The sequence below is a fragment of the Halobacteroides halobius DSM 5150 genome, from assembly GCF_000328625.1.
In the GTDB taxonomy this organism is placed as follows: domain Bacteria; phylum Bacillota; class Halanaerobiia; order Halobacteroidales; family Halobacteroidaceae; genus Halobacteroides; species Halobacteroides halobius.
Genome location: NC_019978.1, coordinates 1,556,316 through 1,671,658, shown reverse-complemented (window position 1 = coordinate 1,671,658; position 115,343 = coordinate 1,556,316). Strand labels below are relative to the sequence as shown.

102 protein-coding genes and 1 pseudogene (2 of these 103 cut by a window edge) are annotated in these 115,343 nt (G+C 32.3%); 94 read left to right on the top strand and 9 right to left on the bottom strand.

Translation table 11 applies throughout. The features are described from left to right. On the bottom strand, positions 1 to 740 hold the beginning of the coding sequence (locus tag HALHA_RS08105) for a glutamate synthase-related protein (RefSeq protein ID WP_015327308.1). Its footprint begins 898 nt before the window's first position; only the first 740 of its 1,638 coding nucleotides appear in the window; it begins with the start codon at positions 738 to 740; its stop codon lies beyond the left edge, outside the window. A gap of 186 nt (positions 741 to 926) precedes the next feature. Between HALHA_RS08105 and HALHA_RS08100 the strand changes: the two genes are divergently transcribed. The 10 genes from HALHA_RS08100 to pfkB all read left to right on the top strand — a co-directional run bounded on the left by HALHA_RS08100 (position 927) and on the right by pfkB (position 14,552). Continuing rightward, positions 927 to 2,657, top strand: a complete 1,731-nt coding sequence (locus tag HALHA_RS08100; protein WP_015327307.1) for an ABC transporter ATP-binding protein — start codon at positions 927 to 929, stop codon at positions 2,655 to 2,657. A gap of 363 nt (positions 2,658 to 3,020) precedes the next feature. Next, positions 3,021 to 3,440 (top strand): methylaspartate mutase subunit S, encoded by a 420-nt coding sequence (gene glmS, locus HALHA_RS08095; protein WP_015327306.1) that lies wholly within the window; start codon positions 3,021 to 3,023, stop codon positions 3,438 to 3,440. Between the two features lie 15 nt (positions 3,441 to 3,455). Next, positions 3,456 to 4,859 (top strand): methylaspartate mutase accessory protein GlmL, encoded by a 1,404-nt coding sequence (gene glmL, locus HALHA_RS08090; RefSeq protein ID WP_015327305.1) that lies wholly within the window; start codon positions 3,456 to 3,458, stop codon positions 4,857 to 4,859. Then, positions 4,859 to 6,307: a methylaspartate mutase subunit E gene (locus HALHA_RS08085; RefSeq protein WP_015327304.1), complete on the top strand. Its 1,449-nt coding sequence runs from the start codon at positions 4,859 to 4,861 to the stop codon at positions 6,305 to 6,307. The genes glmL and HALHA_RS08085 overlap by 1 nt, the downstream gene beginning before the upstream one ends. A 24-nt stretch (positions 6,308 to 6,331) precedes the next feature. Beyond that, complete coding sequence (locus tag HALHA_RS08080; RefSeq protein WP_015327303.1) at positions 6,332 to 7,576, top strand: methylaspartate ammonia-lyase; 1,245 nt, start codon at positions 6,332 to 6,334, stop codon at positions 7,574 to 7,576. Positions 7,577 to 7,594: 18 nt separating this feature from the next. After that, complete coding sequence (locus tag HALHA_RS08075) at positions 7,595 to 8,953, top strand: acyclic terpene utilization AtuA family protein (protein ID WP_015327302.1); 1,359 nt, start codon at positions 7,595 to 7,597, stop codon at positions 8,951 to 8,953. Positions 8,954 to 9,154: 201 nt separating this feature from the next. Continuing rightward, positions 9,155 to 9,478, top strand: coding sequence for a DUF4387 domain-containing protein (locus tag HALHA_RS08070; protein ID WP_015327301.1), 324 nt, complete (start codon positions 9,155 to 9,157; stop codon positions 9,476 to 9,478). A gap of 123 nt (positions 9,479 to 9,601) precedes the next feature. After that, the gene (locus tag HALHA_RS08065; protein ID WP_015327300.1) at positions 9,602 to 11,665 is read left to right on the top strand and encodes a sigma-54 interaction domain-containing protein; all 2,064 of its coding nucleotides are present in this window, start codon (positions 9,602 to 9,604) and stop codon (positions 11,663 to 11,665) included. 359 nt (positions 11,666 to 12,024) lie between these two features. Next, positions 12,025 to 13,524 carry a Na+/H+ antiporter NhaC family protein gene (locus HALHA_RS08060; protein WP_015327299.1) on the top strand — a complete coding sequence of 500 codons (1,500 nt, stop codon included), beginning with the start codon at positions 12,025 to 12,027 and terminating at the stop codon, positions 13,522 to 13,524. Between the two features lie 104 nt (positions 13,525 to 13,628). Continuing rightward, positions 13,629 to 14,552, top strand: coding sequence for a 1-phosphofructokinase (gene pfkB / locus HALHA_RS08055; protein WP_015327298.1), 924 nt, complete (start codon positions 13,629 to 13,631; stop codon positions 14,550 to 14,552). Positions 14,553 to 14,597: 45 nt separating this feature from the next. Here pfkB and pdxT read toward each other — a convergent pair whose 3' ends face one another. Next, positions 14,598 to 15,179 carry a pyridoxal 5'-phosphate synthase glutaminase subunit PdxT gene (gene pdxT / locus HALHA_RS08050; RefSeq protein WP_015327297.1) on the bottom strand — a complete coding sequence of 194 codons (582 nt, stop codon included), beginning with the start codon at positions 15,177 to 15,179 and terminating at the stop codon, positions 14,598 to 14,600. A gap of 6 nt (positions 15,180 to 15,185) precedes the next feature. After that, positions 15,186 to 16,064: a pyridoxal 5'-phosphate synthase lyase subunit PdxS gene (gene pdxS / locus HALHA_RS08045; protein ID WP_015327296.1), complete on the bottom strand. Its 879-nt coding sequence runs from the start codon at positions 16,062 to 16,064 to the stop codon at positions 15,186 to 15,188. Positions 16,065 to 16,274: 210 nt separating this feature from the next. Here pdxS and pdxR point away from each other — a divergent pair, with 210 nt between their 5' ends. Continuing rightward, positions 16,275 to 17,744, top strand: coding sequence for a MocR-like pyridoxine biosynthesis transcription factor PdxR (gene pdxR / locus HALHA_RS08040; protein WP_015327295.1), 1,470 nt, complete (start codon positions 16,275 to 16,277; stop codon positions 17,742 to 17,744). Between the two features lie 2 nt (positions 17,745 to 17,746). Here pdxR and HALHA_RS08035 read toward each other — a convergent pair whose 3' ends face one another. Next, positions 17,747 to 18,268 carry a D-glycero-alpha-D-manno-heptose-1,7-bisphosphate 7-phosphatase gene (locus tag HALHA_RS08035; RefSeq protein ID WP_015327294.1) on the bottom strand — a complete coding sequence of 174 codons (522 nt, stop codon included), beginning with the start codon at positions 18,266 to 18,268 and terminating at the stop codon, positions 17,747 to 17,749. A gap of 154 nt (positions 18,269 to 18,422) precedes the next feature. Between HALHA_RS08035 and HALHA_RS08030 the strand changes: the two genes are divergently transcribed. The 18 genes from HALHA_RS08030 to HALHA_RS07945 all read left to right on the top strand — a co-directional run bounded on the left by HALHA_RS08030 (position 18,423) and on the right by HALHA_RS07945 (position 37,691). Next, complete coding sequence (locus HALHA_RS08030) at positions 18,423 to 19,118, top strand: response regulator transcription factor (RefSeq protein ID WP_015327293.1); 696 nt, start codon at positions 18,423 to 18,425, stop codon at positions 19,116 to 19,118. Then, positions 19,108 to 20,946 carry a HAMP domain-containing sensor histidine kinase gene (locus HALHA_RS08025; protein WP_041607749.1) on the top strand — a complete coding sequence of 613 codons (1,839 nt, stop codon included), beginning with the start codon at positions 19,108 to 19,110 and terminating at the stop codon, positions 20,944 to 20,946. Before HALHA_RS08030 ends, HALHA_RS08025 begins: the two co-directional genes overlap by 11 nt. An 86-nt stretch (positions 20,947 to 21,032) precedes the next feature. Beyond that, on the top strand, positions 21,033 to 21,671 hold the full coding sequence (locus HALHA_RS08020; RefSeq protein WP_015327291.1) for a flagellar brake protein: 639 nt from the start codon (positions 21,033 to 21,035) through the stop codon (positions 21,669 to 21,671). 160 nt (positions 21,672 to 21,831) lie between these two features. Continuing rightward, complete coding sequence (locus HALHA_RS08015) at positions 21,832 to 22,317, top strand: hypothetical protein (protein ID WP_015327290.1); 486 nt, start codon at positions 21,832 to 21,834, stop codon at positions 22,315 to 22,317. A 95-nt stretch (positions 22,318 to 22,412) separates the two neighbouring features. After that, entirely contained in the window at positions 22,413 to 23,453 is a 1,041-nt protein-coding gene (locus HALHA_RS08010) for a peptidoglycan DD-metalloendopeptidase family protein (protein WP_015327289.1), read from the top strand. 246 nt (positions 23,454 to 23,699) lie between these two features. Next, on the top strand, positions 23,700 to 24,686 hold the full coding sequence (locus tag HALHA_RS08005; protein ID WP_041607745.1) for a metal ABC transporter solute-binding protein, Zn/Mn family: 987 nt from the start codon (positions 23,700 to 23,702) through the stop codon (positions 24,684 to 24,686). Further along, entirely contained in the window at positions 24,661 to 25,368 is a 708-nt protein-coding gene (locus tag HALHA_RS08000) for a metal ABC transporter ATP-binding protein (protein ID WP_015327287.1), read from the top strand. The genes HALHA_RS08005 and HALHA_RS08000 overlap by 26 nt, the downstream gene beginning before the upstream one ends. A gap of 10 nt (positions 25,369 to 25,378) precedes the next feature. Then, the gene (locus HALHA_RS07995; RefSeq protein ID WP_041608177.1) at positions 25,379 to 26,188 is read left to right on the top strand and encodes a metal ABC transporter permease; all 810 of its coding nucleotides are present in this window, start codon (positions 25,379 to 25,381) and stop codon (positions 26,186 to 26,188) included. Between the two features lie 80 nt (positions 26,189 to 26,268). After that, entirely contained in the window at positions 26,269 to 26,697 is a 429-nt protein-coding gene (locus tag HALHA_RS07990; RefSeq protein WP_015327285.1) for a Fur family transcriptional regulator, read from the top strand. Between the two features lie 10 nt (positions 26,698 to 26,707). Continuing rightward, positions 26,708 to 28,339, top strand: a complete 1,632-nt coding sequence (locus tag HALHA_RS07985) for a SulP family inorganic anion transporter (RefSeq protein ID WP_015327284.1) — start codon at positions 26,708 to 26,710, stop codon at positions 28,337 to 28,339. A 156-nt stretch (positions 28,340 to 28,495) separates the two neighbouring features. After that, a complete protein-coding gene (gene kamA, locus HALHA_RS07980) occupies positions 28,496 to 29,779 on the top strand; it encodes a lysine 2,3-aminomutase (RefSeq protein WP_015327283.1) in 1,284 nt (427 codons plus the stop codon). Further along, a complete protein-coding gene (ablB, locus tag HALHA_RS07975; RefSeq protein ID WP_015327282.1) occupies positions 29,769 to 30,611 on the top strand; it encodes a putative beta-lysine N-acetyltransferase in 843 nt (280 codons plus the stop codon). The genes kamA and ablB overlap by 11 nt, the downstream gene beginning before the upstream one ends. A 169-nt stretch (positions 30,612 to 30,780) precedes the next feature. Beyond that, positions 30,781 to 31,986, top strand: a complete 1,206-nt coding sequence (locus HALHA_RS07970) for an argininosuccinate synthase (protein ID WP_015327281.1) — start codon at positions 30,781 to 30,783, stop codon at positions 31,984 to 31,986. 37 nt (positions 31,987 to 32,023) lie between these two features. Next, complete coding sequence (locus HALHA_RS07965) at positions 32,024 to 32,521, top strand: GNAT family N-acetyltransferase (RefSeq protein WP_015327280.1); 498 nt, start codon at positions 32,024 to 32,026, stop codon at positions 32,519 to 32,521. Continuing rightward, complete coding sequence (argH, locus tag HALHA_RS07960) at positions 32,518 to 33,891, top strand: argininosuccinate lyase (protein WP_015327279.1); 1,374 nt, start codon at positions 32,518 to 32,520, stop codon at positions 33,889 to 33,891. The genes HALHA_RS07965 and argH overlap by 4 nt, the downstream gene beginning before the upstream one ends. 844 nt (positions 33,892 to 34,735) lie before the next feature. Then, positions 34,736 to 35,887 (top strand): group II intron reverse transcriptase/maturase, encoded by a 1,152-nt coding sequence (ltrA, locus tag HALHA_RS07955; protein ID WP_015325832.1) that lies wholly within the window; start codon positions 34,736 to 34,738, stop codon positions 35,885 to 35,887. A gap of 222 nt (positions 35,888 to 36,109) precedes the next feature. Beyond that, a complete protein-coding gene (locus tag HALHA_RS07950; RefSeq protein ID WP_015327278.1) occupies positions 36,110 to 36,409 on the top strand; it encodes a DUF2103 domain-containing protein in 300 nt (99 codons plus the stop codon). Between the two features lie 115 nt (positions 36,410 to 36,524). Further along, positions 36,525 to 37,691 carry a LysM peptidoglycan-binding domain-containing protein gene (locus HALHA_RS07945; RefSeq protein ID WP_015327277.1) on the top strand — a complete coding sequence of 389 codons (1,167 nt, stop codon included), beginning with the start codon at positions 36,525 to 36,527 and terminating at the stop codon, positions 37,689 to 37,691. Here HALHA_RS07945 and HALHA_RS07940 read toward each other — a convergent pair. After that, a complete protein-coding gene (locus HALHA_RS07940) occupies positions 37,682 to 37,897 on the bottom strand; it encodes a hypothetical protein (protein WP_015327276.1) in 216 nt (71 codons plus the stop codon). The genes HALHA_RS07945 and HALHA_RS07940 overlap by 10 nt on opposite strands. A 136-nt stretch (positions 37,898 to 38,033) precedes the next feature. Here HALHA_RS07940 and HALHA_RS07935 point away from each other — a divergent pair, with 136 nt between their 5' ends. Then, positions 38,034 to 38,483, top strand: coding sequence for a hypothetical protein (locus tag HALHA_RS07935; protein WP_015327275.1), 450 nt, complete (start codon positions 38,034 to 38,036; stop codon positions 38,481 to 38,483). 29 nt (positions 38,484 to 38,512) lie between these two features. On the opposite strand, the gene HALHA_RS13560 is transcribed toward HALHA_RS07935, so the two are convergent. Then, positions 38,513 to 38,689: a hypothetical protein gene (locus HALHA_RS13560; RefSeq protein WP_015327274.1), complete on the bottom strand. Its 177-nt coding sequence runs from the start codon at positions 38,687 to 38,689 to the stop codon at positions 38,513 to 38,515. A 228-nt stretch (positions 38,690 to 38,917) separates the two neighbouring features. Between HALHA_RS13560 and rimO the strand changes: the two genes are divergently transcribed. The 51 genes from rimO (at position 38,918) to HALHA_RS07680 (ending at position 93,862) form a co-directional block, all read left to right on the top strand. Beyond that, positions 38,918 to 40,246 carry a 30S ribosomal protein S12 methylthiotransferase RimO gene (gene rimO / locus HALHA_RS07930; protein ID WP_015327273.1) on the top strand — a complete coding sequence of 443 codons (1,329 nt, stop codon included), beginning with the start codon at positions 38,918 to 38,920 and terminating at the stop codon, positions 40,244 to 40,246. Then, complete coding sequence (pgsA, locus tag HALHA_RS07925) at positions 40,243 to 40,779, top strand: CDP-diacylglycerol--glycerol-3-phosphate 3-phosphatidyltransferase (protein ID WP_015327272.1); 537 nt, start codon at positions 40,243 to 40,245, stop codon at positions 40,777 to 40,779. The genes rimO and pgsA overlap by 4 nt, the downstream gene beginning before the upstream one ends. Beyond that, positions 40,772 to 41,221 (top strand): phosphatidylglycerophosphatase A family protein, encoded by a 450-nt coding sequence (locus tag HALHA_RS07920; RefSeq protein ID WP_015327271.1) that lies wholly within the window; start codon positions 40,772 to 40,774, stop codon positions 41,219 to 41,221. Before pgsA ends, HALHA_RS07920 begins: the two co-directional genes overlap by 8 nt. A 238-nt stretch (positions 41,222 to 41,459) precedes the next feature. Beyond that, positions 41,460 to 42,362 (top strand): Gfo/Idh/MocA family protein, encoded by a 903-nt coding sequence (locus HALHA_RS07915; RefSeq protein WP_015327270.1) that lies wholly within the window; start codon positions 41,460 to 41,462, stop codon positions 42,360 to 42,362. A 183-nt stretch (positions 42,363 to 42,545) separates the two neighbouring features. Beyond that, entirely contained in the window at positions 42,546 to 43,073 is a 528-nt protein-coding gene (locus HALHA_RS07910) for a hypothetical protein (protein ID WP_015327269.1), read from the top strand. After that, positions 43,066 to 44,559, top strand: a complete 1,494-nt coding sequence (locus tag HALHA_RS07905; protein WP_015327268.1) for an AAA family ATPase — start codon at positions 43,066 to 43,068, stop codon at positions 44,557 to 44,559. Before HALHA_RS07910 ends, HALHA_RS07905 begins: the two co-directional genes overlap by 8 nt. 131 nt (positions 44,560 to 44,690) lie before the next feature. After that, positions 44,691 to 46,148 carry a hypothetical protein gene (locus HALHA_RS07900; protein ID WP_015327267.1) on the top strand — a complete coding sequence of 486 codons (1,458 nt, stop codon included), beginning with the start codon at positions 44,691 to 44,693 and terminating at the stop codon, positions 46,146 to 46,148. Positions 46,149 to 46,204: 56 nt separating this feature from the next. Next, the gene (locus HALHA_RS07895) at positions 46,205 to 46,861 is read left to right on the top strand and encodes a hypothetical protein (protein WP_015327266.1); all 657 of its coding nucleotides are present in this window, start codon (positions 46,205 to 46,207) and stop codon (positions 46,859 to 46,861) included. A 111-nt stretch (positions 46,862 to 46,972) separates the two neighbouring features. After that, positions 46,973 to 47,884 (top strand): DUF4912 domain-containing protein, encoded by a 912-nt coding sequence (locus tag HALHA_RS07890; protein WP_015327265.1) that lies wholly within the window; start codon positions 46,973 to 46,975, stop codon positions 47,882 to 47,884. Between the two features lie 134 nt (positions 47,885 to 48,018). Continuing rightward, positions 48,019 to 49,257: a competence/damage-inducible protein A gene (locus HALHA_RS07885; protein WP_015327264.1), complete on the top strand. Its 1,239-nt coding sequence runs from the start codon at positions 48,019 to 48,021 to the stop codon at positions 49,255 to 49,257. A 31-nt stretch (positions 49,258 to 49,288) separates the two neighbouring features. Further along, positions 49,289 to 50,692, top strand: a complete 1,404-nt coding sequence (locus HALHA_RS07880) for a metallophosphoesterase family protein (protein ID WP_015327263.1) — start codon at positions 49,289 to 49,291, stop codon at positions 50,690 to 50,692. Continuing rightward, positions 50,685 to 51,260, top strand: coding sequence for an RNA 2',3'-cyclic phosphodiesterase (gene thpR, locus HALHA_RS07875; RefSeq protein WP_015327262.1), 576 nt, complete (start codon positions 50,685 to 50,687; stop codon positions 51,258 to 51,260). Before HALHA_RS07880 ends, thpR begins: the two co-directional genes overlap by 8 nt. A gap of 96 nt (positions 51,261 to 51,356) precedes the next feature. Beyond that, the gene (recA, locus tag HALHA_RS07870) at positions 51,357 to 52,409 is read left to right on the top strand and encodes a recombinase RecA (protein ID WP_015327261.1); all 1,053 of its coding nucleotides are present in this window, start codon (positions 51,357 to 51,359) and stop codon (positions 52,407 to 52,409) included. 101 nt (positions 52,410 to 52,510) lie between these two features. After that, positions 52,511 to 53,152, top strand: coding sequence for a RecX family transcriptional regulator (locus HALHA_RS07865; protein WP_015327260.1), 642 nt, complete (start codon positions 52,511 to 52,513; stop codon positions 53,150 to 53,152). A gap of 1 nt (position 53,153) precedes the next feature. Further along, a complete protein-coding gene (locus HALHA_RS07860; RefSeq protein ID WP_015327259.1) occupies positions 53,154 to 54,113 on the top strand; it encodes a metallophosphoesterase family protein in 960 nt (319 codons plus the stop codon). 6 nt (positions 54,114 to 54,119) lie between these two features. Next, complete coding sequence (locus tag HALHA_RS07855) at positions 54,120 to 55,568, top strand: AAA family ATPase (RefSeq protein ID WP_041607742.1); 1,449 nt, start codon at positions 54,120 to 54,122, stop codon at positions 55,566 to 55,568. A gap of 2 nt (positions 55,569 to 55,570) precedes the next feature. Beyond that, complete coding sequence (locus HALHA_RS07850; protein WP_015327257.1) at positions 55,571 to 55,834, top strand: hypothetical protein; 264 nt, start codon at positions 55,571 to 55,573, stop codon at positions 55,832 to 55,834. 1 nt (position 55,835) lies between these two features. Beyond that, positions 55,836 to 56,489: a P-loop NTPase family protein gene (locus HALHA_RS07845; RefSeq protein ID WP_015327256.1), complete on the top strand. Its 654-nt coding sequence runs from the start codon at positions 55,836 to 55,838 to the stop codon at positions 56,487 to 56,489. A gap of 126 nt (positions 56,490 to 56,615) precedes the next feature. Next, a complete protein-coding gene (gene rny, locus HALHA_RS07840) occupies positions 56,616 to 58,145 on the top strand; it encodes a ribonuclease Y (RefSeq protein ID WP_015327255.1) in 1,530 nt (509 codons plus the stop codon). Between the two features lie 270 nt (positions 58,146 to 58,415). Next, on the top strand, positions 58,416 to 58,676 hold the full coding sequence (locus HALHA_RS07835; RefSeq protein WP_015327254.1) for a stage V sporulation protein S: 261 nt from the start codon (positions 58,416 to 58,418) through the stop codon (positions 58,674 to 58,676). Between the two features lie 136 nt (positions 58,677 to 58,812). Then, the gene (locus tag HALHA_RS07830; protein WP_015327253.1) at positions 58,813 to 59,421 is read left to right on the top strand and encodes a DUF1614 domain-containing protein; all 609 of its coding nucleotides are present in this window, start codon (positions 58,813 to 58,815) and stop codon (positions 59,419 to 59,421) included. Between the two features lie 110 nt (positions 59,422 to 59,531). Beyond that, positions 59,532 to 60,455, top strand: coding sequence for a YIEGIA family protein (locus HALHA_RS07825; RefSeq protein ID WP_015327252.1), 924 nt, complete (start codon positions 59,532 to 59,534; stop codon positions 60,453 to 60,455). A gap of 19 nt (positions 60,456 to 60,474) precedes the next feature. Further along, a complete protein-coding gene (locus tag HALHA_RS07820; protein WP_015327251.1) occupies positions 60,475 to 60,669 on the top strand; it encodes a capping complex subunit for YIEGIA in 195 nt (64 codons plus the stop codon). A 13-nt stretch (positions 60,670 to 60,682) separates the two neighbouring features. Further along, entirely contained in the window at positions 60,683 to 61,129 is a 447-nt protein-coding gene (locus HALHA_RS07815; RefSeq protein ID WP_015327250.1) for a DUF3189 family protein, read from the top strand. Between the two features lie 2 nt (positions 61,130 to 61,131). Then, positions 61,132 to 61,635, top strand: coding sequence for a DUF3189 family protein (locus HALHA_RS07810; protein WP_015327249.1), 504 nt, complete (start codon positions 61,132 to 61,134; stop codon positions 61,633 to 61,635). 56 nt (positions 61,636 to 61,691) lie between these two features. Then, positions 61,692 to 63,053: a DUF512 domain-containing protein gene (locus HALHA_RS07805; protein WP_015327248.1), complete on the top strand. Its 1,362-nt coding sequence runs from the start codon at positions 61,692 to 61,694 to the stop codon at positions 63,051 to 63,053. Next, positions 63,046 to 64,362, top strand: a complete 1,317-nt coding sequence (der, locus tag HALHA_RS07800; RefSeq protein ID WP_015327247.1) for a ribosome biogenesis GTPase Der — start codon at positions 63,046 to 63,048, stop codon at positions 64,360 to 64,362. Before HALHA_RS07805 ends, der begins: the two co-directional genes overlap by 8 nt. 18 nt (positions 64,363 to 64,380) lie before the next feature. Beyond that, positions 64,381 to 64,989 carry a glycerol-3-phosphate 1-O-acyltransferase PlsY gene (plsY, locus tag HALHA_RS07795; protein WP_015327246.1) on the top strand — a complete coding sequence of 203 codons (609 nt, stop codon included), beginning with the start codon at positions 64,381 to 64,383 and terminating at the stop codon, positions 64,987 to 64,989. A 31-nt stretch (positions 64,990 to 65,020) separates the two neighbouring features. Continuing rightward, the gene (locus HALHA_RS07790) at positions 65,021 to 66,046 is read left to right on the top strand and encodes an NAD(P)H-dependent glycerol-3-phosphate dehydrogenase (RefSeq protein WP_015327245.1); all 1,026 of its coding nucleotides are present in this window, start codon (positions 65,021 to 65,023) and stop codon (positions 66,044 to 66,046) included. Between the two features lie 127 nt (positions 66,047 to 66,173). Further along, a complete protein-coding gene (gene spoIVA / locus HALHA_RS07785; protein ID WP_015327244.1) occupies positions 66,174 to 67,652 on the top strand; it encodes a stage IV sporulation protein A in 1,479 nt (492 codons plus the stop codon). A 597-nt stretch (positions 67,653 to 68,249) separates the two neighbouring features. Beyond that, complete coding sequence (locus tag HALHA_RS07780) at positions 68,250 to 68,564, top strand: HU family DNA-binding protein (RefSeq protein WP_015327243.1); 315 nt, start codon at positions 68,250 to 68,252, stop codon at positions 68,562 to 68,564. Between the two features lie 126 nt (positions 68,565 to 68,690). Continuing rightward, positions 68,691 to 69,575, top strand: a complete 885-nt coding sequence (gene ilvE / locus HALHA_RS07775; RefSeq protein WP_015327242.1) for a branched-chain-amino-acid transaminase — start codon at positions 68,691 to 68,693, stop codon at positions 69,573 to 69,575. Positions 69,576 to 69,737: 162 nt separating this feature from the next. Further along, the gene (locus HALHA_RS07770; RefSeq protein WP_015327241.1) at positions 69,738 to 70,184 is read left to right on the top strand and encodes an ACT domain-containing protein; all 447 of its coding nucleotides are present in this window, start codon (positions 69,738 to 69,740) and stop codon (positions 70,182 to 70,184) included. Positions 70,185 to 70,210: 26 nt separating this feature from the next. Continuing rightward, positions 70,211 to 71,494 (top strand): homoserine dehydrogenase, encoded by a 1,284-nt coding sequence (locus HALHA_RS07765; protein WP_015327240.1) that lies wholly within the window; start codon positions 70,211 to 70,213, stop codon positions 71,492 to 71,494. Positions 71,495 to 71,522: 28 nt separating this feature from the next. Then, complete coding sequence (locus tag HALHA_RS07760) at positions 71,523 to 72,755, top strand: aspartate kinase (protein WP_015327239.1); 1,233 nt, start codon at positions 71,523 to 71,525, stop codon at positions 72,753 to 72,755. Then, a complete protein-coding gene (gene thrB / locus HALHA_RS07755; RefSeq protein ID WP_015327238.1) occupies positions 72,748 to 73,638 on the top strand; it encodes a homoserine kinase in 891 nt (296 codons plus the stop codon). The genes HALHA_RS07760 and thrB overlap by 8 nt, the downstream gene beginning before the upstream one ends. A 314-nt stretch (positions 73,639 to 73,952) precedes the next feature. Further along, positions 73,953 to 75,047: a PorV/PorQ family protein gene (locus HALHA_RS07750; protein ID WP_015327237.1), complete on the top strand. Its 1,095-nt coding sequence runs from the start codon at positions 73,953 to 73,955 to the stop codon at positions 75,045 to 75,047. 859 nt (positions 75,048 to 75,906) lie between these two features. Then, positions 75,907 to 77,058, top strand: a complete 1,152-nt coding sequence (ltrA, locus tag HALHA_RS07745) for a group II intron reverse transcriptase/maturase (RefSeq protein ID WP_015326122.1) — start codon at positions 75,907 to 75,909, stop codon at positions 77,056 to 77,058. A gap of 333 nt (positions 77,059 to 77,391) precedes the next feature. Further along, on the top strand, positions 77,392 to 78,528 hold the full coding sequence (locus HALHA_RS07740) for an MFS transporter (protein WP_015327236.1): 1,137 nt from the start codon (positions 77,392 to 77,394) through the stop codon (positions 78,526 to 78,528). A 61-nt stretch (positions 78,529 to 78,589) separates the two neighbouring features. After that, complete coding sequence (locus HALHA_RS07735) at positions 78,590 to 79,165, top strand: TetR/AcrR family transcriptional regulator (RefSeq protein WP_015327235.1); 576 nt, start codon at positions 78,590 to 78,592, stop codon at positions 79,163 to 79,165. A gap of 104 nt (positions 79,166 to 79,269) precedes the next feature. After that, complete coding sequence (locus tag HALHA_RS07730) at positions 79,270 to 80,553, top strand: TolC family protein (protein WP_015327234.1); 1,284 nt, start codon at positions 79,270 to 79,272, stop codon at positions 80,551 to 80,553. Then, positions 80,546 to 81,811 (top strand): efflux RND transporter periplasmic adaptor subunit, encoded by a 1,266-nt coding sequence (locus tag HALHA_RS07725; RefSeq protein ID WP_015327233.1) that lies wholly within the window; start codon positions 80,546 to 80,548, stop codon positions 81,809 to 81,811. The genes HALHA_RS07730 and HALHA_RS07725 overlap by 8 nt, the downstream gene beginning before the upstream one ends. Further along, positions 81,808 to 84,921, top strand: coding sequence for an efflux RND transporter permease subunit (locus tag HALHA_RS07720; protein WP_015327232.1), 3,114 nt, complete (start codon positions 81,808 to 81,810; stop codon positions 84,919 to 84,921). Before HALHA_RS07725 ends, HALHA_RS07720 begins: the two co-directional genes overlap by 4 nt. 291 nt (positions 84,922 to 85,212) lie before the next feature. After that, complete coding sequence (locus HALHA_RS07715; RefSeq protein WP_015327231.1) at positions 85,213 to 86,517, top strand: pyrimidine-nucleoside phosphorylase; 1,305 nt, start codon at positions 85,213 to 85,215, stop codon at positions 86,515 to 86,517. A gap of 30 nt (positions 86,518 to 86,547) precedes the next feature. Next, complete coding sequence (locus tag HALHA_RS07710; RefSeq protein WP_015327230.1) at positions 86,548 to 86,940, top strand: cytidine deaminase; 393 nt, start codon at positions 86,548 to 86,550, stop codon at positions 86,938 to 86,940. A 53-nt stretch (positions 86,941 to 86,993) separates the two neighbouring features. Further along, the gene (locus HALHA_RS07705) at positions 86,994 to 87,149 is read left to right on the top strand and encodes a XapX domain-containing protein (protein ID WP_015327229.1); all 156 of its coding nucleotides are present in this window, start codon (positions 86,994 to 86,996) and stop codon (positions 87,147 to 87,149) included. Between the two features lie 15 nt (positions 87,150 to 87,164). After that, positions 87,165 to 87,836 (top strand): deoxyribose-phosphate aldolase, encoded by a 672-nt coding sequence (deoC, locus tag HALHA_RS07700; RefSeq protein WP_015327228.1) that lies wholly within the window; start codon positions 87,165 to 87,167, stop codon positions 87,834 to 87,836. 184 nt (positions 87,837 to 88,020) lie between these two features. Then, positions 88,021 to 89,211, top strand: a complete 1,191-nt coding sequence (locus tag HALHA_RS07695; protein ID WP_015327227.1) for a NupC/NupG family nucleoside CNT transporter — start codon at positions 88,021 to 88,023, stop codon at positions 89,209 to 89,211. Between the two features lie 125 nt (positions 89,212 to 89,336). Then, positions 89,337 to 89,984 (top strand): fructose-6-phosphate aldolase, encoded by a 648-nt coding sequence (gene fsa, locus HALHA_RS07690; protein WP_015327226.1) that lies wholly within the window; start codon positions 89,337 to 89,339, stop codon positions 89,982 to 89,984. Between the two features lie 99 nt (positions 89,985 to 90,083). Then, the gene (gene tkt / locus HALHA_RS07685) at positions 90,084 to 92,057 is read left to right on the top strand and encodes a transketolase (protein WP_015327225.1); all 1,974 of its coding nucleotides are present in this window, start codon (positions 90,084 to 90,086) and stop codon (positions 92,055 to 92,057) included. A 221-nt stretch (positions 92,058 to 92,278) separates the two neighbouring features. Beyond that, positions 92,279 to 93,862 carry a methyl-accepting chemotaxis protein gene (locus tag HALHA_RS07680; protein ID WP_015327224.1) on the top strand — a complete coding sequence of 528 codons (1,584 nt, stop codon included), beginning with the start codon at positions 92,279 to 92,281 and terminating at the stop codon, positions 93,860 to 93,862. A 32-nt stretch (positions 93,863 to 93,894) separates the two neighbouring features. Here the strand turns inward: HALHA_RS07680 and HALHA_RS07675 are convergent, their stop codons facing one another. The 3 genes and pseudogenes from HALHA_RS07675 to HALHA_RS13930 form a co-directional block, all read right to left on the bottom strand. Then, a complete protein-coding gene (locus HALHA_RS07675; protein WP_015327223.1) occupies positions 93,895 to 94,617 on the bottom strand; it encodes a DUF3231 family protein in 723 nt (240 codons plus the stop codon). A 100-nt stretch (positions 94,618 to 94,717) separates the two neighbouring features. Then, positions 94,718 to 95,836, bottom strand: coding sequence for an IS200/IS605 family element RNA-guided endonuclease TnpB (tnpB, locus tag HALHA_RS07670; RefSeq protein WP_015327222.1), 1,119 nt, complete (start codon positions 95,834 to 95,836; stop codon positions 94,718 to 94,720). Positions 95,837 to 95,847: 11 nt separating this feature from the next. Beyond that, positions 95,848 to 95,919: pseudogene (locus HALHA_RS13930) on the bottom strand (IS200/IS605 family transposase); the annotation flags it as partial. A 148-nt stretch (positions 95,920 to 96,067) separates the two neighbouring features. On the opposite strand from HALHA_RS13930, the gene HALHA_RS07665 reads away from it, so the two are divergent. The 13 genes from HALHA_RS07665 to HALHA_RS07605 form a co-directional block, all read left to right on the top strand. Next, on the top strand, positions 96,068 to 98,077 hold the full coding sequence (locus HALHA_RS07665; protein WP_015327221.1) for a UvrD-helicase domain-containing protein: 2,010 nt from the start codon (positions 96,068 to 96,070) through the stop codon (positions 98,075 to 98,077). Next, positions 98,070 to 100,262, top strand: coding sequence for an ATP-dependent helicase (locus tag HALHA_RS07660; RefSeq protein WP_015327220.1), 2,193 nt, complete (start codon positions 98,070 to 98,072; stop codon positions 100,260 to 100,262). Before HALHA_RS07665 ends, HALHA_RS07660 begins: the two co-directional genes overlap by 8 nt. A gap of 6 nt (positions 100,263 to 100,268) precedes the next feature. Beyond that, positions 100,269 to 101,087, top strand: coding sequence for a PD-(D/E)XK nuclease family protein (locus HALHA_RS07655; protein ID WP_015327219.1), 819 nt, complete (start codon positions 100,269 to 100,271; stop codon positions 101,085 to 101,087). 15 nt (positions 101,088 to 101,102) lie between these two features. Continuing rightward, positions 101,103 to 103,379 carry a single-stranded-DNA-specific exonuclease RecJ gene (gene recJ / locus HALHA_RS07650; RefSeq protein ID WP_015327218.1) on the top strand — a complete coding sequence of 759 codons (2,277 nt, stop codon included), beginning with the start codon at positions 101,103 to 101,105 and terminating at the stop codon, positions 103,377 to 103,379. Between the two features lie 103 nt (positions 103,380 to 103,482). Further along, positions 103,483 to 104,724 carry an acetylornithine/succinylornithine family transaminase gene (locus tag HALHA_RS07645; RefSeq protein ID WP_015327217.1) on the top strand — a complete coding sequence of 414 codons (1,242 nt, stop codon included), beginning with the start codon at positions 103,483 to 103,485 and terminating at the stop codon, positions 104,722 to 104,724. Positions 104,725 to 105,115: 391 nt separating this feature from the next. Next, positions 105,116 to 106,375, top strand: coding sequence for an RNA-guided endonuclease IscB (gene iscB / locus HALHA_RS07640; RefSeq protein WP_015327216.1), 1,260 nt, complete (start codon positions 105,116 to 105,118; stop codon positions 106,373 to 106,375). A gap of 81 nt (positions 106,376 to 106,456) precedes the next feature. Further along, entirely contained in the window at positions 106,457 to 106,909 is a 453-nt protein-coding gene (locus HALHA_RS07635; protein WP_015327215.1) for a type II toxin-antitoxin system RatA family toxin, read from the top strand. Between the two features lie 401 nt (positions 106,910 to 107,310). Beyond that, on the top strand, positions 107,311 to 108,126 hold the full coding sequence (locus HALHA_RS07630) for an ABC transporter permease subunit (RefSeq protein ID WP_052326498.1): 816 nt from the start codon (positions 107,311 to 107,313) through the stop codon (positions 108,124 to 108,126). Continuing rightward, positions 108,126 to 108,959: a carbohydrate ABC transporter permease gene (locus HALHA_RS07625; RefSeq protein ID WP_015327213.1), complete on the top strand. Its 834-nt coding sequence runs from the start codon at positions 108,126 to 108,128 to the stop codon at positions 108,957 to 108,959. Before HALHA_RS07630 ends, HALHA_RS07625 begins: the two co-directional genes overlap by 1 nt. Before the next feature lie 54 nt (positions 108,960 to 109,013). Beyond that, positions 109,014 to 110,258 carry an ABC transporter substrate-binding protein gene (locus HALHA_RS07620; protein ID WP_015327212.1) on the top strand — a complete coding sequence of 415 codons (1,245 nt, stop codon included), beginning with the start codon at positions 109,014 to 109,016 and terminating at the stop codon, positions 110,256 to 110,258. Positions 110,259 to 110,352: 94 nt separating this feature from the next. Further along, positions 110,353 to 112,704, top strand: coding sequence for a glycoside hydrolase family 65 protein (locus tag HALHA_RS07615; RefSeq protein ID WP_015327211.1), 2,352 nt, complete (start codon positions 110,353 to 110,355; stop codon positions 112,702 to 112,704). After that, positions 112,694 to 113,455 carry an SDR family NAD(P)-dependent oxidoreductase gene (locus HALHA_RS07610; protein WP_015327210.1) on the top strand — a complete coding sequence of 254 codons (762 nt, stop codon included), beginning with the start codon at positions 112,694 to 112,696 and terminating at the stop codon, positions 113,453 to 113,455. Before HALHA_RS07615 ends, HALHA_RS07610 begins: the two co-directional genes overlap by 11 nt. A 29-nt stretch (positions 113,456 to 113,484) precedes the next feature. Beyond that, positions 113,485 to 115,343, top strand: partial view of an amylo-alpha-1,6-glucosidase gene (locus tag HALHA_RS07605; RefSeq protein WP_015327209.1) — the 5' portion only. Its footprint extends 217 nt past the window's final position; the window shows 1,859 of its 2,076 coding nt (coding positions 1–1,859); the start codon lies at positions 113,485 to 113,487; its stop codon lies off the right edge, out of view.

Sequence of the window (115,343 nt, the reverse complement as noted above, 5' to 3'; positions counted from 1 at the left end):
CTATTGGCTAAGAATTGAGCATACTCCAAACTTTTAACTTGGATTTCACCACCGATATCCTTAGCTCCTTGGCCCCATTTTAATTCAATTATTACATCATCGCCATAATTATCTATTACATATTCTGCTACTCCATTTCTAGTATCTTCAACATTTAATTGAACAAAGATAGCTCCTTCTGCACCAGCATATTTTTGATAAGTTTTTATTCTATAGTCTAGTTCAGGAGCTTTAACGACTTTACCATTTTCAATTTTGGCTTCTTGATCTACCCCAACAACATTTTCACCAATTACAATTGGAAAGCCAACTAAAGCAGCTCCAATGGCAAATGACTCCCAGTATTTTTCTGCAATAAAGGTAGAACCTAAAGCCCCGGTCATAATTGGTACAGAACATTTAGTTTTGATTTTATTTCCAAATTCTGTAGTGGTATCTACATTAGAAAAAATACAATCATCAGCACTATTACTAAGTTCTTCAGGAATTCCTTGGGCACCATGAGTATAACCTTGAATCCGTAAGCTATGATATCCCACCCCTTGAGGTGATATATTACTACTACCAGCAGTTATTTCTCCAAAGTCTCTAGGATATAGTACTTTACGTCCCTTTAAAGAAGATAGCCAAGTTTCACACTTTCCTTTACAATCAGCTTGACATAAAGTACATAATCCTGATTCACAAGGGTCACCACGGTTAATTGCTCCTAAAGCATCATTTCTTTTTTTCCAATTCATTAAATACTCTCCTCCTCAATTTCCCTTTATGTAATAAATTTGCATATGATGATAAAAAAACCTTTATTAGATTTACTTTTTAATAATAAATATTATTTAGGGAATAAGGTTATTGATAATATTTTTTAGTTATTGTATCTCATTTCACAGTATGCTACAATGTATCGAATGGAGGGGGATAGATAGATGTTAAAAAGATTTGCTTATTATTATAAGAATCATTGGCAGTTATTTTTAGTTGATATAATGAGTGCTTTTATTATGTCGGGATTAGATTTAGTTTTTCCACTTTTTATTAAAGAGATGGTTGATTATCATTTTCCTAATAGAAATTTTGTGCTTGTAACTAAATTAATTTTTATTCTATTGGGGTTATATTTATTAAGGTATATTTTGCAGTATATAGTTCATTATTGGGGGCATGTAGTAGGAATTAGAATCGAGACTGATATGCGCAGAGATTTATTTAAACATCTACAGAAATTATCTTTTAAATTCTATGATAATAATAAAACAGGATATTTAATGTCTAGGATTGTTAATGATTTACATAATCTTTCTGAATTGGCCCATCATGGTCCAGAAGATGTTTTAATTTCTACTGTAACTCTTGTAGGTTCATTTGTTATTTTAGCAAATATAAATTGGCAATTGGCTGTATTGACCTTCTTGATTGTACCAATTATGGTTTATTTTTCTATTAAATTAGGAAAGAAGATGCATCGTGCTTTTAAATTAATTAAAGAAGATTTAGGGCAAGTGAACTCCCAAATTGAAGATAGTTTAAGTGGAGTTAGAGTAGTAAAATCTTTTACTAATCAAGATTTTGAACAACAAAAGTTTGATCAAGAAAATGAAAATTATCGCCAATCACGTGAAACAGCTATGAAGACAATGGGCCAATTCTATTCAACTATGAATTTTTTAAGTAATATGATTATTTTAGTTACATTAGGAATTGGTGGTTATTTCATTTATCAACAACAATTAACTACTGGGGAATTGATAGCTTTTATCTTTTATATTAAGTTATTTATTAAACCAATCGAAAAGTTAATGCAATTTAATGAACAATTTCAAAAAGGGATGGCTGGTTTTCAAAGATTTACTAAGTTATTAGATATTGAATCAGATATTAAAGAATATGATGAAGCTAAAAAGTTAACTACTGTTAAAGGGAAGATAGAGTATAATGATGTCTCCTTTAGTTATGAAGAAGATAATAGAGTGTTATCAGAGGTTAATCTTCAAATTAATGCCGGTCAAACTATTGCTTTTGTTGGCCCATCTGGAGTTGGAAAATCTACTTTATGTAAGTTGTTGCCGAGATTTTATGAATTAGATAAGGGCCAAATTTTAATTGATGGTCAAAATATTAAAGACTTAACTATAGAGTCATTAAGAAAACAAATAGGGATTGTTCAACAGGATGTATTCTTATTTAATGGGACTGTAAGAGATAATATTGCATATGGTAATTTAAAAGCTAGTAAAGAAGAAATTATTGCAGCAGCTAAAAAGGCTAATGCACATCAGTTTATTATGAATTTAGAGAATGGTTACGAAACTCAAATTGGGGAGCGAGGAGTTAAGTTATCAGGAGGTCAAAAACAAAGGATCTCAATTGCTCGTTCTTTCTTAAAGAATCCACCAATTTTAATTCTGGATGAAGCAACTTCTTCTTTAGATAATGAAAGTGAGCAGATTATTCAGGAATCTATAGAAAGATTAGCTCAAGATAGAACTACTTTAGTAATAGCACACCGGTTATCTACTGTTAGAGATGCTGATAAAATTATTGTTTTAGCTGCTGATGGAATTGTTGAGTCTGGTAAACATAATGAATTATTAAATAAACCAAATGGAGTTTATAGTAATTTGTATCAAAAACAATTTGATGAAGAATTAACTGCTTAAGTAAAATAAGAAGAAAGTTGGCCCTGGAATTAATCCAGGGTATTTCTTTTATACTAAGTTAATTATTATAAAATTCTACTTATAGCAAGCAATGGGTTATTTATTTATAAATTCTTTTATTTTTTATTAAAATAACCCAATTGATTAGTTAGTGATGTTAAAAAAACAGTTTTATATCTCTAAACTTATCTAATAAATGACATTTATTAGAATAAAATATAAAGTAAATTACAATTAATTAAACAGTTAAAAGAGATGGAGGAAAAATAAATTTAATAGGAAAGTTTGGCACAAAACTTGCAAATAATAAATAGTAAGAAATTTGTGTTAAGAAATAAATAAAATTAAAATAGAGGTGAAATAATGAAAGAGCAGCGAACAATAGTTTTAGGAGTTATTGGTTCAGATGTTCATGCGGTGGGAAATAGAATTTTAGAAGAGGCATTTACAGAAGCAGGATTTAATGTGGTCAATATTGGAGTTTTAGCTTCCCAGAAAGAATTTATTGATGCTGCTATTGAAACTGATGCAGAGGCTATTTTAGTTTCTTCACTCTATGGTCATGGAGAAATGGATTGTAAAGGATTTAAAGACAAGTGTATAGAAGCTGGATTAAAAGATGCAATATTATATGTAGGAGGTAATTTAGTGGTTGGAAAACAAGATTGGAAATCTACAAAAGAAAAGTTTTTAGATATGGGCTTTGATAGAGTATATCCTCCAGGTACTCTACCTGAAGAACCAATTGCTGATTTAAAAGAAGACTTAAAAATAGAAGGTTAACTGTGAGGTGAAGTTATGAAGTCAGCTTTATTACTTGATATTGGGAGTACTTATACAAAAGGAACTGTGATAGATTTAGAAAAAATAGAATTAAAAGCCACAGCAAAGGCCTTAACAACGGTGTGGGATGACGTAAATATTGGAATTAGACATGTATTTAATAAGCTAGAAGATAGAGGGATTGATTTAGAATCTATTACTCATCGTTTAGCTTGTAGTAGTGCAGCTGGTGGACTAAAGATGGTAGCGATTGGCTTAGTACCTGATTTAACTGTTGAAGCTGCTAAACGAGCTGCTCTAGGAGCTGGGGCCAAGTTAATTAATACCTATGCGTATAAGTTAACTGTTGATGAAGTAAAAGAAATTATAGCAAACAACCCCGATGTAATATTATTAGCTGGAGGAACAGACGGAGGTAATGAAGATATAATTTTACATAATGCAAAACTCCTAGCGGAATCCAAACTGAATATTCCACTAATAGTAGCTGGTAATAAGGTAGTACAAGGTGATGTAAAAAAGATTTTAAAAGAACAAAAAAAGGAAGTTTATATTACTGAAAATGTAATGCCTAAGTTAGAAAAATTAAATATAGTACCAGCTAGAGAGAATATCAGACAGGTTTTTTTAGATAGAATTATTTATGCTAAAGGATTATCTAAAGCAAAAGAGTATATAGACCAAGTTATTATGCCTACCCCATCAGCTGTAATTAAAGCAGCAGAGTTGATTGCAGAAGGAACAGCTAAAGAGGATGGATTAGGAGAGTTAATGGTTGTTGATATTGGTGGAGCTACTACTGATATTCATTCAGTAGCTAGTGGAGAACCTACCAAAGCAGGAGTTAATCTTAGGGGCTTAGAAGAACCCTATGTAAAAAGAACAGTTGAAGGAGATTTAGGAATGAGATATAGTGCTTCTTCATTATTAGAGGTAATTGGGTTAGAAGAATTATTAGCCTATCTCCCTGATACAATAAATAAAGACGAGATTAAAAATTATATCAAGTTGATTAGTCAAGATATTGAATATATTCCTGGTACTGAGTTAGAGAAAAAATTGGATTTTACAATTGCTAAAGGAGCAACTAAATTAGCTGTACAACGTCACGTAGGACGAATTGAAAGGGTCTATAGTCCTTTGGGAGAGAATTATATACAGTATGGTAAGGACTTAACTAACTTGGATTTAATCATTGGTACAGGGGGAGTTTTAGTTTATAATAAACAACCAGATAAAATTCTAAAAGAAGGTTTATTTGATGAGTCAAGATCTGAGATTTTGGCTCCTATAAAGCCTAGGTTAATGTTAGATCAAGATTATATTTTAGCTGCGGTAGGGTTATTATCTGAAATTTCACCAACTAAAGCTCTTAAATTAGCTAAAAAACATCTTAAGAAACTGGGAGGGGAAATATAGTGGAATTAAAGAATAAAAAGTGGGATTTAGATAAATTTATGGAATTTCGGAAGGAAGTTTTACAGCAATGGCCAACGGGAAAAGAGGTAGATTTACAAGAAGCTATTGCTTACCAAAAGAAGCTAGGGGAAGAAAAGATTATGGCAGAGAAGCTACAAGAGGCTAAAGAGAATGAGGAAACTTTAATTCAGCCTAGAGCTGGAGTAGCTTTAATTGAGGAACATATTGAATTGTTAAAGTTTTTGCGGGATAAGGGAAAGACTGATTTATTGCCAACCACTATCGATAGTTACACGCGACAGAATAATTATAAAGAAGCAGAAGCTGGGATTAAAGAAAGTAGTGATGAAGGAAGGTCAATGTTAAATGGTTTTCCAGCAGTTAATCATGGTGTTATAAATTGTAGAAAGGTTGTAGAAGCTTTAGATGCTCCACTGCAGGTTAGACACGGAACACCTGATGCTAGATTATTAGCTGAGATTACCTTAGCAGGTGGATTTACTGATTATGAAGGAGGGGGTATCTCTTATAATATTCCGTATGCTAAAGATGTATCAATTGAGCAGACTTTATATGATTGGCAATATGTTGATAGGTTAGTTGGTTATTATCAAGAACAAGGGGTTAGAATTAATCGGGAGCCTTTTGGCCCTTTAACTGGTACTTTAGTTCCTCCTTCTATATCTCATAGTATAGCAATTATTGAAGGTTTATTAGCTGCTGAGCAAGGTGTTAAAAATCTTACTTTAGGTTATGGACAGTGTGGTAATTTAGTGCAAGATGTTGCGGCTATTAAATCATTAGAAGAGTTAGCCCAAGAGTACTTAAAGGATTATGATAATATAATGTTAACGACTGTATTTCATCAATGGATGGGCGGCTTTCCACAAGATGAAGCGCAATCTTTTGGTGTTATCTCCTGGGGAGCAGCTACTGCTGCTTTAAGTAAGGCAACCAAGGTTATTGTTAAGACTCCTCATGAAGCATTAGGAATTCCTACTAAAGAAGCAAATGCTGAAGGTTTAAGAGCTACTAAACAATTAATTAATATGTTAAAAAATCAAGAGTTAGTATCTAATACTAAATTAGCTAAAGAAAAGGAGATGATTAAAAAAGAAACAAAACAGATTCTTGAGCGTGTATTTGAATTAGGGGCTGGAGATTTGGCCCAAGGAACAGTAAAAGCATTTCAAGCTGGAGTTTTAGATATCCCATTTGCTCCAAGTAAATATAATGCTGGTAATTTATTACCGGCTAGAGATGATAATGGGGCAGTGCGCTATTTAAATCATGGTAATTTACCTTTTTCAGATGAAGTAGTTGAGTTTAATAAACAAAAGCTAGAGGCTAGAGGTGAAGAAGAAGCAAGAGAGCCCAGTTTTCAGATGGTAATAGATGATATTTATGCTATTGGAAAAGGTATGTTAGTCGGGAGACCAAGAAATTGAACTCAAAAATAGGTGGTGAGAATAATGAAGATAAAAGAAATAGTTACTTCAACAGGGTTAACAGGTTTTTATTTTGATGATCAAAAAGCTATTAAAGCAGATGCTAAACATGATGGTTTTTCATATTTAGGAGATCCAGTAACTAAAGGGTTTGACTCAATTAGGCAAGCTGGTGAATCAATTACTATTATGGTTATTTTAGAAGATGGGCAAGTAGCTTATGGTGATTGTACAGCAGTTCAATATTCTGGGGCAGGAGGTAGAGATCCTTTATTTTTAGCCCAAGATTTTATTTCTGTAATAGAAGAAAAGATTGCCCCTAAGTTAGTAGGTAGAGAGTTAACTAGTTTTAAAGAATTAGCTGAAGAATTTGATGATTTTAAGATTAAGGGCGAAAAGCTTCATACTGCTATTCGGTATGGACTTACTCAAGCTTTATTAGATGCTGTAGCTAAAGCTGAGAAAAAAACTATGGCAGAGATAGTAGCTAAAGAATATGGATTAGATTTAATTACTAAAACTGTTCCTATTTTTACTCAATCCGGTGATGAAAGATATTCAAATGTAGATAAAATGATTATTAAACAAGCTGATGTTATGCCACATGGTTTAATAAATAATGTAAAAGAAAAATTAGGTGCAGATGGGAATAAATTATTAGATTATGTTAAATGGTTAAAGAATAGAGTTCAGAAACTTAAAAATTATCAGGACTATCAACCTATTTTCCATTTAGATGTTTATGGGACTATAGGTTTAGCTTTTGATAATGATTCAGAAAAAATGGCTGATTATTTAGAAAAATTAGCTAAAGTAGCTAGTCCTTATACCTTAAGAATTGAAGGGCCAATGGATTCTGGAAGTAGAGAAAAACAGATTAAGGATATGAAAGCTCTAAGAGATGAGATGATAAACAGAAATATAGATGTAGAATTGGTAGCAGATGAATGGTGCAATACATTAGAGGATATAAAAGCATTTGTAGATCAAAAAGCAGCAGATGTTGTACAGATAAAAACTCCAGATTTAGGTGGTATAAATAATACTATTGAAGCAGTACTTTATTGTAAAAAAAATGGGGTTGGAGCTTACCAAGGAGGAACTTGTAATGAAACAGATCGTTCTGCTCAGGTTTGTGTAAACCTTGCTTTAGCTACTAGACCTGATCAAATGCTAGCTAAACCAGGTATGGGAGTAGATGAAGGATTAATGATAGTTAAGAATGAAATGAATAGAGTATTGAATTTAATTAAAGCTAAACGAAGATAATTTGGAGGAGGGATACAAATGAGAGAATTGAGGATATTATCTCCCACAGCAATTTTAGGTTATGGATTTCCAGAAGATTCATTTAAGAAAGGGTTAGAAAAAGAACCAGATCTGATTGCAGTAGATGCAGGTTCTACTGATCCAGGACCATATTATTTAGGAGCCGGAGTTTCTTTTACTGATAAAACAGCAGTTAAGAGGGATCTAAAATTAATGATTAAGGCAGGTCAACAACAAGGTATTCCAGTAATTATAGGAACTGCTGGGGGGGCTGGTGGAACCCCCCATTTAAAATGGTGTACTAAGATAGTGCGAGAAATTGCTCAAGAAGAAGATTTAAAATTTAATTTAGCTACTATTGAGGCCGAACAGGATCGTCAATTTATAATGGATAAGTTTAAGGCAGGAGGAATTTCTGCGTTGGCCCCCGCCTCAGAGATAACAAAAGAAGAATTAGAAGAGAGTACTAGGATTGTAGGGCAGATGGGGGTTGAGCCGATTATTAAAGCTCTAGATCAAGAGGCAGAAGTGATTCTAGCAGGTAGGGCTTATGATCCAACTGTGTTTGCTAGTTTGTGTATTAAGGAAGGATTTCCAGCTGGGTTGGCCCTGCATATGGGTAAAATTATGGAGTGTGCTTCGATTGCAGCTAATCCTGGTAGTGGAAGTGATTGTATGTTTGGTATTTTAAGAGAGGATCATTTTATTTTAGAACCATTAAATCCTGAGCGTAAATGTACTACCACGTCTGTAGCAGCCCATACTCTTTATGAAAAAGCAAATCCACGTAAATTACATGGACCAGGGGGAATTATTGATTTAACTGAAACAGAATTTGAAGAGTATGATGAGCGAAGTGTTAAGGTTAGTGGTAGTAAATTTATTGAAGGAGATAAGTATACTATTAAATTAGAAGGAGCTAAAAAAATAGGATATAGAACGATATCAATTGCAGGAACTAGAGATCCAATTATGATTAAGGAATTAGATCATACAATTGAGGTTGTTAAAGATACAGTCAAAGATAATTTTACTGATTTATCTGAAGCTGATTATGATTTGATTTTTAGGGTATATGGTAAAGATGGGGTCATGGGCCAATTAGAACCTAATTCTGAGATTAAATCCCACGAAGTAGCGATCATTATTGAAGTTATAGCTAAGACACAGGATTTAGCTAATACAATTTGTAGTTTTGCTAGATCGACGATGTTACATTATGGATATCCTGGAAGAGTAGCTACAGCTGGGAATTTAGCTTTTCCTTATTCTCCTTCTGATTTAAAAGCAGGAGAAGTGTATGAGTTTAATCTTCATCATTTAATTGAAGTAGATGATCCTTGTGAGTTATTTCCGATTAAGATAAAAGAGGTATGATTAAATTGAAGTTATATTGATATTAAGAGCAATTGACAATGGACAATGAACAATTTACAATTAAACTTCAAAATCGTATAAACCCTTGATTTAGAAAGGTTTTAAGGGGTTCTAATTGTCAATTGTCAATTGTTAATTGTAAATTAAAAGTGAAGCTTTATATCAATTGATTTTTACTTTATTTAAAGGGGGGGAGCATAAATGACAGAGAAGAGAAATATTAAAGAATTAGTAGATGTAATTAGGAGTAAAAATGCTGGTCCGTATGAATTAACTTTTGATTTGATTTTTAAGGATTTTAAGACTTATGAAGCGGTAAAATCTTCTGGTGTGATTAATAAATCATTAATAGCTAAATTATATGATATTGATGAAAATAAAGTAATTTCAGTAATAAATTATGATCCTGCTAAGGCCATTAAAGCAACTATTGAGCGCCCTTGTTCAGCAGGAGCTATTGGAGAAACAGATGTTTATGGAGCTCAACAACATGCTCCATTATTAAGTTTAAAAATATTGATGTAGTTGGTTGCGATTTATCGCAACCTTTTTTATTGAGGTTTAAGGAAAGGTAGGTGGTAAAAAGAGGAATTATGATTTATTTATTGAAATTAAGTAGTAAGAGAATTAAATAGATAGGTGATAGTGATGAAAGAAAAAAAGTTAGTAATTATAACTATGAGTGATGCAACTAATAAATTATTCAGACAACAATTATCTCAAATATTAAAAGGACAAATTAATATAAAAGGCTATTCTATTACAAGTCTAACGCCTGATAATATTATTGAGGCAGATTTAATTTTAACAACTAAGTCTCTTTTAAACCAAATAGATAACTATATAGCTGATACAAGTAATATCATCTTTGCTAGGAGAGCTTTGGAAGTGGCCACATTAGAAAAACTGATTAAGCTACCCCATAATAAAAAGACCTTACTAGTTAATAATACCAAGTTAGCTACATTAGAAACAAAATCTTTGTTAAAGGAAGTTGGAATTGATCATATTGAGTTAATTCCTTTTTATCCAGGCAAAGATAGAAAAAGTATTAAAGATATTGATTTAGCTATTAATTTAGGTGAAGTGAAGTATATTCCTAGCACAATTAATAAAGTGATTAATATAGGTAGTAGAATACTTGATCTAACAACAATTGTAGAAATATTAATTAGATTAGATTTATTAGGGGCCAAAGCAAATTTATTAACCTCTAAACAGATACGTCAATTAGTTAATTTAAGTAAAAGATTAAATAGAAATATGAAAAATTTAGAAGAGATTAATAAAAAATTAGACACAATTATCAATCATGTTCATGATGGAATAATTTATATCAATCAAAACCAAGAAATAAAAGTATTTAACCAGATGGCTGAAGAAATTTTTGGAATGAAGGCTAGTGAGGTAATAGGTAGTAAAATTGAAGAAACGATTTCAAATAGTAATTTAACACAAGTTTTAGATAATGATGTTAAGCAATTAAATGCTCTTCAAAATGTAGGAGATAAAAAGATAGTTACTAATAGAGTACCAGTCAAGAAAGATAATAAAATAATAGGAGCATTAGCTACTTTTAAAGATATAACTGAGATAAAAAAATTGGAGCAAGATTTAAGAAGAAAATTAAAGAATAAAGGTCATATAGCAAAGTATTCATTTGATGACATAATTGGGCAAAGTAAAGAAATAAAAGAGACAATTAAGCAAGCTAAGCAGTTAGCTACAAGTAAGTCAACTATATTAATTCAAGCAGAGAGTGGAACAGGAAAAGAGCTTTTTGCACAAGCAATACACAGTTATTCTAAACGAAGTAAAGCTCCATTTGTAGCAGTTAATTGTGCTGCGTTACCAGAAGGGCTATTAGAAAGTGAATTATTTGGCTATGCTAAGGGAGCATTTACAGGTGCTAAAAAAGATGGGAAACCTGGAGTCTTTGAGCAGGCCCATACAGGGACTATATTTTTAGATGAAATTGGCGATATACCATCTAGTATACAAGTTCAACTATTGCGGGTATTACAAGAAAAAGAAGTTATGAGAATTGGCGGTACTAAGATTATTCCAGTAGATATTAGAATAATAGCGGCTACTAATAAAAACTTAAAACAATTAGTTAGTGAAAATAAGTTAAGGGAGGATCTTTATTATAGATTAAATGTTTTATCTCTAGAAATACCTCCATTAAGAAAGAGAAGAAAAGATATTCCTTTGTTAATTGAATTTTTTCTAAATAAATTTAGTAAAACAGGTTTAAAGATTTCAAGAGAGGTTATGAGTAGGTTATACAATTATAATTGGCAGGGGAATGTGAGAGAATTAGAAAATTGTATAGAATTTATTACTCAAACTTGTCAACAAGCAGTCCAAATAAAAGATTTGCCTTCTTATCTTAGGGTTGAGAAGAATAAAGCAGAGACAGAAATAAGAGAGATAAAATCAAAGTTAGAAAGTTTAGGGGATATAGAAGAATATATTTTTATTTTGAATGAACTTTATTTAGCAAAACAATTAGGGGAGCATATAGGGCGGCGTGAAATAGCTAAGAATGCTAAGATCAGTAACTTATATCTTTCAGCTCAAATGGTAAGAACTAGATTTAATAAATTAGAAGAATTAGATTTAGTTAAGATTGGTACTGGAAGACAAGGTACAAGGATTACCCCAAGAGGGGTTAGAATTTTAAATCAATTAAATAAATTAATGGGTTAATAGGTTCAAATCAAGAAGTATATATATATATTTTAACCTGTTATAGACTTAAAATGATTTATTAAACAGGAAATTAAGTCAATATTCAAGATAAAAATTACTTTTTTAGTGATAAATGTTTTTGGTATAAAAATTGCATATAATAATTAACAAAGGTTAATTGTCTGAAAATTAAGATAAATAAAAAGAGGTGATTTAAAAGGAGATTAACCAAGTGTTAACTTCATGTTAGTTATTCTTGACAAGAATAGCTTGGCCCCTTATAATTTATAATATGCTAACATCAGATTGAAAGAAATATTTATTATGTCTTTTTTTGAAAAGTAAAATTATTTTGATATAAGGAGGATGAATATTTGATGAAAAAACAAGAATGGAAAAGATGGTTTTTTATATTTGTAGGTGTAGTATCATTTAGTTTTTTACTTAGTAGTGTAGGATTTGCTAATGAAAGTACCTCTAAACATTTTGGGATATTATCATTAGTGCCTGCTGTATTATCTTTGTCATTAGCTTTTATAACTCGGCGGGTAGTCCCCTCTTTATTTTTAGGTGTAGTAGCTGGGGGGATTATTAGTGGTAATATTAATATAGTTCAGGCTTTTTTAATCCCTTCTTTAGGTTCAGCTGGTTATGCTAAAATATTATTAGTATATTTATGGTGTTTAGGAGGATTAATTGGTATTTGGACTAAAACAGGTGGTGCCCAAAAGTTTGCTAGATGGGCTGGACAAAAAATAGTAACAGGTAGAAGGTCAGCTAAATTCTTTGCTTGGTTAATGGGAGTTTTATTTCATCAAGGAGGAACTATTAGTACTATTTTAGCTGGTTCTACAGTGCGGCCAATTTGTGATGAAGAAAAAGTTTCTCACGAAGAGTTATCATATATAGTAGATTCTACAGCATCACCAATTGCAACTTTGATTCCTTTCAATGCTTGGCCCTTATATATAGCTGGATTAGTGGCAGGAACCATTCCGTTGATTCCTAATGAAGAAGTAGGACTTGAATTTTTCTTTAGAGCAATTCCTTTTAATTTTTATGCTTGGATAGCTATTACTTTTACTTTTTTATTAGCTTGGGAGAAGGCTCCTTTTGTTGGTAAAAGAATGAAAGAAGCAATGAAAAGAGTTAAAGAGACAGGTAAATTAAATCGAGACGGGGCTGAACCATTAACTGCTGAAGAGCTAACAGAAGTTCACGTTCCTGAAAATTATGAGACTAGTTTGCTTGACTTTATTATTCCAATTGGAACCTTATTAGGAGTTGGAGTTATTCCTAAATTCTTAGTTGGTGAAATGTATATTTCAGAAGCATTTTTATTAAGTGTAATTATGGCTATGATTACTGCAGGAGTTAAAGGAATGAATTTAGATGATATAATTGATGGATTTGTTGATGGAGCTAAAGGAGTAACAATAGGTGCCATTATATTAGGGCTTGCTGTTACTTTAGGAAATGTTTCGGAAAGTTTAGGTACAGCAGTTTATATTGTAGAAGCAACTAAAGCAATTATTATTCCAACTTTATTGCCGGCTATTTATATGGCGTTGTGTATGTTAATTGCTTTTGCTGTGGGGACTTCTTGGGGAACTTATGCAGTAATGTTTCCAATTGCTATGCCATTAGCTTATGCAGTTAACCCAGACCCTATGTTTGTAACTCTTTGTTTTTCTGCTGTAACAGGAGGATCAATTTATGGTGACCAGTGTTCTCCAATTTCTGATACTACAATTATGTCTTCTTTAGCGTGTGGAGCTGATTTAATGGATCACGTATATACTCAGTTGCCACAGGCTAGTGTAGCAGCTGGATTATCAATGGTCTTGTATACTATTTTTACTGCTGTCTTATGTTAGTGGTGCAAAATATTGAGCAGGATCTAATTAGATCCTGCTCTTTTTAATGTATTAAAGTCTGCAATCTCGAAAAAAATAAGAAAGATAAAGGAGGAGAAAAGACTTTGATTACAACTTTAACTATTAATGCAGCAGTAGATTATACCGTAAAGGCTAAAAAGTTAAAGCCGGGTCAAGAAAATGAAGTAGAATTTTCTTGGAAGAGTGCAGCAGGAAAAGGAATTAATGTAGCTAAAGATATTACTAAGTTAGGAGGTAAGGCCAAGGCAATTGCTTGTTTAGGTGGGCCAAGTGGTCAATATATTGCTGATGCATTAGAAAAGAAAGGAATAGAATCAGATATTAGTTGGATAGATAATGAAACCCGAGTCAATATGAAGGTAATTGATAAATCGGGAATAGAGACCAAGATTAATCAAGGAGGGCCAATTATCTCGTCAAAAACAATCGAGGAGGTTAAAGATAAAACCTTACAAGCAGCTTCTAATAGTGAGATTATTATATTATCAGGAAGTTTACCTTCTAGTGTACCACAGGATATTTATCAGGAACTAATTACAAAACTTAATAATACTAAAACCAAAGTTTTTTTAGATACTTCTGGGGAAGCACTAAGGTTGGCCCTGCAAGCTAAACCTACTTTGATAAAACCAAATATTTATGAACTAGAGTCTGTTTATGGTTCAAACCTATCATTAGATGAAGTTATTAAAGCAAGTAAAGGATTAGTTAAGGATGGTATTGAAATGGTAGTAGTTTCTATGGGAGCCAGGGGAGCTCTTTTAGTTACAGATAAAAAGGTAATCCAAGCAATCCCACCTAAAGTTAAACCAGTAAGTACAGTAGGGGCTGGGGATAGTATGGTAGCTGCAATGGCACTTAGTTATTTATCAAATAAAGATATTGTAGAAAGTTTTAGGTTTACTATAGCTGTTAGTGTAGCAACTATATTAGAGGTTGGAACAGAGACACCTATATTATCTAAAGTAGGAAAATGGATGGATAAAGTTAAGATTAGAGAATTGTAATTTAAAAAGAAGAGACCAACTAAGTTGATCTCTTCTTTAGAAAGATTATATAGAATTATTTTTAATTTTTTCTATAAAGTAGTGATGCATAGTTAAATCATCCTCTAATTCCGGATGAAAAGAAGTAACTAATAAATTATCTTCTTCAACAGCTACGATTTTATTATTTAATTTAAGTAATATCTTAGCTTTAGGGCCAACTTCTGTAATATATGGTGCTCTAATAAAGACTAATGGAATCTTCTTATCAGAAATTTCAGGGATTGCTTTTTTAACTACAAAACTATCTAATTGATTACCATAACCATTTCTTTGGACTGTAATATTCATTAGACCTAGATGATTTGTTTCGTCTTTTATTTTTTGAGCTAATAAAATCATACCTGCACAAGTTCCCCAAATCGGGGTGCCTTGTTTAGCTAATTTAATGATAGGTTCCTTGAGATTAAAAATATTGATCAATTTTCCCATAGTTGTACTTTCGCCACCAGGTAAAATTAATCCATCTAAGTTATTTAGTTTTTCTTTTTTTTTAACTGGGATGGGATTGACTTCTGGAATTTGCTCCAATGATTTAAGGTGTTCTGCAACCCCTCCTTGTAGATCTAGTACTCCTACTGTGATCATAATAAATTACCATCCTCTGTGAGCTAATTTTTCATCTTCATCTAAGGTATCGATATTAATACCAACCATTGCTTCACCAATATTTTCAGATACTTCTGCTATGATAGCTGGATCATCATAATGAGCAGTAGCTTTAACAATTGCGTCAGCTCGCTTAGCAGGATCTCCAGATTTGAAGATTCCAGAGCCAACAAATACACCATCACAACCAAGTTGCATCATCATTGCAGCATCAGCTGGGGTAGCAACTCCACCAGCAGCAAAATTGATAACTGGTAATTCACCATGTTCTGCTACATACTTTACTAAATCAAATGGTGCCCTCATTTCTTTAGCTGCAGCCATTAATTCTTCGCTATCCATAGTAGTTAATTGTCTAATTTGAGAATTTACTTTTCTCATATGTCTAACTGCTTCTACTACATTACCAGTTCCTGCCTCACCCTTTGTACGCATCATACTTGCTCCTTCACCAATTCTGCGTAAAGCTTCATTTAGGCTTGTAGCTCCACAGACAAAAGGTACATCAAATTTTGTTTTGTCAATATGATTATCTTCATCAGCTGGAGTCAATACTTCACTTTCATCTATGTAATCAACTCCAATTTCTTCTAAGATTTGTGCCTCTACAAAGTGTCCAATTCTAGCTTTAGCCATTACCGGAATAGAAACTGAATCAATAATTTGTTTGATCATAGCTGGATCTGATGTCCTAGCTACTCCACCTTCTTTACGGATATCAGCTGGAACTCTCTCTAAAGCCATAACTGCTACTGCTCCCGCTTCTTCAGCAATTTTTGCTTCTTCGGGAGTAGTTACATCCATAATTACTCCACCTTTTAACATTTGGGCCAAATTCTTATTTAATCCATATCTGTTACTCATACTACTCAACTCCTTTACAGTGAATTTAATTTAAAGTATAATTTGTATGGGTGCAATAGAATAAAATTTACTATTGTACCTATAATAGATTATATTAACCTTATATTGTATTGTCAAGAGGGGTACAATGATTATTCATAATTAATGATTGTATGGGTGTAATTACTGGATAAATATTTGCTGTTAATCTTAAACTAAGGAGTGATTGTTATGCTAAAAGACATACAATTAGATAAATCATCTTCAATTTATCTTTATTTACAATTGTATAATCAAGTTAGAGATTTAATCAAAGCAGGGAAACTAAGTCCTAATACTAAGTTGCCACCTATTAGAAAGTTAGCTAAACAGTTAGGAGTCAATAATGTAACAGTAGTTAAAGGATATGATTTATTAGAAGAGGAAGAACTAATTTATAAAAAGGTAGGTAGAGGAACTTTTGTAGCACCAGCTAAAAAAATAAAAATAGAGGCAGAAGCAGCTGATTTGGATCAACAAATTTATATTGATGAAGATACTAAATTAGATCGAGCAGGTGAGATTAACTTTGCTACTGCTGCTCCAACTCCTGATTTATTTCCCATAGCTCCTTTTAAGAAATTGTTAAATAAAGTTTTAGAGAGAGATAGAGGGTATGCTTTTGGTTATCAAAAGAGTCAAGGGTATCTTCCTTTACGAGAATCAATAAGTAATTATGCAAATCGATATAATATAAGTGCCAATCCAGAGGAGATACAGATAGTATCTGGAGCTCAACAAGGAATTGATATTCTAGCCAAGACATTTTTAGATTATGGAGATACAGTTTTTGTAGAACGACCAACTTATCCTGGAGCTATTTCTGTTTTTAAATCCCGCCAGGCTAATATAGTAGAGATTCCACTAAAAGAAGATGGGATAGATATTACTTACTTAGAGGCTAAATTAAAAGAAATAAAGCCTAAATTTCTATATTTAATGCCTAATTTTCAAAATCCAACAGGTTATAGTTATTCTCAAACTAAGAAAGAGAAGCTTATCAAATTAGCTGATCAACATGATCTATTGATTATTGAAGATGATTGTTTAAGTGATTTAAATTATAGTGACCAAGAAAGTAATGCTCTAAAATCATTAGATAAAGCAGATAGAGTAATTTATATTAAAAGTTTCTCTAAAATCTTTATGCCGGGTTTAAGACTAGCTTTTTTGATTATTCCTGATTGCTATTTTAATGATATTTTATTATCTAAATATATGTCTGATATTTTTACTGATGGGTTGGTACAAAGGGTATTAGATCTTTATTTTAAAGAAGAAGTTTGGGAAGAGCAATTAATTAGACTAAAAGAGACGTATCAGGTCCGCTATGAAAGTATGATTGTTGCTTTAAGGGAATATTTACCCAATCAGATTGAGTTTGCAAAACCTAACGGTGGACTTAATATATGGCTAGAGTTACCTAGAGGTATATCTGCTAGTAAAATTAAGGATAAGTCTTTAAAAAAAGGAGTTAATATTGCTCCTGGGGCTGCTTTTTATTCTAATCAACCCCAGGTAAATAAAATTAGATTAAGCATAGCAGCAGTTAATAAGCAAGAAATTAAAGAAGGAGTCAAGAGGTTAGGGGCCTTATTACAACAAAAGTTAAATGATAAAGAAGATGATACTTGGGATAATTCAGTACTGCCTTTAGTATAGGTTTAGTTAGATATAGGAGTTTTAACTTTTAGGATAATATCAACAGCAGCAGCTAAGTTTTCAACGGAAAAATCAGCTTGGGGGTATTTGCTTCCCACTTTAATAGTTTTACAACCAGCTTTTTGGCCTGCAATAATATCTGATTTACGATCCCCAACCATAAATGATAAGTCTAAATCAATATTATATTTATTAGCTAATTTAAGGATCATACCCGGATTAGGTTTACGACATTCACATTTGGTTTTAAAGTGCGGACAATATTCAATATCATCTATTATAGCATTATCTTCCTTTAGTGTGATAATTAAGTGTTGATGAATCCTAGCTAAGTCTTTTGCTGAGAGGTAGCCACACTCAATGCCACCTTGATTAGTTACAATATAGACTTGATAACCACTTTGATTAAGTTTCTTGATTGCTTTAGCAGTCCAAGGGTATAGTTCTAATTCCTGGGGGGTATTAACAGGTTTTTTAAAGTTATTTATGACACCATCACGGTCTAAAAATACAGCTTTATTCATATTAGATCTCCTTTTCTATAGATGTTTATTCTTTATTGTAAATTATAAATTAGTAGATTAGATAAATAAAGTTTTATTTTTAATATTTTCTTAATAGTTCTTTGTTATACTAGAAATAAATTGATTGGACTAATAGGTTTCGAGGTGATAAAAAATGGAAGATAAAGAAATTTTAATTGTTGATGATGATCAGAATGTTCATGAGATTCTTAGTTTATATTTCAAAAAAGAAGGTTGCAGTGTGCTGGTAGCTAATGATGGAGCAGAGGCTCTAGAAAAAGCCGATAACAATGAACCAGATCTTATTATTTTAGATATAATGATGCCTAAATTAGATGGTTTAGAAGTGATTAAGAATATTAGGCAAAATAATGATGTTCCGGTTATTTTCTTATCAGCTAAAAGTGAAGAATTTGATCGTATATTAGGTTTAGAATTAGGGGCAGATGATTATGTAACTAAGCCATTTAGTCCCCGAGAGATAATAGCAAGGGCCAAGGCTATTTTTAAAAGAATAAAGCAAAGTAAACAGAATAATGAGCCTCAAAGAGATTTAGTTATCTATTCTAATTTAGCGATTGATCCTATTAATAGAGAAGTAAAAGTAAAGGGGGAAGAAATTGAATTATCTCCTAAAGAATATGAGTTATTGTTATTATTAGCTCAGCATCCTAATCAGGTTTTTAAGCGAGAAAGATTATATGATAGAATTTGGGGGATGGATCATTATGGAGATATGAGAACAGTTGATGTACATATTAATTGGTTAAGAGATAAATTAGATCTTGATTATATCCAAACTGTCTGGGGTGTAGGATATAAATTTGTTGGTGCTAAAGATGATAAATAATTTATTTAATAAGATTATGGGCAGTTATATTTTATTGCCTATTTTAATTTTAGCAGTTTTGGTTATTTTTCTTCCCCAGTATTTAGAAGATTATTTTGTTGAGGCTAAACAAGAAGAATTAATAAGAAAGAGCAAATTAGTTACTCGCCTAATTAAACAGGACCAAAGTGGTAATATTAACCAGCTACTATCTAATCTAGAGAAGATGTTAAACACTAGTTTAGTTGTTATAGATCAAGCAGGAGAAATTGTGAATCAAGGTCGGCAGATGGGTAGGATGATGCAGGGCATGGTAAATGGTATGATGGGCCACGGAATGATGCAGGGTATGATGAAGGATTTAGGAATGAAAAACCATGGCATGATGGGCCAAGGTATGATGAGAAATAATCCTCTAGGTTTAAAAGAAGAATTAGATAAAGTATTAGCAGGAGAAAAGGTGGTATTTAAAGGGATGAGTCCTATGTTAGGTCAACCCGTAATTACTGTTGGGATTCCTGTAGAGACTGACAAAAGGCTAGCTTTATTTTTAATAGCCCCTATTTATGGTTTGCAAGAGATGGCAGTTAAGATTAGAAATTTAACTTTAAGAATTACTTTAGGGGCGATTATAGTAGCCTTGTTATTAGGTTATTTTATTACTCGAGGAATTACCCGTCCTTTACAAAAGATGAAAGTACAAGCTCAAAGGATAGCTGCGGGTAACTTTGATCAACAGTTAAGTGATTTACCAAATGATGAGATTGGAGAATTAGGAGTTAGTTTTAATTATATGTCTCAAAAGTTGGCCCAAAATATAAATGCTTTAGCTAAAGAAAAGACTAGAATGAAAGAGATGTTAACTAGTATGACAGAAGGAGTATTAGGAATTGCAGCTAATGAAAAGGTTATGTTAGCCAATCCTAAGTTAAAAGAGATTTTTTCGCTTGAAGAAGAAATAATAAATTATAATTTTTCGGATTATTTTCCAAATGAGTTAATTGATCTGGTAGAAGAAGTGCTAGTTAACAAAAAAGAGATTAAAAGAGAGTTTGAATGGCAAGACCAGATTATTACAGCTCAGGCTGCTCCGGTTAAGGGTGGGGATGGTCAATTATGGGGGATTATCATTTTAATACGTGATGTAACTGAAATTAGAAAGCTTGATCAAATGAGGAGGCTATTTGTAGCAAATGTTTCTCATGAATTAAAAACTCCATTAACAGCGGTGCGAGGTTATTTAGAGGCAATCTTAGATGGGGTAGTAAATAGTAGAGAGTTAGAAGAAGAATATTTAGATCGGGTATTAAAAGAAACAAATCGGATGTCTGATTTAGTAACTGATATTTTAGATTTATCACGTTTACAAGCAGGACAAATTGATTTTGAAATAGAAGAGGTGAATTTAATTAGTTTGATTAAGTCTGTGATAATTAATCTAGAATCTAAATTAGAGGCAAGAGAAATTATTATTGAAGGATCTAAAGAGTTAATTATTAAAACCGATGCTAGCAAATTAAAAGAAGTTGTTATTAATTTAATTAGTAATGCAATTAAGTTTACAGATTCCGACGGAGAAATCAAGGTACAGATTAAAGACAATAAAAATCAAGTTGTAGTGGGCATTATTGATAATGGAATTGGAATTCCTAAAGCTGAATTATCTTATATTTGGGAGAGATTTTATCAAGTTGATAGAGCACGTAAACCCAATAAAGAAGGAACTGGATTAGGATTAGCAATAGTTAAGGAAATAGTTGAGGGATTAGGAGGAAAAATAGAAGTTGATAGTACCAAAGGAGAAGGAAGCAAATTTAAATTTAAGCTCCCTAAAAATTATTTTCATTAATCTTGAATGTATGGTATAATAAGTAAATGGATAACATAAATATGAATAATAGGCCTTAGAAGGAAGTTTAGAAAGGAGGTAATTTATTGCTAAATAAAGTTTTTATTGGACAATCTGTTAAGATAAGCAAACAGGAAACAGAGGAGTACAGAGCTAAAATAATTAATTTAAAACGAGATACTATAAGATTGAGATTCTTTGGTGCTGTTGAAAAGGTAGGTTTTATTCAACAGGGCCAAATTTTAAAGTTGTCTTTAATTAAGAATGGTGCTTTATATAAGTTAAATGTAAAAGTAAAAAATATAGATGGACTTAATAATTCTTGTTGGGTAGTAAAGCAGGGAGGCTTTACAAGAATCCAACGCCGTAAGCATGTCAGAGTACCTATTCAACAAGAAATTGAATATAAAGAAAGTAAAAAAAGCAGATACAAAAAAGGAATAGTACTTGATATTAGTGGTGGAGGAATGAGGATTAGAATAAAAGAGTTAGCTGGATTGGAGTTAGGAAGTAAGATAGAGGTTAGATCAGATTTCCTTCCTTTAGCAGTAAATATAATTGATGTGGAGATTGTGAGGATAACAGCAAATCAAGATCCAGAGGCTGAGAAACGAGTTTATGATGTAGGAGTAGAATTCGTTGATTTACCAGAAGTCTGGAAAGAAGAAATAATCGAATGGGTATTTAAAGAACAAAGAAAATTAAGAAAGAGAGGAAAAATTTAATTATAATTTTTTACTGGCCAAAATAACAGGTCAGTTTTTTTGTTTTTAAAATGAATTTAAATAGAATATTTTTTAATTAGCAGGTATAAGGATTAGGTTTATCTAATAAATTAATTAGTAGTTAACTTTTGAATAATGACAGTAATTAAGGAGGATTCATATGGTTAAATCTAATAAGATTAAAATTATATTTCCCAGTGGAGAGATGATTCAATGTGATAAGTTAATTGCTTCAGTGCAGAATAATGATGTTAGAGAAGAATTAGAACAACTATTTATAGGAGATTGGAGTTTAGAAGAATTAGCAGAAACAAAATTTATTTTGGATCAAATTTTTATGGAACAAATTAAAGAACAATTACCTCCAGCAGAAAAGATGTTACTTAAGGAAATCCAAGTTAAACAAGAGAAGCAAATGGAAGAGTTTGAAAATAATTTGTCTGCTAAAGAAAAAGAATTATACAGACGAATTAATTATCAGACTGAACTGGTTAAAATGGAAGATATAACAGAAATGGAGGAAGTGAATATAGAAGATTTATTTTCTGATTTCTTAGAATCAGATTCAGAGTTTAATTCGCCACCTCAAAATACTAATTCCAATAAAGTTATAAATTTAGAAGCTTATAGGAATACTATACGATAGGATAAGATTGCCATTTAATTTTAGCGATGATTTTGATAGAATTAATTTGTATCTGGCAATCAATGCAGATTATTAATTAAATGGGAGGTAGGATGGTGAAAAAGAAACAACTAGCAGCAATATTTATTTTAACTATGTTGATTTGCTCCTTTACTATTAAGACTGCAGAAGCTAATTATCGTATTTTAGAACGGGGAATGTATGGACGAGCAGTACGTAAATTGCAAGAAGATTTAGTAATGTTAGGAAAGAAGGTAATGATTGATGGGATCTTTGGGCCAAGTACTGAAGATGCTATAGAAGAGTTTCAAAAGCAGAGTGGTTTACCAGCCGATGGGGTTGTAGGAGAAGAGACCTGGACAGAGTTGCTAAAAGCAGTTCGTTATGAAAACTATACTGTTAGAGCAGGAGATACCTTATACGATTTAGCTCAGGACTATGGAATCACAGTAGAAGTTGTAAAAAAAGCTAATGATTTGGATTCTAACTTGATTCGACCGGGGCAAGAATTAATTATCCCTAAAAGTGCTTTAGGAGGAGCTATAGTAACCGATTTTTATAAAATGGTTCCTTATACAGTACAATCTGGTGATTCTTTACAGAGCTTAGCTAAAAGATTTCATACTACAGTTAGAACAATTAAAAGAGTAAATAATCTTAACAGTAATAGAATTAGGATTGGTCAAGAATTGACAATGCCTAAGTTAGTGATTGACTTATCAGGTAGTTCTAAAAATGTTAGAGCTGTAGATAAAGATTTTATCTGGCCTGTTAATGGGAGAATAAGCTCCGATTATGGTTGGAGAACTCATCCTATTTTACAGAAGAAAGATTTTCATGGTGGAATTGATGTTGCTGTAGGAAGAGGAACAGCGGTTAAAGCTGCTAAAGCAGGTACAGTATTACATAGTGGTTGGATTAAAGGGTTTGGTAGAACGGTTACTATTGACCATGGAAATGGAGTAGTTACTTTGTATGCTCATAATTCAGAATTAGTAGTTAGAGCTGGTCAGTATGTTAAGCAAGGAGAGGTTATTGCTAAATCAGGTAATACTGGTTTAAGTACTGGACCACATCTTGATTTTAGAATTTTAATTGATAGTGAGCCAGTTAATCCAATGCAATATTTAAATTAGAGAGAAAGAGTGGGTAATCCCACTCTTTTTTTATTTTTTGTAATAAGCTTAGCCGACTATTATTTAACATAAAAAAGATAGGTTGAGGATTCATCCCAATGGTAAATGATGCATAGCAGTAGGTTATATGGAAAAAATAATTGTAGTAAGTAAAAAATAAAGATGTATTTGACACTATAGTTCTTTTTTAGTATGATTATGATGCTAGATGCAAATCATTTGCAATAAAATTAGGAGGTTTGAATGATGAAGAAAAAGTTTTTAATTTTCTTTATAGCAGTATTTTTAGTAGTAGGTTCATTATTGATAAGTACTAATTCAACTGATAATTTACTAAAATCTGATGCGCAAAGAATCAATAAAGGCCAATTAACTGTTTATACTAGTATTTATCCACTATACGATTTAGCGAGTAAGATTGCTGGCGATAAGTTAGAAGTGAATTTGGTTGTTCCTAATGGAGCAGAATTACATAGTTACCGGCCTTCTCCACGAAAAATAGCCCAACTGGAGAGAGCAGATTTGTTTTTTTATATTGGGTTGGGGGTAGAATCTTGGGCTCCTAAAGCAGTACAAAATTTAACAAATGTGGGTGTTAAGACAATAAAGATTAGTCAGATAGTAAATTTAAGAACTTTTGGGGAGCAACATAAAGCTCATGAACACAAAGAAAAAGAGGGCAGTTATGATCCTCATATCTGGTTAGATCCTATCAATATGAAAAAAATCGCTAAAAAAATAAAGAATCAATTTGTTAGTTTAGACTCTAAAAATAAAAAAGTTTATCAAGCTAATTATCAGCAAGTTATTCATAAGATAGAAGAGCTTAATCAAGAATATAAATCTACTTTAAAAGGAGTAAAACAAAATTATATTTTAGTATCTCATGCTGCTTTTGGTTATCTAGCTGATAGATATGGGTTTAAACAATTGTCTGTCACAGGTGTGGCTCCTCATCAAGAACCTTCCTTAAGTACTTTAGCAAAACTAACTGATAAGGCTAAAGAGTACAATTTAGAGTATATCTTTATGGAGACACTAGCTAACCCTAAAACAGTTAATGTACTTGCTCAAGAAGCTGGATTAAAAGTTTTACCCCTTAATCCAATAGCAGGTTTAACTCAAGAAGAAAAGGTAGCAGGCGCAGATTATTTTTCATTGATGAAAGAAAATCTTAATAATCTAAAGAAGGCTTTGGTGAGTCAAAATGAAAGAAATAATAGAGATAAATAATTTATGTTTTGCTTATAAGGAGGATACTATTTTAAATAAGATTAATTTAAAAATTAATCAAGGGGACTTTGCTGCTTTTATTGGCCCTAATGGTTCAGGAAAGAGTACACTTTTAAAGTTAATAACTGGTTCTTTAAAACCAATGCAGGGGCAAATAAAATTATTTAATACTCCAGTAGAAGAATTTAATGATTGGGCCAAAGTTGGCTATGTCTCTCAAAAGGTAAGATCTTTTAATGATAGCTTTCCTGCTACTGTAAGAGAAATAATTGGAGCTAGTTTATATCGTAAGATGGGTTTTTTTAAGTTATTAACTAATAAGTTAGAGAATGAAATTGATCGGGTTTTGGATTTAGTAGGTATGCTTGATTATAAAGCAAGACAAATTGGTAACTTATCAGGTGGTCAACAACAACGGATTTTTATTGCCAGGATTTTAATTAATCAACCAGAAATTATTTTGTTAGATGAACCATTGGTTGGATTAGATATTAAGGCACAAGAAGAATTTTATAGGTTGCTAAATAATTTAAGTCAAGAACTTGATATAACAATAGTAATGATTTCTCATGATATTCATGTAATTAGTAATCAGGCTGATAAAATTGTGTGTTTTAAAAAGGGCCAAGTATTTACTCATCAAGCAGAAAACTTTAATTATAATGACTATTTTAGGCGGTGAAAATGGAATAATGCTAGAGATTTTTACTTATTCATTTATGCAGCGGGCTTTTATAGCAGGAAATATTATAGCTGTTATTTGTCCTTTGATTGGAGTTTTTCTAGTTTTAAAAAGATTGTCATTAATTGGGAATACTTTATCTCATGTTGCTTTAGCAGGGGTAGCCTTAGGTATAATATTAGGAGTTTATCCAGTTTATATGGCTTTGCTAATTTCTGTTATAGCAGCTTTAGGTATTGAGAAATTAAGAAAGAATTATCAAGACTATGCTGAATTATCATTATCTATTATTTTAGCTACTGGCTTAGGAGTAGCTACAGTATTGATTAGTCTATCTAATAACAGTTCAGGAATTTTTAGTTATTTGTTTGGTAGTATTTCTTTAGTTACAAGGCAGGATTTATTAACCATAATTCCTTTAGGAGTTATAATTGTGGGGGTTATTTTTACTTTTTATTATGGTTTTTTCTTCTTAACTTTCAATGAAGGAGAAGCAAAATTAGTGGGGGTACCAGTTACTTTGCTTAATTTATTATTTATTATTTTAGTAGCTATTACTATTTCTATCTCAATGAGAATTATTGGCGGATTATTAGTTTCATCATTGTTAACTTTACCAGTAGCAGCTAGCTTACAAGTGGCTAAAAGTTTTAAGGAAACAATCATTTATAGTGTTATTTTTGGCTTATTAGCTGTTAATGTGGGATTGTTTATTTCTTTTTATCAAGATTTGGCCCCAGGAGGTACTATTATTTTATCTAGTGTAAGTTGTTTATTAATAGTTATTGGATATCAGAGCTTTAAACAGTTTAATCTATAATATCAAATTAAGATAATTACAATTGTAGCTTGATATTTATTTATTTTTATAATATAACTAGGTAGGGGGAAGTGAATTAAATGGAGCAATTATTAAATTGGGAAGAAAGATTAAAAAATAAGGGCATTAGATGTACTAAACAAAGGATTGCTATTTTAAAGATATTAATTACTAGTGATACCCCTATATCAGCTCAAGAAATATTTAGTCAATTAGATGATAGTAACTCTAAAGTAAGGTTATCTACAGTTTATCGCAATTTAAATCAATTTGTAGCCGAGGGTATTGTTCGCAAATTGAATTTTGCTGATCAGAAGAATAAATTTGAACTAGTTGATGACCATCATCATCATTTAGTCTGTTTAGAATGTGATGAGGTTCGCCCTTTAGAGTGCCCTTTAGAACAATTTGATAATCAATTAAGTACTAAGACAGGTTATAAAATTATAGAGCATCGGATAAAATTTTATGGCTTATGTCCTAAGTGTCAAGAAAATAAGGAAAGCTGAGTGATAATAGATGAAAAATTATAATTTAACTTCTTTTAAGGATGATATTACTGCTGGAGCCTCGGTAGCAGCTTTATCTATTCCTCAAAATATGGCGTATGCTTTAATTGTAGGGGTTAATCCAATCTATGGAATATATACTTCGGTTGTATCTAAGTTAATAGCTTCTCTGGTTGGAGTTTCTAATCATATGATAGTTGGCCCTACAAATCTAATGTCTATGGCTATAGCAAGTAACTTAGATTTTGTAGCTGATGATAATTATTTTTCAGCTGTATTAGTCTTAACTTTTTTAGTAGGTGTCTTCCAAATTCTTTTTGGGCTCTTTAAATTAGGGAAATTAGTAAATTATATTTCACATCCTGTTATAGTTGGCTTAACAACTGGGACAGCTATAATTATTGGGGTAGGACAATTAAGTAATTTATTTCAATTATCAATCCCTAATACAGCTAATATCTTTATGACCTTATATTTCATTTTTGGTCATTTAGAGGCTATTAATCCTATAGCTTTAAGTTTAGGTTTGGTAACAATTATTAGTATTATAATTAGCGAAATAATTGATGAAAGATATCCTACTTATTTAGTAGCAATTGCTATTTCCACTTTAGTAGTTTATTACTTTGGATTAGTTGATCAGATTAAAGTGATAGGAAAATTACCTGGATCTTTGCCTCAATTTGATCTTCCAAGGTTTGATTTTACATTTATAAGTGAGATATATACTAAGGCATTATCAGTAGCTATTGTAGGTTTAATTCAGACTTTGGCAGTAGTTAAATCACTAGAGAATAGATCTGGTGAAGAGGTTAAAGTAAATAAAGAGTTTTTGGGCCAAGGCTTAGTTAATTTAGGTACATCTTTTTATAATGGTTTTGCGAGTGCAGGCTCGTTTACTAATTCTTTTATTAATTATCAGGCAGGGGCTAAGACTAAATTGGCCCAGACTCTTACAGCAATTATTATTATTTTATTTATTATAATTTTTAATCCAATTTTAAAGTATATTCCAATTGCTAGTCTAGCTGCTTTAGTAATAGTAGTAGCAATGCGAATGATTGATTTAGATGAGGTTATTCAAATTTTTAAAGCTACTAAGTCGGATTTGCTTATCTTTAGTGTTACTCTTTTGGCTACAATTGGACTTCCTCGTTTGGAGTATGCAATTTACTTGGGAGTATTAATTTCATTAGGCATTGTATTAAGAGAAAGTAGTAAGGTTAATATGTCCCATATTAGTTATGATGAGGAGTCTGATACTAAACTATCTTATACAGAGCCAGAAAAAATAACAGAGGATGAGTACATAGTTATTGATCTAATAGGAGATTTAAACTTTAGTGCAGCAGAAAATTTTAAAGAAGAGTTGAATTCAGTAACAGCTAAAGGATTTATATTTAGGATTAAGAATATTGGTCGGATCGATATAACTACTGTGAAAGAATTAGAGAAGTTTATTACTAAGGTACAAAAAAATGAAAAACAAGTATTTCTATCTGGGATAGAAGAAGAACATTATGAAGTTTTAGATAATTTAGGAATAATAGATATGATTGGAGAAGATAATATTTTTCATTCAAAAGAGGAATTATTATCCTCTACTATTGAAGCAGTCAAATCAGCAGAAGATAATAAATAAAAACTCCCTTAAGTAAATTTTAAGAAAAAGTGAGCTAACTTGTTCTAATCGATATTTTTGGTTTGACATTTTATTAGAGCCTTGTTACTATTTTAGTGGAAATTAGAGGAAAGGTATATCTTTATTATCTAAACCTTATTAGGAGGAGATATTAAAGTGGATTTTGCTAAGGTTAGTCAAGTTTGGGATTGTACTAAAGAGGAATGGAATGATTGGCAGTGGCAGTTAGAAAATAGTATTACTAGTGTTCAAGAGTTAAAAGATAAATTTTCTATTTCTGATACAGAAGCTAGTAAGATTAAAGAAGCAGCTGATATGTTTCCGATGTCAATTACTCCTTATTATGCTTCACTGATTGATTTTGATGATGAGTTATGTCCTATTAAGCAACAAGCAGTTCCGAATCGATTTGAGTTAAAGAAATCAGCTTATGAAATGGAAGATCCCTTACATGAAGATGAGGATTCTCCGGTTGATGGTTTAACTCATCGTTATCCAGATAGAGTATTATTATTAGTTACTAACGAATGTTCAATGTTTTGTCGCCACTGTACTAGAAAGCGGAAAGTAGGGGATCAAGAGCAAACAGTTGATTTAGAACAGATAGAAAAAGGGATTGAGTATATCAAAAAGACTCCTCAAGTAAGAGATGTTTTATTATCTGGTGGAGATCCGTTACTAGTAGATGAAGATATTTTAAAAGAAATTATCACTAAATTATATAAGATTCCTCACGTAGAAGTCGTAAGAGTAGGAAGTAGATTACCAGTGGTTTTACCCCAACGAATTGATGATTCATTAGTAAAAACATTTAAAGAGATAACAGATGAATTTGGGCCAATTTGGATTAATACTCACTTCAATCACGAAAAAGAAATTACCCCAGAAGCAAAAGAAGCCTTAGCTAAATTGGCTAATGCAGGAATTCCGTTAGGAAATCAAACAGTATTACTAAAAGATGTTAATGATTGTCCAGAAATTATTAAGGATTTAATGCATAAATTAGTTCAAAATCGAGTAAGACCATATTATTTATACCAGTGTGATTTATCAAGAGGAATTGAACACTTTAGAACCCCAATCTCTAAAGGAATAGAAATAATGGAACACTTAATTGGTCATACATCTGGATTTGCTGTCCCTCGCTTTGTTGTTGATGCTCCTGGTGGAGGAGGTAAGATTCCACTAACGCCTAATTATTTATTATCTAATTCAAATCGCAAGACTATTTTAAGAAACTTTGAGGGAACAATTACTGTCTATACAGAGCCAAAGGATCAGGAGTGTAATTGTCCTCCAGAATGTACTATTTGTGATAATCCACTAGTTGATGAAGAAGCTGAACAATCAGAAATTGGTTTACAACAGTTATTCTCTGAAGATAATGATACGGTAAGTTTACAACATAGTAAACGGGATTACACAAATTATGATGAATAAAGATAATAAAATTAAGGTTGGAGGGACTAATTATCAAGCACTAGTTAATTTATCCCCGGTCAATAAGCGGATAGTAATTAAAGAATACCAGGGAGATGTGGTTGCATTAGCAGATAAATTAATTAAATTAGCTAGAGAAAATGATTTTACTAAAATTTGGGCCAAGGCTTATAGTAAAGATCAAGCAGCATTTGAAAAGGCTGGTTTCTTAACTGAGGCAGTTATTACAGAGTTCTATCCTACAGATGATGCTTTATCTATGGCTTATTATTTAAGTGACAAGCGTAGTAAAATGAATAATAAAGCTCAAAAAGAAGATCTATTAGATAAAGTAACCGGTCTAGAGGTTAAAGAAAGTAGTAAGTTAACTAGTGACTACCAATTTAAAATTGCTGGTCAAGAGGATGTTAGTCAGTTAGCTAAATTATATGATAAAGTATTTAATTCTTATCCGTATCCAATTGATAATCCTAGTTACTTACAGAAAATGATAGAATCTGATGTGATTTATGGTCTGATTTATGATGATGATCAATTAGTAGCTGCTGCTTCAGCAGAAACAGTGCCTGCTTATAAGAATGCGGAGATGACTGATTTTGCTACTTTATCAGAGTACCGGGGCCAAGGTTTGGCAGCTTATTTATTACGAAGATTAGAAGCTGAATTAAAGAAGAGAGATTATCGTTCCTTATATACTATTGCGAGAGCTAAAGTTATGGGGATTAATAAAATATTCAGTCAAGCAGGTTATGAATATACAGGAACTTTGGTTAAGAATTGTGAGATTGCTGGTGGTTTAGAAGATATGAATCTATGGTGTAAAGTAATTTAAGTAGTAGGGCCAGTTTTGGCCCTTTTATTATTCACTGATTATTTTCTGAAAATTAAAACTTTAATAATCATGTTGTATTTTTATTCATTTGGATGTATAATCATACTAACGAAGCTAATAAAAATGAATTTTAAGTTAAATATTTAATATAAATCGAGGAGGAATTAAAATGAAAGATAACATTAATAAGGTCGTTATGGCTTATTCGGGTGGCCTAGATACTTCAGTAGCAATTAAATGGTTACAAGATAAATATGACGTAGAGGTTGTGACTTATTCGGCTGACGTAGGACAGAATGAACCATTAGCACCAGTTAAGAAGAAGGCATTAGAGACAGGAGCAGTTGAGGCTTATGTTGCTGATTTAAAAGAGGAGTTTTTAACTGAGTATGCTTTTAAAGGATTAAAAGCAGGAGCAATTTATGAAGATAAATATCCACTCACTACAGCTTATTCTCGACCATTAATCGCCAAAAAGATGATTGAAGTCGCTAAAAAAGAAGGAGCAGATGCAGTAGCTCACGGATGTACTGGCAAGGGAAATGACCAAGTTAGATTTGATGTATCGTTTCAGGCTTTAAGTCCTGGGATTGAGATTGTGGCTCCTTTAAGAGAGTGGGAGTTTGGTTCTCGAACAGAGCAGATTGATTATGCCCAAGAAAAGGGAATTCCAGTAGGAGCTACTAAAGAAAGCCCTTATAGTATAGATAGAAATATGTTAGGAGTTAGTATTGAATGTGGTGTGTTAGAAGACCCAGCTTGTGAACCACCAGCAGAAGCATACCAAATTACTACTGCCCCAGAACAAGCGCCAGATAAGGCAGAATATGTAGAGGTTGGATTTAAAAATGGTGATCCAGTTACTTTAAATGGAGTAGAATTAGATCCAGTTAGTTTAGTTAATCAACTAAATGAAAAAGCAACTAAGCATGGCGTAGGTAGAATTGATATGGTAGAGAATAGATTAGTAGGGATTAAATCACGTGAAATTTATGAAGTTCCAGCTTATACAGTATTATTAAAGGCTCACAGTGGATTAGAAGATTTAGTATTAGATAGAGAAACAGCTCATTATAAACAATCAGTAGCTGATAAGTATGCAGAGTTAGTTTATTATGGACAGTGGTTCTCACCACTTAAAGAGGCTTTAGATGCTTTTGTTAAGCAGACGCAACAGTATGTTAATGGAACTGTTAAGGTTAAATTATATAAAGGAAGTTGTACGGTAGTAGGTAGAGAATCGGATAATTCATTATATCAAGAAAATCTAGCAACTTATGAAAAGTCAGATACATTCAGTCATGAGGCAGCAGAAGGATTTATTGAATTATTTGGTTTACCACTTAAAGTTAATGGTAAAGTGCATAATAATTAATAACTAATGGCGATACTAAAATTAAGGGGTAATAAAGATGGAGTGTGAAATTAAAAAAGCAGGGACTGAGGATTGTAAGCTAGTATTTAATTTAACTAAGCAGGCTTTTCAAGATTACCTTGGCCCTGCTTTTTCTTCTTTAGTACCTGCTTTACAAGAGAGTATAGGAGATGTAGCAGAGGAGATTAAGAAAAAGGAAGTATTAATTGCTTATCTAGATGGAAAAGCCGCTGGTTCAGTTCGTTTTTCTCTTTTAACTGAGAGTCAGTATTGTTTAAGCCGATTAGGAGTTTTAGATGAATATCAGGGCCAACAGGTAGGAAAAGAGTTAATTAAAGCAGTTGAAAAAAGAGTAATAGAAAAGGGTGGGCAAGAAATAATACTTTATTCAGCTTATAGAAAGAAAGAACTAATTAATTTTTACCAAAGTTTAGGTTATCAAATAGTTAAAATTAGAAATGATAATGATTATATGAGGGCCAAATTAAAAAAACAATTAAATTATAAATCGCAAAAGGTTGAGGTGATAACATGAAGATGTGGGATGGTCGATTTAAAGTAGCAACTGATAAATTATTAGAAGAATTTAATGCATCAATCGGTTTTGATTATAAATTAGCTAAATATGATATTCAAGGTAGTATTGCTCATGCTAAGATGTTAGCTAAATGTAATATTATTACTAAGCAAGACAAAGAGAAAATCATAGCAGGATTAAAAGAAATTTTAGCAGAAGTAGAAAATGATGAGTTTGAGTTTAAGGTTGAGCTTGAAGATATTCATATGAATATAGAACATTACTTAACCGAAAAGATTGGCCCGGTAGGAGGTAAGTTACATACAGCAAGAAGTAGAAATGATCAAGTTGCCTTAGATGTTAGATTATATTTAAAAGATCAAATAGAGCAGATACAAAATTTAATTAAGCAATTTCAAGATGTTTTACTAGATTTAGCAAAAAAGAATATAGATTTAATTATGCCTGGTTATACACATTTACAACGTGCTCAACCAATTAGAGCTAGTCATCATCTACTAGCTTATCAACAGAAGCTAAAGCGGGATTATCAGCGACTAGATGATTGTTATCAACGGGTTGATATCTTACCATTAGGTTCAGGTGCCTTAGCAGGAACTAAATTCGATATTGATAGGGATTTTGTAGCACAAGAGTTAGGTTTTTCCCAAATTAGCCAAAATACTCTAGATGCAGTCAGTGAACGAGATTTTGTAATTGAGTTTTTATCTACAGCCTCTACAATTATGATGCATTTAAGTCGCTTTAGTGAAGAACTTATTTTGTGGTCTTCATCAGAATTTCAATTTATTGCAATAGCTGATGCTTTCTGTACCGGAAGTAGTATCATGCCCCAAAAGAAAAATCCAGATATTCCTGAATTGGTAAGAGGTAAGACAGGTCGAGTTTATGGAAATCTAATTCAGCTATTAACTACTATGAAAGGCTTACCTCTAGCTTATAATAAGGATATGCAAGAGGATAAAGAAGGTTTATTTGATACTGTAGATACTCTAAAGGTTAGTTTAGAGGTTATGAGTAGAATGTTAGCTAATACTAAGTTTAATCGAGATAAAATGATAGAGGCAACTGAGAAAGGTTTTGTCAACGCAACTGATGTAGCAGATTATTTAGTTGAAGAAGATATTCCTTTCCGTCAGGCTCATGAAATAGTAGGAGAGTTAGTATTTTATTGTTTAGAGAAAGATAAAAAGTTATCAGATTTAAGCTTAGAAGAGTGGGGCCAATTCTCTGAAGTTTTTAATGAAGATATCTACCAGGTAATAGATATAAAAAACTGTGTTGATAACCGTAATGTAGTTGGTGGACCAGCAAAGGATGAGGTATTACGAGTAATTAAAAGAGAGCAGAAATTACTTAATAATTAATTATTAGACTACAGATTTAAAGCTGTAGTCTTTTTGTGTGCTCTGTAGTCTATGCTGATAGTAGGTGTAAGTCCTGCCTATTCTGGAAGAATGGATAATATGGTTGAGATATTGTGGCACTCACAGACGAAATGGGTGAGCAAACGGAGAAAACAAACGTCAACCTAAGTTAATAAAGAACAGGATATGAAGCCAACAGTAACAGGGTGTTCATCGTGAGATGTAATCTGAAGAGTTTGAGGCGAAAAATCAGTCCGGAACAATATGTGAACTGAAGGTGGCATTCATTAGTGACGATCTACCAAAAGGATGGAGAAGTCCAAAGCTGACTTACAGACCATTGGAGTATGTTAGATTAATGAGTGTGATTATGGTCGGAATGATTGGAATATAGCATAGGTGACCAGAGGATGCTCTAATATGGTCTTTATAGAAATCTATAAAGATAAGTGATGATATAACCTGAATAGGGAAAGTCAAAGCGATGAAATATTAGAGTTCAGAAGCTATCATAGTAGTGAAAAAAAATCAATGAAAGTTGATTACAGTGAAGGATAGCCAGGTTATTGAAGTTTAGAATTGAGTGTTGATGGTATTTAAATCAAAATGGTTTAAACATTGTTAAAGACAATAAGTCTTAAAAGAAATAGCGGACAGAAAATCATAACTGGAAGCGTGATGAATTTAAGAAAAACCATGACCTAAGTAGTAGTAAACTAAGAGGTGCGATTGGCGAGAGCTTAGAAGACGTGCTTAGGAATGCTACGAATATAGGGGTTTAGATATTAAGACAGGATAGGAAGAACTGGTAAGTCGTGAGGTAGGATAGGTAGAAAAAAAAAAAATTAGTTCGCTATATAGTATAAAAGATTTAGTGACTAAGAAAAGACATTTACATTGTGCAGCTCAGAAAGTTTTGAATAATGGTGGTTGTGGAGGGATTGACGGTGTAGAAGTTGAAGAATTTAGAGAAAATTACACTAAGAATATGAGTGCTTTATATCGCCAGTTAACAGAAGATAGATATGAGCCACAACCAGTTCTAAGAACGTATATCTCAAAAGGAAATGGAGAACAAAGACCACTAGGTATTCCAGTAATTAAAGACCGAATTGCCCAACAAGCAGTGAAACAGATTCTAGAGATACACTTTGAAGAAATATTCTGCGACTGTTCTTATGGTTTTAGACCTAATAGGTCAACCGAAGATGCAATTAAGAAAGTAGAAGAATATAAAGAACAAGGTTATAATTGGGTATTAGACGCAGATGTCAAATCTTACTTTGATACAATAGATCATGAAATTTTAATGGAGCTGATAGCAGAGGAAGTAAGTGATGGTTGGGTATTAGATATTATTAGGTCGTGGCTTACTATAGGTGTCATGACTGAGCAAGGAAGAGAAGAAACAACGGAGGGAACTCCACAAGGAGGCGTAATTTCTCCACTTTTAGCAAATATCTACCTACATCATTTTGATAAGAAAATGAGGTGTCGAGGATATAAGATAGTTAGATTTGCCGATGACTTTATAATTATGGCTAAGAGTAAAGCTAAAGCAGAACGTGCTTTGGAAGTAACTCGCCAGATTATAGAAAATGAATTAAACTTAAGACTACATCCTCGGAAAACAGTAATTACGAATTTTAATGATGGATTTAAATTTCTAGAATTTAAATTTTATAATTGTGATTACAAAAAGCCAAAAGAGAGCTCTATTAAAAGTTTCAAGGACAAAGTAAGAAAGAAAACTAAAAGGAATAGGTCAATAGGAGTAGCTGTAATGATTGATGAGCTTAATTTAATTATTAGAGGTTGGGGTAATAGTTTTCTACTAGGAAATGTTAAAGGACTATATAAAAGGTTAGATGGTTGGATAAGAATGAGATTACGTTGTTTTATAGAAGGAAAGAAGGCGAAAGGGCAGAATTATCGCCTTCCTAATAAAATATTAAGAGATTTAGGACTAGAATCACTGCTTACCGATGTGCTTTAGACAAGAGTAAACATATACATTTGTGGCAACACAAAGACGATAACTTACTCTCTGTTAAGGAGCAACAATGACCGAAAGCTGTATACGGGAGAACCGTACGTGCAGTTTGACAAGAGGTCCCAGCCGTGAGGCTGGTCCTACTTTATTTATGTCTATCAATTTGGAAAAATGATTCTTTTGTTATATAATGTTAGTCAGTATTGAATAGAAAGGAGAAATGTTATGGCTAAAGATAATAAGTATAGAAGTGATAAGATCAAACAAGAGCACACTATTATTGAAGATGTGTTGCCTTTATTAAAGAAATTATCGAAACTATCTATTATAAAGAGTATTATTCCCGGGAGAATTAATCGGCGAGGTGGCAGTGGTATGCCAGCTCATTTAAAACTTAAGTATGATACACCAAGTGGAATTAAGATTTTAGCTAAAAATAGTTCTTCTGTGCAGGAAGTTTTTGTAGTAACAGATGATTCTGAGCAAGCCATTAAATTAATGAAACAGAAAAAACTAGTTAAATAAAATTAGTCCCCCTTTGTGGTCAATTGTAATTTTTCTTTGCAGGGATTAATAATTTATTATAGAATTAATTATGTGAGTATGTATGAATCATCTTTTATAAAAAAGGGGGGCTAATATGAATAAGTCAAAATTAGTTATTATAATAATTTTACTAAGTTGTTTATTTACCTTTAATTCTACTATGTTAGCTAATAATTTATTGCCTTTTCAAAATTATAAATTAGCTGTTAAGTCTTTTGAAGCAAAGAATTTAGAGAAAACAAAGCAGTATTTAGATCAAATTATTTTAAATGATTTAACTTACTCAAATTATTTAGCCAAAGCAATCTATCTAAAGACGATTATATTGGCTGCTGAAATAGAAAGAAATATGGAACTAAAGAAAGTTTTTAAAATCGGCAGGAGTAATATAGCTCTTTCTGCTCAACAACAAAGGGCCAAGTTTGAGAATAAGTTAAATAATTATCAATTAGCAGCTGATCGAAAAGTCGATACCTTAGTAGGTTTGGCTAATTATTTAGTATCTAATCTACCACCGGTGGAGATGAATTTAAATTACTCATATAATGTAGGAAATTATGATGCAGCACGACTCTCTCAGATTAAATCAGGAACCATGCCTAAACAAAGTAGCTTAAAAAAATCAGAAGAAGATTTATTGGCTAAAAAGATTAATCATTATTTAAAGATGACTTTAGGAGTAAGAGGATTTAATAATGTTTCTACTATTAGAGCTGATAAAGGAGATAGTTTATATAGTATATCTAAAGATTATCAATTGCCATTTTATCTAGTTTTAAGTGTGAATAATCAGTTGAAAAATCCTAGTGAAATTTATCCGGGGCAAAAGATATATCTTCCTCAAACTAGTAGTACTTATATTAATTATCCAGCTTATTTTTATTATTTATCAGAGCTTTGCTATCAAGTCAATCCTAAACGAAGAGAAGCTGTTATGAGATTAGTAGTCAAAGCTTATCATTTAACTAATAAAGAGGAACCAATTGATAAACAAGCTCAGCGATTAGCTGACGAAGTTAATTTAGATCAATATAAAAATAAATTTCAGAAGCAATCTAGATTAATTAAAAAGCAAAATAAAAAACTTGAATTACTAAAAGAGAAATATAATCAATTATTATATCAATTACAAAAAATCAAATCTAATTTTAAAGAAACAAAACAAGAAGATAAATCAAATAATGATCATGAATTTGATCTTAATAATAGTAAAACTAATAAAAATTATGATGTAAGTGATGACCCACTGACTTATGAATAACTAAGGTAATCATTTTCTGCTTGTTTGATTTCTGCTTCAATTTTAGTTAATAGATTTTGTTTCATCCGATAATAAAGGCATGAATTTTCTACTTCAGTTTGTAATTTTTGTAGTGCTTCAAATCTAATAAAACAATTATTAATTTGTTTGATTGTATTTAAGCGTTGGTATAGATAGTGACGAGTCTGCTTTATTAGATGGGGCATATTTTCTCCTCCTTAAATTTGTTTTAAACTATTACATAATATTATACAAAATAAAAAGTTATTTGTTAAGAATTGTTAAAAAAACATCATTGTGGTAGGAGTGTATTTTAAGACATGACTATTTAGGAGGGCGAATATGGAAAAGTATATTGGAGTGTTATCAATAATTTATATTATAATAAGTATAGTTAAGCTAAAGGATGCCAAAAAAAGTTTCTATAGACATAGAGAAGAGTTTAAAGAGATGAAGGCTCAGTTAAAGATGATAAGTGAGCAAAAGAATCCTTTTATTATGATGAAATTTACTAGTTTTGTTTTTTATTTTTTCTTAATTCTTTATTATATAGCAAATGTAATCTTATTTAATGATTATCCTTTATTAGATATAATTAGTCTTGCTTTAATTATTTTAGGAGTTTTCAAATTAACTAAAAAGTTTTTAATTAATTCAGTAGATGATTTTGAAAGATCAATTGAAATCAAACAGGAAAGTTATGATAAAAAGCGTAAATTTAATTTTATATTGGGATTAATTGAGTTTGCTTATGCTTTTAATGCTTTATCTTTAATTAGTTTCTATTATTAATAGGCTAAAGAAAGGTAGCCTTTCTTAGGCTACCTTCTTATTTTTTGATTAAATTCTTTGGTATTAATAATTGCTTTAAGGAGGCTAATTACACCTTCTAATTCATCATCTTTGATATATGCTACATCATTGAACTTGTCATTTTTGATTTTTTCTAAATCTCCTGCTATTTTTTTTAGTCCATCGAGGTCAGTATAATCTAGCATTTTTGTTACCTCCTTAAGATTAGAGTAAGAGGCTTATTTATATTATTAGCCAGAAGAAAGTTAATCATGTTAGAAAAAATAGTTAAATATGATAGAATAATAGCTAAAAAAGAATTTTATTATTAATGTTGAAAATAATAGATTAATATTATAAAGTATGATTGTTATAGTCTCTATTGATATGTAAAACAATAAGAAATATAGTGATCATTATGAAAGGGTGAAAAAATGCTACAAGTTGGCTTATTAACATTAGGTTGTGCTAAAAATCAAGTTGATTCAGAAATCATGTTAGGTTTAATACAAAAGGCAGGATATCAGATTATAGATGAGTATAAAAAAGCTGATGTTTTAATTGTTAATACATGTGGTTTTATTTCAGATGCTAAAGAAGAATCAGTTGAAAGCATTTTACAGTTAGCTCATTATAAAGAAGAAGGAAATTGTAAGTTATTAATTGCAACTGGTTGTTTGGCCCAAGGTTATAATGAGGAGTTAGCAGATGAAATTCCTGAGATAGATGCTTTTTTAGGAACTGGAGATTTTGATCAGATTGTAGAGGTAATTGAAGAATCTTTAGAAGGAGCTAAAAAATTAAAGGTTAGCAATCCAGATTTTGATTATGATCGAAATTTACCTAAAAATAATTTAACTACAGGTGCTACTGCTTATGTTAAGATTGCAGAGGGCTGTAATAATTGTTGTTCTTATTGTGTGATACCTAAGTTAAGAGGAGGACTAAGAAGCCGTTCTATAGAAAATATAGTGAAGGAAGTAAAAAACTTAGCGAAGCAAGGAATTAAGGAAGTTAATATTATTGCTCAAGATATAACTCAGTATGGGATCGATCTATACGGAGAGGCAAGGTTAGTTGATTTATTAAAAGAGTTAGTAAAAGTCGCAGAAATCAAGTGGTTTAGATTATTATATGCTTATCCAACGCGTGTATCTGATGAGTTGATTAATTTAATAGCAACTGAGGATAAGATTTGTAATTATCTTGATTTACCAGTACAACATGCAGACCAAGAGATTAGAGAAAAGATGAATAGAAGAGGAGATAAAGTAGCAATATTAGATGTAGTTAATAGATTACGGGATAGAATACCTAATATTGCTTTAAGAACCTCTGTGATTGTAGGTTTTCCGGGTGAGACTGAAGATAATTTCAGAAATTTATTAGATTTTATTGAACAAGCAGAATTTGATCGGCTAGGTGCTTTCACTTATTCACAAGAAGAAGGGACTTCAGCAGCACAAATGTCTTGTCAAATTCCAGAACCAAGAAAAGAAGAACGCTATAAAAAAGTAATGCAGCTGCAACAAAGAATTTCTCAACGACACAATCAAAATTTGATTGGAAAAGAAGTCAAGGTGCTTTTAGAAGAAGTACATTCCAAAGAGCCTAGGATTATGGTAGGGAGAAGTCAAAGAGAAGCACCAGATGTTGATGGAGTAATTTATGTGGAGGATACTGAAGCAAAAGTAGGAGAAATGATTAAGGTTAAACTAACTAATGGGTATGAATATGACTTAACGGGAGTGGAAGTAAAATGACTTTTAATTTACCAAATAAGATCACTTTAGCTAGGATTATATTAATTCCTATTTTTATGGCTTTTTTATTGGTTGATTTTGGGTTAGGTTATGAAGAATATATAGCTCTAGCAATTTTTATTATTGCGGCAGCAACTGATGGCTTAGATGGCTATATTGCACGTAAAAGAGGGTTGGTTACTAATTTTGGTAAGTTTGTTGATCCACTAGCAGATAAATTATTAATTTCTGCTGCGTTAATTTCTTTTGTTGATTTAGATGTTATTTCAGCTTGGCCAGTAATGATTATTATTGCTCGGGAATTTGCTGTTACTGGGTTAAGGGTTTTAGCAGCTTCCGAAGGGATTGTAATAGCTGCTAGTAATTTAGGAAAGTATAAAACCAATGCTCAGATTTTTGCTATTATTGCCTTGGTACTTAATTTATCATTTGATTTAATATTACTGTGGATTGCTGTACTTCTAACGATAGTATCGGGAGCTGATTATTTAATTAATTCTAAAGAAGTAATTAAGGGTGATAATAATGAATGATAAATGGACTAAATTATTAGCGACTGGTTTTAATAGTGGTTTAAGTCCAATTGCACCTGGAACAGTAGGAACTATAGCTGGGGCAGTTTTGTTAGCTTTAGTGATAAAGATTGGTTTAGTACCAGAAGTTGGTTTTCCTTTAGTCTTTATTTTATTACTACCAGGAATTTATATTGCTGATCAGGCTGAGGATATCTATGGTGAGAAGGATGCTCCACAAATTGTTATTGATGAAATTGTAGGGTTCGTGATTGCTATGTATGGTTTGCAGATTAGTATGTTAATTCCAGCTTTTATTTTATTTAGGATATTTGATATTTTAAAACCTGTTCCCTTAAATAAGTTGCAAGAGTTTAAAGGTGGATTAGGTATTATGTTAGATGATATTGCAGCTGGAATTGTAGCCAATTTATTATTAAGAATAATTATTTATTTTGTTTAGAGTACAACATTAAATGTTGTACTCTTTTTGTATCATTGATATATATAGTGGCACTTTTAATTTACAATTAACAATTAACAATTGACAATTAGAACCCCTTAAAACCTTTATAAACCAAGGGATTACACGGTTTTGATTTTTAATTGTACATTGTAAATTGCACATTGTCAATTGCACTTAATATCAATTAAAGTTAGATAATAAATATTGAAGCAAGATAAAAGTAGGAGGAGATAAGATGAAGATTGGTGTTATAGGATTAGGTGATATTGCTCAAAAGGCTTATTTGCCAGTAATAGGAGATAAGGGAGATATTGAACTAGTCTTTGCTACTCGAAATCAAGAGAAACTTAATTATTTAGCTAATAAATATAGTATAAAAGAAACAGCTAGGAGTGTAGAAGAATTAATCTCTAAAAATGTTAAGGCAGTCTTTGTTCATGCAGCTACAGTAGTTCATAAAAAGATTGTTAAAGAATTATTACTAAATGATATTCATGTATATGTTGATAAGCCAATTACTAATTCTTATCAACAATCTAAAGAATTAGTTAATTTGGCCCAAAAAAGAGGCTTAAAGTTATTAGTAGGATTTAATCGGAGAAGAGCACCAATGTATCAGAAACTAAAGAAAGTTAACGGGCCAACTATTATTAACTTTCAAAAGAATCGCTTTAATAATCCTCGACAGGTAAGAGAAGTAATTTTTGATGATTTCATTCATGTGGTGGATACACTAAGATTTCTAGCTGATAATCAAGTTAAAGAATTTGCTGTTGAGGCTGTTGTAGATGACGGCCTATTATACCAAGTAATGTTAACTCTTACAGGAGTAGATTTTAAAGCTATCGGAATTATGAACCGTGACAGTGGCATTAATGAAGAATTGGCTGAAGTAATAGGTAGTAAACAGAAGTTGATAGTTAAAGGGATGACAGAATTAATTAAATATCAAAATGGAGAAGAAAAAAGAAGTAAAGTACCTTCATGGGATTCAACTTTGTATAACCGAGGATTTGTGCAATTAATCGATGAATTTTTGGAGATAGTTAAAGAGGGCCAAGACACAACTCAGTTAGCTAAAGATGCTTTAGCAACTCATGAATTATGTGAAAATATTGTACAGGAAATTAAAAATTAAATCTTGAATTTGAGTGTAGACCTAATTAATGTGGTTTACACTCTTTTTTTGTTTAAGTGTATTCAGACCGGTATTTGTCATAAATTACATGATATTTACATTAGATTCCTATTAATAACTGTGTTATAATGATTTTTGTCTTGAAACTTACAAAAGTTGTCTTCAGTGAAGGGAGGGAAATAAATGAAGAAAATAAATCTGAAAGTACTAGTTTTAGTTGTAGTAGTATCTTTAGTAGTCTTTTTTGCTGGAAATTATTTAGTAAATTATTATCAAATCAATTACGCTTTACAAGGGGATTTAGTAGCTATTTCTGGGGTAAAAAAAGTTAAGATTACTAAGCTGGAGACTAAATATAAATTAGAGATCTCTTTAAATAGAGTAGAGAACTTACAACAGACTTTTAATCAGATTAAAAGCCGGGTTAAAGAATCTTTACCAGAAAAAGAGTATAAAATGACTTTTGTTTCAGAGGATTATTTTAAATTTGAGAAATTATCTAATAAGGTTAACTTGGCCCTTTATGCAGCTATAGAGACAGGAAAATTTTTAGAATTAGAAGAAAGGATGTCAATTTATCAAGAAAGATATGATTTAAAAAAAGCCAAAGTACAAGTGGATGCTAGCTATATTTATTTAAGCTTGGTTAAAGGAAATGATGAGATTTATAAAGTAATTAACCGAAAGACAGGAGGTGAAAATAATGGTTAAAGAATTAGGGTTGGGTGTTGGATTAGCAGTGGTTATATTCTTAGCTGCCCAAGGAATTAATTTACTTCCAGTTCTATTGTTGGGTGGAATCGGATATTATTTATTTAATGTGATAGATAAGAAGAGTTTAGGAAAAAAATTATCAATTGGTAGTGGGGATAAGTCTATGATTCCTGAGGTTGATTTTTCGGATATTGGTGGACAAGATGCAGCTAAGCAAGAATTATTAGAAGCATTAAATTTTGTAAAGAGTAAACAACAGATTAAAGATCTAGGAATTAGACCTCTTAAAGGATTATTATTAAGTGGTCCTCCTGGAACGGGAAAGACTTTAATGGCAAAAGCAGCAGCAAATTATATTGATTCTGTATTTATTTCTACTTCTGGTAGTGAGTTTATTGAGATGTATGCAGGAGTAGGGGCTAAGAGAGTTAGAAAATTATTTAAAGAAGCTAGAGAAAAAGCTAAAAAATCAGATAAGAATAATGCTATTATTTTTATTGATGAAATAGATGTATTAGGAAGTAAACGGGGCCAAAATAGTAGTCATATGGAGTATGATCAAACTTTAAACCAACTTTTAACTGAATTAGATGGTATTTCTGTTGATGATCAAGTCAATGTATTAGTAATTGGAGCTACAAATAGAATAGATATCTTAGATAAAGCACTATTAAGGCCAGGTAGATTTGATCGGGTTGTTAAGGTTGATCTACCAGATAAAGAAGGAAGAGAGCATATTTTAAAGATTCATACAAGAAATAAACCATTAGCAACTGAAGTTGATTTAACGCAACTTGCTAAGGAGACATTCAGATTTTCTGGAGCTCAATTAGAGAACTTAACTAATGAAGCTGCTATTATGGCTTTACGTGAAGAAGCTGATCAGATTAGTAGTGAGCACTTTAGAGAAGCTATTGATAAGGTAATGATGGGTGAAAAATTAAATCGGAAACCTAAAGAAGAAGAACTACACCGTATTGCTTGTCATGAAACGGGTCATGCTTTAATTGGGGAGTTAGTAAATCCTAAATCTGTATCTAATATTACTATTACTTCTCGAGGAAAGGCTTTAGGTTATGTCCGTCATAATCCTCAAGATGATTATTATTTACAGACTATTGATTATTTACAAGATCAAATTGCTGTTTTAATTGCTGGTTCTATAGTAGAAGAAGAACTACTAGGTAGTCGGAGTACTGGGGCCAATAATGACTTTAAGAAGGCTAATCAACTAGCTGAAAAAATTGTTTTCTCTGGAATGTCCAAGTTAGGAGTAGTAAGTAAAAATAACTTACCAAAATCCAAACTACATGAGACGGTTTCAGAGATCATTGAATACCAGGAAGAAAGAGTTACAGAAAAAATTAAAGCTAATAAAGAATTTATTAGTGCGATAGCAGAAGAATTGTTAGAAACAGAAAGTATTACAGGAGATGAATTTAGAACAAGGTTAGAGATGAATAAAACTAAAGAGGTGGCCTAAACAGACTAGCTTAATTAAGCTAGTCTGTTTTATTTTGCATTATTTAGGAAATTATAAGCTGTTTTGCAATAGTTTTTTTCTTTTGATATAATTTAATCATAATTAGAGAAATTAAAAGAGGGGGAAGAAGAATGAATTATAAGCAAAAAATAATAATATTGTTAGTAATTATAATGTCTTTAGTAGCAGTTGGCTGCACAAAGAATCAACTAACAAGTAATGACCAACAGGTAATTACTCAGGTGGATATTCCAGAGATGATGATTAAAGGAGAAGAGACTAAGTTTTCTGTTGAAGTAGCTAATACTAAAGAAAGTAAACTAGATTATACTTGGGCTCTTAAAGGAAATACTAATATAGGTAGCTTTGGAAATAATACTACAGCTACACCTACATTTAAGGCTCTACAGCCGGGCCAAGGAACAATTACAGTTCGAGTTAGAACAGATGATAAAAAAATATTTAGTAGCCGAAGAATCAAAGTCTTATCGAAAAAATTTAAGAGTACTTATGGTGGTTATGGTAATGATGGGTTTCATGCTATTTTAGCTACTAGTGATGGAGGTTATCTTGCAGCTGGATATGATAGTGCTTTTACTAAACAGGCTTATGCAGTAAAAGGAGATCAGGCTGGATTAAAGGACTGGGCCATAGAGGTTGGAAATAAAAGGTATCCAGACCGCTTTACTGCGGTAGAGGATATAGTCAACTTACTTGGTGATGAATACTTATTAGTTGGTTATGAAGGAGTAGGTAATGGAACATACGATGGATATGTAAGAAAGGTTGATGAATCTGGAGAAGTAGTTAATGAATATATAGGTTTTGTATCTGATAGGGTCTTCTTTAGATCGGCTGTGGTTACAGAAACTGAGGATTATTTAGTAGTCGTTGGTAATGATGGTTCTAGCCAGTCGGCTAAGGGATATGTAGCTAAGGTTAATCTAGAGAGTGGAGAGAGAATAAATAAAAAGATCCCAGTAACTGGTTATGATTATATTAATTTACGATCAGTAGTTGAAACTAAGAAAGAGAATTATTTAGTAGTAGGCTATGTAGGTAATAGTGGTAGTGATGCTAATATGAAAGGTGTTGTATTTAAGCTAGATTCTAATTTAGAAATAAAAGATAAAAAGTACTTTGGTACTACTGCTCAAACTAAGCTATATACTATTGAGCAAGTTAAGGATAATAATTATGTGCTAGCTGGTACTGATGAAAATAAAGGTTATCTAGTTAAAATAGATGCTGATTTAGCTAAAGTTTTTGGTAAGCAATATAGTACTAGTACTGCAACTGTATTGCGAGATGTTAACTGGGATGAAAACAATAATAAATACGTGTTAGCTGGAACTAAAGGTAGTGTTGGTACAATAATAAAAGTTCATGCTGATGGAGCTATAGACTGGTCTTATCAAGCAGATTCTACTAAGAGTGTCTATGCTAAGAGATTTGATGCAGTAGCAATAGCTGAAGATGGTAATTACTTTGCAGCTGGTTATGCTCAAAATAATGAGTTTGGTGATGGTGATCAAGACGCTTATGTACTTAAGTTAGATTCTTCTGGAGAGATAATGAATAGAAAGTAAGTAGTCAACAAGGTCAGGAATTAATTCCTGACCTTTTGTATATTAGGGAGGATTTTATGAAAAATTATGTAGTGTTGATATTTATAATAGTTTTTTCTTTTAATCTGACTGCGTTAGCCCAGTCGAATATAGTTTTTGTTGGTGGGCTTACATATAATAATCTCCTTTATTCTACGATTAAGCAGGGGCAAATAGATAATAACTTTGCATTACGAGAAAGCTTAAATGAAGGATTAGGTTACTATGGAGAAGCTATCTATTGGCCAGTGAAGAGATTTGGTGTTGGAATTGGAGTCGATCAAGTTACAGCTAAGTGGGAGGATACTATACAAGGAATTGGAAGATTAATTGAACGTAGATATACTCGGCAATTAGTTGGCCCTTACACGAAGGTAATCTATAAGTTAAATAGGAGCACAGAATTAGGCTTAAGCTGTGTGTATTATTACTATAGTGATTATCGCTATGAAACTAAGTATATTGATAATTATTATAAAACAGGAAGGGGATTGGGCTTTTTATTAGGAACTAAGAATAATCATTCTATTACTGATAACTTATCTATTGTAACAAGTCTTAATTATCGGGTGGCTAGGATTGATTTAAGGAAGGAGTATAATAGTTACACAAAAGAGTTAGTGGCTAATAGAAAAGATGACTTGTTATATATCCAAGGGCTACGAGCGAGTATGGGGATTACCTACAAATTTTAATATTTGGTAAATAAATTACTGTTATATTTGTATTTTTTTACTATTATTGATAGAATTGTTATAGGCTAAGGATTTATAGTATATTTTTTGATTTTAAGGAGGTTAAAAATAATGAAGTCAGACACCAAATCTTCTCAAGTTAATATTAATACGGCTCAAGTTGAAAAATTAATGTCTTTAAAGGGGATTGGCTCTACTTTGGCTCAAAGAATAGTTGATTATCGTACATCAAAAGATTCATTTACTAGTCTAGGAGATTTAAGAAAGGTAAAGGGGATTGGAAAGAAATTATTTGCTAGTATTCAAAAAGAAATTACTACTCAAATGGAGGAGACTAATTTAAAGCAGTTAGCAGTTGAGGAGGGTATCAGTTCTGCTCAGACTAGTGAGTTGGCCCAAAAGAATAAAGAGGATGATAAAGAAGTTACAGAGGATATTATGAATATATATTCTTTGCCAACTAACTATAATGATAATAAATTAGTTTTACAGGTTAAAAATCCTGAAACTGCTCATTTGTATTGGGAATATACAACAGAGGAGATAAACAAAATAGTTTTTGCAGCTGGTTATAATAGTATTAATGAAGTAGAATTGGCCCTTCGGATTTATGATTTAGATACGACTCAACAAAGAAATATCACTATTGGTTTAGATAATGATAATTGGTATCTAAATAACTTAGAACCTAATCATAATTATAAGGTAGAATTAGGAATTATAGATAAAACTAATAAATTTCATTCTGTAATTAAGTCTAATCAGATTACAATGCCTAATAATACTGTAAGTGATGAGTTTAGTGAAAAGTGGATGACAGTTGAAGAGAGAGTAGAAAAGATCTATATGTTATCAGGTGGCTTATTGGCAGGGGAAGGTAATAGTTCTGTAGATGTAGTCAGAAAGTTAGAAGAATTTAGTGAATTGGCTAATTTAGCATCTAGTTTAAATGAGAGATATAGTTCAATGAATTTGCTAGGTTCATCTGAACTATTAAGTGGCTCTAGTGAGCAAGTTAAATAAATTTATTACTTTTTCAGGTTAGCTAGTTAGCTGACCTGTTTTTCTTTTGAGAAGAGATGAGATTTTTTTGAATAGCTAGTTGGAATTTGGTATTCTAAAAAGGAGCAAAGATTATTAAATGGAGGATGAAAAATATGAAAGCAGAGATTATTACAATTGGAACAGAACTATTATTAGGACAAATTGTAGATACTAATTCACAGTGGATAGCTAAAGAACTAGCAAGATATGGAATTAACCTGTATTATAAAGCAACTATCGGGGATAATAAGGAACGGATGATAGAGACATTATCTAATGGTTTAAAACGTTCTGATTTAATTATTACTACTGGTGGGCTAGGGCCAACCCAAGATGACATAACTAGAGAAGTAGTAGCAGAAGTGTTAGACTTAGAACTGGTTAAATCTCAAGAAGCTTTGGCCCAGGTAAAAAGTTATTTTAAGCAAGCAGATAGACCAATGTCAGATAATAATCTTAGACAAGCTTATTTACCTCAAGGAGCTAAAATAATTAAGAATAATCAAGGCACTGCACCAGGTATATTAGTAGTACAAGATAATAAGGTGATCGTATCCTTACCAGGAGTTCCCTTAGAAATGAAAGCAATGATGAAAGAGAGTATCTTGCCTTATTTAAAAGAAAAATTTCTAGATGATGAACGGATTTATTCTAAAGTAATTAAGACGTGTGGGATTGGAGAATCAAGTCTTGAAACAAAGATTGCTGATATTTTAAGAGAACAAGAAAATCCAACTATTGCTCCTTTAGCTAGCCAAGGAGAAGTTAAATTAAGATTAACAGCTAAAGCAAATACCAAACAAGCAGCTAAAGAATTAATTAGACATGAAGAACAGAAATTACAAGGAAGAATTGGGGAGTATATTTATGGGTATGATGATGATACATTAGAAAAAGTAGTGGCTGATTTATTATGGGATAAAGACTTAACAGTAGCAGTAGCAGAATCTTGCACAGGAGGATTGGTAGGACATAGATTAACTAATGTACCAGGAAGTTCCGCTTATTTTGAACGAGGAGTAGTTAGTTATAGTAATCAGGCTAAACAAGAATTACTAAATGTTAAGAAAACGACACTACAAGAAGTTGGAGCAGTAAGTCAAAAAGTAGCTCAAGAGATGGCACTTGGAGTTAAAAATTTAGCTAAAACTGATATTGGATTAGCAACAACAGGAATTGCCGGGCCAAGTGGTGGCACAGAAGAAAAGCCAGTTGGATTGGTTTATATGGCCCTAGCTATTAATGATGATGTAAAAAGTTATCAGTTTAAATTCAATGGTGGTAGATATAGAGTTAAATACTTAACTGCACAGACTATTTTAAATTTATTACGTTTGGAATTATTGAATTAGATAATATACTTTTTCTAGGAAGGACGATTCTATGCAGGAGTTAGTAATTAAAGTATTTATGTCAATGCTTGGTGTATTATTAATCCTTAATTTTGCTGCAACTAAAACTTATAAATTGAATGCTTTTAATATTGAACTTGATTTAAAGTTGTCTTATCATCCATCTACAACAATAAATTTTCCTCCAATTGGTAAGATAGTAGCTGATACTCATCTAACTCCTTTAGACCTAGAGGTAACTTTGCAGTCGATTCACCAAGAAAAGCTAGCTTCTATTATTGAGAATGTACAACAAAAAGAAGAATTGGTTGTTTTATTAAAAGAGAGGGCCAAACAGATTCTGCAGTTATTTATTATTAGATTATTGATACTATCTGCTTTAGCAGGCATGGTAGGGGCAGGGACAGTTGAATTAACACATGCTACTGTAATGAAAGGATTAGTAATTGGAGTAGTTGTTGTTTTATCTTTAGGGTTAGGAACTTATTATACTTATAATTTATCTGCCTTTGATGATCCTAATTTTGTAGGAATGTTAGAAGCAGCCCCTTGGATGATTAGTTTGATTCAAGAAGGTATTGATAATATTGAGCAATTAGGAGCAGAAGTTCAATTGATTGCTTCTAATATGGCACAACTTTTTAAGAGAGTCGATACTTTACAACCTCTAAATCAAGTGACAGGGGATTTGCAGGTATTACATATTTCAGATATACATAATAACCCTGTGGCTTTAAAATATGTTATGCAACTAGTAGATAGTTTTAATGTTGATTTAGTAATTGACTCAGGAGATATCACTGATTATGGAACTCCTATAGAAGGTAATTTATTGACTAAGATAGATCAGTTAAAGGTTCCTTATATTTTTGTAGCTGGTAACCATGATTCACCTGCAATCATTAAACAAATGAAGGAATTTGATAATGTAATTATTATAGAATCTAATGTAATAAATATTAAAGGGTTAAAGATTGTGGGGGTAGATGATCCAGCAGCTGATAGTAAACAAATGAAGCCATTAACAGGAGAAAAGATGCAGGAATCTAGACAGACTGTCAATAAATTAGTTACTAAACTAAAAAAATCTCCTGATATTGTAGTAGTTCATGAATTTAGACAAGCTATAAGTGTATTAGGAGAAATCCCACTTTTATTACATGGTCATGATCATAGTTTTAAGATTTATAATAAAGAAGGAACTATGGTAGTTGATGCAGGTACTACTGGTGCAGCAGGAATTAGAGGTTTTGAAGCTAAAGAGGAGATTCCTTATTCTGTTGCTTTATTGCATTATAATCAGTCTAAAGTTGGTAATCAATTAAAAGCAATTGATATTATTAAATTTTATAGTAGGCGTGGTGGATTTATGTTAGAGAGAAAGTTAATTAAGCAGCAGATAAAAAATAAAAGAAAGGAGGAGCAAGATGAGTGATAAAATAAGGTGCTTTATTGGGATTCAATTAAGTGAGATTACGAAAGAAAAAATAGATAAGGTAAAAAATATACTACGTGATTGTTCATTACAAGTTAAGTGGGTGGAAAAGTATAATTTTCATATTACTATTAAGTTCTTAGGTGAGTTAACTAAACCTGAAATAGAAGAAGTAGGACAAGTATTAGAGAAAATTGCTCAGAATAATAAAAAACCATTTACTATTAATATAGAAGGGTTAGGTGCTTTTCCTAATTTGAATTATCCTCGAACAATGTGGGTTGGAATAGAAAAAGGAAGTCAGAAATTAGGGCAGATAAATCAAGAGATTGAAAATGAGTTAATTAGTTTAGGATTTAAAAAAAAGCACCATGAATATACACCACATATTACTTTAGGGAGGGTTAATCCTAAGGAAAATAATTTACAACTACTTAGTAAAAAACTTAAAGAATTTCCTTTTAAAATTGAGATTCCTGAAGTAGTGGATAAAATTACTTTAATTAAAAGTACGTTAACTCCTAAAGGGCCAATTTATCAGTCATTATCAGAATTTGATTTAGAATAATGGTTGAATTTGATAATTGCTTTTTAGGGTTAATTGTTTTATAATTATTATACGTTAGAGTTAAAAGCAGACTCAAATTATAAGAGGTGAATATATATGTCAAAGAATGAAAAACAGAAGGCTTTAGACCGGACTTTAAATCATATCGAAAAGGAATTTGGACAAGGCTCTATTATGAAATTAGAAGATGCCCAAGCAATGGATGTAGAGACAATTTCAACAGGAGCTTTATCTTTAGATGCAGCATTAGGTGTTGGAGGTATTCCAAGAGGAAGAATTATTGAACTTTTTGGCCCAGAGTCTTCAGGAAAAACAACAGTAGCTTTACATATGATTGCTGAGTTACAGGCAGAAGGTGGAGTTGCTGCTTTTATTGATGCTGAACATGCTTTAGACCCTAAATATGCTAAGAATTTAGGAGTGGATACTAAAGAATTACTTGTTTCACAGCCAGATACTGGTGAAGATGCTTTAGAAATTTGTGAAGCATTAGCTAGAAGTGGTGCTATTGATTTAATTGTGATAGATTCAGTGGCTGCTTTAGTACCTAAAGCTGAAATTGAAGGTGAAATGGGAGATGCTCATGTTGGTTTACAAGCCCGATTAATGTCTCAGGCAATGCGTAAGTTATCAGGAGTCCTTAATAAGACTAAATGTACTTGTGTCTTTATTAATCAAATTAGAATGAAAGTTGGAGTTAGATTTGGAAATCCAGAAACAACTCCTGGTGGTCGAGCACTTAAGTTTTATTCTTCTGTTAGATTAGATGTTAGACGGAGAAAAACAATTAAAGATGGAGATGACTACCAAGGTAATAGAACTAAAGTTAAGGTAGTTAAAAATAAGGTAGCTTCTCCTTTTAAAACAGCTAAATTTGATATTATGTATGGTACAGGGATTTCTCAAACCGGTTGTGTTCTAGATTTAGGAGAAGAACATGGTATTATTGAGCGGGCTGGTGCTTGGTATTCATATGGTGATGATGTTACATTAGGTCAAGGTCGAGCTAATTCTAAAGAATTTTTAGATGAAAATCCAGAGATGAAAGAAGAAATAGAAAATAAAATCAAAGTTAAGTTAGGCTTTTTAGATGAAGATGAAGTAGAAGAAGCAGATGAGAATAAAGAAACTGAAAAAGAGTCTGCTTAAATAACACCCCTTCTTAATCGAAGGGGGTTTTATTTTATTGATCTATAGTTAACTTCTTAATTAAGTTTCACTTTGAAATCGATTTTGAGGGAGGGTTAAATATGACTAAACAAGAAGGAACTATTACTAAGATTAAAAAGCAGAAGAATAATCAACAACGATGTTCTATTTTTGTAGATGGCCAATTTTTGTTGGGGATAGATGCTAAATTAGTCTACGAATATAAATTAAGCAAGGGCCAAAAGTTAACCGAAGAGCTATTAGAGCAATTATTAGTTGAAGAAGAATTAGGAAAGGCTAAGCAAGCTGCATTTAAATTATTATCTTATCGCCAGCGCAGTCGCCAAGAGTTAAAAAACAGATTAGCTAAGAAAGGATTTAACGGACAAGTAATTAATAGAGTTATTAAAATTTTGGATAGACTAGATTATATCGATGATCGCGAATTTGCAGGTAGTTGGATAAGGGATAGAATCACCAGAGGATTTGGCCCTTATAAGGTACGAAGACAGTTACAAGAAAAAGGAATTAGTAAAGAGATTATAGAAGAAGAAATAGATAAGGAATATAATTTTGAATTAGAGTATCAATTGGCTTTTAAGTTGGCTAATAAAAAGAAAGCTAGATATTGTAGTTTGTCCACTTGGGAAAAAAAGGGGAAGTTAAAGCAAGTTTTAAAAAGAAAAGGATTTTCATTCCAGGTTATTGATCTGGTTTTAGAAGATTTAGTAGGGGAGGACTAGGATGAAGGTATTAGTAATGTCTGATACTCATATAAGAGGTACAACTCCAAGTAGGAGAACGGATAATTTTAAAAAGACGCTAATTAATAAATTACAAGAAGTAAAAGAGATAGCCCAAGAAGAGAAGATTGATTTTATTTTACATGCTGGAGATGTTTTTGACCGTCCTAACCCAGCTCCCTCAGTAGTAAATGATTTCTTAAAGGTTTTAAGTAGTTATCCTATACCAATCTATGTAGTAGCAGGGAACCACGATTTATACGGTCATAATCCTGATACATTATCTCGAACAATGTTAGGGGTATTAATTAATTCAGGAGTATTAAACTTAATTGAAGAACCGATTACACTAACAAAAGACAAATTAAAATTGCAATTATCAGGGAAGCATTTTGATTATAATGTTGATACTGATGGCAGTGCCTATATGATAAATAAGGAGCAAGAAGTTGATTATGCATTACATATGATTCATGGTATGTTATTAGATCGACCATTCTTTGATCAAGGATATACTTTAATTGAAGATGTAACAACAGAAGCGGATATTATTATATCCGGTCATTATCACTTAGGTTTTGGCGAACAGGAATTTAATGGGACTAAGTTTGTTAATCCAGGTTCTTTAGTAAGAATGAGTGCTGATATTAAAGAAATTAATCGTCAACCACAAGTTGCAATTATAGAATTAGATTCTGAAATTATGGTTAAGTTTAGAAAATTAACTTCGGCTAAACCGGGGGGAGATGTATTAGATAGAAGTGCTTTAGAGGCTGCTAAATTTAGAGAAAAGAAATTAGCTGATTTCACACAAACAATTAAAGCAGCAGGTGAATTTAAATATTTCTCTGTAGAGCAGATATTAGAACAAGTAGCTAGTAATGAACAAATTGATGATAATGTAAAAAAAGAAGCCCTAAATAGAATCTCTCAAGCCCAAGAGAAATTAGGGGGGGAGTAAGTAGGAATGCAAATGATAAAAGCAATTGAACTTGAGAACTTTCAGTCACATGAAGATACTAGATTAGAGTTTTCTTCAGGATTTAATGTAATTACTGGTCCATCAGACCAGGGGAAATCGGCTATTGTTAGAGCTTTAAGGTGGGTTTTGTATAATGAGCCCTTGGGTGATGATTATATTCGAAGTGGAAATAAAAGCTGTAGGGTAACAGTTGAGCTAGAGAATGGATTTAAGATCGTAAGACGACGAACCCCTAGTAAAAATGGCTATATAATAATTGATACCCAAGGTGAAAAGCAAGTCTTTGAAAGAATTGGGCGTGATGTACCACAAAAGATTACTAAGTTACATCAAATGCCTAAAATTGAGTTAGATACAGACTACGAAACAACTATAAATTTAGACTATCAATTGGATGGAGCTTTTTTATTAAACCAAACTGGTAGTATTCGAGCTAAGGCTTTAGGTCGGTTATTAGATATTCATTTAGTTGATTCAGCAAGTCGAGAAACTAATAAGGATATTCGTCAATATCAACAAGAGGAAAAAAGGTTAACTACAGAAATAGATGAGTGTGATAAAGAATTAAAGGAATTTTCTGACTTACCCAAGTTATCACAACAGATTACAGAAGAAAAGAAGTTATTACATGAGATAAAAGAGACTAAGACTAAATTAGAGCAGGTAACTCTTCTTTATCAAGACTGGAAGTCTATTAAACAAGAACAAGAAAGTTTAAGAGAGTTATTAGCACAATTAGATGATTTAAAACAGATAAAGAAGTTATTAGTTGATTCTCAGCAACAAATGGATCAGTTGACTAATTTAAAAGAGATTAAAGGGGAGCTTGATAAAACTACTCAAAGGTTAAAGTTAGGTAAAGAATACTTGGCCCATTTTAAAAACTTAACTCAAGTAATTAACCTAGTACCTAAAATTGAAGCTACAGCTAAGGATTTAATTAATTTAAAACAAGTTGAGGGTAATTATCAACAAGCCACTCTGGAACTAAAGAATAATATTAAATTGTTAGATAAGTTAAAAAACACTAAAGAAGTTAAAAAAGAGCTGAATTTAGCTTTAGATTTAAGGGATAATCTAGATAAGTTACAGAAGTTAGAAATGGATTTAAATAACTATCAGATTAAAATAAAGGAAGTAACTAATTTTCTTACTTTATTTCCGACGGCTAAGCAGCAGGAAAGATTATTAAATAATTTAAAAAAGTATACTCAAAGGTTAGAACAAGCAATGGATTTTAAGAGACAAAATAAGAAGCTTAACCAAGGTTTAGAAGAAGTAGTAGCGGATTTAAAAAATGTGAGTCAAAGAAGAGAAAGATTACTTATGCAATATAGTGATTTATTAAAAGAAAAAGGTGAGTGTCCAACCTGTTTTAGTAATGTTGATCAAAAGCTAATAAAGCAAATTATTAATAATTATAGGGAGGAATAATAATGAGTGATTATAAAAAGCAAATAAATCAATTAAAGGATAAATTAGACAAGGCTAATCGTAAAAAAGCAGTAGCAGAGGATAGATTGGATAATTTAAAAGAAAAAAAGAAAGAATTATTAAAGCAGATTGAAGATTATGGTATTAAGCCTGAAGAGTTAGAAGATGAGATTAAAGAATTAGAGAATAAATTACAAGCATCTTTAGCTAAGGCTCAAGAATTATTGCCTGATGATCAAATATTAGACCAGACAAGGAAGAAATAAGATGGAAGATATTATTAAGCAATTAGAAAAAGATATTGAGATTAAAAAGGAAGAATATCATAGGCGCAAGGGAGAAGAAAAGAGATTAAAAAAGGTTCGGGAAAAGAAGGAAAAAGAGTTAACTGAGTATCAAGAAGAAAAAGAATTGTTAGACCAAGTAAATATTTTTTTACAAGAGGTTTCTGAATATGCTAGAGAACAAGCTAGACAACAGATAGAATTATTAGTGACCCAAGCTTTACAAGCTGTATTTGGTGCTCAATTTAGTTTTGAGATAGAGATTGAGAAGAAACGAAATAGTTTTTCAGCGGAGTTTTATGTTGTTTCTCAAGCTGGTGAACAAGAAATTAAAAATATTCCTCAAGATGCAAGAGGCGGGGGAGTAGTTGATGTAGTTTCTTTAGGATTAAGAGTAGCTATTTTAGAAACTCTACAACGACCTAAAATAGGTGGGCCGTTAGTTTTAGATGAACCAGCTAAACATGTTAGTGAAGAATATATTGTTGATGTAGCTAAATTTCTTAAAACAGTAAATGATCGTTTTCAGCGCCAAATTATTACAGTTACTCATCAACAACATTTAAGTCAAATTGCAGACCAAGCTTTTAAGGTAAAAATGGAAACTGGAAAGAGTCAGATAACTAGCTTGACATAAGGAGTAGAAAAAGTTAAAATGATAACAGTATATTAGGTCAGTAGATGCTTAATAGTTAGTTTTGAATATAAACTTGCTGTTAATAAAGTTACTGTAACAATTAAATAATGAATGGAGGTGTGGTAGTTGGAATATGTACTAATAATAGTTAGTTTAATAATGGGGGGTACTATTGGCTTTGCCATTAGAAAATATATTGGTGAAAGTAAGATCGGATCTGCTGAAAAAGAAGCAGAGAAAATTATAGAAAATGCAAAACGTGAGGCAGAATCTACAAAGCGTGAAGCATTGGTTGAAGCCAAAGAACAAGCTCATGAGATAAAAGAAGAAGTTGAAAATGAATGTCGAGAGCGACGAAATGAATTACAGAAGTTTGAGAGTAGATTAGTAAAAAAAGAAGATAATTTAGAACGAAAATCTAATCAGTTAACCCAGCAAGAAAAAGATATTAAAGAAAGAAAGAAAAATATTAAGCAAAAAGAAGCAGAAATTGAAAAATTACACGAAGAACATGCACAAAAACTAGAGAAATTATCTGGTTTGACTACTGAAGAAGCAAAGCAATTGTTGCTAAATCGATTAGAAGATGAGATTAAACATGAAAAAGCTAAAAAGATTAAAGATATGGAAGCTCAAACTAAAGAAGAAGCTAACAAAAAAGCTAGAGAGATAATTTCTTCTGCTATTCAACGTTGTGCTGCTGACCATGTGGCTGAAACAACTGTTTCAGTTGTAAATTTACCTAATGATGAAATGAAAGGTCGAATCATTGGTAGAGAAGGAAGGAATATTAGAGCTTTAGAGAGTTTAACAGGAATTGATCTAATAATTGATGATACTCCAGAAGCGGTAATTTTGTCTGGTTTTGATCCAATTAGAAGGGAAACAGCTAGAATTGCTTTAGAGAAATTAGTTGATGATGGTAGAATTCATCCAGCTCGAATTGAAGAGATGGTTGAGAAAGCTAGAGAAGAAATTGATGATAGAATTTATGATGTAGGAGAACAAGCCACTTTTGATACTGGAGTGCATGGATTAAATAAAGAGATTATTAAATTACTAGGTAGATTGAAGTATCGGACAAGTTATGGTCAAAATGTATTACAACATTCTATTGAAGTGTCTCATTTATCAGGCATAATGGCTGCTGAGTTAGGAGTTAACGTTGATGTAGCTAAGCGAGCCGGATTATTGCATGATTTAGGGAAAGCTATTGATCATGAAGTAGAAGGTCCTCATACTCAAATTGGTGTTGATTTGGCCCGAAAATATGGTGAGAATGAGGATGTAATTCATGCTATTGCTGCTCATCATGGTGATATAGAAGCGGAATCTATAGTAGCAGTACTAGTTGCTGCGGCTGATGCTGTTTCAGCAGCTAGACCAGGTGCTAGAAGAGAAACTTTAGAATCTTATATTAAACGGTTGGAAAAATTGGAAAGTATAGCTGATTCCTTTGATGGGGTAGAAAAAGCCTATGCTATTCAAGCTGGACGTGAAGTAAGGGTTATAGTTGAACCGGACGAAGTCGATGATAATATTGCTAGTAAGATTTCTTATGAGGTTTCTAAAGAAATAGAGGATAATTTAGAGTATCCAGGTCAAATTAAAATTACAGTTGTTCGAGAGACTAGATCTGTTAATTATGCTAAATAAACTAATGGTGACCAGTTATGGTCACCATTTTTTAATTAATATTATTTTTCTTTATTCAAAGCAGGAATTGATTGCTAAGTATTCAAATAAATAATAAGGGATAAATATTTTTATTTAAAAGATGTATAAATATCAAATAAAAGTAAAATAATAAATGGTGTCCTGTTAAAGAAAAATTCTTACATAAAAAGAAGGAATTTTTTTGTAAATATTGAAATATATATATAGAACAAGATATTTAACAAAAAATACTTAAGGAGGTATACAAACATGGAAGTACTAAAGGTATCATCTCAATCAAGTCCTAAATCAGTAGCAGGAGCCCTAGCTGGAGTATTAAGAGAAAGGGAGGGGGCAGAACTACAAGCTATAGGAGCAGGTGCATTAAACCAAGCAGTAAAAGCAGTAGCTATTGCTAGAGGTTATGTAGCTCCAAGTGGGAAAGATTTATTTTGCATTCCGGCTTTTACAGATATTGAAATTGATGGTGAGGAAAGAACTGCTATCAAGTTAATTGTGGAATCAAGATAATTTAAATTCAGACTATAAATTGCCTTTTGAAAAGCAGCCTATTAATAGGCTGCTTTTTTATTTTAAGTGCATATTTTTTCTACTATAATCCAAAACTAACTAATAAAGCTTTAAGTGCTTGGAGGTGTATTATAGTATGCCTATGGGAGTTATTATTCTTGTTGGGTTAGAACTATTTATTTATTTATTTATTAGTGAAAAAGCTATTAAGCAAATTGGTTTAAATAAAAAGGAATTATTGTTTGGTTTAACTGCAATGCTAATAGGAAGCTTTATTAATTTTCCTATTAGTAATACCCCAGAGGTTGAAATAAATGTAGGAGGCGCTGTTGTACCAATTATATTAGCTGTTTTTATTTTAAGTAAAATAAAAACAGCTAAATTATTTAAATCTTTTGTAGCTATTTTAATAACTGGTTTAACAATCTTTTTTTTAACTAAATTATATCAATTTGAAGAAGGATATACAGTAATTGACAGTAATTATTTATTTCCTATAGTAGCAGCTATAGTAGCATATTTAACTGGACGGTCGCGTAAAGTTGCTTTTGTAGCGGGAGGATTAGGTTTTTTAGTCTATGATGTACTTGTTTTATTACAAGTTATTAATGCTGGAGTACCTACTAATATTACTATTGGAGGGGCTGGTATCCTCGATTCTATAGTAATTAGTGGATCTTTAGCTATATTATTAGTTGAATTAATAGGGGAGACCAAAGAAGATTTAGATTTGTTTAATGAATAGTTGGTAATTGATGAGAAAACACGAGAGGTTATATTCGAAATAAAAATAAGGATAATGGAATGATATATCAAAAGAGAAAATTATAATCTAAACTGGGAGGGGAAGAATAATTGAAATATGGGTCTATGATTTTATTAGGTGTCTGTTTAGGAGCATTGGCCCGGTTATTTAGTTTACGAGTAGATTATAGACAGTATCCAGGTTATCCGCGGGGGTATTTGGTTCATCTTACCTTGGGATTTATTGCTGCATCTTTAGGTGGTTTAGTAGTTCCGGCTTTATTACAAGCAAATTATATTGCAGTAACTTTTTTAGGAGCTGCTGCCCAACAATTTAGAGGGATTAGAACTATGGAAAGGCAGTTTTTATTGGAGATTGAGGATACAGAATTGGTACCTCGTGGGGATGCCTATATTGAAAATATTGCTAAAATATTTGAAGCCAGAAATTATTTAGCTATGATTACTGCATTTTTATCTACGCTGGGGTATTATTTAGCAATTACTTTTACTATACCCTTTATATATGCAATCGGAATTGGAATATTTTTGGGGGGCGGATTAGGTTATATACTTCATGCAGTTATGAAAGAAGAAACTGTTGGTGATATTGGAGAAGTAAAGATTGTAGATTTAGATTTTTCTGGGCCAAATAATAGCAACATAAAAGTAGAAGATGTAGTAGTAATGAATGTAGGTTTAAATGAGTCGCTAAAAAAATGGCAAGAGTCAGGAATAGGAATAGTAATTGAGCCTACAAATGATAATGCTCGTGCAACTTTAGCTAATACAGGTCAAAGACAAGCTATTATCCATGATACAGTAACTCAACTGGGGGTAAAATTAGATGTAGGTGTTCAAGATTATACTCCACTTGCTAGGTTGAACTTAGATAATGGTAAAGTATGTATTATTATAATTCCTATAGAACCTGATCCTGCCTGTATTAAAAAGGCAGTAGAGAATACGCCAGTACTAGAAGCTTCTCGAAGGAAACCATTAGAATCTGGTCCAGGAAAAATTGCAGCGGATTAAAAGGAGGAGATAATAGTTTATGAATATAACTGATTTTATTTTAGCTATTGTAACTACTAAAGAAGAACAGGATAAGGTTGAAAGTGGTTCAGCCCCAATCTTTTATGCTACAGATAAAGAGGAATTAGAGTATATCTCAATGCTTATCTCTCGTTTGACTAAATCAATGGTTCATGATTTAGGAAATGGGGTTTATATATTAATCAAACATTAATTAGGAGAAAAAGATGAAAATAGTCTATTTAGGTTACTATCAAAGTGGGATTGCATTGTTAACAGCTTCTTTTTATCTTGGTTTTTGGCAAGAAAAAGATGATTTGAATGATCAATTAGAGACTTTAATATTTACTGAATTATCAACAGAAGAGAAAGGTAAATTTATATCTTTAGGACAAGATTCATTAGGGAATGAAGTTTTAGTGTTAGGTTGTCAAGGTCAACAGGCAATAGTAAGTAGAATGTTAAAGGGTTTAACAAATATGTTTACTATAGATAATGAATTATTAATAGTCGATACAACTTCTGTAGCTAATTTATGGATTAAAGTAGGAGTGAAGTTAACTAGAGTTGGTTGGAATAAAACAGGATTGTATCTAATTAAGCGAGGTGTAAAGAATAATTATTTAGAAATCAAACAATTAACAACTAAGCTTAAAGAGAGGATTAATAGCTAAAGATGAAAATAATTTATTATTGTTATGGTAGTGCTCATTCTTCTGTTTTAGCAGCTGCGATTCATGTAGGAAAATTACCTAATAATAGAATAGCAAATAAGAAAGAGATTACTCAACTACCTTATTATGATAAGACTAAATCTTACCAAATCGGAACTCCTTTTTATTATGGTCAGGATGAATTTAATAATGAAGTATACATTATAGGAATGGGAAGTAAACGTGATTTAACTAAGGAGATCTTACTTAATTTTCTTAAGATGCATGGAATAGATAGTAATAAGTTGATATTAGTCTCAGCTTTACCATATGTTAATTTATTAACTAAAATAGGAGGTAATTTATCACGTCGTTTTGGGTTAGTGAAAGTAGGGAGGCCATTAACTATTTATAGTTTACAAAAAGTTTATTTTAAATTTGTTGATTTAGTAGCTGAAGTTAAAATGAAGATAAGACAATTTAAAGCTAATAATTCAAATAAAGGAAATAAAATTCATCTTGACTAATTTAGTTCAATATAAGATAATAGTATAATGGGAAGTAATTATAGAGGTGATTGGATATGAAGCAGGAGCAAAATAAACAAATGGAGATAGAATCTTATGTAGAAATTGAAAAAGTAGCAAAAGATAGTATTGCAGATGAACTAGGTTTAAATCCAGGAGATAGAATAATTAAAATAAATGGACAAACTATAAAAGATTTTATAGAGTATAAATTTTTAATAACAGATACATATTTAGAGCTCGAAGTAATTACGTTAGAAGGAGAATATTGGGTATTAGAGATTGAAAAAGGTTATGATGAGACTTTAGGTATTGATTTTTCCGATATTATTTTCGATGAATTAAAGACTTGTCATAATAATTGTGTCTTTTGTTTTGTTGATCAAGCTCCTTCTAATAGTCGTGATACATTAAATAAAAAGGATGATGATTATCGGTTTTCTTTTTTATCAGGTAGTTATATTACCTTAACTAATTTATCTAAAGAAGAATTTAATAGGATTAAACGATTACGTTTAAGTCCTTTAAATATTTCTGTGCATAGTACTAATCCAAGGGTAAGAAAAAAGATGTTAGGGAATAAACAAGCTGGTAAGATATTAGAGCAAATAAAAGAGTTAATTGCAGCTGGAATAAAGCTTAATACTCAGATAGTATTATGTCCAGAAATTAATGATGGTCAATACTTAGAAGAGACTATTAAGAAATTAGGAGAATTTGTTCCTCAAATTAATTCATTAGCTATTGTTCCTGTTGGCTTAACTAAATTTAGAGATGATTTATATAACTTAAGATCCTTTACAACTGAAGAAGCACAACGAGTAATTAAAACAGTCGAGGATTGGCAAGCTAAATTTAAAGAAAAGCATGGGTTCAATTTTGTTTATCTAGCTGATGAATTTTATTTTTTAGCTAACAAGCCTATTCCATCTGCTAAAAACTATGATCAGTTTCCTCAATTAGAGAATGGTATAGGAATGGTTAGAATATTATGGGATCAATTTACAGAGTTAAAGAATCAAATTCCTGTTAGTTTAGAGCAAACTAGAAAGGTTACAGTAGTTACAGGAGTATTAGGGGCCAAGGCTTTAGCCCCCTTAGTAGAGAGCTTGAATAACATTGATAACTTAGAGGTTGATTTACTAGAAGTAGAAAATGATTATTTTGGTTCTGAAGTGACTGTAACAGGCTTATTAACAGGGCGTGATATTTTATCGACTTTAGCTAAATCTAAGTTAGGTGAGGTAGTATTAATTCCAGAAGTATTATTAAATGATGATCAATTGTTTTTGGATGATTTAGCATGGTCAGAATTTAAAAAAGAGATATCTAGTCAATTATTAAGAGTTGATAATAAAGCATTAGATTTAGTAGAAAAAGTTTTAGGAATAGAACTAGGAGGTGAGGGTGATGAATAAACCCGTTGTAGCTATTGTTGGAAGACCGAATGTAGGAAAATCCACTTTGTTTAATCGAATTGTAGGTAGCAGAATTTCTATTGTTGAAGATGAACCAAGTATTACTCGAGATAGGATTTATGCTGATGCTGAGTGGTTAGGAAGACCATTTTTAATGGTTGATACTGGTGGAATTGAGTTTAATGAAGAAGTAAAAATGAAAGAGAAGATGCGATATCAAGCAGAAATTGCTATTGAAGAAGCTGATGTAATTTTATTTACAGTTGATATTAGAGATGGTTTAACAAATCGTGATAAGGAAATAGCTGAGCTGTTAAGAAAAGCAGATAAACCAGTTATTATAGCAGCTAATAAAGCTGAAAATATTAAAGAAGCAAAATTGGCTAAGTATGATTTTTATGAGTTAGGTTTTTCTGAAATTTGTTTAGTTTCTGCTCAGCATGGCCAAGGAACAGGTGACTTATTAGATGAAGTCATTAGTCATTTTTCAGAATTAGAAACAACTGATTATGATGAAGATGTAATTAAATTTTCAGTAGTAGGTCGCCCGAATGTAGGGAAATCATCTTTGGTTAATCAGATGTTAGGTGAAGAGAGGGTTATCGTAAGTGATATAGCAGGAACTACACGAGATGCTATTGATACTCCATTTAGAAGTGCAGACCAGGAATATGTAATTATTGATACTGCAGGAATGAGAAGAAAAGGTAAAGTTGATTATGGGGTTGAGAAATTTAGTGTAATTAGAGCTTTACGTGCTGTAGATAGATCTGATGTTGCTTTAATAGTAATTGATGCTCAAGAAGGAGTTACTAATCAGGATAAAAGAATTGCTGGGTATGCACATGAAGAAGGAAAAGCAGTCGTTCTAGTAGTTAACAAGTGGGATTTAATTGAGAAAGATAATCAGACAATGGATCGGTATATTGAAGAAATAAGGTATCAAGTTAAGTTCTTAAATTATGCTCCAATTACTTTCGTATCTGCTTTGACAGGTCAGAGAGTATTAAGAATCTTAGATTTAGTTGATTATGTTGTTAAAGAGAATGAAAAGAGAGTCAAACGTAATATGTTAAATGATGTAATTAATGAAGCAGTTGAAATTGTACAACCTCCATCTAATAAGCAAGGGAAACGAATGAAGATTTATTCAGCTAAGCAAGTAGGAATTAAGCCACCATCTTTTGTATTATTTGTTAATGATCCAGAATTGCTTAATTTTGCTTATGAACGTTATTTAAAGAATCAATTACGAAAAGCCTTTGGCTTTGAAGGAACCCCAATTAGAATTAAAGTTAGAAGAAAATAATTATTAGGAGGTAACAAAATGTTTAAGGTAGTTTTAGTGATGTTAGTTAGCTATTTATTAGGTTCAATTCCTTTTGGATTATTAATATCTAAAATGGTTAAGGGCCAAGATATTAGAAAGTATGGCAGTGGGAATATAGGTGCTACTAATGCTTTTAGATTAATGGGCTTAAAAATGGGTGCTTTAGTGGCTTTATTAGATATTAGTAAAGGGGTATTAGCAGTTAAGTTAGCTGATATTGTCTTAGGAGATCAAATTATATTATTATTATTAGCAGGATTATTTTCTGTTGCAGGGCATAATTTATCAATCTTTTTAGGGTTTAGTGGTGGTCGGGGTGTAGCTACCTCTGTTGGTGTATTAGGTACATTGGCTCCAGTAGTAGTGGTGATTGTCTTTCTTGTCTGGCTATCAATTGTTCTCTTAACTAAGTATGTTTCGTTAGGCTCTATTATTGGATCGGCTTTGATCCCAGTTTTAATGTTGTGGTTTAATAAAGATACAGCCTTGGTTATTTTTAGTTTCTTAATTGCTGCTTTTGTAATTTATAGTCATCGTCCTAATATTAAACGATTATTAGCAGGCGAAGAGAATAAAGTTGGGATGGAGCAAAACAGCAATGAATAACAAAATGTAATTTTTGTGGGAGGTAGATAATATGAAGAATAAAATAGCAGTCATTGGTGGTGGTAGCTGGGGGACGGCATTAGCTTTACAGTTACACCGTAATGGATACCAAGTTTTGATTCAAGATGTATCCCAAGAGAAGGTAACTGAGATTAATCAGGAGCAGAGGAATTCTTTTTTGCCTAATATTAAATTACCTTCTGATTTAAAGGCTACTACTGATCTTAAAGAAGCAGTAAAAAATGCTAAATTAGTAGTTGTTGTCGTTCCTTCACATGTAATGAGAACAGTAGCAAAAGGTTTAAAAGGTTTATTAAATGAAGATACTATTATAGTTAGTGCGACTAAAGGCCTTGAAGAGGGTACTAATTTAAGGATGACTCAAGTTTTAAAAGCTGAGTTATTTGATTTTGAAGATAGGATTCTAGCATTAAGCGGGCCAACTCACGCTGAAGAAGTAGTATTAGACCATCCTAGTACAGTAGTGGTAGCTCATAGAAATAAAAATTTGGCCCAAAGAGTACAAGATGTATTTATGTCAGATAAATTTAGAGTCTATACTAATCCGGATATAGTAGGTGTTGAATTAGGAGCAACTGTTAAAAATAGTATTGCTATTGCAGCTGGAATAGCTGATGGTTTAGGATATGGAGATAATGCTATTTCTGCTTTAGTAACTAGAGGTATTACAGAAATTAAGCGTTTAGGAGTAGAGATGGGAGCTAAAGCAATGACTTTTGCAGGACTAACTGGCCTTGGCGATTTGGTAGTTACTTGTACTAGTCAACATAGTAGGAATCGAAGGTTAGGACATAAGATTGGCTCAGGCTATACTTTAGAAGAGGCTTTAGATGAAATGCAAATGATAGCTGAGGGAGTAAAGACGACTAAAGCTGTTTATTCCTTGGCCCAAGAGCTTGGTGTAGAAATGCCAATTGTTAATCAAGTTTATCAAATTTTATTTGCGGGTAAAGAGCCAAAAGAAGCAGTTAATGATTTAATGTTAAGAGGAAAGAAACATGAGATTGAAGCAGTAGCTAAAATGAAAGCTTGGTAAATTAAAGTATCTCCCTTGTTATTTTCTTACTTAAGGAATATTTTAAAACACACATCATATATATATAGTGATATTCGAGAAGTTAGGATAGACTCTAACAAGGAAAGGGAGCAAGGGAGGGAAAATAATGGAATCATTTAATATCTATCAAGATATTGCTACTAGAACAAATGGTGATATCTATATAGGGGTAGTTGGCCCGGTTAGAACAGGGAAATCTACCTTTATTAAAAGGTTTATGGACTTATTGGTGTTACCTAATATTGAAGATGAGAATAGTAAAGAAAGAGCACAGGATGAATTACCGCAAAGTGGTGAAGGTAGGAGGATTATGACTACTGAACCTAAGTTTGTACCTAATCAAGCAACTCAGATTAGCCTAGAAAATAATGTTGATTTTAATGTTAGGTTAGTTGATTGTGTAGGGTATAAAGTGGATGGTGCTTTAGGTTATGAAGAAGATTCTGGGCCAAGAATGGTAACGACTCCTTGGTTTGAGCAACCAGTTTCTTTTGAGCAAGCAGCAGAAATAGGAACAGCTAAAGTTATTGAAGATCATTCAACAATAGGATTAGTAGTTACTACGGATGGTTCAATTACTGAGTTACCACGAGAAAACTATATAGAAGCTGAAGAACGAGTAATAAATGAGTTAAATCAATTAGGTAAACCATTTATTATAACTCTTAATTCAGCTCAACCAGAAAGTAAAGAAACTAAAAAGCTTGCTAATAAGTTAGAAGAAAAGTATAATAAAAGGGTTATTCCAGTAGATTGTGCTAATTTAGACGGAGAAGATATTAATTATTTATTACAAGAAGTATTATATGAATTTCCACTACGAGAAATTAATATTGATTTACCTCTATGGATTGATGAGTTAGAAGATGCTCATTGGCTTAGTCAAGAGTTAGATGAAGTTATTCATCAAGGGGTAAAAGATATCTTTAGTCTTAGAGATATTGAAAATTTATCCTCCAATTTAGATGCAAGTGATCATTCTAAGCGGGTTAATGTTGGTAATCTAGATTTGGGAAGTGGAATAGCTGAGTTAGAATTTACTCTACAAAAAGACTTATTTTATCGAGTATTAGAAGAGACAACAGGATTGGAAATTGAAGATGAACGAGAGTTATTTAGTTTAATTAAAGATTTAAGCGTAGCTAAAGAAGAATATGATAAGGTAGCTGATGCTTTAGAAGAAGTTAAAGAAAGAGGTTATGGAATTGTGACTCCAAATTTAGATGATATGGTTTTTGCTGAGCCAGAGAAAATAAATCGGGGAGGTCATTTTGGAGTTAAATTAAGAGCTTCAGCACCTTCTATTCATCTAGTTAGGGCGGATATTGAAACTGAAGTTTCTCCAGTAGTAGGAACGGAAAAGCAGTGTGAGGAATTAATTGAATTCTTTGAAACAGAATTTGATGAGAATCCAGAAGCGGTTTGGGATTCAGACTTTTTAGGTCGTTCGCTACATGAATTAGTTAAAGATGGTATTAATAATAAATTATATCGAATGCCAGTCAATGCACAAGAGAAATTACGAGATACTCTAGAGAAAATTGTAAATGAAGGAAGTGGTGGTTTGATTTGTATTATATTGTGATTACCTCTCCGGTCTATTAGACCGGATTTATTTTTTTTTGAAAAAAGAAGGAGAATTAAAAGATATCAAGAAATCTATTTGTGGCATAATAATTACTATAAAGGTAATATTATTAAGTAGGAGCTATGATACAGCTTATAAATTCCTAGTTAAAACTAGGTAAAGTTGATCGTTGCTCTCAAGGCAAAGGGAGTGTAGAGAACTGAAAAGTTCTTAGCACATTGCCTTCGTGTTCTGCGGACACTTCGTAACAAAAGGCGTTTCCTATGTTATTTGGTTAAAGAGTTTTTATTAAACTCAACAAGGTTATCACACTTTGGAATATATCCATCAGTTCCAAATCGCAGGCAGAGCTCTGCTCTGTAAGCTACTCTGTGGCACTAAGGAAGAAACCTCGTCTAAGTCTAGTTCTTCTGGATATGAAAGGCTAACACCGAAAGTGCATAAGCCCCATTTGACATTGCCTAAAAGGGAATTACCCCGCAAGGGAGATTGGTTCGAGAGAACCACAAATCCTAGTGGGAAATCATACCCACTAGGTAACTATAATGATATTTAGTTAGTTTTAGATAAGTTAAAACAAGGAGGTTGATTGTAATGGCAAAAAATATCACAAAAAATGATTTAGTAGATCAGATTGCAGAAAAAACAGGAATTACTAAAAAGGATACTAAAGAAACAGTTAACACAATGTTAGAAGTAGTTACTGAAAATCTAAGAAACGAAGCTAAGAAAGATGCTGAGGAAAGATCTAAAATTCAATTTATTGGATTTGGTAGCTTTGAAGTACGGGATCGTAGTGCTAGAACAGGTCGTAATCCTCAAACAGGTGAGGAAATGGAGATTCCAGCTCGAACAGTACCTGCTTTTAAAGCTGGTAAATCATTAAAAGAGACTGTTAATGTAAAGTAGTATTATGCTATACAGGAGGTTTAAACCTCCTGTATTATTATTTAGTTTATTGTAAAATTTGAAAAAAATAAAAATTTTGATTATAATATAAAATAATAATTGAATTAAATGAGAGGTGAGAGTAGGATGAGTAGTCAAAAAATATTTTTAAATGGAGAATTAGTTGAGAAGTCAGAAGCTAAAGTTTCAGTTTTTGATCATGGGTTATTGTATGGTGATGGTATATTTGAGGGAATTCGGGCGTATAATGGACGAGTCTTTCGTTTTGAAGAGCATTTAGACAGATTATATGAATCAGCCAAAGCAATTTTATTAGATATTCCACTTACCAAAGATGAAATGAGAGAAGCTGTTTTAAAGACAATTAGAGCTAATGGATTAGAGGATGCATACATTAGATTGGTTATTTCCCGTGGAGTAGGAGATTTAGGTTTGGATCCACAAAAATGTGAAGCAGCAACAGTAATTATTATTGCTAGTGATATTACACTTTATCCTGATGAGTTTTATGAAAATGGGTTAGAGGTTGCTACTGTACCAACAAGAAGAAATATCCCAGAAGCTTTGAACCCAAGGATTAAATCTTTAAATTATTTAAATAATATTTTAGCTAAAATTGAAGCTAATCGAGCTGGGGTTTTAGAAGCAATTATGTTAAATAATGAAGGTTACGTAGCAGAATGTACAGGAGATAATATCTTTATTATTAAAAATGGTAAGTTAATAACTCCTCCTACATACATTGGAGCTTTAAAAGGTATTAAACGAGGGGTTGTGTTAGAAGTTGCTCCTGAATTTGATTTAGAAGTAGCAGAAGAGGTTTTTACAAGACATGACCTTTATACTGCTGATGAATGTTTTCTAACGGGGACGGCAGCTGAAGTAATACCGGTAGTAGAGATAGATGGTAGACAGATTGCTGATGGTAATCCTGGTCAATACACTAAAAGCTTAATTTCTAAATTTAGAGAATTAGCTAATACTACTGGAACTTTAATTTATGAAGAATAATTAGAAAATTCCCCTTTTCTTTAGAGAAGGGGAATTTTTATTTAAAAATTTATAAAAGGAGTTGCAAATCCTATGGAGTAGTGTTATAATTTAAATCAATGTCCATTATATAAAAACGAGTGTCCATATATAAAACACAAATAAAGGTTAAGGTGATTACATATGGAAGAAAAATTTTATATTGTAGCTGAAAAAGTTTTATCAGATGCTATGAAGAAGACGGTTCAAGTTAAAGAGTTATTAGCTACAGGAGAAGAAAATCAAATTAAAGAAGCTGTTAAACGAGTAGGTTTAAGCAGAAGTGCTTATTATAGATATAGAGATTCTATTTTTACTGTTCAAGATGAGAATAGTCAAGAATTAGTTACTTTATCTTTATTAATAATTGATAAAGCAGGACTTTTATCTCAGGTATTAACTAAAATAGCAGAATATAAAGGAAATATTCTAACTATTAATCAAGACCTTCCTTTAGCTGAGGTTGCACATGTCACCTTAACAATAGAAATAAATCAATTATCAATTACTATAAGGAAATTATTAGATAAGCTAAAAGAAATTGAAGGAATTAGAAAGGCAAGAGTAATTACTCAAACCTTTAAAGGTTAGTATATAAATTTAAGGAGGAGAATAGTATGGAGGAGATTAAAGTTGGATTATTAGGTTGTGGAACTGTTGGTTCAGGGGTTTATAAGATTTTGCAAGAAAATAAGAATAGTATTGCTAATAAGTCTGGGGCCAAATTAACAGTTAATAAAGTATTAGTTAAAGATACAAGTCAGAAGTTAGCAGTTGATGTAGAGAAAGATTTATTGACTGATGATTTTGAAGAGATAATTAATGATTCTGAAATAGATATTATAGTAGAATTAATTGGCGGAGTACATCCAGCTAAAGAATTTGTTTTACGAGCTTTAAATAGCGGACGTAGTGTAGTTACAGCAAATAAAGAGTTAATTGCTAAATATGGTAGTGAAATTTTAAGTACAGCTGATGAAAATGGGGTTGATATTTATTTTGAAGCTAGTGTTGGAGGTGGAATTCCAATCATTAGTCCTTTAAAAGAAGATTTAGCTGGAAATAGTGTTAATAAAATTATGGGAATTGTTAATGGAACTACTAATTATATTTTAACTAAGATGGGCCAAGAAGGTGCAGAATTTGATGAAGTACTAGAGAAAGCTCAAGAGTTAGGTTATGCCGAAGCAGACCCAACTTCAGATATTGCAGGACATGATGCAGCATATAAATTAGCTATTTTAAGTTCAATAGGATTCGAGTCCCGAGTTAATATTGATGAAGTTTATATAGAGGGGATTACTGAGATTGCTAAAGAGGATATTTCTTATGCTAAAGAATTAGGTTATAAGATTAAATTATTAGCTATTGGTAAAGAAGATGAAGGAATTGAAGTGAGAGTACATCCTACTTTAATTCCTAAAGAACATCCATTAGCTTCTGTTAATGATGTATTTAATGCTGTTTTTGTAGAAGGGGATGCAATTGGCGAAGTAATGTTTTATGGGCCAGGAGCAGGTCAAATGCCAACTGGTAGTGCAGTAGTAGGGGATATTATCACTGCTGCCAGAAATATTGATTTTGGTGCTCAAGGTAGAATTCCATGCACTTGTTTTGAAGATAAAGAGTTCAAGCCTCAAGCCCAGACAGAAACAAGTTTTTATTTACGATTAAATGTCTGTGATAGACCTGGGGTGTTAGGTAAAATAACTGGCTTGTTAGGAGAGTATGGTGTTAGCCTTGAATCGGTGATTCAAAAAGGGAGAAGTGCTAATCAAGCTGTACCTTTAGTATTAGTTACTCATAAAGTTAAAGAAGGAAATTTAGTATCTGCTTTAGATGAAATAAAAGCATTAGATGGAGTAAAAGAGATAGCTAATTTAATAAGAGTAGAAGAATAATATAGATAATAAGGGAGGATAAAGTAAGATGGGACTAGTGGTACAAAAATATGGTGGTAGTTCTGTTGCTGATGTAAAAAGAATAAAAAGAGTTGCTGAAAGAATTGTAAAAAGAAAGAGAGCAGGAAATCAAGTAGTATCTGTAGTATCTGCTATGGGAGATCAAACGGATGAATTAATTGGGTTATCTCAGCAGATTACTGATACTCCTCCTAAGCGTGAGTATGATATGTTAGTTGCTACTGGAGAACAAGTTTCAGTGGCTTTATTAGCAATGGCTATTAATGAATTAGGTGAAGAAGTTGTTTCTTTAACTGGTTCTCAAGTAGGAATTATCACTGATAATTTACACAGTAAGGCTCAGATTTTGGAAATTGAATCGGAAAGATTAGAAAAAGAACTAAGTCAGGATAAGATTGTTATTGTGGCAGGATTTCAGGGGGTAACGGTTAATAATGATATTACTACTTTAGGTCGTGGTGGATCAGATACTACTGCTGTGGCTGTAGCTACTGCCCTAAAGGCTGATGTGTGTGAAATCTATACTGATGTAGATGGTGTTTATACGACAGACCCTAGAGTTGTAAAAGAAGCACGTAAATTACCAGAGGTTTCTTATGAAGAGATGTTAGAATTAGCTAGTTTAGGAGCTGACGTTTTACATCCTAGATCTGTAGAAATTGCTAAGCAATATGATGTTAAATTAGCAGTTAAGTCAAGTTTTTATTGTAGTCCAGGAACATATATCAAGGAGGTAGCAAAATTGGAAAAGACTAATGTAGTAAGTGGTGTCACTTGTAATCAAGATGAGGTCAAAATTTCAATAGTAGGAGTGCCAGATGAGCCTGGAATAGCTTCTAAAGTATTTAAAAAATTAGCTGAGCAAGGAATTAATGTTGATATGATTATTCAAAATCTTCATTATGATGATCTAAATGATATTACTTTTACTATTGAAGATGATGATTTAAATCAAGCAAAGACTATTTTAGAAAAGTTAAAGCAAGAATTATCCTATAAAGAATTAATTACTGATAGTGATGTAGCTAAAGTATCTATTGTAGGAGCCGGGATGGTAACTAATTCAGGGGTAGCAGCTAAAATGTTTGATGCTTTAGGAAGTGAAGAGATTAATATTGAGATGATTAGTACTTCAGAGATTAAGATTTCTTGCTTATTAGATAAGAGTGAAGCAGATGAAGCAGTACAAGTTATTCATGATAGTTTTAATTTATCTAATCTAAGTGGTCAAGATGCTTAAACTTAAAGTGCCAGCTACTACAGCTAATCTAGGGCCAGGTTTTGATACATTAGGGATGGCCCTTGAATTATATAATACATTAGAAGTAACAAAGATAGAAGAGGGGTTAGAAATAATAATAGAAGGCTATGGGGCAGATGAGTTACCAATTGATGAGAAGAATTTAGTCTATCAGGCAATGAATAAGGTTTTTAAAAAGACTTGTTATTATCCATCTGGATTAAGACTAAGGCTAAGCAATCAAGTGCCCTTGGCCCGTGGTTTAGGAAGTAGTGCTACAGCAATAGTAGCTGGTATGGTAGCTGCTAATAAATTAACCGGAGAGAAATTATCGACCGAAGAGTTACTTAATTTAGCAACAAGATTAGAAGGCCATCCTGATAATGTAGCTCCTGCTTTATTAGGTGGAATTGTTGTTTCTACATTACAAGATAAGGGAAGAGTAATGTACGAAAAGATAGCTGTTCCAGAATTAAAAGTAGTTGTTTGTATTCCAGATTATCAGGTGTCAACTACTGAAGCTAGAGAAGTTTTACCTAAAAAAGTAGATTTTGCAGATGCTATTTTTAATGTGAGTCATACTGCATTATTAATTACAGGCTTATTGAATCAGGATTATGATTTAGTTGGTAGAGCTTTAGAAGATAGATTACATCAACCTTATCGTCAAAAATTACTACCTGGATTTAATAAGTTAGTTAATAAAGTAGATAAAAATGCCTTAGGAGTAGTTTTAAGTGGTTCAGGGCCAACTGTAATAGCTTTGACATTAGATAAAGAAGAGCAGATTGGTGAAGAAATGGTTTCTATATTTACTGAAGAAGGGATAGAAGCTAATTATTTAGTAACTTCTCCTACTAATCAAGGAATAATTACTTATTAATTTAAGTTCCTTTATTCATTAGAATAGAGGAACTTTTTTATTATTGATATTAAGAGCAATTGACAATGGACAATGAACAATTTACAATTAAAAATCAAAACCGTGTAATCTCTTGATTTAGAAAGGTTTTAAGGGTTTCTAATTGTCAATTGTTAATTGTAAATTAAAAGTGAAGCTTTATATCAATAATGTGTTAAGGCATACAGTAAGCTTAAGTATAATAGTATATTATAAATAAAAAAAGGAGTTTATAACAAGTTGTTGAAATTTATAATTACATAAAAATAATTAAATTAGGAAAGGTGGGAAATTAAATGAAGAAATTTTATACTTTACTAATTGCTGTTCTATTAGTAACAGTAATGATTAATCCAGTTTCTGCTGCTAAACCTGGTTCTTATAATAAGTTTGGAACTAAAGCTTATGGTATGGGAGGGGCTTTTACAGCGGTAGCTGATGATGCAAGTGCAATTTACTGGAATCCAGCCGGTTTAACACAAAGTAGTTTATTAGGAGTTCAAGCAAGTGCTGGTGGTCAGTTAAAGCCAAGTACAATTAAAGATATTACTGATTTTATTAAGCAGGCTAAAGGCTTAAGTGATGAAGAAGTTACCATTAGTGAGGTAAAAGGGTTAAATTTTCCTGAAAATGCAAATATTAATTTAAATGGGATGGTGGCAGCTAATCTAACTAATTTTGGTGTAGGAGCTATCGTTAATGATAGGATTAGTATTACTAGCAGAAAAGAGACAGTTACATTTGAAGGAATAGAAAGAGAAGTAACTAAAGCTAGAGCAACAAATACTATAATTGGACAAGGGATTGTTGCTTATGGGATGGAGTTAATTGATCCCCCAATAGTTGGTTCTTTATCTATTGGAGGTAGTGCTAAAGCTTTATATGCTAAAGAAAATGGTGTTAATATAGACCCAGACCCAGACCCTAAAGCAAGTAAGATAATAACTAAAATAGATCCTAAAGCAAAAAAAGGTCTGGGAGCTGATGTAGGAGCACTAATAACTTTATCTGATATGGGGATAGTTAATCTAAAGGCAGGAGTTAGCATTAAGAATTTAGTTAATACTTTAGAGATGACTCATTCTGCTTTAGAAAGAACAACTACGGTAGGTCTAGGAGCTACTTTTAATTTTCCAATGATTAATATCTTATCTGCTCGAGTAGCTGCTGATTTAGAAATACCTAAAAATGGGCCAAAAATTCAGCGAATAGGTGCTGAAGGAACTTTAGGTTTATTCTCTCTACGATTAGGAGCTTATGGAACGAATTTAGCTAAGTCTGCTCAGAGAACGATTACTGGTGGATTTGGAGTAAACTTACCTTTTATTGACTTTAATATAGCTGCTGATTCAGAAGGATATGCTAATCTTTCTGGTACTTTTAACTTTTAAGTTATTGACTGGGCGAATGATTATTCGTCCAGTCTTTATGTGTGCTCTGTAGTCTATGATGATAGTAGGTGTAAGTCCTGCCTATTCTGGAAGAATGGATAATATGGTTGAGATATTGTGGCACTCACAGACGAAATGGGTGAGCAAACGGAGAAAACAAACGTCAACCTAAGTTAATAAAGAACAGGATATGAAGCCAACAGTAACAGGGTGTTCATTGTGAGATGTAATCTGAAGAGTTTGAGGCGAAAAATCAGTCCGGAACAATATGTGAACCGAAGGTGGCATTCATTAGTGACGATCTACCAAAAGGATGGAGAAGTCCAAAGCTGACTTACAGACCATTGGAGTATGTTAGATTAATGAGTGTGATTATGGTCGGAATGATTGGAATATAGCATAGGTGACCAGAGGATGCTCTAATATGGTCTTTATAGAAATCTATAAAGATAAGTGATGATATAACCTGAATAGGGAAAGTCAAAGCGATGAAATATTAGAGTTCAGAAGCTATCATAGTAGTGAAAAAAAAAAAAAAAAAAATCAATGAAAGTTGATTACAGTGAAGGATAGCCAGGTTATTGAAGTTTAAAATTGAGTGTTGATGGTATTTAAATCAAAATGGTTTAAACATTGTTAAAGACAATAAGTCTTAAAAGAAATAGCGGACAGAAAATCATAACTGGAAGCGTGATGAATTTAAGAAAAACCATGACCTAAGTAGTAGTAAACTAAGAGGTGCGATTGGCGAGAGCTTAGAAGACGTGCTTAGGAATGCTACGAATATAGGGGTTTAGATATTAAGACAGGATAGGAAGAACTGGTAAGTCGTGAGGTAGGATAGGTAGAAAAAAAAAAAATTAGTTCGCTATATAGTATAAAAGATTTAGTGACTAAGAAAAGACATTTACATTGTGCAGCTCAGAAAGTTTTGAATAATGGTGGTTGTGGAGGGATTGACGGTGTAGAAGTTGAAGAATTTAGAGAAAATTACACTAAGAATATGAGTGCTTTATATCGCCAGTTAACAGAAGATAGATATGAGCCACAACCAGTTCTAAGAACGTATATCTCAAAAGGAAATGGAGAACAAAGACCACTAGGTATTCCAGTAATTAAAGACCGAATTGCCCAACAAGCAGTGAAACAGATTCTAGAGATACACTTTGAAGAAATATTCTGCGACTGTTCTTATGGTTTTAGACCTAATAGGTCAACCGAAGATGCAATTAAGAAAGTAGAAGAATATAAAGAACAAGGTTATAATTGGGTATTAGACACAGATGTCAAATCTTACTTTGATACAATAGACCATGAAATTTTAATGGAGCTGATAGCAGAGGAAGTAAGTGATGGTTGGATATTAGATATTATTAGGTCGTGGCTTACTATAGGTGTCATGACTGAGAAAGGAAAAGAAGAAACAACGGAGGGAACTCCACAAGGAGGCGTAATTTCTCCACTTTTAGCAAATATCTACCTACATCACTTTGATAAGAAAATGACGCGTCGAGGATATAAGATAGTTAGATTTGCCGATGACTTTATAATTATGGCTAAGAGTAAAGCTAAAGCAGAACGTGCTTTGGAAGTAACTCGCCAGATTATAGAAAATGAATTAAACTTAAGACTACATCCTCGGAAAACAGTAATTACGAATTTTAATGATGGATTTAAATTTCTAGAATTTAAATTTTATAATTGTGATTATAAAAAGCCAAAAGAGAGCTCTATTAAAAGTTTCAAGGATAAAGTAAGAAAGAAAACCAAAAGGAATAGGTCAATAGGAGTAGCTGTAATGATTGATGAGCTTAATTTAATTATTAGAGGTTGGGGTAATAGTTTTCTACTAGGAAATATTAAAGGACTATATAAAAAGTTAGATGGTTGGATAAGAATGAGAGTACGTTGTTTTATAGAAGGAAAGAAGGCGAAAGGGCAGAATTATCGCCTTCCTAATAAAATATTAAGAGATTTAGGACTAGAATCACTGCTTACCGATGTGCTTTAGACAAGAGTAAAATATACATTTGTGGCAACACAAAGACGATAACTTACTCTCTGTTAAGGAGCAACAATGACCGAAAGCTGTATACGGGAGAACCGTACGTGCAGTTTGACAAGAGGTCCCAGCCGTGAGGCTGGTCCTACTTTATTATTTAAGTTCAGAAAACTATATCAATTAAATTGATTAAGTAGCAGGATAAATAGATTCTTTATTTAAGATATATAACAGTTAACTTTAATTTAGCTATTTGATAATAGTTTATTAAATCTCATAATAAGATAGTGTAGGTTAAACTAAAAATTATCAATAGTAATGTAGTTGTTTAGGAGGATTCTTATGTATTTTAAAGTATTTAATTTGTTTTTTTATATGGGTATTGCGGCTTTAACTTATTTAAATGTTTATTTTAAAAATGTTGGCTTAACATCAAGTCAAATTGGCTTTATTAATTCAGTAGCTAAAGGAGTTTCTTTAGTTATTTTGCCACTATGGGGTATGATATCTGATTACTATAAAATAAGTAAACGGTTATTAATTATAGCAGTACTAGGAGCTATGCTTGCTAGTTTAACTTTTTTATTAACAGATAGCTTTTATATGATTATGCTAGTTATGAGTGTCTTTTTTATTTTTTGGAGCCCCATTATTCCCTTAGCTGATGCACAGTTGCTTGGTTATTTAGGAAAGAATGGAAACCAATATGGGAAGTATCGAGTTTGGGGGTCTTTAGGCTACACTTTATTAGTGCCTATAATAGGTTATCTTATAGAACAGACTACTGCAACTAATTTGTTTTATTATATGGGGGTTATCTTCTTTATATCATTATTTACAGTAAGAAAGCTTCCTACAAGTAATGTAACATTAGAAATTGCTAATGTTAAAGATTTTAAAAAGTTATTAAAGAGAGGAAAACTATTAAAGTTTATTTTGTTCATATTTTTTATTAATTTAACTTTAAGCACCAATAATATCTTCTTTCCGTTATATGTAATTGATCATGGAGGAGGAGAAACTTTAATAGGTCTAGCTTTAATGATTGCGGCAGCTAGTGAAATGTTTATTTTTCATTATTCAGATGGTATTATAGAAAGATTTGACTTAAAGTACATTTTTTTAATTTCGGCCCTTGCTTTTGCTTTGCGTTGGTTTTTATTAGCCAGTTTTCCTATATCGATGGTGTTTTTAGGATCGCAATTATTACATAGTATAACTTTTGGTTTATTACATGCTGTTTCTGTTGATTTCATAAATTTAATTTGTGGTGATAAATTTAAAGCTACAGGACAGAATTTGTATGCAACAACTAAAGGGATTAGTAGTATTGTTGGTAGTTCTATTGGAGGAATAATTTATGGAAGTTTAGGTGGGTCAATTCTTTATTTTTACTTAAGTTTAGTTGCATTAGTAACTGGGCTAATATACTTTACATTTTTAAACTCTCGAGATAAGGTTGTAGCTGTCGAAAATTAATTATAATAATAGCAAAGTAGATTATTAGTTAAACTAATAAATGAACATAAGGAGGGTATATATGCCTGAAGATAATAAAGAACATCGAATTATTGATGCTGCACTACAATTATTTTCTGAGCAAGGTTATCATAAGACTACTGTTAGTCAAATTGCTCAAGAGGCTGAAGTAGCTAAAGGAACAGTTTATTGGTATTTTGATAGTAAAAAAGATCTTTTTAGAGGGATTTTAATATCAGGAATTGAAAAATTACATTGCCGAGTTAAGAAAACAATAGCAAAAGAGAATACAGCAATAAATAAATTAGAGAGGCTAGTAGAGTTATTTTTAGAATTCTTTAAAAATGGTCAGCAAGTTTCTAAAATGTATGAAGAGAATACAACAAGTATTGATGCAGAATTTAAGGAAAAACTTATAGAATTAAGAGAAGATATGATAATAACAATCGCAACTATAATTGAGGAGGGAAAGAAGAGTGGAGAATTGAAATCTGAAATTAATAATCAAGAGTTAGCTAATCTTTTATTGGGGATGACTAAAGTATATAATCCTCATTTTTGTAATACTGAATTTATAAGTATTGATAAAGCTCAATTGATACTTGATGTATTTTTAAATGGAATAGGAAAGGAGTAAAAGCTTGTATAAAATTTTATTTAGCTTGACAAATATAGAAAACAACTATTATAATATAACTGAACAACTGACTAAATAGTCAATTGTATTTAAGGAGGGGTTAGATGAAGAAAAGATTAATTATATCAGCAATCTTGATTTCATTATTAATATCTGGAATTAGTTATGCGGCAGAAAAAAGATTTTTATCTAAGAAACAAGTAATAGATTTGGCGTTAAGACAAAATCAAAAGTTAGATAAATTAAGGCAGGATATAAAAATAGCTCAAGCTAAACTTGGTGGGGCTAAAAGTGCCTTTTATCCTAATATTGGTTTAAATAGTAGTTATACTAGGTTTAAAGAGAAGCAGAGATTAACGATGTCTAAAAATAAAAATAGTTTTGCAGTTGGATTAAATCTGCAACAACCTATTTTTTTAGGTGGACAGTTATGGTCTACATATCAACAGATGCAAAACAATCTTAAAGTAGCTAAATTAAAGCTACAAGAAGAGAAGAAAAAGATCAAGTATCAAGTTCTAGAGCAATATTATAATATTTTAAAGGTTAAAAAGATGATTGAAGTTACTAAACAGCAACTTAAGAGAATTAAACAGTACTTAGAGGTAGCTAAAGTTAATTTAGAGGTAGGAATTGCTACTAAAACGGATGTATTACAGGCTAAGGTAAATTATAATCAAGCCCAACAGAGATTATTACAGGTTAAGAATCGTTTACAGCTTGCTAAGTTAGCTTTACAAAATAGCTTAGGAATATCAAGCCAGGTAAAACTAAAGTTTAATAAAGAATTAAACTGGCAACCAGTAGATATTGTTGATAATCCTTATCAATATGCACTAAAGAATAGAATTCAGTTTGATATATTGAAGTTACAAGCAAAAAATCTAAAGTTGAATTTACAACGAGTTAGAAATAAAGATAAATATCCTAACCTTAATTTAATGATTAATTATCAAGCGCGAGATAAAGAATTTACTGTTAAAGATGGTAGTTTACAATTAACATTAAATTTACAGTATAATTTATTTGATGGAGGTAAAGATGAAGCTAAAATAAAAGAGATGACTAAAAGTATAGATAAATTTAGAATTAGTCAGCAACAGATTGAAGATCAAATTAGATTACAAGTAAAGCAAACGATATTAAATTTAAAGGAAGCTAGGCAAAGAATAAAATTAAATAAACTTAATTTGCAAAAAGCAAAAGAGAATTTAGAACATACTAAGCTTAAATTCAAAGAAGGAATGATTACGAGTTTAGAGATGTTAGGAGCGGAAACAACCCTAAAACAAGTAAAAACAGATTATTACCAAGCAATTTATGATTATAATTTAGCCCAAGCTAAATTGAATATGGTGTTAGGCAAGGAGGAAATAAATAATGATTAGCCAGCAAAAACAATTAGTTATTATTATAGTTATATTGGGGTTGATTATAGGAGGGATTATTGGTTGTAGTCAAAACCAAGCTCAACCAACTACTAAGTCACAACCTCCAAAGCAAGAACAAGTTACACCTGTAGAAGTAACTTTAGCTAATGTGGGAAAAGTAATAAAAAGTATTACAGTAACGGGCCAAGCTAAACCGCTAAAAAAAGTTCAAATTACTCCACAACTTCAGGCTAAAGTAGAAAATGTATTAGTAGAAGTTGGAGATAAAGTAAAGACTGGCAGTAAGTTACTACAGTTAAACCAAGAAAATTTTAAAATACAAGTTGAGCAAGCTAAAGCTAGATTGGATGTAGCTCAAGCCAACTTAAACAAATTATTAGCAGGGACTAGAGAAGAAAAGATTGCTCAATTAAAAGCTCAATTGAAACAGACTAAGGTTAATTATAAACAGGCTAAGAGTAATTATGAACGACATAAGAAATTATTTGAAAAAGAAATCATATCACAGCAACAATTAGAAGCTAGTAAAAGTAGATATATTAGTGCTAAAAGTAGCTATCAATCAACTAAAGAAAGCTTAGAGATGGCTAAAGAAGGTGCTACTAAGGAGCAAATTGCTGTTTTAAAAGCTCAAATTAATCAAGCTAAGAAAGGTATGGAAGCAGCTCAATTACGATTAGATAAAGCAATAGTTACAGCACCAATTTCTGGAACAGTTGCTAAAGTGGAGATTGAAGAAGGTGAGATAGCTACACCTAAACCTTTAATTTCACTGGTAAATCTTAATCAAGTGATAATTGAGACTTATATAAGTGAGCAAAATATAACTAAGTTAAACTTAGGTCAGCAAGTTGCAATAAATATATCAGCTTTAGATAAGAATTTTACAGGAAAAATTATGACTATTAGTCCAGTAATTGATCCAGTTAAGAAAAAGTATCTAGTAAAGATCAAAATTAATAATCCTGGGCCAATTAAAGCAGGGATGTATGCCAAAGTTAAAATTCAAACAGACCAGAGTTTAAGTAGAATAGTAATTCCGCAACAAGCAGTAATGATAGAAGACAATAACAGATATGTTTATTTAGTTAAAGGTAATCGAGTAGTTAAAGAAATAGTAAAAACTGGTTTGACTGCCCAAGGTAAAGTAGCTATTTTAAATGGCATTAATCTTGGAGAAAAAGTAATTACTAATGGTTTAGACCAAGTGACTTCGGGAGATAGAGTAAGAGTCATCAACCGAGGTGATGAATGATGAAACTATCTGATTTTTCAGTAGAAAGACCTGTGACAGTAGTAATGATGGTCTTATTGGTTTTATTATTAGGAACCGTTTCATTAACTAAATTACCAGTAGATCTGTTACCTAAATTGGATTTGCCTTACGCAGTTGTTATGACTAATTATTCTGGAGCTGCTCCTAAACAAATTGAAGAAACAGTAACTAAGCCTATTGAAGAAGCTATTGCAACTGTTGATAACGTAAAGAATATAATATCAATTAGTAATCCTGGGAGCTCCTTGGTAATAGTAGAGTTTGACTGGGGAACAGATTTAAATTTCGCTACTTTAGATATGAGAGAGAATATATCTTTAGTCGAGCGGATGTTACCAGATGATGTAGGTAATCCAAGAGTACTAAAGTTTGATCCAACCCAAATGCCAATTATGAGAATTGGTATGTCAGGTGATGGTAGTTTAGAGAATTTAAAAGCAATAGGAAAAGATGTATTTAAACCGACTTTGGAAAGAATTCCGGGTGTTGCTTCAGTAAGTGTATTAGGTGGTTTAACTAGAGAAATTCAAATTAATGTAGACCAAGAAAGATTGATGGCTTATGGATTAACCCTAAATCAAATAAGTTCTAGTTTACGGCAGTCTAATTTAAATCTATCAGGTGGTTCAATTACAAGAGGTAATAAAAATCTGTTACTAAAGACAGTAGGAGAGTTTAATAGTATAGACCAGATTAGAAATTTAGAATTACTTACTCCTCAAGGGGCCAAGATTAGTTTAAAGCATGTAGCTAAGATTATAGACACACATAAAGAAATAGATCAGTATACTTATCTAAATGGGAAGAGAAGTATTGGCTTATCAATTCAAAAACAGAGTGGAGCTAATACAGTTGAAGTAGCTAAGGCTGTCAAAAAAGAATTAGCTAATTTAAAAAAGCAAGTTAATACTGATATTCAATTGGAGATTGTTCAAGATCAAGCAGAATTTATTGCTAAAGCGGTTAATAGTGTTAAGAAGAATGGTTTAATTGGTGCCGGATTAGCTATGTTAGTGTTATTTCTTTTTCTAAGAGATATCAGAAGTACATTTATAATTGGTACAGCAATTCCAATTTCAGTTGTTGTTGCTTTTACTTTAATGTACTTTGCTGATTTAACTTTAAATTTGATGACTTTAGGTGGAGTAGCTTTAGGGATTGGAATGTTAGTAGATAATGCTATAGTAGTATTAGAAAATATCTATCGGCATCGGCAAGAAAATGAGAGTAGATTAGCTGCAGCTAAAAAAGGAACAGCAGAAGTAGGAACGGCTATTATGGCATCTACTTTGACTACAGCTGCTGTATTTTTACCAATTGTTTATATTGAAGGATTGGCTTCTCAATTATTTGGGTCATTGGCTCTAACAGTTACTTTTTCATTAGTAGCATCTTTATTGGTAGCTTTAACTTTAATTCCAATGTTATCTTCTAAGCTGTTGACTGTTAAAGATAAATTTACTGATGCAGAACAAGAATTTGAGTTTGGAGCTATTACCCAATGGTATCAGAATCTATTAAAGGGTGCTTTAAGGTTAAGATATTTAATAGTGGCGCTGACAATAGTTATTATAGTTGGTTTTGGATTAGGAGTTTATACTGAGGTTATTCCGTTAAAATCGGAGTTTATTCCTAAGACAGACCAAGGAGCTTTTACTATAAATATTGATTTGGCCCAAGGTAAGAAAGTAGCTAAAACTAAACAAATAGTAAAGCAGGTTGAAGCTTATGTACAAAAGATTCCTGAAGTTGATGTTACTTATAGTTCTGCTGGTGGATCAGGTGGAATGATGAGTAGTGGAAGTTCAGGAACCGGACAAATATTAGTTAAATTAGTTGATCAAAGCAGGAGAACTAGAAGCACTAGTCAAATAGTAGAGAGATTACGTAATAAGGTTACAAATATTGTTGGTGCAGAAATTAAGATTACCCCACAAACCTCTATTATGGGAGGAGGTGGCGGTGGTCGTTCTCCTATAGAAGTAATGATCCAAGGGCCAAGTATAAAAAAGCTGACCTCAATTGCTCATGATATAGAAAAGGAAGTAAAAGAAGTATCAGGTACTAGAAATGTTAAGGTTAGTATTAGTAAGAGTAGACCTGAAGCCCAAGTTAAATTAAAGAGGGATTTAGCTAAAGAATTAGGCTTTAATATTGCTGCTGTTGCTAAAACGATTAAGACAGCAGTTAAAGGGCAAGTAGTAACTAAGTATCAAGAAAGTGGAGAAGAAGTTGATGTTAGATTACAGTTAAGGGATCAGGAAGCTAATAACTTAAGTGAATTAAAAGAATTAAATGTAACATCTAGGACCGGAATTACAGTTCCTTTAGCTCAAATAGCTAAGGTAAGGCTAACTAATGGTTTAACCAGTATCGAAAGAGAAAATCAACAACGGATTGTTAGAGTTCAAACTTCTTATTACGGAAAAAGTTTAAGTGAAGTTCAACAGGGAATTAAGAAGAGAGTTAGTAAATTAGATATTCCGGCTGGATATACCATTGAGTATGGTGGCCAGGTTAAGGATATGCGGCAGTCTTTTGGAGATTTAGGTTTTGCTTTAGTATTAGCAGTTATCCTAGTTTATATGGTAATTGCTTCTCAATTTGAATCCTTGATTCATCCACTAACTATTATGTTTACAGTACCATTATCTTTGATTGGAGCAGTATTAGGATTAGTCTTAACTGGTAACCCATTAAGTGTACCAGGGATAATTGGGATGATTATGTTAGCAGGGATTGTAGTGAATAATGCTATTGTAATGATTGATTATATTAATACCAGACGTAAAACGGAAAGCAGAGAGGAAGCTATCTTAAAAGCTGGGCCAATTCGTTTAAGACCAATTATGATGACAACCTTAACTACTGTGTTAGGATTAGTTCCAATTGGTTTAGGGATAGGAGAAGGATCAGAGGTGCAACAACCAATGGCTATAGTAGTAATTGCTGGATTGTTATTTGCTACTATTTTAACATTAGTTGTGTTACCTGCTATTTATTCTGTAGTTGATGATATCTCTAAAACCTTAAAAGGATTCATTAAAAGATTGCTCCATGGTCAACAAGAAAATACAATAGAAGCATAGTTAGTAAAGAGAGGGGAGGTTGCCCCTCTTTTTTTATTGCTAATAGGTATATTTAAAGAGAATAGTTTAAAGTGAAAATGTATAAATTATAAATGATACAGACTACTTAAATTTATAAAATACTTTTCTTGACAAAGCCAGTTGAATATATTAGAATTACTATTGTAAGACGTTAGACGACTTACAAGTGTTTATTATTTAATATAAGTGAATTAAGTTTAAATTAACTTAATTATTATAAGGTTATAACATATATATAAAGTTAAAACCCACAAGGAGGTTTAAGAAATTATGAGACCTTACGATATTATTAAGAAAAAAAGGGAAGGTAAGAAATTAACAGAAAAAGAGTTGGATTTCTTAATTGAGGGTTATACTAAAGGTGAAATTCCTGATTATCAATTATCAGCTTGGGCTATGGCTGTTTTCTTTCAGGGATTAGATGAAGAAGAAACTGCTAGTTTAACAGAAATAATGGCTCAATCTGGTGATACTATTGACTTAAGTAAAATCAAAGGTATTAAGGTGGATAAACACAGTACTGGAGGAGTAGGTGATACAACTACTTTAGTTTTAGCTCCATTAGTTGCCGCTTGTAAAGCTCCAGTGGCTAAGATGTCCGGACGTGGTTTAGGACATACAGGTGGAACAATTGATAAATTAGAGTCTATTCCTGATTTTGATGTTTCCTTAACCCAGAAAGAATTTATTGATAGTGTTAATGAGCAACATATAGCTGTAGCAGGTCAAACAGGTGATTTGGCCCCAGCTGATAAAAAATTATATGCTTTACGGGATGTAACTGCTACTGTGGATTCAATTCCTTTAATTGCTAGTAGTATTATGAGTAAAAAAATTGCATCTGGTGCAGACGCAATTACTTTAGATGTTAAAGTTGGTAGTGGTGCATTTATGAAAGAGTATGAAGGTGCTAAAGAATTAGCCCAGACTATGGTTAAGATAGGTAATAATGTAGGTCGTAATACAGTTGCTGTTATCTCAGATATGGATCAGCCATTAGGTTTTGCAGTAGGTAATGCTTTAGAAGTAAAAGAAGCAATTAAGACTTTACAAGGGGATGGGCCAACTGATTTAACGGAATTATGTTTGACTTTAGGTAGTCAAATGCTGGTATTAGGAGAAGTTGCTAAGGATGAAAAAGAAGCTAGAGCACAATTAGAAGAAGCAATTGATGATGGTTCTGCTCTAGAGAAGTTTAAAGAAATGATTAGCAATCAAGGCGGTAGTGTTGGAGCAATAGAAGATTTGGATTTATTACCACAAGCTAAAAATAAATTAGAGGTTAAGGCTTCAACTGATGGTTATATCCAACGGATTAAGGCTGAAGAAGTAGGGATTAGTGCTATGATGTTAGGAGCTGGTCGAGAGACTAAAGAGTCAACTATTGATTTAGCAGTAGGAGTTAAGCTAGCTAAAAAAGTAGGAGATGAAGTAGCTAAGGGAGAAAAGATTGCTACTTTATACTTTAATGATGACCAACAATTAAAAGAAGCTAAAGAAAAATTGCTATCAGCTTATCAAATTAGTAGTGAAAAACCTGAAGTAGCACCATTGGTCTATGAAGTGATAAAATAAAAAGGTTAATTTTCTGAAAGGAGAGATAACATGAAAGAGCAGTTAATAGAAGAAGCTATTAGGGCACGAGAGAATGCTTATACACCTTATTCTAATTTTAAAGTGGGAGCTGCTTTATTAACAGTAGATGATGAAATCTATACTGGTTGTAATGTAGAGAACTCTTCTTATGGTTTGACTAATTGTGCTGAAAGAACAGCTATCTTCAAAGCTATTTCAGAAGGTAAAAAGGATTTTAAGGCACTTGCTGTTGTGGCTGATACAGATGATCCAGTTTCGCCTTGTGGTGCTTGCCGGCAGGTGATTAGTGAGTTTGGCCCGGGTATTAAGGTGATTATGGCTAATTTAGAAGGCGATGCAATAACTAAAGACTTAAAAGATATATTATGGGGTGCTTTCGCTGGGAAAGATATGGATAAGTAATCTAAATAAATTATAATTTATTTTTATATGAAGTAATTAAGGAGGTAAGAGATATGAAAAACATTCTAGTTTCAACTATATCAGGAATGTCAGTAGGGTTTTTATTTTCACTTTTAAAGTTACCTGTTCCCGCACCACCAACATTAGGAGCTGTTATGGGAGTTGTAGGTATTTATTTAGGTTTTGTATTAGCTCAGACTATATTTTAAAGTAGAGGTGAAGTTATGGAAGCTAAAGAGATAGCAGGAACTATTGATCATACGATCTTAAGTGCTGATGCTACAGTAGAGGATATTAAGGAAAAATGTCAAGAAGCAATTAAGTATCAATTTGCTTCTGTGTGTATTAATCCTAATTATGTAGTACTAGCTGCAGAAGAGTTAAAGGGAAGTTCTGTTAAAGTCTGTACAGTAATTGGATTTCCTTTAGGAAATACCCTTTCAGAAGTAAAAGCTTATGAAGCTAAACAGGCAGTTGAAAATGGTGCTCAAGAAGTTGATATGGTAATTAATCTAGGAGCATTGAAATCTGGTGCTTGGGATCTAGTTAAAGAAGATATTAAAGCAGTAGTTAAAGCAGCGGGGCAGGCTATAATTAAAGTTATTATTGAAACTTGTTATTTAACAGAGGATGAAAAGAAAAAAGCTTGTCAAACTGCTAAGGAGGCAGGAGCCGACTTTGTAAAGACTTCAACTGGTTTTGGTACCGGAGGAGCTACTGCAAGTGATGTTAGATTAATGCGAGAAGTAGTAGGTCAAGATATGAGAGTAAAAGCTTCTGGTGGAATTAGAAATAAAGAAGCAGTTGAGAAGATGATTGAGGCTGGAGCAACTAGAATTGGTGCTAGTTCAGGAGTGAAGATTATAAGAGGACAAGAAGCTATAAGTGATTATTAAATAATTTTTTGGCTTGATAAACTTTTTATTTCTATTAGATATTCTATAAGATAATAGTTATTGTCACAATATAACAAATTGTATAAACTTCAATAAAATATTTAATGATTAATAAGAGGATATCTAATAATCAATAACTATTAATAAGCCTCTAAAAAATAAACTATAATAGGAGGCTATTAATATGTCTAAATTTATCGGAATTATCGGAATGTTCGTTCTACTAGGAATTGCATATGCTGTTTCAGAAAATCGCAAAGAAATTGATTATCACCCAGTTATTGGAGGAATATTACTACAGTTAACCTTTGCTTTTATTATTCTAAAATGGCCTTTGGGAAAAAGACTTTTTGAGAAGTTAAGTGATTTTGTAGCGAAAATTTTAGGATTTTCAACTGATGGTGCTAATTTCTTGTTTGGTTCATTAATGGATACAGGTTTTAGTTTTGCTTTATCTGTAATTCCTACAATTATTTTCTTTTCTTCTTTAATGTCCGTTTTATATTATCTAGGTGTTGTACAAAAAGTAGTAAAGTATATGGCTAAGGTAATGAAGAAAACGATGGATTTAAGTGGAGCTGAATCTCTATCTGCTGCGGCTAATGTATTTGTTGGGCAAACAGAAGCCCCACTAGTTGTAAAAAGATATGTGCCAGATATGACCCGATCTGAAATAATGGCTTTAATGACTGGTGGTATGGCTACTGTAGCAGGAGGAGTAATGGCTGGTTATATTGGTATGGGAATTGATGCTGGATATTTACTAGCAGCTAGTATTATGTCTGCTCCTGCAGCTTTAGTAATGGCTAAAATTATTGTGCCGGAGACCAAAGAGTCAGCTACATCAGGTGATATGGAAATTGATTTAGAGATTGATAATGCTAATATAATTGATGCAGCTGCTGAAGGGGCAAGTGAGGGATTACAGTTAGCTTTAAATGTAGCAGCTATGTTACTTGCGTTTGTTTCATTAATTGCTTTAATTAACTATCCATTAAGTTTTTTAGGTACTAGTTTAGAACAGATCTTGGGATATATTTTTGCACCATTATCTTTCTTAATGGGAGTTCCAGTAGCTGAAATTCAAGAAGTAGGAAGTTTATTAGGTCAAAAGATGGCTATAAATGAATTTGTAGCTTATTCTCAATTATCTCAAATGATTAAAGAAGGAGCTTTATCTGCTAAATCAGAAATGATTGCTACTTTTGCTTTATGTGGATTTTCTAATTTCTCATCTATTGCAATTCAGGTTGGCGGAATCGGTAGTTTAGCTCCTGAACGTAGAGGAGAGATTGCTGCTTTAGGTGTTAGAGCTTTAATTGGTGGATCATTAGCGACATATATGACTGCTACAATTGCTGGTCTTTTAATGTAATAATGATAATTTTCAATACAAGCCAGTTGTTAGCTGGTTTGTATTGATTCTACTTAACTAAATTGTAAGAGACAAAGATTTGTTTTGGTTAAATGTTATTTTATTAATTTTAAAGGAGTGATAAAATGAAATTTTTTCTTGATACTGCTAATTTAGACCAAATCAAAGAGGCAAATAGTTTAGGTGTAATTGATGGAGTGACAACTAATCCTAGTTTAGTAGCTAAAGAAGGAGATGTAGATTTCCATACACGAATCAAAGAAATTTGTGAACTAGTAGATGGTCCAGTAAGTGCTGAGGTAATTAGTACAGATACTGAAGGGATGATTGAAGAAGCAAGAGAATTAGCAGAGCTAGCTTCTAACGTAGCAGTTAAGATTCCAATGACAGAAGAAGGATTAAAGGCAGTTAATACTTTAGAAAATGAAGGTATAAAAACTAATGTTACTTTAGTTTTTTCAGCCAATCAAGCCTTATTAGCAGCAAAGGCTGGAGCGAGCTTTATTAGTCCATTTGTAGGAAGGTTAGATGATAGAGCACATGATGGAATGAAATTAATTGAAGAAATTAATCAGATTTTAACTAATTATAATTTAGATAGTGAAATTATAACGGCTAGTATCAGAAGTCCTCGTCATGTAAAAGAAGCAGCATTAGTAGGAGCAGATATTGCTACTATTCCTTCTAGTGTAATTAAGAAGATGTCTCAACATCCACTAACGGATATTGGAATTCAGAGATTTTTAGATGATTGGAAAGAAGCTCAAGAATAATAGTAATTTTTAAGGCTCTCTATATTAGAGGGTCTTCTTTATTATGTGGTTTTTAAAGTATTGTAAGTAAAAATTAATATTATAATGGGAGTGATTAAAGTGTTAAAAGAAGTATCTAATGTAGTAAGAGGATTATCTGCTGATATGGTAGAAGAAGCTGGGTCTGGCCATCCAGGATTACCAGTAGGGTGTGCCGATATAGGTTCATTATTATACAGTGAAGTAATGAGTCATGACCCAACCCAACCTGAATGGGCCAATCGCGACCGGTTTGTTTTATCAGCAGGTCATGGCTCAGCTTTGTTGTATTCTTTATTACATATAACAGGTTATAATTTATCACTTGATGATTTAAAGAATTTCAGGCAATTAAATTCAAAAACTCCAGGTCACCCTGAATATGGTCATACTCCAGGAATTGATACTACTACTGGACCACTAGGACAAGGTTTTTCTAATGCGGTAGGTATGGCAGTTACAGAGAAAATGTTAGCTGAAAAGTATAATACAACTGACCATCAAATAGTAGACCATCATACATATACTCTATTAGGTGATGGTTGTATGATGGAGGGAATAGTTGCCGAAGCTGCTTCATTAGCTGGGCATTTAGGGTTAGATAAATTAGTAGCTATTTATGATGATAATGATATTTCCATTGGTGGTAATACAGATATTACCTTTACTGAATCAGTAGCCGATAGATTTAAAGCCTATGATTGGCATGTAGTTGAAGATGTTGATGGTCATGATCTTGATGCTTTAAGAGCAGCCATTGCAGAAGGGAAAGAAGTTATTGATAAACCTACGTTAATTATGGCTAATACACATATTGCTTATGGAGCACCTACTAAGCAGGATACTAGTTCAGCTCATGGATCTCCATTGGGAGAAGATGAGATTAAAGGATTAAAAGAAGAATTTGGACTACCAACTGATGAAAAGTTCTATATTTCAAATAAAGTAAAAGAATTTCTTAATCAACGAAAAGAAGAATTGCAAGCAGAACGAGCTGCCTGGGAAGAAGAATTTGCTGCTTGGGCCAAGGCCAACCCAGAATTAAAAGAAGAATGGGATAACGGATATAATTTAGAGTTACCAACTGATTTACAAGATGTAGTTGAGAAGTTAGAGATTGATACACCGATTGCTACTAGAAAAGCATCAGGTGCTACTTTACGAGAGATGGCTGATCAAGTGCCTTATTTAGTTGGAGGCTCAGCTGATCTAGCACCATCAAATAAGACTTACCTTAATAAATATGATGAGATTCAACAGGATAACTATGACGGCCGTAATTTCCGATTTGGAGTAAGAGAGCATGCTATGGGAGCAATCGCTAATGGTATTTCTCTCCACCAAGGACTTAGACCATTTGTAGCTACTTTCTTAGTCTTCTCTGATTATCTACGTCCAGCAGTTAGAATGTCTGCTTTAATGAATCAACCAGTTGTTTATGTCTTTACCCATGATTCTGTCTATATTGGAGAGGACGGACCAACTCATCAGCCAGTAGAACAAATAGAATCTTTACGTTTAATTCCTAACTTAGATGTAATTAGGCCAGCTGATGAAGAAGAAACAAAAGAAGCTTGGCTACAAGCAATGGAGAGGACTGATGGTCCAACTGCTCTGATCCTAACTAGACAAGATTTACCGCACTTGAATAAAGATAATAAGGTAGTAAATATGTCACAAGGAGGATATGTAGTAAAAGAGGAGAGAAATGCTGAAGTAACTTTACTAGCTAGTGGTAGTGAAGTTTCTTTAGCTACAGAAGTAGCAGAGATGTTAACTGCAGAAGATGTATTATCTAGAATAGTTTCTATTCCCAATAGAGATAAATTCTTAGAGCAAGAGCAAAGTTATATTCAAGAAGTATTAGGTGATGAAGATAATCTACGAGTTGCAATTGAAGCTGGTGTAGGTAATGGCTGGCATCAGCTATTAAAATTAGATGATTTAGTAGTTAGTGTAGATCAATTTGGGGCTAGTGGCCCTGGTCAAGAAGTAGCCCAGCAATTAGGGTTTACAACTCAAAAAATTACAGAAGACATTTTAAATCAACTTTAATTACTATCCAGCTAAATTAAAGTTGATTACTGACTAATTAAAGAGCTAAGTTGTATTTCCCCATCCTGACAGGATGGGGAAATTTATTTTTTTGCAGGTGTTTTTAGAGTTTTATCTAAATTGTAAATAAGTAGAAATAATATTTAAAGGGATTGATAATTTTTTATCGAAATAAAGATAAATGGATGGTTTAGTAACAATCTAAGAGGAGGAAAAGAAGAATGATAGATAAAATCAAGAATTTATCACTAAGAGCAAGATTTAAATTATTTGTACTAGTTGCGTTACTATTTATAATAATTGCAGGTTTGATTACTGTTAATCAGGTAGTAGGAGAGCAATTATCAAAGTATAGGGTCAAAAGAGATCTTAGAGTTAGTTATCAGATTTTAAATGAGAAATATTCAGGGGCTTGGTATCAATATGATACTGGTTTATATAAAGGGGGGAGGAAAATAAATGGAAATTTTAAATTAGTTAATTATATTAGTCAGTTAACTGGTGGAAATGTAACCATTTTTTCAAATAGGACTAATATTTCTAGTAATATTAAGAAGAAAAATGGAACTAGATTAGTAGGGACTAAGGCTTCAGATGAAGTTGCTAATATTGTTTTACATAAAGGTAATAATTTTTATGGTGAAATGACTATTTTAGGAAAGAATTATTATGTTGCTTATACTCCTCTTAAAGATAGTGAGGGCCAAATTATCGGGATGATGAGAGTTGGAACTTCAGAAGATTTAGTTGCTGATGTAGTTAAGCGAATTATTATGTGGGTGGTTATAATATTAGGTGTTGGGATAGTTATTATTCAATTTATTCTATCTAAATTCTTAGATAGAATATTATTCAATCCTTTAGATAACATTATAGCCAAAACTCGAGAGATGGCTAATGGTAATTTTGCTGTTCAAGTCAATTTAAATCGAGCTGATGAAATAGGAGATTTAGAAACAGCAGTTAATAATATGGCTAGTGGCTTAAAAGGAATGTTACAGAGTATTAATCAGGCAGCCGAAAGGGCTTCCTCTACTAGTCAGCAACTAAGTGCATCTAGCCAACAAAGTACTGCTTCGTTAGAAGAAGTTTCTGCTTCGATAGAAGATTTTACCAATAAGGTTGAAAATGTAAATGATAATGCTCAAAATACAGCAGAAGTAACAGTAGCAGTTGATGATTTGGCTCAAAGTGGGTTAGAGCAGATGGAAACAACAGAAGAAAGAATGAAGCAAATTGTGACTACTGCTCAAGAGTCAACTGAAGTTATTGAGAAGCTAAAAGAATCTTCTGCCCAAATAGAGAAGATAATAAAAGTTATTTCTGAAGTGGCTGAACAGACAAATTTATTGGCCTTAAATGCTTCAATAGAGGCTGCGCGAGTAGGAAGTACACAAAGCGGAGCGGGCCAAGGTTTTGCAGTAGTAGCTGAAGAGATTAGGGAATTAGCAGAAGAAACTCAAGATTCAGTTGGTAATATAAAAGGAATTATTAATCAGTTAGGTTCTAAAACAGACCAAGCAGTAGAAATTATTGCGGAGACTAACTCTCAGATTCAAAGTGGTGCACAAGATGTTCAAGAAACAGGCCAGTTCTTTGCTCAAATAGCTGATAAAATAGAACTAGCCAATAATCAAGTCCAAGAAGTAGCTGATTATAGTGATCAATTATTAGCAGGTAGCCAAGAGATATCAAGTGCAACAGAAGAACAAGTTGCTGCTATGCAACAAATATCAAGCTCTAGTCAAGATTTGAGTAATATGGCTCAAGAATTAAATATGTTAGTAAATCACTTTGAAGTCTAAGTAACAGAGCAACCTTTTAAAAGGTTGCTCTGTTAAATATTTTTATTATAGTTGGGAACAGTTCTAATCCATCCTTTAGTCTTGCCATATTTTATAAATTTATTAAGTATATCTATCTCTTCTTTTATTAAATCTAGATATATATTACGGATTCGATCATTGGTGATACTTTGTATTAGACCACTAGAGTGTAAGCGGAGCATATTTTGTTGACCTGTCATTATATTCCGGTAGATCATTTCATCTGATATAACTTCTGCATTTTGAGTTGTTTTGATACTTTTAGGAGGTCTTTCTGGAAGGGGCAGACCAAAGTGATCCATTTCTTGTTCTAGGTTGGCAAGCTGGTCTTCTAGTACCATGCGCAATCCATTTGTTAAAAGAAATTTAAAATCAGGATCATGGGTATAATTTTCATAAAGTTTTGTTAGTTCTATTTGATCATAGCGGGCACAAAGATGACTCCACAAGTGAAATGCTTCTCCTGAGTTTATCTCTTCTTTAGTTGTAGGAGGTTTATGAGGGTACTTTGGTGGTTGTGAAGCCCAGTTTTTTAATTTGAAGTACTTTGCTGTATTATGAATACAATTTAATTCTTTTTTTAAGTACTTTCCAAATAAATTTCGCACTTGATCATTAGTTGTAGCGGTCATAAAAGCACGAATTAAAGATTGTACATTTCTTTGGAGTACCATTAGTATACTTTCAGCTATTTGACGCTCTGCGGGGCAAGCCCAAGCAGATTCCTTATTCATAGAACCTAGCCTTTTTACAGTTAATCTCAAGGATTAAGTGCAAATTGGTCTTACAAGTTCTCCAAAGGCTTAAATTTCTGTCCGCCCGACAGTATATAGTCTATCTACTAGCTAATTGTAGTTGTAAACCTTGTTGTAAAATATTCTTACTAGCATTTATATCCCTATCGTGAATTGAATGACACTTCGGACATTCCCATTCACGAACACTTAAATCTTTGACCTCTTTCTTTTGATATCCACATTCACTACAAAGTTGACTTGAAGGAAAGAATGTATCAATTTTAATTAATTCCTTACCATACCATTCAGCTTTATAGCTTAAATAGTCAACGAATTTAGACCAAGATACATCAGAGATACTTTTTGCTAGTCTAGAATTTTTAAGCATATTCTTAACTTTTAGGCTTTCAACTACTATCGTTTGATTTTCACGAATTAATTTAGTTGAAAGTTTATGTAAGAAGTCTTTCCTAATATTAGCTACTTTCTCGTGTACTCTAGCTAATTTATTCTTTACTTTGTACCAATTATTTGAGTTTTCTTCTTTTTTAGCAAGTCTTTTATTTAGTCTAGCAATCTTATTTTCATATTTAGATAGAGTTCTAGGGTTAGAAACTACTTCACCATTAGAAGTAATTAGAAAGTCTTTCAAGCCTAAATCTATACCAATGGCTTTATCAGTTTGAGGTAGTTCTTCAACTTCTTCTTGAACACATACAGAAATATAGTATTTATTTGCTTTTGATTTTCTAATAGTTACATTTTGAATTTTACCTGTAACTTCTCTAGATTTTCTAAATTTTACCCAACCAAGTTTGGGTAGCTTGATTTTATTATCTTTAATCTCAATGCTTTCAGTTCCACTAGAACGCTTGAAATATTGAGTTCTATAAGATTGCTTATTATTCTTTTTGGATTTAAATTTAGGAAAACCACCTAAACCTTTAAAGAAACGCTTAAATGCTTTGTCTAAGTCTTTTAGAGATTGTTGTAAAGAAATACTATCAACTTCTCTTAACCAATTATATTCTTTCTTTAGTTTAGGTAATTGTGTAGCAAATTTAGAATATGATAAGTATTTATCGTCTTTAGATTGAGCTAGGAAGTGGTTAAATACAAACCTAACACAACCTATATTTTTATTGATTAATTCTTCTTGCTTTTTATTAGGTGTAATTCTAAAACTATATGCTTTATCTACAATTTTGGTCTGCATAATTCCACCTCCTAATTAGATTTTTGATTTTGAATGTATCTCTTAATAGTGTGAGAGCTAACATTTCCGATTGTGCTTACAAAGTAGCTTAAATTCTCCTAAGTGTGTTTTATTATTATTTGTTAGTTGGCGATAAATTATGATTTATATTTTAATCAATTAAGTTTAATTAATTAGCTCTTATGTGGTATACTTAACTAAAAGGTTTTAATTTATCAGTAGGTGATGAAAATGAAAAGAATATATAGTGGGCCAACTGGCTCAGGAAAGACTACTAAGCTACAAAAAAAGTATCATCAAATTGGTCAACAAGTGAAGACAGATGAATGTTTAGTACTAGTTAATAAGGGGACTAATGCTACTAAGTGGAGACAAGAGATTAAGTTAACAACAACAGGCTTAGTAAATATCTTTACTTATTTTGGTTTTGTTAACCAAGAGGTAACAAGATACTGGGATTTAATTGAAGAAAATTTATCTGGCGGGAGAAAAGTACTTAAGCCGACCTTTATGACTGTAGAGCCCACTCATTATTTAATGACTTCCTTTGTAGAACAGGCAAGAGAGCAAGGAAATTTTATAGAGGTTAGTGCTACTGCCCAACAAATTGCCCTGCAGTTAATTAATAACTTAAATTATGCTGCTTTAAATGGATTAGAATTGTCTGAGGTCAAGGATAGGTTAAATAAGTGGGCCAAGCTAGCAGAACAAAAGGATTCGTATCAAGCTGGATTTAAGTTAATGAAACGGTTTAGAGAAGTATGTCTTAAACAGCGGTGTTTGGATTATTCTTTAGTAGTAGATTTGTATAATAAGTATTTATTATCTAATCAAAAGTATAATCAGGATTTAAAAGAACGGTTTAATTACTTATTTGTAGATGATTTAGAAAAGATGGTACCCACAGCTCAAGATGTAATTAAAAAGTTATTGCCAGAAGTAGATGAAGCTTATTTATCTTTTAATCCCGAAGGAGGTTTTGAGAAGTTCTTTGGTGCTGCGCCTCAGTTAGCCAAAGAGTACTTCTTTAGCCAGTGTGAATTAGTAGAGCTTGAAGAGATACATACTGCTTCTTTGCAGGCTAGGGAGATGGCAACTAAAATTACAGATAAAATTCTTACAGGAGCAAAATTAAGTTATAATGATTTTGTGCAACAAGACCAGTTAATTAAGAAAAAATTTAGAGGGGAGATGTTACTTAAAGTAGCCAATGAAATAGATGAATTGATTAAAGAAGGAGTTAATCCCCACCAGATTGCTATAATTGCGCCCCAAATTGATAAAATATTAGAGTTTGTATTAGAAAAAGAATTTAAAAAAGATGGTCATTCATTACTTAATTTACGACGGGATCGGAGATTACTTGATAATAGATTTGCTCAAGCTTTAATAGTATTGACTATTTTAGTTAATCCTGATTGGGAGTTAGAGTTAAATTTTTCCTCATTAGTGCAAACATTAGGTTTAATTTTAAAGCTGGACCCTATTAGAGCAGGACTATTAGCTAATCGTGTTATTGATAAGCAGTTACCTGATTTAGAAGAGAATCCTCAGTTAAGGGCTAGATTAGGATTTGATGATGCTAAAAGATATGATGATTTTAAGGCTTGGATAACAGATAAACGGGCAACTGATTTTGAATTAGAGTATTTCTTTAGAGAGGCATTTGGAGAGTTGTTATCACCGTTACTTGCTGCTTTAGCTGATGAATCTGAACAAGAAGAAGTTATTTTATCTTGTAGAAAGATTATGGATTCAATTGTTAAGTTTAAGAAAGTAGTTAGCCAATTTAAAGATGCAGCTGAAGAAGATATAGGGTATAAATTTATAGAGATGATTAATCAGGGCACAGTAGCAGCTGAATTACTATTTGGCAAACAAGAATCAGAAGATAAGGTCATCTTAGCTACTCCTTATTCTTTCTTATCTTTACCAGATGTAGATAAGGTTGAATATTTATTTTTATTAGATTTATCTAGTGAATTATGGTTATTAGGCAGTGGAAAAGAACTTAGTAATCCTTATGTTTTATCACGACAGACAGAAGGGGAGTGGGGCGATAAGATAGACCAAAAATTACGTTATCAACAACTAGCTGATTATTTACAAAGTATATTAAGTAAGGTAACTAAGGGATTATATTTAGCTGATAGTGATTTAAGTAGTCGGGGCTGGCAACAGGAGGGCCAGTTAAGTGATTGGTTACAAGAGGATCAAACTGAGGTGATAAATAATGGCTGAAATTGATTTTTCTAATCTAAAATTAAGACCTGGACAAGATGAAGTAGTCAAATATAGGTCGGGTTATTTAGCAGTTCCTGCTGTGCCGGGGGCAGGTAAGACTTTTACTTTGGCCCACTTAGCAGCGGATTTAATCACAGAGGGGTATATAAAATCAGGTAAAATCTTAATTGTTACTTATATGAATGCAGCAGTAGCTAATTTTCGCACTCGTATTAATAATTTTTTAGAGCAAAGAGGGTTTCCTAAAAACAGAGGCTTTGAAGTTAAAACTCTTCATTCTTTAGCAGTTAGCATTTTAAAAGAAAAATCTGACTTAGTGTTAATTAATGATGATTTTACTGTGATTGACCAAAGACAAAAGTGGCAAATCATTGCGGAGTTATCAACCAAGTGGTTACAAGAAAATAAGTCTAACTGGAAAGGAATAATTAGTAATCGCAAAGCAGAGGATAGATGGAAGAATAAATTTCCTGGTTTAGTTCAAACTTGGATCAGTCACCTTAAGATGAGAGGGATAGATCGAGATAAAGCTCTTAAGTTAAGGCAACGGATTGCTAGCTCTTCTTATTTGGCCTGGGCTTTGGAGTTATTACTTGATTATTCTCAAGTTTTACATCAAAAGGGGTGGGTTGATTTTGATGATTTGCTGATTAATACTTGGCGCTTGCTAAAAAGTGATGCTCAGTTTTGTCAAAGATTAAGAGAAAAGTGGACTTATGTCTTTGAGGATGAAGCTCAAGATTCTAATTTAGTGCAGGAGACGATTCTTAAGTTATTAGCAGGAGCAGATGGTAATTTGGTACGGGTTGGAGATTCTAATCAAGCCATTATGGGGACCTTTACAGCAGCTGACCCAGATGTTTTTAGGAGTTTTTGTAATCAAGCTAGTGTGAAAAAAGAATCTATTCTTTATTCAGGCCGTAGTAGTCAAGATATTATTGATTTAGCAAATTATTTAGTTGATTGGACAAGAAATCAACATCCTAATCAAGGTTGTACAACTGCTTTAGAAGACCAATTGATCCATCCTGTAGGTAAAGAAGATAATCCAACGACCGAAGGCCATCAAGTAGCAGCTAAATTATTTGAAACTGAAGCAAAAGAGATTGACTGGATAGTTAATCAGGCTGCAGATCAATTAGATAAGTATCCTAACCAAGCAATAGGAATACTTGTCCCTAATAGGTATGTAGGAGAGGATATAACTAAAAAACTTAAGCAAGCAGAATTGCCTGTTGAAGAAATCGGTAAATTAAATCAGGAACAGGAGTATACAATTAAATCTTTGCTTAAAGCTATAGATTATTTAGCAGAGCCACAACGAGAGGATAAAATAATTGCATTAATTAATGAAGTCTTCTTATTTAAATTTACTACAGAAGAAAAGCAGGTAATTAATAAATTATTTAGTGAATATACCCTAGAAGAAGTTATTTATCCTATTGGAGGAGAATTGTCTGCAACTAAGTTGCCAGACCAGTTATTTGATAATCGAGAATTATATCAAGAATTTAATGAGGCTACAGATAAAATTAAAGAGTGGTTAGATGCTAGTGTTAAATTACCTCCAGATGAATTGGTTTTATTTATAGCTGAAAGTTTAAAGTTTACAGGTGAATTATTAGCTTTAGTCCAAGGTATTGTATTACAAATTAGAGATCAATTAAAGATTAATCCTGATTATAAGTTAGTAGATATTATGGGGCAATTATCTGATTTAGAACGCTCATTTAATCAAATTGCAGATAAATTTAATAAGCTAAATGGATTCAAACCACAACCAGGTGTGATTACAGTTTTAACAGCTCATAAATCTAAAGGTTTAGAGTGGGATACTGTATTTGTTACTTCTGTAGTCCGGGATAAATATCCAGTTACCCTAGGAGATAAATTTAAAGGAGAGCTTAATTATCTTGTTTCAGGTAAACGTAATCCTAAAGCAAGTGTAGAAGCACAATTAGAGAATATTGTGGGCCAAGGAGGCAGCAAAAATCCTAATCAAGAAGCCAAAATCAGAGTAGCTAAAGAAAGATTAAGGTTGCTTTATGTGGCTATTACTCGGGCTGAAAAGAACTTATTTTTAACTAGTTATCAAAAAAGAGAGGGTTATTATACTGATTGGTATGAGATTAAACCGAATAAAGTCTTTATAAAATTAAAAGAATTTTTAGCAGAGGAGTGAACTTAGATGTCATCGCAAGTAATTGATGATTTATATTTTAGTGCTTCAGCTCTTAAAACTTATGATACTTGCCAACTAAAATTTAAACGAAGGTATATTGATGGGTTGTTTTGGCCAGATGATTGGATTAAAGATAAAGAAAAAAGGAAGTTACAAGAACAAGGTAATTTATTTCATATGTTGGCCGAACGTTATTATTTTCGGGGTAAAATTGTTGATAGTAAAGATATAATTTCAGAGGAAATGATTACTTGGTTAGAGAGACTAACTAACTTTAGGCCATATAATAAGCAAGATCAATTTTTACCAGAACATAAATTACAATTAAATAATGGAGATTTAAAATTAATGGCTAAGTATGACTTATTACATTTTAGCGAAGCTGGTCGGGTAGTTATTTATGATTGGAAGACCCATGCTACTAATTCTAAAGTTAATTATCTTAAGCGTAGTTTACAAACTGTTGTATATAGGTATCTATTATGTAAAGCAGGGGGTGATTATGCTCCCGAAGGTTCTTGGCAACCTAAGGATATTACCTTGGTTTATTGGAACCCTCGTTTTCCTGATGATGAAAAAGTATTATTTTATAATCAAGAAAGATATTTACGGGATGAACGAAAGATTAAAAGGATGATTTCTGATATTAAACAGGTAAGCTTTAGAGCAGATGATGATGTATTAGCTACAAGTGAAGAGAAGAATTGTTTATATTGTGAGTATCGGCCTATCTGTCATGGTGAGCCTGCTTTGGAAATAGAACCTAAAGAGGAAGATTTAGATTTGACAGAGGACTGGGATGATATCGAAGCAATTAGTTTTTAGGGTGGAGGTGTCAAGATGAAAGTTAAGGTCAATCAATTAAATCAGGAAATCCCACAGTGGATGTTAGATCGATTAGAGGGGAGTAAATTATTAGCTAGTTTATTAATTAAACGAGGGATTGAAACTAAGGAAGCAGTAGAGGAGTTTTTAAATCCCAATTATTATCAACCTACTAAAGTAACTGAGTTTCCTAGATTAAAAGAAGCAGTTCAATTAATTTTAAAGGCAGTTGATAATGGCAAAAAGATTTGTGTCTATGGTGATTATGATGCCGATGGAGTTACTGCGACTGCTATTTTAGTTAGAATGTTAGAAGAGATTAAAGCTAATGTTAGTTATCATATCCCTGATAGATTTACAGAAGGCTATGGGATGAAGCAAGAGGTTATTAAAGAATTAGCTACGAGTGGAGTTGATTTGATTATAACTTGTGATTGTGGAATTTCTAATCAAGCAGAGATAGCTTTAGCTAAAGAATTAGGCTTAGAAGTGATAGTTACAGATCACCATGACTTACCAGAGGAGTTACCGGCAGCTGATCTGTTATTATCCCCTAAGTTTTTGCCTGTTGACCATCAGGCTTATTATTTACCGGGAGCTGGAATGGCTTACTTTTTGGCCCAGGGAGTACTAGCTAAGGTGAAAAAGGATGATTTAACAGATCAATTACTTGATTTAGTAGCGTTGGCTATAGTAGCTGATGTTGTTCCGCTAAGAGGAGAGAATCGTTATTTGTTACAGCAGGGATTAGAGTCATTAGCAACAACTAATTGGTTAGGGCTTGAAGAATTATGCAAGGTAGCTGGGGTTAATACTTCTCAGATTTCAGAGGTTGATCTTGGATTTCGTCTAGGGCCAAGGATTAATGCAGCTGGTAGAATAGATAAGGCTGATGTGGCTGTTGAATTATTACTTAGTTCTAAGCCTAAGGAAGCAGCAAAGTTGGCTAGACAGTTAGATCAAATTAATACGAAAAGAAAGGAATTAGGAGCTAAAATAGAAGAAGAAGCTCTAAATTTGGTGCAAGATAAAAGTGAACCAATTATTCTTTACCAAGAGGATTGGCACCAGGGGATAGTAGGTATAGCAGCGGGCAGATTAACAGAAAAATTTCAAGTTCCTGTTTTGTTGTTATGTGCTAAAAAAGGTAAGCCAGAAGAAGTTACTGGCTCTGCTAGGTCAATTCCCGGAGTTCATATTCGAGATGCTTTACTAGAGTGTAAAGATTTTTTACTTGGCTTTGGAGGACATGCTGGTGCAGCAGGTTGCTCACTGCAGAAAGATAATTTAGCTGAGTTTACGAATAAATTAAAAGATGTTTTAACTGCTAAACTAAAAGAGGCAGGTGGCTTTGAAGAAATTGAAGTTGATCAAAGGTTAAAGTTGGATAAAACTGGTTTAGAGCTGTATGAGCAGTTAAGGAGCTTGGCCCCCTTTGGGGAGGGAAATCCGGAACCTTTATTTTATGCTCCTAATTTAGAGCTCCTTAATTATCGTCCTTTAGGTAGTCAAAAACATTTAAAATTAGTTGTTAGTGATGGTCAAGAACAACGCTCTGCTATTTGGTGGCAGGCTGAAGAAGATAAATTAGCAGATAAGGTGGCTTTAGTTTATTCTTTAGATGTTAACAACTGGCAAGGTAAAAGAAGATTTCAATTAGAAGTTAAAGAGGTAATCTCAGCTACGGGACAGATAAAGGAAGATAAGCAAATAGATTGTGAATTTGAGGATAGACGTGGCTGGCAAGAGTTAGGTAGAGAACTTCCTTCTTATTCTAGAGCTGTCTATTATTATGAAGGAACTAAAAAATGGGATTTTAAAGTGGTTGATCGTTATTACCAACAACCAGCAGATACTTTAGTATTACTTTCTTGTCCGCCTGATTTAACTATTTTACAGGATTTATTATATAGTATAGATCCTAATAAGCTGGTCTTGGCTTATTCAAAGGCTGAGTTAGAGTTGAGTGCAGTATTTATTAAAAAATTAGTAGGACTTGTTAAGTATATAATTGAGAATAAAGATGGTAAAATTGATATTTATACGTTATCTAGTTTAACTGGGGAGCAGGAATTGACTCTTTCCTTAGGTTTAAAGTATTTGCAGGAACTGGGAAAAATAAGTTTACAGTTTATTAATCCCTATAATATTTTAATTACAAGGGGAACTGGTGAAAAGAATTATGGTGCTAATAAGAAAAGATTATATAAGTTATTAAGAGAGAGTAGGGCTTTTAGAGAGTATATGTTAGAGAGTAATATAGAAAAAATAAATTATTTAGTTACAGGTTAGCTAGTATTCTAGGATTAAATTCCTAGAATTTTTTCTTTTAATGAATACTTTTTTTTACTAAGGATAGAATATTAATTAGTAATTTATAGCAAAGGAGGAAATTATGGAGGATATAGTAGAAGAAACAATTACTAATTATAAAGATTATGTCAATCCTAGTTTAGCTCGCCTATATAAGTTAATGGGGTTAGATAGCTTAGAGTGGGAAGCTGATGGAATAACTGTTAAGGATGTAGAGGGTCAAGAGTATATTGATTGTTTAGGGGGCTATGGTACCTTTACTTTAGGTCATAAACCTAAGGCAGTAATTGAAGCGGTTAAAGAACAATTAGATTTAATGCCGTTATCTTCTAAAGTTTTGTTTAGTCAGCCTTTAGCTCAGCTAGCAAAGAGATTGGCCCAAATAACCCCTGGGAATTTACAATATTCCTTTGTTTGCAATAGTGGAACTGAGGCTGTTGAAGGAGCACTAAAATTAGCTAGATTAGCAACTGAGCGGGACCAAATTATTGCTACTACAAACTCTTTTCATGGTAAATCGTTGGGTGCTTTAAGCGCTACTGGTAGAGAGATTTTCAAAAGTCCTTTTAAGCCTTTAGTACCTCAAGTTGAACATGTACCATTTGGTGATGTTAAATCATTATTAGAGCTGGTTAGTCATGATACAGCAGCAATAATTTTAGAGCCTATTCAAGGAGAAGGTGGTATAGTCTTACCTCCTAATGATTATTTAGAAACAGTACGCGAAATTTGTGATAGTTATGGGGCTTTAATGATTTTAGATGAAGTACAGACTGGTTTAGGAAGAACTGGCAAATTATTTGCCTGTCAGCACTATAATATTACTCCAGATATTATGACATTAGCTAAGGCATTAGGGGGAGGAGTAATGCCTGTAGGAGCCTTTATAGCTACTTCTAAAGTTTGGTCTAAATTAGCAGATGACCCTTTCTTACATACATCAACCTTTGGAGGTAATCCTTTAGCTTGTCAGGCTGCATTAGCTACAATTGAGCAGATAGAGAAAGAAGGTTTGGCAGCTAGAGCCAATAAATTAGGAGCTTATTTATTAGAAGAATTAGAGCAACTAAGTAAAAGATACTCTCAATTCATTAAAGAAGTCAGAGGCCAAGGCTTAATGATTGGAATAGAATTAAGAAATGAAGGGTATAGTGGGATGTTAATTTCTGAATTAATTGCTCAAGGGGTTTTAGTAGCTTATACACTAAATCAACAACAGGTAATTAGATTAGAACCCCCCTTGATTATTAAACGATCAGAGTTAGATACAATAATTGAGAGGTTAGATAAAGCTTTACAAAAAGTAGTTTTATTAGCAGGTTAAAGGAGCTATGAAACAGCTTATAAAATCCTAATTAATGCTATTTAAAGTTAGGTAAAACTGTTTCGTTGCTTTCAAGGTTAAGGGAGTGTAGAGGATAGAAATATCCTTAGCACAATGCCTTCGTGTCTTGCGGACACTTCGTAACAAAAGGCGTTTCCTATGTTATTTGGTCAAAGAGTCTTTTAACTCGACAAGGCTTATTATCACACCCTCGGATGTATCCTATCAGTCTTAGGTCGCAGGCAGAGCCTTGCTCTGTAAACTGCTCTGTGGTGTCAAGGAAGAACGCTTACCTAAGTTCTTATGGAATATGGTAGCCTAACACCAAAGACACTTTAAGCCCCATTTGACATTGCCAGGAAGGGAAGTTCCCATTATGGAGGTGGCAGAGATGCCAAACAAATATGCTTTTGTATTAGATAGTAAGGGAAAGCTACTTGATCCTACTAAAAGTAAAAAAGCATGGTATTTAATTAGAAAGGGTAAAGCTAGTTTAGTAGAAGAATATCCACTTATTATTAAGCTAAAAAGAGAAGTACCTAAAGACCAAGTTAATAGTGATAAGCTAATTTTAGGAATTGATGATGGTGCTAAAAAGGTAGGGTTTGCTTTAGTACAGAAGTGTCAAACTAAAAATAAAGTTCTATTTAAAGCAGTAATGGAGCAACGTCAAGATGCATCTAAAAAGATGGAAGAACGTAGAGGTTATCGTAGGTATAGACGTTCTCATAAGAGATATAGACCTGCTAGATTTGATAATCGTTCCTCTAGCAAGAGAAAAGGTCGAATACCACCTAGCATACTCCAAAAGAAACAAGCTATTTTAAGAGTAGTAAATAAATTAAAGAAGTACATTAGAATAGATAAGATAGTCTTAGAAGATGTATCAATTGATATTCGTAAATTAACAGAAGGTAGAGAACTTTATAATTGGGAGTATCAAGAGTCTAATCGACTTGACGAGAATTTAAGAAAAGCTACGCTATATCGTGATGATTGTACTTGTCAATTATGTGGTGCTACTGAAACTATGCTACACGCCCACCACATCATGCCTAGACGAGATGGTGGAGCAGATAGTATATATAATCTAATTACCTTATGTAAAGCTTGTCATAAAGATAAAGTTGATGGTAGAGAGTATCAGTATAAAGACCAATTTTTAGATATTATTAATAGCAAAGAATTATCTGACTTAAAATCAGCAAGTCATGTTATGCAAGGTAAGACTTGGTTAAGAGATAAATTATCTAAAATAGCTCAACTAGAAATTACATCAGGTGGTAATACTGCTAATAAGCGGATTGACTATGAGATAGAAAAAAGCCATAGTAATGATGCTATTTGTACTACTGGACTATTACCTGTTGATAATATTGATGATATTAAAGAGTATTATATTAAACCTCTTAGAAAGAAGTCTAAGGCTAAAATTAAAGAATTAAAATGTTTTAGACAGCGAGATTTAGTTAAATATACTAAGAGAAATGGTGAAACTTATACAGGCTATATTACTTCATTAAGAATTAAGAATAATAAATATAATTCTAAAGTCTGTAATTTCTCAACTTTAAAAGGTAAGATTTTTCGAGGTTATGGATTTAGAAATTTAACTCTATTAAATAGACCTAAAGGTCTAATGATTGTTTAATAAGTATTTTTAAAAAGGGGGGTGTATCTGTTTATAAACCTATAAGTAGTTTTAAATAGGTTTTTATAAGCAGGATTGTAAATGCCACAAGTAGTAGAAAGTATAATCCTAAACGGGAGTATAGATAAAGCTTATCAGTTAGCTAAAGATATGGAATCTTATCCTCAATTTATGGAAAATGTCATTAGTGTTAAAGTCTTAAAGAGAGATAAAAAATCTACTATTACTAGTTGGGAGACAAAGATAGATGGGCGTAGTATTAGTTGGAAAGAAAAAGATTTATTTAATGATGATGGATATGAAATACTTTATCAGCAATTGGAGGGAGATTTAAAAAAGTTTGAGGGAAAATGGGATCTAAAGGAAGTTGTACAAGGAGTAAAGATTACTTTAAGTGTAGAGTTTGAGTTTGGGGTAGCGATGTTGGCCCCGTTATTAAATCCTATCCTAAAGAAAAAAGTAAGGAGTAATAGTAAGAATATGCTAGAAGCAATCAAGCAGAAGGTAGAAACAGAAAAGAGAAAAATTTATTAGTATAATTCCTTGACAAGTAATGCAATATGGTCTATAATTAATTTAGTAAATAAGTTGTATATACAGGTTTAACAATAAGTAAATAACTATTTAATAATATAATAAAAGCATATAAGCAAGGAATTATAATAATTATAAGCCTATAAGAACTTCCTTTACTTAATACAGAATAGGAATTTTTATGCCTAGTCCTAACTGTATCAAGTTCAGGAAGTTTTTTTGTTTTTAAATAACATATATTTGTAACCGGTTACGAATGTATAGTTTAAGAAGTCATCTACATTTAGTATATTTGATAGAAAATAACTTATACTAATTATGAATTTAGAAAACAAGGAGGCCTAGAATTGAATTTAACAGCAATTAAAAAAGGACTAAAAAATTATAAACTAGAGATAATTATGATTTTACCATTGGTTGCTTATATTCTTGGGTTTACACTAACGCCTGTTTTAAGGTCAATCATGTTAGGATTCCAAGATCCTCAGACTGGTCAATTTACTTTAGAGCATTATAGGTACTTATTTAATAAGGCTGATTTTATTGAAGCTTTTTTAAATACTATTGGGATAACGGCTGTAGGTTTAACAATTGAGATGAGTTTAGGTTTAGTTTTAGCTTTAATCTTAAATAGAGCTTTTAGAGGAAAGGGTTTTTTTAGATCGATCTTTTTAATTCCTATGGGAGTACCAACAATTGTTTCTGGTGTAGTTATGACTTATATATTTGGTACTACTGGTTATTTAAATGAACTTTTGTATAGGATTGGGTTAATAGATTTGCCTATTACTTGGACTGGTGGTGGACTTAGAACCATCTTTGTTGTTGCTTTGGCAGATACGTGGAAAGTAACACCTTTAATTACATTATTACTATTAGCTGGATTACAATCAATTCCTAAACAAGTTTATGAAGCGGCTAACATTGATGGAGCTAGTACTTGGCAAACATTTAGATATGTTACATTACCATTACTTAAGCCTTCAATCACAATGGCTTTAATCTTAAGAGCAATTGATGCTTTTAGAATTTTTGAGTTACCTTTAGTATTAGCAGGTCAAACAACTCCAGTATTAGCTACTTACGCTTATCAAGAGTATAATTTATATAATAATATAAATGCTTCGGGAGCAGCTTCAACTATCTTATTGGTTATTATTTTATTATTTGTGGTTGCTTATTTGAAAGTAGCTTCTGATGAAGGAGGACTTGGATAATGAATAATACAGAAGATTTATCTGGAAAGTTAGCTGATATTTTTTATATACCAGCACTTATATTAGGAACATTATTTATGATACTTCCTGTTTATTTAATGTTTAAGGTTTCAGTAAGTAGTCCTCAGGAAGTTTTAACTCAGCATCCAACATTTGGGATTCAAAATTTCACGTTAGAGCATTGGAAAGGGGTAATTCAATCAGGCCGACTCTGGGCTCCATTATCTAAGAGTTTTATAGTAGCAACAGGTACAGCTATAATCTCTATGATAATTGCTGCTCCTGGAGCTTATGTGATTTCTAGGATGGATAGAAAGATTAAATATATTACTATCATTTCGTTATTCTTTACAAGAATGTTTCCTGCAGTAGGTATAGCTTTACCAGTTTCAGTTGAATTCATTAAATTAGGTCTGTTAGATACTAATTTAGGTTTGATCTTGGCCCACTTAATTAAAGTACTGCCTTTTTTAGCTTGGATTTTAGTAGGAACTTTTGAGACAATTCCTCAGGATTTAGAAAAGGCAGCTTCGGTTGATGGAGCTAGTAAAATGCAAATTTTACTAAAAGTAGTCTTTCCTATTGCTCTACCAGGTATTGCAGTAGGTACAATGTTTGCTTGGTTACAGTCTTGGAATGAATTCACTTATGCTTTATATATGACTTTAGCTGATAAAACACTACCACTACAGGTTTTCTATTATGTGAATCGAGGAGGAGTATTTGCTACAGCAGCTTATGCAACTATTTTAACTATTCCAGTAGCAATTATTACTTTCTTCTTACAAAAATATATGAAGTCAGGTTATTTATCTGGTGCTATTAAAGGATAATAAATTTCTTCAATAATTTAATTATCCATTTATAAAATAAAAGGAGGAGTGCAAATGATAAGTAAATCTAAAAAAATATTTACATTACTAGTTGTAACAATCTTATTAAGTGGTCTTGTAGTTGGATGTGCAGGAGGAGACCAAGGAGCTAAAGATGGAAAGAAAGAATTAAAAGTTGTTATGTCATTAGGAGAATCAGAGTGGAAAGTTATTAAACAGGAAATATTACCCCCATTTGAAAAGAAATATAATGTTGAAGTAACTCCTTTTCAAATTGGATCTGGAAATGTAATTAAGAAGCTACAATCTTTAAAAGCAGCTGGAAATATGACTATTGATGTAGTTGCTCAAGATAATATGCAGTTAGCGCCATTAGTTGATAGAGGATTAGTTGAAGATTTATCAGAATATAGAGATATAATTCCTAAAGAGGTTATTGATGCTTTAATAAAGGTTGGAGAGTTTAATGGTAAGTTATACTTTATGCCTTATCGTCCTAATGTAGAGATTGCTTTTTATAATCAAAAAAAGTTCGAAAAGTATGGACTTAAACCGCCAGAGAATTGGGATGAGCTACTTAAGGTTGCTAAAACTTTTAAGAAAAAAGAGGGTATTGGACGTGTAATAGGAATTAAAGGTGGTTTAGCTTCTGATACAACTGTTCACTTATTTGATTATATTCGTTCAGCAGGTGGAAATCCATTGGTGTTAAATGATGAAGGTAGTATTAAAGCATTTAAATTCTTAAAGAAACTAAAACCTTACTTATCACCAGACTTTAAGCGAGCAACATGGGATACAACAAATAAGTTTTTGGCTACTGAATCAGTTTATTTAGGACGTAATTGGCCGTTCGGAGTTAATATTATTGTTAAAAAGTATAATAAAGATGAGATTAAAGCATATCACGGTTGGAGCGGACCTGTCAAAGAATCTCATGTACTAGGAGGTTCTGTATTAGCTATTCCAAAAGGTGCACCGCATGAAGAATTAGCTGTTAAGTTCATTAAATATTTAATGTCTAAAAAGGTACAAAAACAACTAGTAACTAAGTTAGCCTGGCCATCTTCTAGAACAGATGCTTATGGGGAAGTTCCAAAATGGCAGAAACCATACTTTGAAGCTGTAAAAGAAGCAATGAAGTATGCTGAACCTAGACCTAATGTTCCTTATTGGGCAACTGTAAGTAGAGCCTTAAATAGTGCATTTAAAGAAATAGTGTTAAATGATGCACCTGTAGAAGAAACTCTAGATAAGTATCACCAGGTAATTCAAAATGCTAAAAAAGAAGCTCAATAAATAATAGTAGATTTAATTAGATAATTATAAGTTTATGATAGGTCAGGAGTTTTTTCCTGACCTATCACTTCATATAGTTAAAGGAGGAATATAGATGGGAAAAGAAAAATTTAAAGAAGCAATTTATCCTTACGATGAATGGAAGATTAGAGAAGAGAGTTTTGATATAGAAACAAATTATCGTGATGAAACTATTTTTGCTTTAGGTAATGGATACATAGGTATGAGAGGTAACTTTGAAGAAGGTTATGCTGGGCCCAAGAATACATCTTTACAAGGAACTTATCTCAATGGTTTTTATGAATCAGAACCAATTATTTACGGTGAAGAAGCTTATGGCTATGCCCAAAATAGTCAAACTATGTTAAATGTAACGGATAGTAAGATTATAAAGTTATATCTTGGAGATGAAGAATTTAGTATGTTTGCAGGGGAATTATTAAATTATGAACGAACTTTAGATATGAAAGAGGGTGTGTTAACTAGAGAATTAACTTGGCAATCCCCAGCAGGTAAAAAGGTAGCAATTAAGATAAAGAGAATAGTTTGTTTGACCAATAAACATTTAGCAGCCATTAGTTATGAAGTAAGACCACTTAACTTTTCGGGAGAGGTTACTTTAGTATCTGCTTTAGATGGGGCAGTTACCAATCAAGTAAATGAAGATGATCCTCGGGTAGGATCTGATTTTCAAGGTCAAGTTTTAAATTTAGTAGATAAAGAACAAAAGGGAAATTTTGCAGCTTTAACTCAAAAAACTAATAATACTGAATTTGAATTAGTCTGTGGAATGGAGAATCAATTAGAAACTGAAAGTGATTTCAGATTACAAACTGATCAACCAGAACAAATGGTAAGGGCCAACTACATAGTAGAAGCTAGAGAAGAAGAAACAATTAATTTAACGAAGTACATTACATATTATACGTCCAGAGATTATTCAGCTGATAGATTACTTCCTAATGCTAAAGATACATTAAAGACTGCTAAAGAAGAAGGATTTAATAAATTGTTAACGACCCAAAAAGAATACTTAGCAGAGTTTTGGCAGCAGGCACAGGTTGAAATTGAAGGAGATAAAGCTTTACAACAAGGAATTAGATTTAATGAATATCATCTACTTCAATCTGTAGGTAAAGACGGGAAGACTAATATAGCTGCTAAAGGTGTGACTGGTGAAGGATATGAAGGACATTATTTCTGGGATACAGAAATCTATAGTTTTCCTTTCTTTTTATATACTAAACCAGAGATTAGTAAAAAGTTATTAGAATATAGATACAATATCTTAGATGATGCTCGCCAGAGAGCAAGAACAATGTCTCATGACAAAGGAGCTCTTTTCCCATGGCGAACAATTGCTGGTGAAGAATGTTCTGCTTATTATCCAGCTGGAACAGCCCAATACCATATTAATGCAGATGTTATTTACTCTTTGAAGAGATACATGGAAGCAACTGATGATACAGAATTTATGTTAAATTATGGAGCAGAAATGTTATTTGAGACGGCTAGGGTATGGGCTGATTTAGGAGATTATATTCCAGGTAAAGATAATCAGTTTTGTATTAATGATGTAACAGGACCTGATGAATATACAGCCATTGTTAATAATAACTGCTATACTAATTATATGGCTCAAATGAACTTAGAGTATGCTTATCAGATAGCAACTTGGATAAAAGAAAAACACCCAGATGTTTATAGAGAATTAAAAAAGCAGATAGAACTAAAGGAAGATGAAGTTACAAATTGGAAAGAAGCAGCAGATAAGATGTATATTCCTTATGATGAAGAAAGAAAAATACATGCTCAAGATGATAGTTTTTTAGATAAAGCTGTCTGGGATTTTAAAAATACCCCTCAAGAGAATTATCCTCTATTATTAAATTATCATCCTTTAGTAATTTATAGACATCAAGTTTTAAAGCAAGCTGATACTGTATTAGTATCTTTCTTATTAGGGGATAAGTTTGATTTAGAACAAAAGAAACGAGATTTTGATTATTATGAACCACTAACAACTCATGATTCTTCTCTATCAAGTTGTATTTATGGTATTATGGCTGCAGAGATTGGCTATCATGATAAAGCCTATAATTTCTTTATGGAGACAGCAAGGATGGATTTAGATAATTATCATGATAATTCCCAACATGGGGTTCATACAGCAGCTATGGCTGGAACTTGGCTGGGATTAGTCAATGGTTTTGCAGGTATGAGAATCTATGAGGGAGAGTTAAGTTTTGATCCTTATCTACCAGAGAAATGGGATAGTTATAAGTTTAATGTGAACTTTAAGGGACGACGACTAGAAGTTGAAGTTACTTCAGGTGAGGTAACTTATAATTTAGCAAGTGGAGAAGAGTTAGAATTTTATCACCAAGATAAATTAGTTAGTTTAGAGCAGGGCCAAAAGATAAGTTGTGATTTAGATGGGGAATAGATTAAGTGGTAAAATTGCATTAGTTACTGGTGGTTCGCGTGGATTAGGACGTAGAATTTGTCAGGCTTTGGCCCGAGAGGAAGCTAAAGTAGTTGTTAATTATGCTCATAGCATAGATGATGCACAAGAAACTTGTAATTTAATTAAGTCTGAAGGTGGAGAAGCTACAGCAATTCAAGCTGATATTACAGATCAAAATCAGATAGATAAATTAATTGCTAAGATAGAAGAAATATATGGTCAAAGAGTAGATATTTTAGTCAATAATGCTACTGGTCCACAACCTGAACTCTCAATTGAGGAGAATACCTGGGGAACTTATATGGACCAGATTAAGTTCTTTGTTAAAGCTCCTTTATTGTTAGCTAAAGCTGTATTGTCTGGGATGAAAGAAAAAGGTGCAGGGCAGATTATTAATATTGGGAGTGATGTAGTTCAGTCTGGTGAAGCTAATTTTTCTAATTATGTTACTGCTAAGTCGGCTATGATAGGAATGACTCGCTCTTGGGCCAAGGAGCTAGGGCCAAAGGGAATTAGAGTTAATTTAGTAACACCAGGATTTACCCCAGTAGAAAGACATGCGGATATATCTCAAGAGAGTATTGAAAGACATAAGGAGCAGGTGCCTTTGCGTCGGATGGGTCAGCCAGAGGATATAGCTAATGCTGTTGTCTTTTTAGCTTCTGAAGAATCTGGTTTTATAACTGGTCAACAATTGACAGTAAATGGTGGTAAAAGCTTTGGGGTATAGGATAATTTTGGGGAAAAGGAGTGCTAATTTTGGATTATTTAACAGTTAAAGAAGGCAATATTTTTATAGTTAGTGATCAATTAGGTAATATTAGAGCTGATGATAAAGGATATGGTTTATATACTTTTGATACCCGTTTTTTAAATAAACTTGAATTAACCATCAATGACAGGGCTCCTATTTTATTATCAGCCGCAGAGGAAGAAAATTATATTAATCAGATTCATTTAGCAAATCAAGAGTTTGAATCTCATGGTCAACAAGTAGCTAAAGAAACAGTAGGAATTAAGCGGAGTAGATTTATAAATGAATTATTATATGAAAAGATTGAGTTAAATAACTATAACAATTTTTCAGTTGAATTAGAACTAGAGTTTAAAGTTGGAGCAGACTACAAAGATATTTTAGATATTAGAGATTTTGCTGATATGGAATATACTAATGAAGTAGGTCTAGAAGAGAAAGAAGATAGACTAACCTTTTCCTATCAAGGTTCAGATGATATTACAAGAAGAACTAAAATAGCTTGTCAACCTAAACCTTTAGAGATAAGTAAAGAAAGGATAAAGTATAATTTGACTTTGTCTGCTAAAGAAAGTAAAGAGGTTTATCTATATATTACCCCTGAGCTTAAAGAAGAGGAAATAGAAATAAAAGATTATGATTTAGCTTTAGAGGAGTTAAAAGAATCATATCAGAATTGGGAAGTGCAAGGAACAGAGATTAAGACAGATAATCAAGAATTTAATCAGCTATTAAAGAGAAGTAACTTAGACTTACGTACTCTAATGGCTGATTTTGGACAAGGAGATTTTCCGGTAGCAGGGATTCCTTGGTATGTCTGTCCTTTTGGGCGTGATGGGTTAATTACAGCTTTACAGATGATGCTCTTAAATCCTGAGATTGCTAAGTCGACTTTACGTACTTTAGCCCAGTATCAAGGTCAAGAAGTTAACCCTAGTCGAGATGAGGAACCAGGTAAGATCTTTCATGAACTACGATTTGGAGAAATGGCAAATACAGGAGTAACTCCTCATGATCCTTATTATGGAACAGCAGATGCTACTCCTTTATTCTTAATTCTAGTCGCTAAATATTATCGCTGGACTAGTGATTTATCTTTAGTTAAAGAACTATTGCCTGCTATTAAAAAGGCCTTACATTGGATTGATGAGTATGGTGATCAAGATGGAGATGGTTTTATAGAATATGAGGCTAGTCCTGAATTAGGTTATGAAGTTCAAGTGTGGAAGGATTCTCAGGATTCTATGCGCCATGAATATGGTGCAATAGCTAATTCACCAATGGCAGTTTCAGAAGTACAAGGTTATGCTTATCGAGCTAAAAAGGATTTAGCACCTATATTAGAGCAGTTAGATGAGGTCGAATTAAGTAGACAATTAGAGCAGGAAGCTCAAGAGTTAAAGGCTAACTTTGAAGCAAAATTTTGGTTAGAGAAGAGAGAGTTTTATGCTTTAGCTTTAGATCAAAATAAAGATCCACTAGCCTCAATAACTTCAGATATTGGTCACTGTCTGTGGTCAGGAATTATAGCTGATGATAAAGCCCAGCAGGTAGTAGACAGGTTAGTAGCAGATGATATGTCCTCAGGTTATGGAATTAGAACAATGAGTAAAGAAGATGAGGGTTATAATCCAATCAGTTATCATAATGGTTCAGTTTGGCCTCATGATAACTCTCTTATTGTTGCTGGTATGAAAAGCTATGGTTATTCACATGCAGCTAACCAAATAACAAATGAGCTTTTATCTGCTAGTAAAAATTTTGAATACTATAGATTACCAGAGTTATACTGTGGTTTTGACAAAAAAGAAGGAATAGTTGATTATCCAATTGCTTGTTCTCCTCAAGCCTGGGCAGCTGCAAC

Coding starts and splice junctions, on each gene's coding strand:
- HALHA_RS07680 (WP_015327224.1), top strand. CDS start 92,279: ATGATAGATAAAATCAAGAATTTATCACTAAGAGCAAGATTTAAATTA.
- HALHA_RS08000 (WP_015327287.1), top strand. CDS start 24,661: ATGAAAGAAATAATAGAGATAAATAATTTATGTTTTGCTTATAAGGAG.
- glmS (WP_015327306.1), top strand. CDS start 3,021: ATGAAAGAGCAGCGAACAATAGTTTTAGGAGTTATTGGTTCAGATGTT.
- HALHA_RS08080 (WP_015327303.1), top strand. CDS start 6,332: ATGAAGATAAAAGAAATAGTTACTTCAACAGGGTTAACAGGTTTTTAT.
- HALHA_RS07715 (WP_015327231.1), top strand. CDS start 85,213: ATGAGACCTTACGATATTATTAAGAAAAAAAGGGAAGGTAAGAAATTA.
- HALHA_RS07845 (WP_015327256.1), top strand. CDS start 55,836: ATGGAAGATATTATTAAGCAATTAGAAAAAGATATTGAGATTAAAAAG.
- HALHA_RS07885 (WP_015327264.1), top strand. CDS start 48,019: ATGAAAGCAGAGATTATTACAATTGGAACAGAACTATTATTAGGACAA.
- HALHA_RS07860 (WP_015327259.1), top strand. CDS start 53,154: ATGAAGGTATTAGTAATGTCTGATACTCATATAAGAGGTACAACTCCA.
- plsY (WP_015327246.1), top strand. CDS start 64,381: ATGTTTAAGGTAGTTTTAGTGATGTTAGTTAGCTATTTATTAGGTTCA.
- HALHA_RS08005 (WP_041607745.1), top strand. CDS start 23,700: ATGAAGAAAAAGTTTTTAATTTTCTTTATAGCAGTATTTTTAGTAGTA.
- HALHA_RS07950 (WP_015327278.1), top strand. CDS start 36,110: ATGGCTAAAGATAATAAGTATAGAAGTGATAAGATCAAACAAGAGCAC.
- recJ (WP_015327218.1), top strand. CDS start 101,103: ATGAAAGTTAAGGTCAATCAATTAAATCAGGAAATCCCACAGTGGATG.
- HALHA_RS07940 (WP_015327276.1), bottom strand. CDS start 37,897: ATGCCCCATCTAATAAAGCAGACTCGTCACTATCTATACCAACGCTTA.
- spoIVA (WP_015327244.1), top strand. CDS start 66,174: ATGGAATCATTTAATATCTATCAAGATATTGCTACTAGAACAAATGGT.
- HALHA_RS08065 (WP_015327300.1), top strand. CDS start 9,602: ATGAAAGAAAAAAAGTTAGTAATTATAACTATGAGTGATGCAACTAAT.
- HALHA_RS07620 (WP_015327212.1), top strand. CDS start 109,014: ATGATAAGTAAATCTAAAAAAATATTTACATTACTAGTTGTAACAATC.
- HALHA_RS08075 (WP_015327302.1), top strand. CDS start 7,595: ATGAGAGAATTGAGGATATTATCTCCCACAGCAATTTTAGGTTATGGA.
- pgsA (WP_015327272.1), top strand. CDS start 40,243: ATGACTTTTAATTTACCAAATAAGATCACTTTAGCTAGGATTATATTA.
- HALHA_RS07895 (WP_015327266.1), top strand. CDS start 46,205: ATGAAAAATTATGTAGTGTTGATATTTATAATAGTTTTTTCTTTTAAT.
- HALHA_RS07655 (WP_015327219.1), top strand. CDS start 100,269: ATGTCATCGCAAGTAATTGATGATTTATATTTTAGTGCTTCAGCTCTT.
- thrB (WP_015327238.1), top strand. CDS start 72,748: ATGCTTAAACTTAAAGTGCCAGCTACTACAGCTAATCTAGGGCCAGGT.
- HALHA_RS07970 (WP_015327281.1), top strand. CDS start 30,781: ATGAAAGATAACATTAATAAGGTCGTTATGGCTTATTCGGGTGGCCTA.
- HALHA_RS07705 (WP_015327229.1), top strand. CDS start 86,994: ATGAAAAACATTCTAGTTTCAACTATATCAGGAATGTCAGTAGGGTTT.
- HALHA_RS07820 (WP_015327251.1), top strand. CDS start 60,475: ATGAATATAACTGATTTTATTTTAGCTATTGTAACTACTAAAGAAGAA.
- HALHA_RS07790 (WP_015327245.1), top strand. CDS start 65,021: ATGAAGAATAAAATAGCAGTCATTGGTGGTGGTAGCTGGGGGACGGCA.
- HALHA_RS07770 (WP_015327241.1), top strand. CDS start 69,738: ATGGAAGAAAAATTTTATATTGTAGCTGAAAAAGTTTTATCAGATGCT.
- HALHA_RS07710 (WP_015327230.1), top strand. CDS start 86,548: ATGAAAGAGCAGTTAATAGAAGAAGCTATTAGGGCACGAGAGAATGCT.
- fsa (WP_015327226.1), top strand. CDS start 89,337: ATGAAATTTTTTCTTGATACTGCTAATTTAGACCAAATCAAAGAGGCA.
- pdxS (WP_015327296.1), bottom strand. CDS start 16,064: ATGAGTAACAGATATGGATTAAATAAGAATTTGGCCCAAATGTTAAAA.
- HALHA_RS07765 (WP_015327240.1), top strand. CDS start 70,211: ATGGAGGAGATTAAAGTTGGATTATTAGGTTGTGGAACTGTTGGTTCA.
- glmL (WP_015327305.1), top strand. CDS start 3,456: ATGAAGTCAGCTTTATTACTTGATATTGGGAGTACTTATACAAAAGGA.
- HALHA_RS08030 (WP_015327293.1), top strand. CDS start 18,423: ATGGAAGATAAAGAAATTTTAATTGTTGATGATGATCAGAATGTTCAT.
- HALHA_RS07935 (WP_015327275.1), top strand. CDS start 38,034: ATGGAAAAGTATATTGGAGTGTTATCAATAATTTATATTATAATAAGT.
- argH (WP_015327279.1), top strand. CDS start 32,518: ATGAAGATGTGGGATGGTCGATTTAAAGTAGCAACTGATAAATTATTA.
- HALHA_RS07760 (WP_015327239.1), top strand. CDS start 71,523: ATGGGACTAGTGGTACAAAAATATGGTGGTAGTTCTGTTGCTGATGTA.
- HALHA_RS07810 (WP_015327249.1), top strand. CDS start 61,132: ATGAAAATAATTTATTATTGTTATGGTAGTGCTCATTCTTCTGTTTTA.
- HALHA_RS07720 (WP_015327232.1), top strand. CDS start 81,808: ATGATGAAACTATCTGATTTTTCAGTAGAAAGACCTGTGACAGTAGTA.
- HALHA_RS07945 (WP_015327277.1), top strand. CDS start 36,525: ATGAATAAGTCAAAATTAGTTATTATAATAATTTTACTAAGTTGTTTA.
- HALHA_RS07730 (WP_015327234.1), top strand. CDS start 79,270: ATGAAGAAAAGATTAATTATATCAGCAATCTTGATTTCATTATTAATA.
- HALHA_RS07645 (WP_015327217.1), top strand. CDS start 103,483: ATGGAGGATATAGTAGAAGAAACAATTACTAATTATAAAGATTATGTC.
- HALHA_RS07905 (WP_015327268.1), top strand. CDS start 43,066: ATGGTTAAAGAATTAGGGTTGGGTGTTGGATTAGCAGTGGTTATATTC.
- HALHA_RS07910 (WP_015327269.1), top strand. CDS start 42,546: ATGAAGAAAATAAATCTGAAAGTACTAGTTTTAGTTGTAGTAGTATCT.
- HALHA_RS07835 (WP_015327254.1), top strand. CDS start 58,416: ATGGAAGTACTAAAGGTATCATCTCAATCAAGTCCTAAATCAGTAGCA.
- pdxT (WP_015327297.1), bottom strand. CDS start 15,179: ATGATCACAGTAGGAGTACTAGATCTACAAGGAGGGGTTGCAGAACAC.
- HALHA_RS07865 (WP_015327260.1), top strand. CDS start 52,511: ATGACTAAACAAGAAGGAACTATTACTAAGATTAAAAAGCAGAAGAAT.
- HALHA_RS07750 (WP_015327237.1), top strand. CDS start 73,953: ATGAAGAAATTTTATACTTTACTAATTGCTGTTCTATTAGTAACAGTA.
- HALHA_RS07695 (WP_015327227.1), top strand. CDS start 88,021: ATGTCTAAATTTATCGGAATTATCGGAATGTTCGTTCTACTAGGAATT.
- HALHA_RS07780 (WP_015327243.1), top strand. CDS start 68,250: ATGGCAAAAAATATCACAAAAAATGATTTAGTAGATCAGATTGCAGAA.
- tnpB (WP_015327222.1), bottom strand. CDS start 95,836: ATGCAGACCAAAATTGTAGATAAAGCATATAGTTTTAGAATTACACCT.
- der (WP_015327247.1), top strand. CDS start 63,046: ATGAATAAACCCGTTGTAGCTATTGTTGGAAGACCGAATGTAGGAAAA.
- HALHA_RS07725 (WP_015327233.1), top strand. CDS start 80,546: ATGATTAGCCAGCAAAAACAATTAGTTATTATTATAGTTATATTGGGG.
- HALHA_RS07985 (WP_015327284.1), top strand. CDS start 26,708: ATGAAAAATTATAATTTAACTTCTTTTAAGGATGATATTACTGCTGGA.
- HALHA_RS07965 (WP_015327280.1), top strand. CDS start 32,024: ATGGAGTGTGAAATTAAAAAAGCAGGGACTGAGGATTGTAAGCTAGTA.
- ablB (WP_015327282.1), top strand. CDS start 29,769: ATGATGAATAAAGATAATAAAATTAAGGTTGGAGGGACTAATTATCAA.
- HALHA_RS07610 (WP_015327210.1), top strand. CDS start 112,694: ATGGGGAATAGATTAAGTGGTAAAATTGCATTAGTTACTGGTGGTTCG.
- recA (WP_015327261.1), top strand. CDS start 51,357: ATGTCAAAGAATGAAAAACAGAAGGCTTTAGACCGGACTTTAAATCAT.
- HALHA_RS07805 (WP_015327248.1), top strand. CDS start 61,692: ATGAAGCAGGAGCAAAATAAACAAATGGAGATAGAATCTTATGTAGAA.
- HALHA_RS07920 (WP_015327271.1), top strand. CDS start 40,772: ATGAATGATAAATGGACTAAATTATTAGCGACTGGTTTTAATAGTGGT.
- HALHA_RS07740 (WP_015327236.1), top strand. CDS start 77,392: ATGTATTTTAAAGTATTTAATTTGTTTTTTTATATGGGTATTGCGGCT.
- HALHA_RS07995 (WP_041608177.1), top strand. CDS start 25,379: ATGCTAGAGATTTTTACTTATTCATTTATGCAGCGGGCTTTTATAGCA.
- HALHA_RS08015 (WP_015327290.1), top strand. CDS start 21,832: ATGGTTAAATCTAATAAGATTAAAATTATATTTCCCAGTGGAGAGATG.
- pdxR (WP_015327295.1), top strand. CDS start 16,275: ATGCTAAAAGACATACAATTAGATAAATCATCTTCAATTTATCTTTAT.
- HALHA_RS07815 (WP_015327250.1), top strand. CDS start 60,683: ATGAAAATAGTCTATTTAGGTTACTATCAAAGTGGGATTGCATTGTTA.
- HALHA_RS07830 (WP_015327253.1), top strand. CDS start 58,813: ATGCCTATGGGAGTTATTATTCTTGTTGGGTTAGAACTATTTATTTAT.
- HALHA_RS08100 (WP_015327307.1), top strand. CDS start 927: ATGTTAAAAAGATTTGCTTATTATTATAAGAATCATTGGCAGTTATTT.
- HALHA_RS07850 (WP_015327257.1), top strand. CDS start 55,571: ATGAGTGATTATAAAAAGCAAATAAATCAATTAAAGGATAAATTAGAC.
- iscB (WP_015327216.1), top strand. CDS start 105,116: ATGCCAAACAAATATGCTTTTGTATTAGATAGTAAGGGAAAGCTACTT.
- thpR (WP_015327262.1), top strand. CDS start 50,685: ATGAGTGATAAAATAAGGTGCTTTATTGGGATTCAATTAAGTGAGATT.
- HALHA_RS07665 (WP_015327221.1), top strand. CDS start 96,068: ATGAAAAGAATATATAGTGGGCCAACTGGCTCAGGAAAGACTACTAAG.
- HALHA_RS13560 (WP_015327274.1), bottom strand. CDS start 38,689: ATGCTAGATTATACTGACCTCGATGGACTAAAAAAAATAGCAGGAGAT.
- HALHA_RS08060 (WP_015327299.1), top strand. CDS start 12,025: ATGAAAAAACAAGAATGGAAAAGATGGTTTTTTATATTTGTAGGTGTA.
- HALHA_RS07675 (WP_015327223.1), bottom strand. CDS start 94,617: ATGAATAAGGAATCTGCTTGGGCTTGCCCCGCAGAGCGTCAAATAGCT.
- HALHA_RS07990 (WP_015327285.1), top strand. CDS start 26,269: ATGGAGCAATTATTAAATTGGGAAGAAAGATTAAAAAATAAGGGCATT.
- HALHA_RS07615 (WP_015327211.1), top strand. CDS start 110,353: ATGGGAAAAGAAAAATTTAAAGAAGCAATTTATCCTTACGATGAATGG.
- rimO (WP_015327273.1), top strand. CDS start 38,918: ATGCTACAAGTTGGCTTATTAACATTAGGTTGTGCTAAAAATCAAGTT.
- HALHA_RS07880 (WP_015327263.1), top strand. CDS start 49,289: ATGCAGGAGTTAGTAATTAAAGTATTTATGTCAATGCTTGGTGTATTA.
- HALHA_RS07660 (WP_015327220.1), top strand. CDS start 98,070: ATGGCTGAAATTGATTTTTCTAATCTAAAATTAAGACCTGGACAAGAT.
- deoC (WP_015327228.1), top strand. CDS start 87,165: ATGGAAGCTAAAGAGATAGCAGGAACTATTGATCATACGATCTTAAGT.
- HALHA_RS07915 (WP_015327270.1), top strand. CDS start 41,460: ATGAAGATTGGTGTTATAGGATTAGGTGATATTGCTCAAAAGGCTTAT.
- HALHA_RS08035 (WP_015327294.1), bottom strand. CDS start 18,268: ATGAATAAAGCTGTATTTTTAGACCGTGATGGTGTCATAAATAACTTT.
- HALHA_RS08070 (WP_015327301.1), top strand. CDS start 9,155: ATGACAGAGAAGAGAAATATTAAAGAATTAGTAGATGTAATTAGGAGT.
- HALHA_RS07900 (WP_015327267.1), top strand. CDS start 44,691: ATGAATTATAAGCAAAAAATAATAATATTGTTAGTAATTATAATGTCT.
- HALHA_RS07855 (WP_041607742.1), top strand. CDS start 54,120: ATGCAAATGATAAAAGCAATTGAACTTGAGAACTTTCAGTCACATGAA.
- HALHA_RS07630 (WP_052326498.1), top strand. CDS start 107,311: ATGATTTTACCATTGGTTGCTTATATTCTTGGGTTTACACTAACGCCT.
- HALHA_RS07635 (WP_015327215.1), top strand. CDS start 106,457: ATGCCACAAGTAGTAGAAAGTATAATCCTAAACGGGAGTATAGATAAA.
- HALHA_RS07735 (WP_015327235.1), top strand. CDS start 78,590: ATGCCTGAAGATAATAAAGAACATCGAATTATTGATGCTGCACTACAA.
- HALHA_RS08025 (WP_041607749.1), top strand. CDS start 19,108: ATGATAAATAATTTATTTAATAAGATTATGGGCAGTTATATTTTATTG.
- HALHA_RS07625 (WP_015327213.1), top strand. CDS start 108,126: ATGAATAATACAGAAGATTTATCTGGAAAGTTAGCTGATATTTTTTAT.
- ilvE (WP_015327242.1), top strand. CDS start 68,691: ATGAGTAGTCAAAAAATATTTTTAAATGGAGAATTAGTTGAGAAGTCA.
- HALHA_RS07890 (WP_015327265.1), top strand. CDS start 46,973: ATGAAGTCAGACACCAAATCTTCTCAAGTTAATATTAATACGGCTCAA.